This is a genomic window from Streptomyces asoensis (assembly GCF_016860545.1).
GTDB classification, from domain to species: Bacteria; Actinomycetota; Actinomycetes; order Streptomycetales; family Streptomycetaceae; genus Streptomyces; species Streptomyces asoensis.
In genome coordinates this window covers 57,672-167,432 of the sequence record NZ_BNEB01000003.1, presented here as the reverse complement: position 1 = coordinate 167,432, position 109,761 = coordinate 57,672, and the positions used below count along the sequence as shown (strand labels likewise).

The window sequence follows — 109,761 nt, the reverse complement described above, 5'->3', positions numbered from 1 at the left end:
GCGGACTGCTCGATCAGGCCGTACAGGTACGGATCCGCGCAGTACATCTCCAGCGCGGCATCCCCGATGGACCACAGGTGCTCGGCGTCGTACGGCAGGCTGCGCTTGCGGACCTTCGCCCACACCAGCACGCCCTGATCCGGGAAGGACAGGGCGGCCGGTTGCGCCTGCGGCTGCGTCGCCGCCCGCAGCGCCAGCGTCAACGCCCGCAGGTCGTCGGGGCTGGACCCGCGCAGCCCCAGCCCCAGCTGGATCGTGCGGGGGCCGGTGTAGTCGGGGCCGGTGTAGTCGCCGTGCTGGCCCGGCCGGGCCACATCCTCCGCGCGGATCTCCGGCAGGTCGTCGAGCCCTTCCAACGCGGTCACCGCGTACGGGGTGCCGGGCCCGAACGTCAGCCCACCCCACGTCACCGTGCCGAGTCGCTGCTGAGGCATGGTCACCTCCCCCCGACAAGGCCTTGCCAGGACAGGGCGCGAAGCATCCCGTCCGGCGTGGCCTCGGTCCCGTAGAGGTTGATCACGTTGTTCTGGTCGCCCCGGCCGCCGACGACGCCGTACGCGCCCGCCAGCTGCCTGGACGTCGGGACGGATGCGAGCGCGCCACCGACCCCGGACGCCGCGTCGAGGACGCCGCGCGCCGTGTCCCGCGCGGCCGAGATGACCCGGGCCGCGCGCGCGACGACACCGCCGCGCCAGCCCTCCATGTCCATCACGCCGATCGCGTGGAACGCCCGGCTCGGGCTCTTCGTCTTGTGGACGGACTTGACCGTCGCAAGCATGCCCTTAGCGATCTTCGTCATCTGCGTCTCGATGGCCTTCTCCTGCGACTTCAGCCCGGCGACCAGGCCCTGAGCCGCGCGGATGCCCGCGCCGTACAGGGCGTCGCCCACCGTCGCGCCCGTCGCCGAAGCGCTCTTGGCCAGCTGCGACTGAAGGTCGTTGATCTGCTTCAGCTGCGCCGGGGTGGCCTTGGCGAGCGCGGCCGCCGTCGCCGCGCCGCCCGCCACGCCCGCATCGGCCACCTGCTGGAGGAGGTCCGACCGGAGCCCGGCCTTCTTCAGCGCCGCGATGTTGGCCTGGAACTCCTTCGACTTCTTCAGCGCCTGCTGGAGTTCGACCGTGATCGCGGTCACCGAGTTCACGTCGGCGTGCCCGCTGGTGATGTTGGCCTCGGACAGGATCCCCGAGCTGATGTCCGTGGCCGCCTTGGACCGGGCCTTGACGAGGCCGTCCAACTTCTTCTGCGCGGCGGCCAGGTTCTTCAGCACCGTGTCCCGCTTGGTGACCTCGCGCTGGAGTTCCGCCGTGGCCTTCGCGATCGCTTTGCCGTAGCCGCTCGTCACGTTGGCCGGCAGCATCTTCGTGATCGCGGCCAGCCGGGACCGGAGCTTCGCCGTGGACTCGTCGATGCCCTTGATCAGGCCCTCGATGATCAGCCGACCGGCCGGGGTCAGCAGCTTGGCGTCCTTGGCCGGCGGACCCTTGACCTTCGGGATCATCGAGGTGATCGACGAGAGCTTGCTTCGCAGCGCGCCGATGCGGGACTCGATGCCGTCGATGAACCCGCCGATGACGGAGCTGCCCGCGCTGAAGAGGATGCCGCCGAGGTTGCCCATTGCGCTCTGCGCCCGACCCGGCAACTCGCGGATCTTGGAGACCGCCGCACCGATCTTGTCGGAGATCGCGGCCACCAGCCGGTTGCCCGCGCTCGACGCCGTGGACATCAGCCCGGACCCGAGGTTGGACAGCGCCGCGACCGCCCGGCCGCCCATGCCCTTCAGCCACCGGATCGCCGTGTCGATCCCGTTGCCGATGATCGTCCCGAGCGCGTTCATCTTGTCGAGGATGTACGCGTTCGCCCGCCCGACCGCGCCCGTCACCGTCGACCAGGCGCCCGAGAAGTCCCCGGACAGCAGCGCGGTCAGGGCCTGCACCGACGGGACCACGATGCCGCTGATGACCATGGCCAGACCCGTGGCGAGGATGCCCGCCAGCATGCCCACGCCCTGAATCAGCGGCGTCAGCGCGGGCGTCAGCCCGGAGATCAGTTTGGTGCTGAGGTCCGCCACCACCTGAATCAGCGGGGTCAGCGCCACCAGCAGTTCGGCGGCGCTCCCTCCGAGGGTGATCAGCGACGGCGACAGCTCCGTCACCAGCCGCCCGAAGAGGGTCAGGTTCGTGGTCAGGTTGTCCGCGAGGATGTCCACCAGCGGCTGGATCAGGCCCGGGAGCTGCGCGAGGATCGGCGCCAGGACGCGCATCGCGACCATGGCGACCTGCGTCACCACCGGGGCCAGCGCCGTGAACACCCGCTCGGCGCCCTCCAGCAGCGGCGTCAGCGCGGGCAGCAGGTCGGAGATGAGCTGGCCGATCACGGGGATCAGCGGGGCCGCGGCGACGACCAGCGAGCCGACGGCGCCCGCGGCCTGCACGAGCACCGGGGCCAGCGCCGTGATGATCGGCTCCAGCCCGTCACCGAGTGCCTTGATCAGGGTCTGTGCGGGCGGGCCGAGGGCGGTCAGTACGGGGGCGATGGCGGACAGGGCCTGGCCGAGCAGCGGGGCCGCGGTCGCGCCGAACGTGGCCATCGTCTGGAACAGGGACCGGAGTCCGTCCTGCACGCCCTTGGTGTTGACGATCTTCGCGATCTCGGCGGTGACGCTTTGCAGGACGGAGACCATCCCGCCGCCCCCGGGCGGCATCGCGTTGAAGATCCCGCCGATGATCCGCCCGACGTTCGCGCCGACGGTGAACAGCTGGCCGAGCAGGTCCAGCGCGTGTTCGATGGCCTTCTGCATCGCCCCCGACTCGAAGGCTTTGCTCAGCTTCGCGCCGATCCCGCCCGCCGCTTTCGCAGCGCCTGCCGTCAGCCGCTCGAACGACGGGCCGGCCGCCGCCGCGATCTGCCCCAGCGACGTGACCACGACCTTCGGCACGCCGGACAGGTTGCGCAAGCCGGTGCTCGCCGAGCCGAGCGCCTTGCCGAGAGTGCCCGAGTCCGCGAGTTCCTTGCCCGCGCTCAGGACGCCCTTGCCCATGGTGTTGAGCGCGTCGCCAGCCGACAGCAGGTTGGTGCGCAGGACGGGCAGGACGCTCTTCCCGGTGCTCTCCAGCGTGCCCGCCAGGCCCCGGAACACGTGGTCCTGCACGGACTGCTGGAGGTCGCGCAGGGCGGGCGCGGCGTCGTGCACGGCGCCCGCGAACTTGCGGGCCTCCGGGGAAAGCTTCTCCAGGGCCTTGGCGTAGTCCTCGGCCTTGCTCGGGTCCAGCGCCGCGCTGAGCGCGTCCTTCATCCCGACCGATGCGAGTTTCACGGCGCCCGATGCCAGCTGCACAGCCGCCAGCCCGGTGACCGCGACACCGGCCGCCGGCGCCACGTTCGCCAGCGTGGTGGCCAGCGCGCCCGCCGCCGGGAGCGCCGTCCCGAGGACGGCCGACACCTTCCCGATCGACCCGGCCACCCCGGCGATCGGCCCGGCCAGACGACCCAGCCTGCCCAGACTCCCCGCGAACCGGCTGACGCGGTCCTCGTCCACGTCCACGTTCGCGTGCACGGTGACGTCCGTGTCGTCGACCCGACGCGCGGCCTGCCTCAGCTCCTCCAGCTGCCGGGAGGCCGCGGCCGTCGCGGCGCGGATGTTGACGTCGTGGTGCTCGCTCCCGATCCGCTGAAGCTGCGTCTCGAAGTCCTGCAACCGGCGGAGCGCGTCGGGCAGGGAGATGTCCACGCCGATGCGCTGCGCGTCCAGCTGCGCCATCTCGCGGTGGATCCGGACCAGGTCCCGGTCCAGCGGCGTGCTGTCGCCGTCGATGGTGACCTGCGGGAGGTTCCGCAGCAGGTCGTCGAGCTGACGGTTGACGCCGCGGCCGAGCGCCGCACCCATCGCCGAGCCCTGCCGGGCAGCATCCCCGACCGCGCCGGCCACCCCGTCGAGGTTCACGGCCAGGTGGCTGACCAGGTTCGGCAGGTTGATGTCGTCGGCCACAGGGTCACCTCCTCCGGGCTACTGCATGGCTGCCATCGCGAGCAGGCCGGGACCGGACTGCATCGGCTGGGATCGGTCGCCGCCCGTCTGGTGGGCGGCCTGGTGCTCGTCGGCCAGCGTCATCAGCTGGCAGAGCGTCATGTCCCAGAAGTCGCCGGGAGGAATGTGGAGGGCACCGACGGCGAGGTAGTAGAGCTGAGACCAGGGGAAACCGTCTCGATCGGGCCCCCGGTCTCGGCCGGGGTCCCGCCGTTTCCCAGAGCCTCCAGCGCCTTCGAGAACGCGGTGTTCCACGCCTCGACGTACTCGGCGAGGTGGCCCGGGTGCAGCAGATCGGCGAGGTCCGCGCCGTCCCTACGTCGCCGGTACGTGATGTCCCCGGAGATCCTGCGCTCGCCCTTCGCGTCCTGGTGCTCGCGGAAGTGCGGCTCGAAGCCACCGGGGCCGAGGCACCCGGCGCCGACCAGCTGCACGATCGGCCCGTACGCGGCACCCTTGCCGGTGATGTCGATGGCGTCCTGGACCGCGACGACCGACCCGTAGCGGGCCTCCAGCAGAGCGATGGCGCGCATCGAGTAGCGCAGCGACACGGTGGTGCCGTCGGTCAGGGTGATGCTCGCGCCACTGGCGAGCAGGTCAAGTCCAGCGGTCATGGTGGTGAGTCCCTACGTGAGTGCCGGGGTTCGGCCTGCGAATGAGGGGGGGGCCGGGGCGGGCGCGCTGAGCGGGACGCGCCGGCCCCGGGGATCAGGCGATGGCTACCGCGGTCTCGTTGATGACGGTGGAGATCCACTTACCGTTGGACAGCAGCGGGTCGGCGTCCGCGGTGAAGCTGGCGATGCGGTAGTCCTCTTCGGCGAAACCGAGGTCCGGGAAGGCGCTGAGCGTCAGCTTGTGCAGCACGACGTGCACGTCACCGCCGATGATGTCGATCCCGTTCGGCGGGGTGACGCCTTCGAGCTTGAAGGGCGGCAGCGTGGCCGTGGTGTCGGTGAGGTCCCACGACGTCTTCTGCGCGGGCGTGGTGCCCGAGTCGGTGACGGTGCCGCCGATGATCGCGGCCAGCACGTCGAGGCTCATCTTCGCGTGCGAGACGGCCACCTGAATGTTCGAGATGGCGGCGTTCGTCGCCAGCTGCGTGTTGTCGCCCCGCAGCTTCTTGACCTCGACGTCACCGGAGATCTCGAACGTCTTGATGCCGGGCACGTCGATGAGCGCCCCGTACGTCGGGGTGCCGGACGCCGGGTCGGCGGTCAGCGGGGCGATCTTCGCGTCCTTGATTCCGTAGACGCGGGTGAAGCGCTGGAGCGGCATAGCGGGGTTCCTTCCTGGTGCCGGGGTTCGGCTCAGCCCTCGGGCGGGGTGTCCGGGGTGGGGGTGGGTGAGAGGACGGTGCCGAGCACCGAGCCCGGCAGCAGCGCGGCGAGCGCCTCGTCCGGGGTGCCGGCGCCCTGCCGGGGGATGGTGGAGTCGACGACCCACCAGGTGATGCCGGGGCGGCCTTCCTGCGGGTAGACGATCGCGGCGCCGTCGGTGAGGGAGGCATCCGGGGGGATGACGAGGAGCGGGTCTCCGGGGGTGGGCGGCCAGGCCGGGCCGAGGTAGGAGACGACGTCGTCGTGCTGGAGGGCGACGTATATCGGGTCGCTCATGTCGGGGTCACCTCGGCGGAGAGAAGGGCTCGACGCACCGTCACGGTGATCGAGTGCCGGACGCGGTTGTCGGCGATGGGGATGCGGTCGATGTCCTGCAACAGGACGGCTCGGACCCGTGCGGGATGCTCGGGGAGGGTGCAGCCGTGGAGGGCGCGGCCGATGGACTCGGCGAGCCCGTACCGCTCGGTGACCTTGGTGGTGCGCTCGCCGGTCTTCACCCGGGCCCGCTGCACCAGGTCGATGACGACGGTCTCCAGGACGTCGATGTCCGCGGCCGGGTCGCCGAAGTCACCCGCGGCGCGCAGGTCACGTGCGGCGGGCAGGGCTTCCTGAACGACGATGTACGGCTCGGCCTGCCCCTCGCGCGGCCCGTCCCGGAACACCGGCACATGGAAGCTGAGGGATTCCAGGTACGCCTTGATGGCGCCGGACGTCGAGGCGGCCATCAGCGCCGCCCGATCTGCGAGGCGTGCGCCCGCCAGAAGATCGGCGTCAGCTCGATCGCCGGACGCAGGAACGGCTGCGCCTTCGTGCCCGGGTGGTTGACCTGCGCCACCGGGTGAGCAGCCCCCGGCCAGAACAGGGCCTTCTTGTACTTCGGCTTGATGACGTGCGGGCTGGTGCCGTACTCCACGGCCGCCGCGTACGAGACGTTCGACCCGACGACGTAGCCGAGCTGACGGCCGCCGCCCTCCGCGCGCGACACGATCGACGACCGCAGCCGCCCGGTGTCCACCGGTGCCCGGCGGCGCGCCTCGTTCTGCACGTCCATGCGGGTGCGGTCCACGGCCCGCCGCACGTCGTCCGACATGCCGCCGAAGAACCTGCGGAGACCGCGCTCGTACTGCCGCGTGTTGATGTTCGCCGTCGTCGCCGCGCTCGCCCGCAGGCTGACGCTCGCCCGAGCCCGCACCATCACACACCACCGATCAGCGACGGGCCACGGTTGAGGTAGCCCGCGAGGAGGGCGTCTACCTGCGTCGATCCGGTCGACGACGACGGGTCGACGGGCGTCGTCTCCTCGTCGTCGGAGTCCTCGATGGCGACGTTGTTGCCCTCGTCGTCCACCTGAAGGCCGGCGTCCTGCGCGGCGTCCGCGTCGGACGGTGCGGCCTGCGCCTGGAGGTGAGCGGCCAGCAGAGCACAGCCCTGCCCGACCAGCAGCGGCGTCTCGTCGTAGCCGAAGCTGCCGACCGCCTTCACCTGCTCGGCGCCCCACCGCTCCCACAGGCCGAGCCAGCCGCCGTTGTACGACTCGGCCCCGACCACCAGGTCGTTGTAGCCGCCCCACGCCAGGTGCAGGGCGTCGACCTGTCCGAGCACCGACGACGACGTGACCCGCCAGGCCGACGACGGCAGCGACGGGCCGTCGTCGGCGGCCAGCACGGGCATGACCGAGGTGATCGTTCGGACGCGGCGCGGGAGAATGACCAGTCCCCCCGCGCCGACATCCGCCACCACCGCAAGGTCAGTTGGCTCGAAACACTGCTGCGTGTACCGGTCGATCCGCTCGCGGGCAGCAGCGACCCAGGCCATGACCTCGGCAGGGGTGCCGGTCACGCCCGCGTCTCGCGCTGCTGCCTCCGAGCAGTACGGCATCCGTCAGCCCTCGTCGCTCTCGTCGGTCTGCTCGGCGGCGTCCAGCTCCCGCTTCACGCCCTCGGTGACCAGTCCGCCCTTGGCGACGATCTGTCGGGCGTAGCCGCCCGGGTGCTCGTGGACGACCGGCCCGGTCGGCTCACCGGTCCCGGACGGGTCCAGCGCGCGGAACGCGTCGGCCGGCGCGGCCTGGCCGACGTCCCAGCCCTCACGCGCGGCGTACTCGCGGGTGCGGACCACAGCCGCGTTCGGCTGCTCCGGGGTCTCGGTCTCAGCGGGGGTGTCCGCCGGCTTGCGTGCTGCCATGGGTGATCAGCTCCTAGGAGATGACGCCGCGCGTGCGCAGGGCGGCGAGCAGGGCGTTGAACTGGGCTTGGGTGGGGGCTGCGCCCACGTCCGCGATGGTCGGCTTCGTGGTGCCGTCCATCAGGGCGGGGGCGCTGTCGACGACGCGCAGCACTTCGGTGTCCTGGTTCGACACGCGGGTCCCGCCCTTGACGACTGTGACCTGCTTCGTCACGCCGCCCATCAGGACGTCGCCGCCGCGAACGTGATCTTCGTGAAGGCGAGCGGGGTGTGCACTGCGACGTTCGCCCGGCGCTCGGCCAGCACCACGAGGGTGTTCGCGGTGAACAGCTCGGCGTGCGAGTCGGTCATCAGGATCGTGATCCCCTGCCGCTCCCACAGCGTCGCGCCCATGCGGAACCCGCCGAGCAGCGCAGTGCCCGCGGCCATCGCGACCGAGGTCACGACGGTCAGGCCCCAGATGCGCATCGGCGCGCCCGAGTCGGTGACCGAGGTGATGACGCGGAACTGACCGTTCGCGTCGGTGTCCAGCTCGATGTCCTGCCAGTCGAGCGGGTTGAGGACGATGGCGTCCGGCGGGTACATCGCCAGTTCGCCCTGCGTCTTCGCCTTGCGGACGGTGATGAGCTTGGCGTCGGTGTTGCCCACGCCGGGCTGGTAGGCACCGATGCCCGAGGTCGTGAGGATCCCCTGCATCTGCGTGGTGCCGTTGCCGGTCAGGATCTCCCTGTCCAGCTTGTACTCCAGCCCGTACGTCAGCCGGCCGTTGATGTAGCCCATCAGCTGGCTGTTGTCGTCGGCGGCCTGCCTGGTGATCGGCACCCAGTGGGCGACGGTCTTCAGGCTGGTGCTGATCAGGTCGAAGGTGAACGGGCCCGACTTCGGCTTGTCCGCGCCTTCGGCGACCACCGCGGCGTTGTTCCACGAGGACTGCGGGCCGGACGTGTCCCGCATGTACTCCAGCGTGGTGCCGTCGCTGGTCTGCCTGTCGAGCAGGTTGGCGATCATCAGCGGCAGGTCGGGGTTCTGCGGCAGGATGCCGGGGACCCGCGTGTTCTGCTGCGGCTGCGTGCCGGTGGTGACCGTGCCCGTCGGCGCCGCCCGGAACTCGACCGCCCCGGACTCACCGCGGAACCCGCGCTCGCGGAACGACTGGAGGGCAGCAGACCGCACGAACGCCTCGGCCACGCTGACCGGGTGCTCATTGCCGTGCTCGTCGGGGCCCATGCCGGGCTGGTTGCGCTGCTGCCCGCCGCCCTGCGGCTGCTGCTGCGGCTGGGGGTCCCCGGGCGGGACGGCGCCCTGGAGCGCCCGCAGGCGGGAGGCGCGAGCGTTGGCCTGCTCGATCTGCGCGGCGATCTGGTCGGCGCGCTGGTTCAGCTCGTCGATGTCGCCGTCGTAGTTCGGGTCCTGGAGGTGCGCGATGATCTCGTCGCGCTGCTCCAGCAGGGTCGGGGCCCCGCCCTTGATGGGGTAGATCGGTCGGCCGTCACGGCGACGACCGATGGGGCGGATCTTCGCGAAGTTGCTCACCGCGAGTCCTCTCGGTCCGTGGACGGCGTGCAGCCGCCCATGCGTCATGGGGTGCTGCGTCCGTCTGTCACGGCCGGTGGATCGCGCCCGGCGGTGCTCGCGGCTTTCACGTCCGGTGCGAGCGGCCCGGATGGGGGGAGAGTAGATCGACTCGGGGTGTACGCGTTGGTGGGGGCTGCAATTCGCGGCGACGGGCGTCTACCGGCGTCGTCGTCCCCCGCGGGCCCGGCGGGGCAGGGAGCGGTATGAGCGGGTGCGGTGCGCCCACGTGCGGGCCCACGGCATCCGCCGGGCGAACGCCCAACGCCACTGCGCGCGGGAGCGGAAGCGGCCGGCCATCACCGGCCGCCGACCGCCGTCAGCCTCAGCAGCGCGGCGCGCCTCTTCCGCCGGGTCATCTCCTGCTCGTGCGCGAGCGCCGAGTCCCGGCCGTGCTCGCGGTCGTAGGCGGCCAGCCGCTCGGCGAGGGTCGGCTCGCCCACCGTGTCGGTGTAGAGCGCGCCGAGCGCGGACCTGACCACCTTCAGCTTCGAGCCGGGGACGGCCGCCATGCGCGCGGTGATCTGCGAGACCTCGACGAGGCGCGCGGAGCGGATGTTGTCCAGGACGTCGGCGCGGTCCTCGTCGCCCATCTCGGCCAGCTTCTTCCACTCGGGCAGGTCCGTCCGTACGAACCCCACGGACAGTTCCCGGGCGCTGCCGGACCGGGCCATAGCCCGCTTGTCCCGGCCCGACTGGGTGTCGTCGTAGGCCCCGGCGATGTGCAGGTGGTTGGGCTGCTCGTCGGCGCGGAAGGTGCCGATCGGGTCGTACGGGCTGTGCATGAACAGGTAGGCGTACGCGCCCTTGTCGATGCCACGCTTGAAGACGCCCGGGTGGAACGTGGTGCCGTAGCTGTCCTTCTTCCCGTACTGGCAGGCGATGCCGTCGAAGGTGCCGTCCTGCCCCTCGTCGACACGGAACTCATGCGTCTCGAAGACGCGGAACTCGATCTCGGTCATCGTGGCTGTCCCTTCTTCGCTGCCTGCGCGGCGGCGTGCTCGGCGTACTGCTCGGCGACCGCGTCCATCAGCGGCCGGTGGGCGGGCGACAGGGCGGGCGCGTACCGGTAGACCGCGGTCGTGCCCTTCATCCCGTCGTACTCATAGGTGATCCGCGGGTCGTGCGCGGGGAAGGCGAGCAGCCGGGGGAGGTCGCCGTTCGCGTCGGGGCAGACGGCGCCGCGCTGCCCGTCGTACGGGCCCCGGCGCACCTCGTGCAGGGGGATGCCGGGCGGCCGGTAGGCGTCCTTGTACTGGAGGTACTCGGCGGCCTGGAGGACGCACGCGACCTCACCGCGCAGCAGGGTGGCAGCCATGGTCAGGACTCCTTCGTCAGGGCTGCGCGGATCGTCGCCTCGGCGCGCCGGAAGCCGTCGTTGTCTACGGTCTCGGGGAACGTGAACGGCTCGCCGCTCGGTGCGGTGAGCAGCTTCCAGCCGAGGGCCTCGTCACCTTCCTGGTAGAGGGCCAGCGCGAGGCCACGCGGGTGGAAGACGGTCCGGTTGATCAGCCACAGCAGCCCGGACTCGGAGAGTTCGAGCAGCCGCCAGTAGTCCGGCTCAGGCGCCGGGTGATGGTTCGCGTCACGAGCCATGGTCAGGACTCCTCGAACGAGTACGTGAGTGCGCACCGGCACTGGATGGACTGCGCGGCCGGGGCGGTCGCATCCGCCGGCCACCGGGACTTGGTGAGGGCGAACCGCTTGTTCATCGCGGCCGTGTTGCCGTTCTCCTGGCGGTGCGTCTCGCGGGTCCGCTGGTCGGCCGTCGCCAACCACGTCTTGCGGGTGGCGCCCGAGTCGAGCGCGGCGAGGAACGAGGCCTGGTTGTAGCCGCCGACGGTCTCCGTGCGGGCGATCATCGTTGCCCGGTAGTCGGACAGGTTCGTGAACACCTGCTGCAACCGGGCCCGCAGCTCCGGGATGGACTCGCCCTCGGCCACGCCGTGCGCCAGCAGCTGGCTGCGCAGCACGGCCTCGGTCGTCGCGGTGACTTGCCCGGCCAGCTCCTCGATCCGATCCCGCAGCGCGTCGGCCACGGTCGGCTCTTCGAGGTCGAAGTCCTCGGTGATCGAGGCGCCGCCGCGCTTCCACGCCCGCTCGACGAACGGGCGCAGCGCCTTCGCCGTCTGGCGCCGCCAGTACCCGCCGTCGAACAGGTCGCGCACCTTCACCCGCTCTTCCCAGCCCTCGGGCCCGGCGGCGACGTCCATGTCGGTGAGGCGGGCCGCGGGCACCTGCTCGGGGTCCGGCGGGGCGAGGGTGAGGGACTGCTCCCGGGCGAGGGCGCACGCCTCGGTCCGCACCTCGCCGAGCCAGGCTGAGGACCGCTCGGGCTTCTTCATCAGCCGGTCGAAATCCCTGAGGACGCGGTCCCGCTGCTCGCGGGCGAGGGCCTGCACCGCGCGCCGGCCCGCGCCCTCCAGCTCGTCATACGCGGCGTTGATGTCCGCGATCGACGGAGACGACGGGGCGTCGTCGGCGCGCGTCAGCTCGGGGCGACGGGGCGTCGGACGGGCGTCGACCTGCGTCGGAGCCTGGCCGAACATCCGGGCGAGCGTGGACTCTACGGCCCGCTCGACGAGGGCGCCGACGTCGGGCGTCGGCTGCGGCAGACGAGAGAAGTCCGCGTCCCACGACCGCGCGGCGTCCGCGCCGGCCGCGCCCTGCACGGGGGCAAACAGCGCCCGGTACGGGGTGAGGGTGTTCTGCCCGATCCCGCCCGGCAGCGGGTCGTAGCCCAGCTCGGCACGCGCCTCGTCGATCATCAGGGTGTCGCTGTAAACGCTGGCCCGGGTCCGGTTGGCCACGGAGTCTTGCGCCTCCTGGAGAGCCGGGACCGACGACAGATCGAACTCGGCTTCCTCCGTGTCGTCCGGCAGCATCCGCAGGTCGATCTCCGACCCGATGACCTCCAGCTTCGCCGTGATCGTGTCCGACCACAGCGTCGCGCGGGCGGCCGCCCGGTTCTCGTACGTCGTGCCCGCCGCGAGGTAGTCGTGCGGGACACCGAACGCGAGCATCACCTCGGCCCCGTTCGCCATCCGGGATTCGAGATAGTCCATCTCCTCGGGCGTGAACCCGAGCCGCTCGTATGCGATGCCGCCGCCGGCGCCCGGCCCGCCGCCCGGGGCCGACCGCACGAGGAGGTCCCGGCCCGCGTTCTGCGGGCCCTGCATGCTGGAGCGCCACGAGGCCTTGACCGCGTCGAACTCTTGCTGCTCCATGTGCCCGAGGTAGACCACGCCGTTCGGGCGGGCGCCGTTCTTGTACGACTGCTTCTGCCACTCGCGGGCGTAGGCGTCCATGTCCACGGCGTGCCGGGCGGCGCGCCACGGGGGCAGGCAGCCCAGCGGGTCGTACGGGTGCGGGTAGCGCAGCCACAGCATCTCGTCCGGCAGGACCGGGACCTGCGTCCCGTCGGCGCGGCGGATGATGAACCCGATCACGTTCGCTGTGGTCGGGCGCTGCGCGATCGGCCGGTCAACGATGACGTCGACCTGGTCAAAGACGAGGTGCATCTCCGACACCTCGCCTTGGCCGGTCTCGCCGCGGTCCAGCCACACGAACGCCTGGCCCGCCAGCTCCAGCTGCTGGAGCAGCAGCGACTTGAAGACCCTCGCGGACATGAGCGGGTTGGGCCGCTTGTTGAACAGGTGGCTGACCTGGTGGCCCTCGATGGCCTCGCCGTCCGGCCGGCGCACGACGAGGGGCACGCTGCTGCCGTTGTCGGCGATGGCGGCCACGCACCGGTACGCCACGGCGGAGTTGGCGTAGCCGCGGGCCTCGGCGTCCAGCGCCATGGTGAGGGACTGCTGCCCGCCGATCGAGGCGACCGTGATCGGCATGCGGTCCCGCAGCGTGTCGAGGCCGAGCCCGGCCCGGGTCTCGGCGGCCCGGCGCAGCGCCCGGTTCCTGTACTGGCTCAACTGGTCCTCCTAGGCGACCGCGGCAAGGTTGCCCGCGGGGGCGAGCATCAGATGAGTGAGGGCCCACACGTACGCGTCGAGGCGGTCCGGGCTGGAGTCGCCGGGGACCCACGACACGAGTTGCTCCTCCAGCTCGGGCAGGCTGCCGACGATGTGCGCGCTGCCCTGGTCGGTGAGCGCGGCCACCGGCTCCGCCCGGGTGACCTTGCCCCGGGACGCGGTGACGGTGCGGTAGTTCACCGTCGGGTCGATCTGCCGGACCACCGTGCCGATCCACTCGCCGCCGTTGTTGACCTCGGCGACGATCGCGTCGGCCCGGTGCTCGTGGTAGGCGCGGATCGCGCGGCGGGCGGCCTCGATGGGCGGCATCCGGCCGGACAGGTCATCGATCGCGTACCCGTGCTGGCGCTGGAAGCCGTTGCGGTCGGCGATGTACTGCGCGCCCTTCCCGGCCACGATGATGCCCATCTCGTCGGACTCGTCGTGTGAGGTGGCGGCGGGGTCCATGGCTACGACGACGCTGGCCAGCGGGGGTACGGCGCCGACGCGGGCGGTGTCGAGCCCGGCCCTTGACCAGAGGGCGCCCTCGATGTCCTCCAGCAGGATCCCGTCGAGTTCCTGTGCCTCGGTGCGGGTGCCCTTGTACTTGGCGATCAGGTGGGCGCGCTGCTCTGCGGGCAGGTGGATGGCGTCGCGGGTGCGGCCGCGGGTCATGATGACGTCGGCCCGTTTGGTCAGCTCGATCAGTTCGCTTCGGGGCTTGGGCGTCGTGCTGCCGATGTAGTGGGGGTTCGTGCCGATGCGGAGGCCCATCTCGCTGTGGGTGATCGCGTCCTTCAGCCGTCGCTGCGCGGCGACCTCTTCCATCCAGACGAGGCACCGGTTACCGCCGGCGCGCAGGCGCTCGACGTCGTCGGGGGTGTGGCTGCCGAAGAGCTTGGCCTCGGCGCCGGACGGCCAGCGCGCGAAGGTGCCGCCGACGGTGGTGCGCAGCCGGACGCGCGGGTCGTGGGCCTTCAGCCCGGAGGGGCCGTTGACGCAGGCCTCCACGGCGTCGCCCTGCGTCGGGGCGATGATGGCCATCCTGTGCCCGCCGGGCAGCCGCGGGTCACACGGGGGTCCGTTGACGTGGCTGACCATGTAGCGGGCGCAGCCGTCGGTTTTGCCGGTGCCGCGCCCGCCGAGCTGCAACCACCAGCCGAGGGTGGGCACGTGGTCGGGCGGGACCTGCCAGGGGTACGGCTTCCACCGGCCCCACCGCTTCTGCCACAGCCGGTCCGCCAGCTGCTGCTCCAGGATCTCCAGCTCGGCCGGGGAGAGTCCGGCGAGGCGCGCGTCAAGGTCGGTGGGGCCCATGGTCAGCCCCCGTCCACGGCGGCGATCTCGTCGGCCAGGGCCTTGATGCGGGCGGTCATCTCGTCGGTGACGGCAACGTTGTGCTTCACGGGGGCGTACAGGCCGAGCAGCTTGGCCTGGTGGTCGAAGAGTTTGACGAGGGCCTCGTTCGCGCGGACGTCGCCCTTGATGACCTTGGGCATCAGTGCGTCGATGGCGATGCTGAGGTTGGCCAGCTGCTCGCCGAGGTACTCCCCATGCGCGGCGGCGGCCTGCTCGGCGAGGGCGGCCACGCCCCGCTTCCATGCGGCGTAGGTGTTCTTGACGTCGCAGTCGAGCTGCTCGGCGATCTGCCGGAAGGTCAACTTTTCCTGGGTGCGCAGGCGTACGACCTCGTGCTGTCGCACGAGGCCGAGGTCATGCTCTGGCCGTCGCCACCGGTCGCCCACCGTCACCTCCCTGGTGGGGACGGTACGGATTTTGGGCGTCGCAGGATCTTGGGGGCTGCAATTCGCGGGCGTGCGAAGGCCCCTGCCGTTGGGAAGCCGGCAGGGGCCAGTGCCGGGCGTTACCCGGCGCGCAGCTTCGAGTATGGCTCAGCAGGCGTCGTACTTCCAGGCGCCGCCCTCCAGCGCCCACGGCTGCTTCGCCTGGTCGAACTTGGGCAGGCCCTTCACCTTGTACGTGGCCCGGCCGAGCCCGCCGGCCACCTCCGCTTGCACGTCCGTCGCCGGGTGGTCGGGGCCGTAGTCCGTCTTCGCCTGCTCCAGGATCCCGCGGTACATGGCCTCGTCGATCTGCTTGGTGCAGCGCGCGGACAGCATGCCGTATCCGGTGTCGACGTCGGCGGCGAAGTAGGCGGCGGTGTAGACGGCGACGGCGGCGGCGAGGTCGTCGCCCTTGTGGTCGGCGGGCACGCTGACGGTGGGTTCGGCGGCTGGGGTGCCGGTGTCGCTGGCGGGCGACGGGGTGTCGGTGGCGGTGCTGCTGCTGCCGGATGAGCAGGCGGTGAGCGCGGCGAGGAGCAGCGCGGCGGTGGTGATGGTGGCGCGGGTGCGCATGGTGGTCCCCCTGGGTGGTGTGGCTGGGGGCATGGTGCCATGGGGGCGCGGAAGGCCCCCGCCGTGGGGGATTTCGGCGGGGGCCTGTGACCAGTCTGCGACCGGGGTGTGACAGCGGGCGGGGGTCAGCGCCCGCGCTGCTCCTTCGGCGTGCCGGGGGTGGGGGTCTGGGGCGCGGGGAAGTGCCCGCCCCTGCTCGCCTGGTAGGTGGTCTCGTGCCCCTTCAGCCGGGGGTCGGTGGGCTCGATGGGGCGCTTGAATCCGAGTGCCATGATGGGTGCTCCGTCTCGTGGTTGGGATGGGACCGGGGCGGCCGGACGACTTGGCGGAAGGACGGCCGCCCCGGGGTCTATGCGCGCGCCTCGTCGGCGGCGCGCTCGATGTGCACGTGGGTGTAGTTGGACTCTTCGGGCGGTGCGCTGCTGTAGATCCACATCCCCTTCTGGCCTGCGAGAGGGGTCACGCTGACAAGCGTGTGACCTGCGCATTCGCGGCACGAGGGGCGGTCCTCCCCCGGTGGGGGAGGGGCGGACGAATCGGACACGCGGCGGGCCGAGCGCCACAGCGCGAACACCCCGACCGCGACCAGCAGCAGCACCCCGGCGGCCTCGTCAGCAGCCCACGCCACCGCGTCCACGACACCACCGAGGACGACCAGCACGCACCCGCCGGCCACCCGCGAGGGCTCCTCCTCGGCGTCCGGCTTCCGGCGGGCGGCCATCACATCCGCCCGTACGTCTGGTCCGCGAGCCAGTTCGCGGCGAGCGCGAGGGGCACCGCGGCGAACCCGGCGACCCCGGCCGAGGTGCCGAGGGTGATGCCGCACCAGGCGCCCCGCTTCAGCACGCCCGCGTCGTCGTCGTTGGCCTTCTTCACGGCCGCGATGAACACGGCGGTGAGGATCAGGACCACGCACGCTCCGGGCCCGCTGAGCGGGGTGAAGGTGGCGCGGGCGGCGAGCTGGCCGGGCTGCTCGCCCACGCCCCACAGCAGGGCCGCGTCGCCGAGCCAGTTGGACAGGCCGAGGACGGAACTGGAGGCGGTGCCGATGAGTCCGGCCACGCCGAGGGTGGTGAGGCAGCCGTACGACCAGGAGAGCAGGAAGGGCAGCAGGCGGGCCGCGTGCCGGGCGGGGTCCTTCTTGAGCTGCTTGAGGCCGGGCCACCAGGAGACGAGTTCGTAGCCGAGGATGCAGAGGCCGACGGTGACGCCGCCGTAGGTCACGTAGTTCACAGGGGGTCCTTCAGCGGAGGACGGCCACGCCGAGCGCGGCGATCGTGAGGATGAGGGCGCACGTGCCGCTGATGGGCGGGACGGTGCGGAGGTCGACCAGGGCGAGGCCGAGGAGGGCGAGCAGGGCCGCGAGCGGGAAGAGCAGCGCGAGCAGCACGGCTCAGCCCGCGCGGTGGAGCGCCGTCGGCCGGGAGGGCAGGTCGCGCAGGCGCGGTTCGCGCTGCTCGATCTCGTCGCGCAGGGTGCCGCGCAGCGTGGACGGGCTCGGCGCGCCGTGGCCAGCGGCGACCAGCGCGGCCTTCATCTCGCCCGTGGTGGGCCGGTATCCGTCGTCGTACAGGTTGCGGATGACGTCGCAGCGCGGGTCGGTGTACGCCGGTCGCTTCGGTCGCTGCTCGTCGGCGGGGGGCTCGATGGCCGGGGGTTCCTCGGCGGCCGGGACGGCGGGGGCCTGCTCGGGCATCGGCGGGACCACGTGCTCGATGACCGCCGGGGCCGGGACGGCGCGGGTGCCGAACCATAGGTGCAGCTGCCGCATCAGCGCGCCGAACGCCAGCAGCGCGGCGACGGGCGGAACCGCGGCCACCGTGTACTCCAGCGCCTTGGCGTGGGCGCCGACGCCGGCCACGTTCAGGGTGATCGAGCCGAGCGCTCCGACCGCGGTGAGTGCGATGGCCCACGGGTCGACGGTGCGCAGGTAGGAGGCGCGGAGGATGAGCAGCTCGCCGGCGAGGTAGAAGAGGTCCAGCACGGCGGGCCAGGCCCAGGCGCGGGCGGGGTCGACGCCGAGGCCGTTTCCGGCGGCGACGTCGTGGAGGTGGTGGTAGGAGAGCCAGAAGGCGATGCCGGTGATGGCGGTGATGATGATGGCGGCGCCGACGGCGAGGCCGAGCCCGCTCGTAGCGGCGGGGCGTGGGGGTGTGGTTGGCTTCTGCTCAGCCATGGAGGTCACTCTCCGGTGGTCAGAGCCTCGGCTGGTGTGCAACCACCGCCGGGGCTCGTTTAGTTGTGGGGCGTCGTCGGGCGTCGTCGGCCCGTCGTGACGCGGTGTCCAGTACTAGACACCGTGGACTGTACTAGACACCGTGGGCCGCGTGCAGACCTACGCTCCGGCCGGGAGGTGCGGATCATGGCTGACGAGGTGGACGAGCGGGCGCGCGCGGAGGCTGACCGTGTGCTGGAGGCGGTGCGCGACGCGCTGCGGCTGCTGGAGGGCATCGAGGACACGGCGGTGCGGGCGGTGGCTGCGGGTCTGGTGCTGCGCGAGTGGGCCGGGGAGAAGGGCCTGCCGAAGGCCATCCGTCAGCAGGCGGTGGCCGTGATGCACGAGCAGTACGGCATGGACTTCCCGGAGATCGCGGTGGTGATCGGCACGGATCGGTCGCGGGCGTGGAAGGTGTGGAAGGGGATGTGACGACGCCCCGTCACCGGCCGTCGACGGACGGGGTGACGGGGCGTCTGGCCTGCGTCGTCAGTGCGGCTTGCTCGGGTACTTCAGCCAGGCGTACGCCTCGGCAAGGTCCTTCAGCCCGGCCGCAGCGGCCGGGCTGTCCGGGACCTCAGCGAGCTTCGCTGCCTGCTTCATGATCGCCTCAGCGATCGCCTGGGCCATCTCCGTGCTCGTGACCGGCTGCTCGTCTGCCATGGTGCTCCTTGGTCTGGTGGTGCTGATCTGGACGTGTGGGGCGTACCGGTGGTTCCCGGTCAGCCTTCCCCGCACACGTGGTCGTCGGGGTCGAAGGCCGTCCCGGTCTCGTCGTGCAGGACCAGGCCGTCGTCTTCGTCGTACCAGCCGTCGCCGCTCGCGCCGCATCCGCCGCACTCCCACCGGCCTGCGAGGCTGATCCCGGTGTAGCCTCCGCTACTGGTCATGGTCAGGCCTCCGTGGTGGGCCGGTAGAAGAGCAGGCCCGAGCTGGTGACGTGTGCCGCCGTGATCTCGGCGGTACCTCGGGGGACGTAGACCTCGGCGAGGTAGTGGGCGCCGGGAGGGGTGGACGGCACGGGGCCCCCGGGCGTGCCGGTCAGGCAGGTGATCGAGTCGCCTTCCAGGAACACGATGTCCCGGCGGTCCTGGCCGTGGTCGCTGGGTGCGATGGCGAGGCACTGGCCGCCGCAGTGCACGGCCATGCGGGGCGGGGTGCACGGGGTGACGCGCAGCGGCTCGGGCTGCTCCGTGGTGGGCTGCTCGGTGATGGCGAGGACTACGGCGGTCGCCATCTCCTTGCGGCCGAGGTCGTACTGGGTGATCCCGGCGGAGGTGGGGTGGGCGATGCCGGCCACGAGGGCGCGCACCCGCTCGATGGCGGCCTCGGCCGCGGCGGCGCGGCCCCGCTGCTCCTCGGCCGCCGAGTCGGCGGTGTCCTCGCGGTTGATCGCGTCGTCGGCCCGCTTGTTCTCGGCGATGACCAGGTCCCGCAGCCGCTCGGCCTCGGCCTCTGCCGCGTCGGCGCGGCAGCGCAGGTGGTCGCGGGCGTTCTCGGATCGAGTCAGCTCGGCGGCCAGCCGGTCGCGGTCGCGCTCCATCTCCTCGCCCTTCGCCTTCCACGTGGCCCGGCCGTTGACCAGCTGCTCGACGCGGCGGCGGAAGGTGGCGGCTTCGCCCTCGGTGAGGACGCCTCGGGCGGCGCGGTCGACGAGGACGTGCAGCAGGTTGGGGGCGGGGTCTGCGTCGTCGGCCGGGGGCTCGGCTGCTGGTGCGGTGTCGAGCCAGGGTGTGGGGTCGTCGGATTCGAAGCGGGCGCAGGGCCGGTCGCCGCATGGGCCGTTGTAGGTCGGGGGGCAGGTGCGGGTGTCCATGACGCGGCAGGCGGCCTCAGGCTCGTCGGCGGCCGGGGTCTGCCCGGTCCACGTGGCGTAGGCCTCGGCCGGGACGAGGTGGGCCTGCTTCACCACGCCGTCGATGACTGGGTACACGGCGACGGTGTCGGACCAGTGGTAGCCGTGCTCGTCGATGTGGTCGCCGTGGTGGTGCGCGGCACGGATGCAGTGGCGGTGGTCGCCGGGGAAGCCGTGGTGCTGCGCGCTGCACGTCGTCGCGGGCGTCGTCTCGGCGTCGTCGGTGGTCACGACGTGCTGGACGACGGGCGTCGTCAGGGCGTCGGCGATGCGTCGGGCCTGCGTCGTCAGGGCGTCGAGGGCACGGACGACGGCCTTCGCGTCGGAGGTGGGCTGGGTCATCGCTGCGCCCCGTCCTTGCGCTTCCCGCACATGCCGCAGATCTGATAGCCGAGCGGCTCGTCCATCTCACCGCGGGCCACGACCGAGTTGCACACGTGGTCGGGGGCGGTGCGGCTGTCGAGGTCGGCGATCCACGCGGCGCACACGGCGGCGACCTGCACCAGCTCGGTGCGCAGCTTGGCCGGGTCCGACTCGGCGAAGGCCTCGGCGACCTCCTCGCGCAGGATGTGCAGCCAGTCGAGGTAGCCGCCCTCGGCCGCTCCCTGACACGCCATGCGCGCAGCGTCCGCGTCGAGGGTCTCCGGGTACTGGCCGGTGCCGTCGGGGTGGTGCTGCTCGCCCCACTTCTTCAGCTGGCGCTGCCGTTCGGCGTCGATCTCCTCGGCGATGGCGCGCATGCCGGGCGTGGTGAAGAGCGTCGGGTAGCTCACGTGGTCTGGTCCTTCCGGGTGCAGGTGGCAGGGTCGTGGTCGGCGCCGGCCGTCGCCCACCACAGTTCGCAGCAGCCGCGGCCGAGGACGGCTCCCCCGTCGTCGGGCATGGGCGCGGGGTCGGGGATGGGGACGAGCGCCTCCTCGGCCCGCTGGTCGGCGGCCAGGAGCAGGGCGTTCAACCACCGCACGGGCGGCAGCACGGCGAGGAGCGCGCAGGCGTGGAGGCCGAGCGCGTAGCCGGGGCTGTCGTGCTGCCAGCTGGTCTGCGCGCAGTAGGCGAGGAACGCGGCCGCCACCGTGTAGGCGGCGGCCAGCGCTCCGGTGAGGCGGGTCACCGGGGGACTCGGATGATGCCGAGGGGGGTGCCGGCCTTCAGCTCACGCTGGAGGTGGCGGGCGCGGAGGCGGGTGTGGTGGTCGGTGCGGGCGAGGCGGCCGCGGGTGGCGTGCGGGAGTGCGCGCCAGCAGGCGGTGCAGACGAGGAGCTTGGGGTCTCGTCGGCCGTGGCAGCCGGGGCAGTCGAGGTCGCGGTCTCGCATGGTCATCTCCCGTTGCGTCGGTGGTGGCGGATGGCGGTGGTGAGGGCGGTGAGGCCTGCGGCGAGGAGGCAGAGGGCGCCGACGGTCCAGCAGGCGGCGACGAGCCAGGCGTAGACGCTGAGGTTGGGCATCGGGGTCACCCGGCCAGGGCGAGGGCGTGTACGGCCGTCTCCGGGCACAGGAGCGCCTCAGCCGACCGACGGCCCCGAAGATCCGTCACAGGCCGCTCAGCGCCCGCACGCCGCCGCTCCCGGTGGGCCGCAGACTTACGCGCCTGCGCCCCCTTGCACCCCGGACACGCCTCCTCCCCCAACCGGCGATGCATCCAGTAGCCGCGCACCGTCCCCCCGACCGCGTGCGCCTCCGCCAACCGCCGGCGCCGGTCGGCCTCCACGAACTCGTCGTGCGCGGCCTGGCACATCGAGTCCACGGCCGTCCCCCGCCGGATGTGGACCCGGTAGCCACGCTCGGTGCCGCAGCCCGTCGCCCGCGCCTCGAAATCCACGCCGCCCCAGACGCCGTGCTGCTCGTCGGCGGCCAGGGCGTGACGCATGCAGGCCAGCAGCAGGGGACAGCCGTGGCACTGGCGGGCGGCGTACTGCCGGTCGGTGGGGCTGCTGCTGAAGAACGGGTCGGGGTCGAGGCGGCAGGGGAGGCCGGGGGTTCGGGTCATGAGGTCGTGGAGGCTGGTCATCGGGCGCTCCCGGAGGGTTGGTCGTGGGGCAGTTGGCTGGGCTGGTCAGGCGCTGGTGGTCTGGGGCTGTGTGGCGCGCCAGGCGTCGAGGACGCGCTTGGGCACTTGGCCGACGCGGGGGCAGTCGACGTCGTTCGCGGCGGCCCATGTGCGGACTTCGCGGGGGTCGTAGTCCCGCTGCGCCGGCTTCTTCTTCGCCTTCGCCGGGGTCAGCTCGGCCTCGCGCGCTCGGAGTTCGGCGAGGCGCTGCTCCAGCTGCTCGGCTTCGGTGGTGATGGCGGTCAGCTCTTGGTCGGCGGCGTGGCGTCGGCGGAGGCCGGTGAGGGCGAGGCGGGCGCGGGCGGCCTGGTCGCGGACGTCGGCGTCGGGGTGTTCGTCGCCCCACCGGAGGAGCTGGCCGACGGGGACGGTGGGCGGTTCGGCGGTGGTGGCCGCGGGGATGGACGTGAGCTGGGGTACGGGCTGTGCCATGGGTCGGGGTCCTTCGTGGTGGTCGGTGAGGTGGAGGCGGTCGCGGCGGGCGGCTTCGGGTCCGCCTTGGGTGTCGATCTCGTCGAGGAGGCGGCGTAGGGCGGTGATGGTCATGCGCTGTGCCTCTCCCGGGCGGTGGTGGTGGTTTCGCAGCGGGCGTGGACGGTGCGGTCGGGGCGTCGGGGGTCGGGGAGGATGCGGTGGCGGCAGACGAGGCAGCGGGGCCAGGTTTCGTAGTCGTCGGGGTCGGACGGCGGCGGCGGTGCCTGCTCGTCGTCGTGGTGGTGTTCGTGGGAATCGATCTGCTCTTCCGAGCCGCCTACTACCTGAGGTTGGAAACCGACCTCAGCCCGTTCTTGGGGAAACCCTGGGTACCCCCCTGGGTTGTTCGGGCCGCGGTGGCCCGAACCGGTCGGGCCGCGGTGGCCCGAACTCATACGGGCCGCGGTGGCCCGAACTTCTTCCGCCGTACCGTCGGTAACATCGGGCCGCGGTGGCCCGATCTGGTTCGGGCCGCGGTGGCCCGAACTTCCCTCGTCGTCCTGCCACGGCGCAGAGCCCTTACCGGGCGTCCTGCCGGTCGACTTCAGGTAGTCCTCGGCGGCCTGCCAGTCCGGGAACGGGTGCGGCACGAGCGCGTACCGGGTCGTCTTGCCGCGCTTGCGCTCCCCGAGGACACGGACGACGCCGGCGCGGGTCGCGGCCTCCAGGTAGCGGCGTGCGTCCTTCTCCCGGCAGCAGGCGGCGGCGGCGATGTCGGTGATGCGGATGGGCTTGCGGTCGCCGCTGAAGGCGATCTCTCCGGAGGCGTTGGCGAAGTTGCGCAGCTGGCACAGGAGCAGGGGCAGGCCGGACCGCCGCAGGTACGGGCTCATCTGGCGTGTCCACTTCCACGACAGGGCGTTCCCGATGGCCATGGGGACGCTGCCGGCGGCGGGGCCCTGCTCATCCGTGCTGCTCAACTGGGTTCTTCTCTCTGGGGGTTGGTCGCCCGGGGCGGGGGTTTGGTGGTCACCCCGCCCCGGGGCCGATCAGGGGGTGGGTCAGCGGACGTACTCGTTGCGGCGCTGCTCCTCGACGCGGGCCTTGTGCGCCTTCAGCTCGGCCTCGCTGGGCTTGCTCGCGGTGAGGTCGCCGAGCTGCGCGTCCGGGTGGATGGGGCCCTTGCCGACCTCGTCGAACGTGCCGTCGATCTGGCGGCCGCGGTACATGGCGCGGCGGGCCTCGATCAGGGCTTTGGCGTCCTCGTCGGAGCGGGCGACCTCGCAGCCGGTGACGCGCAGCTTGACGTTCGGGGCCTTGTCCTCGCCCTCGGCGTGGCCGGTGTAGCTCTTCGAGGACAGCTCGACGATGGCGTAGACGACGGTGCCGGGCTTCTCGAAGAGGCCGCGGCGCTGCTCGCGGGTCATCGAGGCTTCGACGGCTGCGGCGGCACTGTCGAGTTTGATCTCGGGGACGTCGGCGGGGCTGAGCTTGGGCATGTGCTGGCCTTTCTGGGTGGGTTGGTGTGGGGGTTGGGGGCCGGGCCCGCCGTGGGGGTGGCGGGCCCGGTGGCGGCCGGGAGTGGGGGCTCCGTGGGGCGGCCGCCGGGGAGGTGGTCAGCTGGCCGGGGCGAGGGGGAAGGCATGCATGGACCGGCCGCCGGGGAGCGTCACGGTCCAGGGCCCGGCGAACAGGCCGTAGGCGGCCCAGTCGCAGCCGCGGCCGGTGTACTTGCCCTGGCCCTTGCGGAGGGCGCCGAGGGTGCGGCCGATGCACTCCTGGCCGACGACGTCGGAGGGGACGACGTCCGCACCGGTGCGGTGCTGGCGCGGGTTGTCGGCGAGGGCGGCGCGGAAGTCCTCGCCCGTGGCGATGTCGTTGCAGGAGGGGCACTGGAAGGCCCACTTGATCGGGTCCTTGCCGAACCGCTCGGTGGCCTCGGCGATCAGCTCGGCCTGGGTGAGGGTGCGGGACTTGGTGGCGGTGGTCATCGTGGTCCGTTCTGGTGGTAGGCGGCCTGCGCGTCGCGGGCCTGCTGGGTGAGGGCGTCCTCCGCGCAGACCTTGTGCGCGTGGCTGCCGTGGGAGTCGCGGAGCTGGGTCGGCTGCTCGCAGTACCGGCACGGCCGGGGGCCGTCGTAGTCCCAGTGGGACGAGTCGCGCCAGTCGAGGAGCTGGCCCGGGACGTACGCGGGCTCGGCCGGCGGGGCACGGCGCCGCTTGCGGCCGGTCACGCCGCTTCCTCCGTCGACCCGGTCAGCCGGTACCGGCGGTCAGCCGCCGTGTTCGCGGCCCGGCAGACGTCGCAGCTCTCGCCCGCCGCGAGGTGCCGCCGGTACATCCGGCGCTCCCCGCAGACTGGCTCCTCCCGCTCCTTCACGGGTGGCGGCGTCGCAGAGTCGCGGCGCTTCCAGCCGTTGTCCTTCCAGCCGCGGACGGTGTGGGCCGTGGACCTGATGAGATACGCGATGGCCGAGGGGGTCATGCCGCGGCCGTCGAGGAAGCGGGCGGCGAAGATCTTTTCGGCGGTGGTGAGGCGCACGGGGTCGCCGTTGATGACGGCCTCAATGGCGATGAAGTCGAGGTCGGCTTCCGCGTCGAACGTGTCGGTGGTGGACACGTAGATCCGCTCCCGGGCGAACGACCCAGGGAAGTTGCCCATCATGAGGTCACCGCCCGGTAGCCGAGGGGGTCCTCGTCGGGGGCCAGGCCGCGGACGACGAGCACCAGCTGCCCGCGCTTCACGACCCGGCCGAGCCGCATGTCCGGTCCGAGGACGCGGGTGTGGTCGTCGTCGTCGAACAGGCCCGCGTCCACGAGGCCGTCCACGGCGGCCTTGAAGGAGGGGTAGTAGTTCGCGGGGTCGCGGCGCCCGCGGTCGGGCGGGCAGTACACGCCGAGGATGTGAGCCCGGGGGAAGAGGGCGTCCGGCTTGGCGGCGGCGAGCGCCTCCATCAGCGCGGGGCACTCGCTCACGGCCTTCATAGCTTCGGCGCGCAGTTCCTTGGTGATCTCGTGCCGGACTCGGTAGTGAGGCCGCTGGTTGGCGTTCAGGATCTTCAGCCCGGCGGGGAGGGTGATGACGTAGGGGGCCGGGGCCCCGGCCGCCGTGACGGCGGCCGGAACCTCGGGCTCGAACAGGGTGCTCACTGGCCACCGTCCTGCGGCGGGGTGCTGGTGAGCGGCCCGTGCATGGTCAGGTGGCGGCAGGTCAGGCACACCCGGCCGCCCATCCGCAGGAAGGCGTGCACCGTGTCCCGCTGCTCAGCCGGGCAGTACGCGGTGTCCTTCACGAGGGCCTCGACGGGGCGCAGGCCGCGGACGTACCGGGCGCCGACGCGGCTGCTGCGGCGGCGGCCCTTGCCGGGGAGCAGCGCAGCGCAGATCGAGGACAGGGCGCTCACTCGCCACCCCCGAAGATCTCACGCGCGGTGTCGACGCCCTGCCAGTTGTCGAGCCCGGCGGCCTCCAGCGCGGACAGCCACGCGTCCCGCTCCTCCAGCTCGGCGACCCGCTTCCGCAGCTTCTCGGCCTCGCCGTCGGCGCCGCCCGCCGTGATGGCCGGCGGCAGGCTGGCACCGAGGCGGTTCTCCCGCCACGCCTGCGCGATGGCGGTCTTGCCCGCGTCCGGCACGGTCAGCCGCGTATACGCGGCGCGGCCCTGCATCGCCACGCCCGGCACCTCGTGGATGACGCCGGTCTCGGGGTCGGCCCACTCGGCGACCCCGGCCGCCGTGATCTCGGTGAGGATCTTCTTCTGGAATCCGGGCGTGACCTCGGTGACGAACCGGCGGGTGATCTCCCCGCTGTAGTTCTGCATCACCCAGTCGGTGAAGGCCTTGGCGTCGGTGACGGCGGCGGCGGCCTTCGGCTGGACCAGGCTGACGGTGCCGACGTCCTCGCCCTCGTCGAGGCTGACGGCGATCTTCTGCGTGCCGGTCTCGTCCTTGGCCTTCCGCAGTCCGGCCTCCAGCTCCTTCTTCGCGCCCTTCAGCTGGTCGCCGATGGCGTCGTGGAGGGTGGAGAGGACCGCCACGGTGCGGGCGGTGTCCTTCAGGCTCATGTACTACTCCTTGGGGTGGGCCGCCCCGATTGCCGCGGGGCGGCCCGAGTTGTGCGCTGGTCAGGCGGCGGAGCCGGTGAGGATCGCGGTCATCTCGCGGAGCTGGTGCGCGGGGGCGAGGTCGATGGGCAGGCCGTAGCTGCGCTCGAACTCCTCGGCGAGGTTGTCGAGTCCGACGCGGGCGGCGGCAGCGCGCAGCTCGCGCTCGGCGGCGGCGGCCTCGGCGTCCTGGTCGGTGGTCGTGGCGCCGGTCTCGACGACCTCGGCGTCCACCACCCCGTCGTCGCCCGTCGTGGGCGTGGGCTCGGCGAGCTGCTGGCCTCGCGCGATCAGGTACGCCCCCAGCTCCAGCAGCTCCCGGTCCGGCGTCTTCACCGCCTCGGTGAGCAGACCCTCGTCCCGCGCCTGCCGGTACAGGTCCTTCACAGCGCCCCGGTTCGAGGTCTGCGCGGCCACGTCGGCGATGTCCTGGGCGGGCTGCGACCGGCCGTGCACCGCGGGGGTCCCCGCCTGCTCGGCGTCCGGGCCGGGCGTCGCCCACGGGTCGCCCTCACCCGGCTGCACCTTCCGCAGGTGCCGCTCACCGGCCGCCGGGTTGTCTGCCTGCGCCATCTCCTCGGCGGTGTACACCCCGGCGAGGTCGTGCGGGAACGCCATGCGGAGAGCCAGCGCCTCGGCGCACTTCGCCGTCATGGTCGCGGGCATCTTGCCCCACAACCCTGACGTCTCCCCGCCCTTCTTCGTCTGGACGTACTCCGAGTACCGAGCGACCGCCGAGAACCGCATCCCGTTTCGGATCACGGTCACCTTCGCGGCGGCCGGCGGCTCGTCGGACAGCCACACGTCCTGCCAACGACCGTCCTTCGCGCACCACAGGGTGTCCTCGTAGCCCAGCGCGTGACCGGCCTCAGCCGCCGCGCGGTGGGCGATGACCCGGTACCCGTCGATGCTGGTCTGCGGCGTGTACACCTTCCGCTGCTGCCGGTTGTCCCACCGGCCGATGAGGTAGATCTGCCGGGAGAACGGGTCCAGGCGGGTGCGCTGGCACAGGTGGAGGAACGCTGACAGCTCGGCGGGGGCCACCTGGTTGTCGATGCCGGACTGCTGGAGTACGGCCGCCTGGTCGGGGGTCCACGACGTCTGGTCGGGGCGGATGGCGAGGGCGCCACCGGTCTGGGCGAGTTCGGCGCTCACGGGCGCACGTCCTTCCTGGTGTCGAGCGTGTAGTAACGGGCGTTCGGCTGGTCGTGGAGGCGGAGCACGCCCTGGTGGGCGCGGCGCGACAGGAACGCGCGGGCGTCCTCGCGGTACAGGCGGCGGCCGTAGCGGACGGCGTACAGCTGCTGCACGCGGGCGGTGTTCCACTGACCGCCCCAGGTGCGAATGGCGGTGTCGAGTACGCGGTCCCAGTCCGGGGGCCACCCGGGGGCGGGGCCGGCGGCCGGGGCGGCGGGCGCCCCGGCCTGCACGACGGTGGTCACAGGTCGTCGTCTCCGTTCAGCGGCACACCCGCGACGGCGTCCCACGCGTTGAAGTCGACGCGCGCCATACCGCCGTTCTCGGTGCAGCCCATGGCGGTGGCGGCGGCGCTGGCCAGCGTGGCGTGCACCTGGGCGGCGGCGATGATCGCGGCCACGTCGGTGCCCTCCTGGTGTCCGTCGCGGACCTCGCGGAGCAGCTGCTCGGCGCGGGTGTAGTGCTCGGGGCCGGTCATCAGCGGCCGTCCTCTCCGGTGGTCGTGATGTCGGTCCACGGCGCGTCCCACTCAGCAGCCGAGTAGGCGTGGGTGGTCCAGCTGCCGTCGCTGATGCGGATCCAGCCGATGGCCTGCTGCTCGCCGGTGGCGGGGTGGGCGGTCACGGCGGCGCAGTGGAAGCGCCAGACCGCGTAGGCGTAGAGGTGGCCCGGCTGGAAGGCCTTGGGAGCGGCGGTCGGGCTGCCCGCCCCGGCCTCGGCGTACGCGTCCTGCTCGTCGCGCTGGTACTCGGCGAGCACGCGCCGTACGTCGGCCAGGTCGCCGTGTTCGGCAACGGCGTGCAGCGTGGCCACGAGGCCGTGCAGCATGTCGAGTTCGCCGGGGAAGGCTTCGCGGTCGCTCATGACGTCCGCCGGTTCTGCTGCGCGGGCAGCGGGTTGGCGGCGAGGTGGCGGCGGGTCGCGGCGTGCGAGGGGTGCCGGATCACACGCGCACCCCACGGACGGCCCGTGTCCTCGTACGCGACCTGGTCCGCAACGTCCATGTCCTCGGGCTCGACGTCCTCGGGCTGGTTGCTCATCGCGGCACCTCCACCGGGACGACCAGCAGCAGCAGCGCGAGCACGGTCAGCGCGGCCCGGCGGGCGACCGCGCCGAAGTCCACCGGGACGAACGCGAAGATCAGGCAGGCGCAGGACGCCCACATCGCGGTGCCGAGGCAGAACGCGGCGGCCAGCTCGGTCAGGGAGACGTGGTGCGGGTTCACTCGTCGGCCTCCTCGTCGTACGAGGCGGCGACCTCAACCGGCGTGATCACGTAGCCGGTCCTGGACGTATAGCCACGGCCATCGAAGTTGTTCGGCTTGACGTGCTCGTACAGCTCGGCCTCGCCGTCCTGGGGCTGGTCGACGGTGTCCTCGTCCTCGCGCCACCAGAGCGACACCTTGCAGTCGGCGTCGGTGTACTCGCGGCGGACGACCGTCTCGCAGTGCTTCCGGGCCTCGGCCGCCGTGGTGTACAGGCCCATGACGATCGAGTCGTGCGACGCCCGGAACACCGTCAGCGGAGAAGCGTCCCGCTCGCGGATCGCGACGGTGACGTCGGACAACGCCTCGTTCGTCTCGTGCCGCTCCGCAAGCAGCGCAGCCACGCGGGCCCGCAACTCACGTCGGCCACGCTGCGCCGAGGCGAGCGCCAGCCGCAGCCGCGCCGTGTCCTGCTCCTCCTCCCACAGGGACAGGCTCACGCCGGCCAACTCGTCCAGCGCCTGCTCCAGCGGCGAGCGCACCGACCCCACCGGCACCGGCAGCGCGTACGCCGACCCGGCAATGCCGTGCTCCGCCAGCTCGGCCAGCGTCGCCATCAGGTACTCCGGGCACGAGCACGCCCCGGCCACCGCGTACAGGCCCCGCCCGTCCGCCGTCACCGCGCGCCGCTGCCAGACCGCGCCGTCCTTCGTGTTCACGACCAGCGGGTCGTGCGTCGTCGGCGCGCTCATGCCGCCACCTCGCACCGGTCCGCCGCAGCCTCCAGCACCGCCACCGCCGACTCCGTGGTCCGCGACTCCTCGTCGCCCCACGCGTCCACGTGCGCCTCCAGGTCGAAGATCCCGCCGTACGCCGGGCCCTCCCCGTCGACCTCCAGGCGCAGCGCCAGCGTGGCGATCGCCTGGTCCGCGAGCAGCGACGTCAGGTGCGGGTCACCGGTCGTCGCGCACTTCAGCGCCGCCACGATCGACATAGGCCGCAGGAAGTGCGGGACGCACATCTCCCGGTCGAAGGCGTCCGGGACGTAGTCGCCGCCCTGGTACAGGCCGTTCGCCGAGAGGATCCGGGCCGCAACCCGGTACGTCTGCGGAAGGTTCGTCGGCCGCGCCAGCGGCGACAGATGCAGCGAGACCACCCTGCTGCGGGTCTGAGATGATGTGCCCATCGGGGCCTCTTCTTTCTCTGGTTGGTGGGGGCGCCGGTCGTGGGGTCGCCGAGCCGGACAAGCGGGCGGCCCTTCGGCGCGTTCAGGGGTGGATCAGGCGGAGCGCTGCGCCGGCACCAGCTCGGCGGCGGCCTTCTTCGCGCGGCGCGCCTTCGCCGAGGCGAGCGCCATTCGCTGCGCGTGAGCCCGCTTCAGGTGCTCGGCCGCTCGGGCGATCTGCTCGTCCGTCGCACCCGGGTGCAGCTCGCGGGCCTGCTTCTCAAACCGGCCGGCGGCCGCGGCTCGCGCTTTCGCCGTCCTGCTCGCCGGGTCGAGCGTGTTCGCCCAGCTGGTGTGCGCGGCGAGACGGGCCCGGAGCGAGCGCTCCTGCGGGTTCATATCCGTCGGCACTGGAGGCCTCCTTACGTGTGAGCGGGTCACTGTCCATGTTCATGGACATGGACACGGGGTGGAAAAGAGCGCGTGGGGGGAGGCTGTATGCCTGCGCTACTCGTCGCGCCTCGGCGCGGCTGACGGTTGGCCGAGTCTCGTGGACGAGGGCGTCCACCTTGCTCTTGCTCAGTCCGACAGCTTCGGCCAGTTCGCGGGTGCTTCCCGGTTCGTCTGCCGAGTGGTCGTCCATGAGACGTCTCAGCAGGTCACCGGAGTGCAGTCGGTAGCGGTAGTCCACGGTTCTCCGTTCGCGTCCACTTTTCTGGACACGAGAAGCATGGCACTTAGTACAGAGCTTGTCCAGCTTTCTGGACAACGGAGTGTCCACGTCTTCAGCAAGGAGTCGGCCAAAGAAGGGGGGACCGGTGGCGTCCGCTGTCCACCGCCGTGGACAATAGGTGTCCACACGCTGAGGGTTGCCTAACAGCATTCAGCCTGGGACGTTTCGTTGAGACCACAGCGACAACGTGGACAGTTGGTAAGGGAGAGGGCGAATGCCGGATCATGAGGACGCGCTCACGCGCCTGGTGCAGGAGCACGTAGGCCGGGGACGCCGCCTGACGTTCCGAGCGTTCGAGGAGCAGGCCGTCGACCCGCTCACCGGCCGGCGCATCAGCAAGTCCACCGCGGAGAACGTCGCCCGCGGCCACCAGATCAAGGTCACGCCCGAGGTTCTGCGCGCCATCGCGGCCGGCATCGGCGTCGACCTCGGCCGGGTCCGTGTGGCTGCTATCCGCCAGTACATCGGAATCGAGGTGACCGACCCGTTCGACACGGACCCGGGCGCCGACGACGCCGTGGTGCGTGTGGCGCACGAAGTCGGTGCATCATCCGAGGAGTTGGCCGCTGCAAGGGTGGTTCTGGACAACCCTGAGGGTGAGCCTGACGCGCAGTAACCGCGCCTGGCCTGCCGCTTTCCATGCAACAGATGGTTTAACTTCAGCCAATCAGGTGACTGTCTGATTGCAAGTGCGGCGCGTACAGTGATCGAACCTCGTGCAGGTCGAACGCGCGTGCGAATGCTGCTGCCCTCGCACGCCCGGGAATGGGGGTCGAGTGGAAGTACCGCAGGTGCACGTCTATGCCGCAGATCTCGGGGGCCGAGCCTCTGCCGCGCTCAGGGACAGCCGGACCGAATTTCGGCTGGCGATCGACTTCAGCCGACCGCCCGAGGAGATCACCGCGAGTCTCACCGAACTGTTCCAGGAGAGCGTGGACGAACGGCGCTGGACGCGGCGGCAGGGTCCCGACGACGACGGCGAGGCGGGGCACTAGCCCCGCCCCACGCATCACTTCAGGCGATCGCCAGGGCTGAGGTCCCGGTGTTGCTGCCGCGCCCGCTCCTCGCCTGCGGACGCGCCGTACCGCGACAGCATCTGCCGGGACCGCCACCCCATGATCCGCATCAGCGCATCCTCGTTGCCGCCGTTCACTTTCCACAGGTGCGCGAACGTGTGCCGGAACTGGTGCGGGTGGATGTGCGGGATGCCAGCCTCCTTGCACCGACGCTCGATCATCGTCCCCACGCCCCAGATCGTCAGCGGGGCCTTCGACTTCACGCCGAACCACAGCGCGTCGCCCGGCTCGACCGGCCGGCCGAGATGCTTGCCCAGCGCCCGCAGGTAGCGGTCCATCGCCACCGCCGTCGACCGGCCGAACGGCAACGGCCGCGCGCGGCCGCCCTTGCCCTGCACGTGCAGGACCATCAGGTCCAGGTCCAGCGCGACCTGCATGCGCTCCGTGACTTCGGCCAAACGGCCCCCCGTGTCGAGGAACATCATCAGCAGCGCGGTATCCCGCCGCTGCTGGAAGCTGGTGCCCTTGCAGGTGGCCAGCAGCCGCTTCAGCGCGTCCTCGGGGATGACGGGCACCTCCACCTCGGGCAGCGCGGGCGCCTTCATCGTGCGCATGGGGGACCGGTCCATCTCCTCCTCGTCGACCAGCCAGTTGAAGAACGTCTTCAGCGAGCGGAAGTGCTGGTGCGCATTCCCCGCGCTGGTGCGCTCCCGCAGCCGGGTGAGGTGTACCTCCAGATGCTCGCGGTGGACGCCGTGCTCGCCCTCCAGCTCAGTCGGAGCCGGCCGGCCGTCGTCCTCCGGTTCGTAGGCGAGGAGGAACGCGCGGAGGTCGTTCGCGGCGCGGGCGTAGATCCGTTGGGTGTTGGCCGAGAGGTTGCGGGCTCGCAGGGAGCGGGCCCAGGACGAGGCCAGCGGGCCGATGTCGTACGGGGTGCGGTCGCTCATGCCCCGACGGTAGTCAGGTGAAGGCGCTTGGTCCATATGCACTGTGCGATCAGGACATGAAAAAGCCCCCGACCTATTCTTGCTGGTCAGAGGTTGTTTGCGCCCCCGGCAGGACTCGAACCTGCGGCCAAGCGCTTAGAAGGCGCCTGCTCTATCCACTGAGCTACGGGGGCCGGGTGTGGTGGCCTCGTACGTGCTGCCCTGGTGTGGGCGGATCCGTCACGCTGCCGGGGACAAGGATAGGGCTCCCGGTTCCTTGTCCCGGTTGCTTCCCCTCCGTGGCTCAATGTGGAGGTTCGGTGAAGCGGTCCTGATAATCGCAGGCAGGTGCGAATCGTGCATCGCTTTTGGCGTCCGGCGCCACGGGTGTTGTGCACTCGTTATGCCTGCGCTGTGCCTCTGTCCCAGTCGTACCTTCCGTCCCTTGTGTCCTATCGGCGCGCAGACATGCCTATATGCTTCATAAATCCCCTAAAATTGGGCATTCTTCGCATGTGGTGACCTTGGACGTACGGCCTCAGCTGCTCGACGCACTTTCCGCCCTGCGCGACCGTGTCGCCGCCGCACGCTTCCCGCTTCCGCTGGCGGGGGCCCCACGCGCGCGTGCGAACCGGGACGAGTTGCTCGCCCAACTGGACGACTATCTGGTGCCCCGGCTCAGGCAGCCCGACGCGCCGCTGCTGGTCGTCGTGGGCGGCTCCACCGGCGCGGGCAAGTCGACGCTCGTCAACTCGCTGGTGGGCCGAAGAGTGAGCGAGGCGGGCGTGCTGCGGCCGACGACACGCACTCCGGTGCTCGTATGCCATCCGGAGGACCATCACTGGTTCAGCGGCATGCGGGTGCTGCCCCGTCTCACGCGCGTGTGGGCGCCCCGTCAGGAGTCCTCGGACGACCTGTTGCCGACCGGCGACGACGGCGGACACGTGCTGCGGATCGAGACCGCCGACAGCCTCCCACCGGGCCTCGCCCTCCTCGACGCACCCGACATCGACTCCCTGGTCGCGGAGAACCGCGTCCTCGCCGCCGAACTGATCTGCGCCGCCGACATCTGGGTGATGGTCACGACCGCCGCGCGGTACGCCGACGCCGTGCCCTGGCACCTCCTGCGCACCGCGAAGGAGTACGACGTCACCCTCGTGACCGTCCTCGACCGGGTGCCCCACCAGGTCGTCGGCGAGGTGTCCCGGCAGTACGGCGCGCTCCTCACCAAGGCCGGGCTGGGCGACGTGCCGCGCTTCACGGTGCCCGAACTGCCCGAGTCCGCCTGGGGCGGAGGCCTCCTCCCGGCCACCGCCGTGGCCCCGCTGCGGACTTGGCTCGTCCATCACGTCCAGGACCCGTACGCGCGCAGTCACGCCCTGGCGCGCACGGCCAAGGGCGTCCTGGACTCGCTCAAGGCCCGGATGCCCGAACTGGCCGGCGCCGCCGCCTCGCAGTACGCGGCGGCCCTGCGCCTGACCTCCGCCGTCGACGGGGCGTACGACACGGAGTACACGCGCGTGCGGGGTCGATTGCAGAGCGGTGCCGTGCTCGCCGGAGACGCGCTCAAGCGCTGGCGGGCCTTCCCGCTGGACTGCACCGCCGGTGAACTCCTCGACGCCCTCGTGGAGAGCCTCGGCGCGCTCCTGCTCTGCGCCGTCACCGCGGCCGACGAGCGCGTCGACGAGGCCTGGCGCCGCGAACCGGCCTCGGACGCACGGGAGCTGACGGACCGGGACGCCTCGCCGGACAGTGCCGAGCACCGAATCGGTCTGGCCGTACGGCGGTGGCGGCGCGAGGTCGAGGAGTACGCCGAGGAGGAGGTGCGCGGTCTCGATCGCGGGGTCGCGCCCGATCCCGAGTCGGTCGCCGCCCTCGTCGCCACCGCCCTGCTGGGCGGCCGCCGGGCGCGTTCGGCCGGCGAGGGGCTCGCCGAACGGATCGGCGCGCACGGGGCGCTGCGGCTGCGCGACCGCGGCGGACGGCTGCTCGCCGAGTACCTCGACCGTGTGATGCACGCCGAACGCGAGCGTCGACTGGCCCCCCTGGACGGACTCGAGGTCCGTCCCGAACCGCAGGCAGAACTCATCGCCGCGCTGTCCGTACTTCAGAAGGAGAGGTGACCGGTGACCGCCGTCACTGACCAGGACCACACGGACAACGACCACATGGACGACGACCACATGGGCGACGACCACACCGACAGTGACCGCAAGGACGACGACCGCGCGGACAGCGATCGCAAGGGCGACGCCCGCAAGGGTGGGGACCAGGCCGTCGAGGACACGTCGGCCGGGCAGTCCGCGGCCAAGGGCCCTGCCGCCGCGGAGCACGCGCGCGTGAGCGACGGAGGCTCCGCAAGGGCGGAGGCCCACGACGCCGGGAAACGGGCGCGAGGGCCTGTGGACGCCAAGGACGATCCCGCGACACAGGCGCCCACGCGGAAGACCGGGACGCAGGAGAACGGCGACCACGCGCGCGTGGCCGGCGCCGACGGAAGCGCCGCGCCGGGTGCCGACGGCGTCGGAGCCTGGGACGACGGCCTCATCGCCCGACGCGTGACCGAGGCGGCCGCCGCCGAACAGGCCGCCACCATGGAGGTCCGGGTCGGCGGGGGCGGCGGGGTGGGCGGGGGCGCCGGGGCGATGCCGTCGGCCCCGCTCTCGTACGACGTGCCCCTGCGGTCCCGGCTGGAGGCGCTGCGTGAGCTCGTGGGGCTCTCCCGCACCCGGCTCGACAGCCGGACGCTCTCGGAGGCCGGCCGGGTGCTCGACGAGGCGGCCGCGCGGCGCAGGCTCTCCGGTCAGCACACCGTCGTCGCCATCGCCGGTGCCACCGGGAGCGGCAAGTCGCAGCTGTTCAACGCCCTCGCCGGAGTGACCATCTCGGAGACGGGCGTGCGCCGCCCGACCACCTCCGCGCCCATCGCGTGCAGTTGGAGCGACGGCGCGGCCACCCTCATCGACCGGATCGGCATCCCCGGCCGGCTGCGCAGGCGCCCGGTGCAGAGCCCGGACGCGGAGGCGCAACTGCGCGGGCTCGTCCTGATCGACCTGCCCGACCACGACTCCGCGGCCGTGCGCCACCGCGAGCAGGTCGACCGCGTGCTGGGGCTCGTCGACGCCGTCATCTGGGTCGTCGACCCCGAGAAGTACGCGGACGCCGTCCTGCACGAGCGCTATCTGCGGCCCATGGCAGGCCACGCGGAGGTCATGTTCATCGTCCTCAACCAGGTGGACCGGCTGCCCGGCGAGGCCGCCGAGCTGGTCCTCGACGACCTGCGCCGCCTGCTCGACGAGGACGGCGTCGCCCTCGGCGAGTACGGCGAACCGGGCGCCACCGTGCTCGCGCTGTCCGCGCTCACCGGTGACGGCGTCGGGGAACTGCGGGAGCTGCTCGGCCAGTTCGTCGCGGAGCGCGGCGCACCGGCGCGGCGGATCTCCGCCGATGTGGACGCCGCGGCGTGGCGGCTGCGGCCCGTCTACGCCACCGGGCGGCGCGCCGGGCTCAGTGAGGAGGCCCGGGACGAGTTCGCCGACCGCCTGGCCGACGCCGTCGGGGCCACCGCGGCGGGCGAGGCCGCCGAACGCGCGTGGCTGCGCAACGCGGGCCGCGCGTGCGGAACGCCGTGGCTGAGGCTGTGGCGGTGGAGCCAGGACCGGCGCGACACACCCACCGGGCGGCTGCCGGTCCGGGCCCAGCCGGACGAGGAGGCCACGGCGCGCCAGCGCGTCGAACAGGCCGTGCGCACGGTGTCCGAGCGGGCCGCCGCGGGACTGCCCTCGCCCTGGGCGCAGGCGGTGCGGGAGGCGGCCGTGCGGGGCGCCCAGGGTCTGCCGGAGGCGCTGGACGACCTGGCCGCCCGGGCCGCGCTGCCGTCGGGCCGGCCGCCGCGGCCGGGCTGGTGGCCGGTGGCCGTGCTGGCCCAGGCCTGCATGACCCTCCTCCAGGTCGTCGGCGGGCTGTGGCTGGTCGGGCAGATCGTCGGTGTCATGGCGCCCAATCTCGGGGTTCCGGTGCTGCTGATGGTCACGGGCATCATCGGCGGGCCGCTCGTGGAGTGGAGTTGCCGGCTGGCGGCACGGGGGCCGGCCCGGCGGTACGGCCAGGACGCGGAACGCCGGCTGCGGGAGGCGGCGGCCGGGTGCGGCCGGGCCCGCGTACTGGATCCCGTGGCCTCGGAACTGCTGCGCTACCGGGAGGTCCGCGAGCAGTACGGGCGGGTCATGGGGGTGGAGGCCGCGCTGAGGTGAGGTGCGCGCGGCGAGTCGTCCGCGGGCCGGGGGCCGCGGATCACTCGTCCGGGTGGCGGGGTTTTCCACAGGCGGGTGGTGATGCACAGCGCCCGGTGGGCCTGCTCCGGCGGAGGCAGTCTGGCTTCACGGCGATCGCGACGGACGCGGTCGCCGCGAAGGCGGTGACGGTACGCGGTGCACGGGACCGCGGCCGTCACGGCGGACGCAGCCGTACGGGACGGGCCCGTACGTGTTTCCGGGCGGCGCGACCGTCCGGCGAGGAGGGGTTCGGGATGAACGAGACGATGGTGTGCGCGGTCGGCAACGTGGCGACGCAGCCGGTGTACCGGGACCTGGCGGCGGGTGCCTCGGCGAGGTTCCGGCTGGCGGTGACCTCGCGCTACTGGGACCGGGAGAAGGCCACCTGGACCGACGGGCACACCAACTTCTTCACGGTGTGGGCCAACCGGCAGCTCGCCACCAACGCGATGGCCTCGCTGAACGTCGGTGACCCGGTGATGGTGCAGGGCAGGCTGAAGGTGCGCACCGAGCAGCGCGAGGGACAGCAGAACTGGACGTCGGCCGACATCGACGCCGTGGCGATCGGTCACGACATCTCGCGGGGCACCTCCGCGTTCCGGCGGTCGGGCCGCCCCGACCCGGCGGGCGCGGGCGCCGGCGCACCGACCCGGCCCGAGCCCGACTGGGAGACACCTGCCGGCGGTGCCACCGGGTCCGGGGCCGGGACTGGTCCCGAGTTCGAGCCGGACCAGGTGCCCACGCCGGTACCTGTACCTGTATCCGTACCTGTACCTGCGCCCGCACCTGTCGCGGTGCCGGGACCGGCTGCGAAGCCGAAGCCGAAACCCGCACGACGGCGTGAGCCGGTGGCGGTGACCTGAGCCGGGGAGCTCGGGAGCGGGAGGGTTGCTGCGGCCCGGTGCGGCTCGGCGCCGAGCCGCAGAACCGCACACCGCAGAACCGCACACCGCAGAACCGCACACCGCGCTCAGTGCTCAGCGACGAAGGAGTGACACAGAGTCAACCACCGCGTCGAACCGGCAGGTGGAACGCACCGAGGCTTATCGGTGCAAACGTTTCCCCTACTCGAGGCGACTTGTCGATAATTCGCGGCTTCGAACGATCTTGGGGATAACGATTCCGAGTCGGATCGGTGATCCGATGAGATGACCGGTAAGTGCGGTGCGCGACATCCCTAGGATGCCGGACGTGGCTCACGGGGCTTCTGATTCTGCTGGTGGGACCCGTACCCCCCACATCAACGGGTCTCGCTCGAAGGGGAATTGTGTGATTTCTTCGTTCTCCGCGCCGTTCGCGCGCGGGCGAGGGCTGGTCCGTCTCGGCGCGGCGACGCTGGTGTCCGGCCTCGTCGCCGCCGGTGTGCTCGCCGGTGCGGGCACGGCGGCCGCCGCCGAAGTGACGCACAGTCAAGGGGGAGCCACCGCGACGATAGGCGGCCTCAAGACCTACGGCGCCGCCGTGATCCACGCCGACACCGGGGACCAGCAGATCTCGGCCGGCCTGTTCGAGATGTCCGTCGAGGGCGGCGGCACCCTCCAGACCTACTGCGTGGACCTCTACAACCCCACGCAGCGGGACGCCAAGTACCGCGAGACGCCCTGGAGCGGCACCTCCCTCGGCGCCAACAAGGACGCGGGCCGCATCCGTTGGATCCTTCAGAACTCCTACCCCCAGGTCAACAACCTCGCTTCGCTCGCGGACAAGGCCGGCATCGACGGCGGCCTCACCGAACAGGACGCCGCCACCGGCACCCAGGTGGCCATCTGGCGCTACTCGGACGGCGCGGCCGTCGACGCCGTCGACCCGCAGGCCGAGCAGCTCGCGGACTACCTCCAGAAGACGGCCCGCGTGGTGGCCGAGCCGGAGGCCTCGCTCACCCTCGACGCGTCCGCGGTCTCGGGACACCAGGGTGAGCCGCTCGGGCCGGTGACCGTGCACACCAACGCGAGCGACGCGACGGTCACGCCTCCCCTGGACGCCGCCACCAGCGGCGTGCGGATCGTCGGCAAGGACGGCAAGGTGGTCACCTCGGTCACGGACGGCACCCAGCTGTTCTTCGACGTGCCCGCCGACTCGGCCGACGGCTCGGCGGAACTCACCGTCCAGGCCTCGACCACCGTTCCCGTCGGCCGCGCCTTCACCTCCGAGAGTCGCAGCCAGACGCAGATCCTGGCCGGCTCCAGCGAGTCGACGGTGTCGGCGACCGCGACCGCGACCTGGGCGAAGCAGGGCGCCGTACCGGCGCTGTCCGCGGCGAAGAACTGCGCGAAGACGGGGGTGGACATCACCGCCGCCAACCAGGGCGACCAGGACTTCACCTTCGAGCTGATGGGCACCACGTACGCCATCCCGGCGGGCGGTAGCCGGACGGTGACGATCCCGCTCCAGGAGGACCAGGCCTACGACTTCACGATCAACGGGCCGCAAGGTGACGAGAACCGCTTCACCGGTGTCCTGGACTGCCTGACCCAGGCCGACGAGACCGCCGACCTGACGACCCAGACCCTCAGCGAACCGAGCCCGGCCACCGTGGGCGGCACCTCCACCGCCGACACCAACCTCGCGGCGACGGGCGGCAGCAGTGCCACCCCGCTCATCGCGGGCACCGCGATCGGCCTGGTGGTCATCGGCGGCGCCGCCCTGCTGCTCGTGGGCCGTAAGGAGAACGAGTCCCGGCACTGACGACTCCCGCGTCGGTACCGATCCCGTGGGATCTGACGGCTCGTCGACATGAGAGCGCCTCGGTGGGGCACCCGGAGGCACAAGTCGAACGTAAGGAGCGCGTGGCCCGTTCGGTCCGTGCCACCGACAACCGGGAGTCTCAGATGGCGAGTTATGGCAGCTCTTCTACCGCGTCCTCCGGATCCCGCACCAACGGGCTGGCGATCGCGAGCCTTTGCTGCGGCATCGTCGGACTGTTCATCCTGAACATCGTCCTGGGGCCGTTGGCCATCGTCTTCGGTGCCGTCTCCCGACGGCAGACAGGGGCCGGTAACGGCGCGGGGATGGCGAAGGCGGGCATCGTCCTCGGCGTCGTCGACGTCGTGCTCTGGCTCGTCCTGCTGGCGGTCGCGGCCAGCAACGGCGGATTCAGCTGGTACGTGGGCGGCTGACGGTCGCCGCCGCACCTCTGGGACGCCTCCCGGCCGAGGGCCGGTGTACGTCGCTCCGGGCCGGTCACCCGTGTACGGACACGGGCGACCGGCCCTGTGCGTGGGCGCCGCCGACGAGGTGTCCTCTGGCCATCGACGAAGCCCGGCCGTCGGTTGGGTCCCGGACATGACTCCGGGCCGCCCGCGACAGACCGGGGATGCAACCATTCCCTACGGAGCTGGATCCCCCGGAAAGCGACCACGCGCCTGCGACCCTAGCCGCAGCCACTGACAACGGGCGTCCGGGCGACCGGTACCGCCGCCGAGGCTGCTCCGACCGGGTCCGCCGTGTGGGGGGACGCCGATGCGGTCGTGGCGTACGGGTGAATCCCGCCGCCGGGCGTTCGGTGGCGGGCGGGACGACGGGAAGGTCATCCCCGACCGGAGAAGTCGCGGGCAGGGAGCGCCCTATGCCGAAGTTCCTCATCCAAGCCACCTACACGCCCGAGGGGACGAAGGGCCTCCTCAGGGAAGGCGCGAGCGGCCGGCGCGAGGCGGTCGAGCGCGTCGTCGCCGGTCTCGGCGGGACGGTCGAGGCCATGTACTTCGCCTTCGGGGAGGACGACCTCGTGTGCATCCTCGACCTCCCCGACTCTGTCTCCATGGCGGCCGCCAGCCTCACCGTCAAGGCGAGCGGAGCGCTCCGCACCCGGGCCACACCGCTCCTCACCCTCGACGAGGTCGACGAGGCCACCCGCCGCCAGGTCCCCTTCCGAGCCCCGGGCACGTGAGCCCCGAGCCGGTACAACTTGCCCCCGTCACGGGAGTGACCGCCCCGCGGACGTACTCGCGCGCAGGGCGTCCAGCCAGGTGGTGAGGGTGGAGAAGTCCGGGGGTGTGAGGCCTCGGGCGGGGTCCACTCGGTGGAGGAGGGACGGGCCGGGGTGCTGGGCGGTGACCCAGAGGCGGTCCATGGGGCCGATCTCGTCGTCGACCCAGATGAACGGGCGGCCGTCCGCCCGCGCGACGAGGCCGCGGGTCTTCCAGTGCAGGCCGCGCGGCTCCGGCTCGGCAGCGGCGTCGGTGTCCGGCCAGTCCGCCACGGGCAGGTGGGGGAGCCCGATCCGCGGGGCGACCACCTCGTTCGCCCGCTCCATCCAGGTCGTGGCCCACACGAGGTCACAGCCCAGGGCCAGCAGACGCGCCCCCACCCCGGGGTCGAGCCGCGCCAGCAGCGGGTTCCCCTGACCGGCGGGCGCGGGCGCGGCGGCCCGCGGTTGGCCGGGCGAGGTCCCGAACGGGATGAGCGGTCCGTCGACGTCGAGGAAGAGAAGGGGACGCTCCGCTGCGCTGGTCACAGCGGCACGATAGACCGGCGGGGGAGGAGACGGGCACCCCGGACCGGGCCGCCCGGGGCCGTCCGTAGGCCGTCGGCAGTCCTTCGGCGCAACGTCCGCGGGGCTTCTCCCGGCCGTCCGCGGGACTTCTCCCGGCCGGCCGCGGGGCGGGCTGCGGTGGCCGCGGTCACGGGACCGGTGGCGGGTGATGACCCGTGCGTCACGGCTGTCCGCGGTGAAACCCCAGGTCAGGCGTCCCCGGGCGAATGGGTTAACACCCAGGGGTGGACCTCAGGCAAGATGGGGTGTTACTTACCGCAGGAGGGCACGAAAAGGCCCCTCACCAGCGGTTATGTCGCCGATGAGGGGCCGTGTCAGGCCGCTTGGGCCGTCTCTGGGCCGTCAGCCGTCTCGGGGCCGTCGTGAGCGTGACCGGCAGCCCGGTACACCGCGGAAATGGCCTTTCGGGTCCGGGTCTCGCTGGACGGCATCAGGTGCGTGTACACGCGGAGCGTGAACCCCGGGTCGCTGTGACCGAGGTAGAGGCTCAGAGCCTTGATGTTCTCCCCGGCGTCCAGGAGCACCGAGGCGTAGAAGTGCCGTAGGGCGTGCATGCCGTGCTCGCGGGCGGCTGCGTACCGCTGCCCCTTCTCGGGGGCCGGGATGATGCCGGCGGAAGCCAATGCAGGCTTCCACGCCTGATCGTTGAAGCCCTGACTCCAGATGGCTGCGCCGATGCCGCTCGTGAAGACGAGGTTACGAGTCACCTTGGGCCCAGTCGGAGTCAGCCAGGGCAGGGTCACGTCGACGGGCGGGAAGCGTTCCATGTGGTCGTGGAGCGCGGCGGACACCTCGGGGTCGAGGGGGACGTCACGGAGCTTGCCGCGCTTGGGCGGCGCGAAGACGAGCGTGCCGCGGACCTTCTTCACCTGCTGACGTACGTACACCCAGCCCAGGTCTCCGATGTTGTCGACGGCCAGGCCAAGGATCTCGCCCTGCCGCAACCCGCATCCGGCGCCCAGGTCGACCATGGCGCGATAGCGCTCGGGCAGGCCGCCACGCACCCCGAAGACCTGCTCTGCGGACCACGGATGTACCCGTGACGGCGCGGGACGAGGTGCCTTGACCGATCGAGCCCGGCAAGGGTTCGAGGCCAGCAGGCGGTCATCCACGGCCGCGTTGAGGACCGAAGAGACAGCGTCGAAGATCAGGCGCCGGTACCGGGCCGACGTCACCGAGTCTTCGAGCTGGCGGTTCCAGTCGCGGATGTGCTCGGCCTGGAACGACCCGATGGGCCGGGCACCGAGGTACGGCAGGGCGTGGAGGCGCAACCGTCCTTCCACGGCGGCCCGGCTCGTGAGGTCGGTCGTCAGGGCCGCCAGCCAGCGTTCTGCGTACTCGCGGAAGGTGACGCGGGCCGCCTGCGGGTCGATGTACTGACCTCGCGCCATATCGGCCTCGATGCTGGTCAGCCAGACATCTGCCAGTCGCTTTTGCTTGTCCGGGAAGCTCTTCGACTTCTCTGTGCCGTCCGGTCCTACGTAGCGAGCCCGGTAGCGCATGCCGAGGCCGTGACGATCGGTCTTGACCTTACGGGTCTTGCCGTCCGGACCGACCTCCGCCCTGTACCAGCGGTCTTGGATGTGTCCGGCCATCAGGCAGCCGCCCCCTCGCGCAACGAGTCGACCCAGGCCCGCACATCGGCCGGGTGGAAGCGCAGGTGCCGGCCGACGCGGAAGCCACGGGGTCCGGTGCGCTTGCGCCGCCACTGGTAGACCGTCTCGACGCTGGGCAGATCGAACATCTCCACAAGGTCCTCAGGGGTCAGGTATCGCGAAGGCAGGGCGTGGGGTTCCGCGACAACGTCGGCCAGGGCCAGGCGTCGGCTAGCCATGGGTGGGTTCTCCTTCGGTTCCGGGCGCGGGTTCGAGGGACGCGGCGAGCCAGGCTTCGGCGTCGGAGAGGCCTGTTCCGGCGAAGACCCAGTGGGCGAGGACGTAGGTCGTCTCGGATCCGGTGTCGGTCGGGTTGGCTGCCTGTGCTCGGCGCCACTCGGCGCGGGCGTCGCGGAGTGCGCCGAGGGTGGTGGAGTAGCGGCGGGACTTGGTGGAGAAGTGGCCGCGGAAGCCGAGCATGTGGGCCCAGGCGCGTAGGCGAAGATGTTCGAGGTCCTTGCGTGCGCCGAGCGCCCAGGCGGTTCGGATGAGGCGGCGGGCGTGGTCGCTGATGTCGAGCTGGGCGAGTTCGGCGACGAACTTGAGCGGGCGGTCGAGAGCTCCCGTGGCGGTCTCTGCGCCCTTGGTGGCGTACTTGGCGATGTAGGCGGCGACGGCGCGTTCGGTGAGCTCCTGGCCGTCGTTGAAGTCGGCTGATCGGATCGTGCGGACATCGAGTTGGCGGCCGAAGGCGAACTCGTGGACGCGGCCGTCGATGGTCGGGCCGTCGATGCGGACCTTGGACGCGGCAGCGCTGATGGCGTCGGTCAGCAGCTCGGCGGTGGCCCAGACCGGGGGCGGAGTCTCGCCGCCGCCGGGACCGTCGAGGCGTATGACGGCGTGGAAGTGGACCGCGCCGCGCTTCTGGTACTCGGCGACCTTGGCGAAGGAGACGCGGGCGTGGTCGCGGAGCTCCCGCTGTGACAGGCCCGCCCGCTTGGCGACCTCTCGGCGCAGGTAGATCGAGAAGCGTCGCCAGAGGGGCCCGGCGTGGGCGTTCCAGAGGACGGCGGCTTCGTAGTCGTAGGTGTCCGGCCTGAGCGGGGTGCCGAGCGCTTCGTCCTCCTGGTCGTGCCGGACGCCGCAGCGGCAGGGGCGGCCGTCGGTGCGGCGGTTGTGGACCGGGCCGAAGCCGGGGGCGGTGAAGGTGGCGAAGACGCGGGGGTGGGTGGCGACGTGTTCCGGGGTGCCCTTGCCACCGCGCAGCCCGGCGGTGATCAGTTGGAAGGTGTCGCGCCGGTAGACCTCGGAGCAGGCCGGGCAGCGGGTCGTGCGGCGGTTGTTGCAGCGGACGAGGAGTTGGCCGGCCGGGAGGTCGCCCGAGGCGAGGTGGTGGAGGACGCGGCCGATCTCGCCGGTGGCGGTGTCGACGTCGTATTCGGTGCGGTGGCCGTCGAGGCGGATGGGGTGGGTGCAGCCGCCGAGGCCGGAGAGCTGGCGGAGGATACCGGGCAGGGTGCCGCCTGCGGCGAGGTTGCTGAGTTCCGGGAGAGGGGGCGGGGTGGCGCGGGCGAAGATGACGGTTCTCCTTCTGACGGGCACTTCGGGAGGGGTGGGCCGCCGGGGCGGCGGGTACGTGGCTGTGTCACGCCGCCCCGGAGGTCTGGCCGCAGGTCAGCGGCGGTGGTGGTCGCGGAGCAGGGAGCGCAGGACCACGGCGGCGACGGCGACCGAGATGGCCGTGACGGCGACGGCGGCCAGGAGCGCGGTGAGGACGACTCCGCCGACGAGGACGGCCGCGACGGTCTTCTGATCGATGGAGACCGACGGGAGCGAGCGCCGGACCGGGGCGGGGGCCGGGTCGGTCGGGGCGTGGGTGTGTGCGGGCGGCGGGGTGGGGTTGTCCGGGTACTTGGGCAAGAACACGGCAGCGATCTCCCGTCTACTCGTCTAGATGTGTTGGCCGTTTATGACGGTCACGCCGGAGCGCGTGCCGGACTCGATGGCGGGGGCGAGGAAGGTGCGCGAGAGCCAGAAGCCGAAGAGGGTGATCAGGACGACGATCCAGACGCGGACGCCGAGGTACTTGATGGCCGCCCAGGCGAAGAAGCCGAGGACGACGACGAGCGGCAGGCTGACGGTCACGGGGTACGGGGTCCTTTCAGCGGACGGGGCAGCGGTGGGTGCGGGCGGCCAGTTCGGCGGCGGCGCGGCTGTCGTAGTCGGCGGAGAAGTTGCAGCGAGGGGCGGTGCAGGCGGCGGTGTGCTTCTCGCGGCCGCGGTGGTCGTAGGCGGTGCCGACCTGCACGGGGCCGATGCGGGTGACGTTGCGGAAGCGGCGGTTGACGGTCATCAGAGCTCCCTCAGAGGTGGGCGGCGATGGCTTCGGCCATGCGCGCCGGGACGCCGAGGCGGGCGCGCAGAGTGGTGACGTCCATGGGGGTGCCGGTCCGGGTGTGGTGTTCGGCGGCGACCTTGCGGGCGTGGTCGATGAGGGCGGCCGGGACCGGGACGGCGGGACGTTCCGGCGGGGCCTCGATGGCGGGTGGTGCCGGGGTGGGCGGCTCGGGGGCCGTTTCGGGCTCGTCCTCCTGGTCCTCGATGACCTCGGCGTCATCGGCCACCTTGGGTGCGGTGTGGGCGAGGAGGGTTCCGCCGAGGAAGGCGACGGCGGGCCAGCCCGCGACGAGGATGCGCAGCCAGGCCGGGACGTCGCCGAGGTCGAGCAGGCCGGCCGTGGCGACGTTTGCGCCCAGGGATGCGGCGAGCGCGATGACGAACCAGCACCAGGCCGCACCCTTGGCCGAGCCGGAGCGCAGTCGACGCCAGGCGGCGACGAGCAGCAGGTCGGCGGAGACGGGATAGGCCCAGGCCTTCCAGCCGTCCTGTCCGGCCGCCACGGCGACGTCGTGAATGTGGGCGAAGGACAGCGCGGCGGCGATGAGCGCTTGTACGAGCACCGCGTCGACGCGGGCCAGTTGGGCGCGCATGGTGGCTCCTTCCGGAATCAGGCATGGGAGGGGTAGGGACGTGGCGCGAGGCGGTCACGCCGACCGGGTGGAGTGGGGTGTCAGTCGGTGACGGGGTGCGGCTGGATGACGGGGGCCGAGGTCTCTACGGGCCGTACGGGAACGTCAGGCCGGAAGGGCTTCAGCGCGGGCAGCTCGGGCACCAGGTGAGCCGTTTCCCGGCAGACGTCGGCGGCGTCGCCGAGGGAGAGGTAAGGGGTGCGGATGCGGGACCAGCCGCCGGAGGTGTCGCCCGCGACGGCGAGGCCGGGACGTTCAGCGGGGATGGCGCAGGCGGCAAGAACCGCTTCCGGTGCGATATCGCCGAGGGCCATCTTCGCGGAGGCCTCATCGTTCACGCGGTGGCAGACCCGTCCGGTGAGCTGGGCCCGGAGCATGGTCGCGCCCTTGCCGAGTTCGGCACCGAAGCGCTGCCCGCAGACCTCAAGGTAGATGCCGGCCGCGCGGCCGAGCTGGGCGAGGCGGATGAGCTGGGTGACCATCTCGTCGCGCCGTTCCTCGTCCTTGCGGGTGGCGGTCAGGAAGAGTTCGGCCACCTCGTCGACGAACAGGACGATGGGCGCGGGCCGTTCGCTCTCAGGCAGACCCCAGATGTCGGAGGTGATCTCTTCGTCGGGGAGATCGGGGGCGATGCCTTGCCTGGCCTTGATCAGGTCGTATCGGTCCTCCATTTCCTTGATCAGGACGGGCAGCAGTTCGGCGGCTTCGTCCGGATCGGTGGCGAGCGCGGAGAGGCGCGGGGCGAACGGAGCCAGCTCGACCCCGCGCTTGCAGTCGACGCCGACGAGAGCGACGTCCTGACGGGCGAGTCCGGCGACCAGGTGCCGGAGGTACATGGACTTGCCCGACAGCGTCGCGCCGAGGGTGAGTTGGTGGGGAACAGCCCGGTAGTCGCGTACGAAGGGCGTGGCGTCCTCCCGCAGCGCGACCGGCACTTTGAGGAAGCCGCACTCGACCTTGCGAGGCATGCGCACCTTGCGCAGGACGTCGAAGCCGACGAGTCGCAGTTCCACGACACCGGGCTTGACGGTGGTGACGTAGACGGCGTGGACGCCCCAGGCGTGCCGCAGCCGTTCGGCCGAGGCGGCGACGTCGGCGGGTTCCTGCCCCGGAGCGAGGCGGAGCCGGAGCCGTAAGCCGGTAGTGGTGGGCCGGATGATCCCCCGGCGGGGCGGTACGGGCCGCACCTCGCGGCGGGTGGTGGCTTTGACGGCGAGGATCCGCAGTCGGGAGGGGGCGACGGTCAGGCCGCAGGCTTCCATGACCGAGGCGTACGAGCTGAGGAGCCGGACGGTGGATATCGGCCCGCCGACCGCCGACCAGTAGAGACCCGGGTGGTTGGCCCGGGCGTAGGCGGCCCCACCGCCGAGCGCGGCGACAGGACCACCCACCTCCAGGAGCGTTGTCAGGTCGGACATCAGGCCGAGGCCCCCATGGAGGCCGGGAACGCGGCCGGAGTGACGGCGGCGGCGCGGTAGGCGATGCCGTGACGCTGCTGCCCGTTGAACACGGACTCCCACGGCCGGGCGATGAGCCCCGGCAGCGAGACCGGAGCCCCGAGGTTCAGCCCCTCGGAGACACCGCCTTCCGGGACGGTGACCTTGATCAGCGAGGACTCACCGTCCTCGATGTAGACGACGCCGATGGTCATCAGCGCCTCACCGCTGACGGCGTCCTTGGCGATCTCGCCGGTCTGACGGTCGCGGACCTTCGGCTCAGGCGCTTCCGTCAGGAGGACGGTCGCGGCGGAGGTCTCAACACGGATGGTGCGCACAGGAGCATTCCTATCTACTCGTCTATACAAGATGCGATCTGTGAACCCGATCTCCCGGGCTCACGACGATCACCTTGCCACACAACTTGACCACTCGTCTATACGAGTAAGCGTGTTGGGGTGTACGAGTTCGAGGAAGCACCCCCGCGCACCACCCGTCACTCACCCGCTCACGTGGCCGGGAGCTGGTACGACAGGACGTAAGCGTCAGCCGCCATGACCGTGTCACAGACCTCTACCGGGCGCCCCTCAGTGTCGAAGGCGGTCCGGATCAGATGGATCACGGGTACGCCGGCCGCCAGGTGGAGCGTCTTAACCTCGGCGGGAGAGGGCATCCGGGCGCGGATCTCTTCCTCGAAGTGGTCGAGGCGGTGGCCCAGCTCTTCGAGACGGGCGTAGATGCCTCCGGGGCCGGGGTTGGGCTCGGCGATCTGAGTACCGCGGGCGATGTCGAGCGGCAGGTACGAGGTGGCGAACTCGACCGGCCGTCCGTCGAGGAGGTACCGGCGCCGACGTGCAAGAACTCGCCGCACGGACCCGAGCCGAGTGGAGATGTCCTGACTGGCCTTCTCCTCCTTCACCTCGAGGCTGTCGACCTTGGGGTGACTGCCGACGGCGTCGGCCTCGACGATGAAGGCCGACTTCCCTTGCTCCCGGTGTCGCCGGGCGAACCGATCGGAGGCGAGACGGCGAACGGGCGGACGGGGCCGGACGAAGACTCCCTTGCCGTGCTCGGCGTGTACGAGGCCTTCCCCCTGAAGGATGGAGAACGAGTTCCTCACCGTCATGCGGGAGACACCGTAGTGGTCGACGAGCTCAGCTTCCGAGGGCAGCTTCTCGCCCTCCCTGAATCGCCCACGGTCGATGGCCTCACGCAGCTGGTCGGCGATCTGCCGAAAGACCGCACGATCACTCGTGGGGTCGAGATCACCGAGCAGGCCCGAAGAAAGAGGGCTCACGTGTGTACTCCTTTAGGTATCTAGACGAGTGGGCGAGTGCTTGTTGCTACGGTGGAGAGCCTAGCCATCCGAGAGGGCCGAGGAACGTGAGCACAGAACGCCCGCACTCCGTGAGCGTGGCCGGGGTCGTCGTCGACGACCGGGGCCGGGCCCTCCTGATCCAGCGCCGGGACAACGGTCACTGGGAACCGCCGGGCGGCATCCTCGAACGCGAGGAGACCGTTCCTGAAGCCCTTCAGCGCGAGGTCCTCGAAGAGACTGGCATCAAGATCGCGCTTCCTGCGATCCTCACCGGCGTCTACAAGAACATGACGGGCCTGATCGTCTCGCTGGTGTTCCGCTGCGAGGCAGCTGACGGCACGCCGACCACCGGCGACGAGACCCGCGCCCTGCGGTGGGTCACCCGTGAAGAAGTCTCCGCACTCGCCGACGAGGCGTACGCGATCCGCGTCATAGACGCACTCGACGCGGCGTCCCCGCCGGCCGTCCGCGCCCACGACGGCGTGCAACTCGTCTAGTCCGAACCCGCTGCACATGGCGGCCTACCAGCATAAAGGAACTTGTATGCACGAGTATACGAGTACTGCCCGCGTCTGGGGACTGTCTTGCCCAGGTTTCCCGGAAGAGGTCAGCCGGGCCCGGCGCTGGACGCGCGACGTCCTGCGCGGCTCCCCCTTTGCCGAGGACGCCGAGTTGATCGTGAGCGAGCTGAGCGCGAACGCGATCCTCCATACGGCGAGCGGCCTGGAGTCCGGCACCTTCCACCTGGCCGTTGCCGTCTCGGCGCAGGTGGTGGCGGTATCGGTGACGGACGACGGAGGCACCGGCACGGCCCCTAAGGCCGAGCACCAGGACCAAGACGCCGAACACGGCCGGGGTCTCGGCATGGTCAGCGCGATCGCTCACCGGGTCGTGATCCACGACAGCGACGGCGGCCACACGGTCACCGCGGAGCTCTTCACGGACGTACGCCGAGGAGGCCACCCATGCTGAGGACGACGACCAGCCCGGGCTTCTGGTGCGAGTGCTGGACGGAACGGCTGGCCGGACAGCAACCGCCGGCGCTCTTCGGATCCTTCGATGCCTACTCGGCGGTCGAGGCAAACAACTGGGTGGCGACGATCCTGCGCACCATCTCACCGGCCCTGGACACCGCCGCTTCCCAGGAGGCGTGGACGCGACTCCACGACGACCGCATCGACACGAGGCGAGCTCTCTTGCGCCGGGAGCCTTGGACGGTGTCCATCACGCACGTCAGCACGCGCATCACATGGACGGTCCGACCAGCACTCTTCCTGCCGGTGGCGCACCGTCAGAGCAGGGAACTTCCCTCGTGCGCGCACGACTTCAAGCCTCACAGGCCCCGCACGACCGACTGAGTTACAACTTTCTCTACTGGTTCAAGGGCCCGCGCAGGCGCGGGCCGCGCGCCGCCTCTGCGGCGCGGCCTGCCTCCTGTCTTCGCCCCGGCTGGCCGCGCCCGGCGGCGCGCTACGTGCAGCGGGCAGAACTAGGGGAGTCACCCGCAGGTTAAGGACATGCCTCCGGCGGGGGCGCTCAGGCTCCAGGATGGCGGGGGCGCCGTTCGCGAGCGCCGTCCGATTGGTGGCGAGCGCGGGGAGCTCCCATCCCGTCCCCCGTCGACCCAGGCAGAGCCGAGCAGACGCGGCCCAGGGCGTCCAGGTCGTTCGTACAGTGGTGCGCTCCACCTGGACGCCCTGAACCACGCCCGCTCCACGGTGTGTGGGCCGACGGCAGACGGGATGGGAGCTGGTGAGGATGGTGGGGTGAGGAGGGAAGTCGAGCTCTTCGTGAAATCTGGCTGCTCACAGGGCCGGAAGCTCCTATCCTCGGTGCATGCCGTGGCACGAGAGAAACTCCTTCGTTGACTGTCCCTGGTGCGGACTTACCAATACGCGCCTGATAACTGTCGCAGCGCAGCAGGAAGTCAAAGACAAGCTCGGGAATGCCAAGTACTGGGCAACCCTCGGGTGCCCGTCGTGCGGTAATGCCGTTCTGATGCGTCACCCGTCGCCTAAGAGCGCTGACACCGTTGCCTACGAGATGGTGCCTCGGTCTAAGATGACGGATAGTCAGGTCAAGCATCTGCCCGAGGACGTTTCGCGCTACTACGATGACGCCCTGCGTGTGCTCCGGGTCGGGGTCCCAGACGCAGCAGCTGTACAGCTGCGCAGGACACTGGAAGCAGCCGCAGCTCACTACGACATCAAGGAAAAGGTGCTCGTCAAGAGCATTGAGAAGTTGATCGCCGAGGGCCACGTGACGCAGTCTTTCGCCCCGGTCCTGCATCACATCCGCGCCGTTGGCAATGTGGGGGCCCACGCAAGCGACGAGCGGGTGGATCACGAAACTGCCGAGAGAGCACTCAGGTTCACTACTCAGCTGCTGCGGAACCTGTTCGAGGTGCCCGGTGAACTCCAGGAGCTGTCTGCAGACGAGCCAAACGAGCCGGAACAGAGCGCGTGACGATCTGAGGATCTCAAGAACGCACGCCGGCCAGGTTGTCAAGCAAGCGTCGAGGAGCTGACACCAACAGCCGCGAACGCGGTCGGATTCCGGCGTACTCAAGCGGCCGACGTCGAGCCGATTCCCCGGTGAGGCGCAGGGTGCGGAAGGTGCCGTAATTGACCTGATAAAGATGAGGCTGGCCCGTAGAACCTGCGTATGGTCCGGGCCAGCCTCAACCGAAGGACCCCCGATCACACAGGTGCCCCAAGCTGATGGCGCACCCGGCTGAGGAGACCGGGCCCTCTATGCGCAGTCGATCCCGATTCTGTAGCGGTCAGCTGTCCTCGGGGCTGTCGCTAACGCCGTCGGAGTTCGCTTCGGGCGTGGTGCCGGTGACGCGGTCGTGTGCCTTCCCTGCGGCGACCATCACGAGCGCCACCATTCCGCTTAGCTCCAGGAACTTGCCGAGGATGCCGTCCGCGGTCTCGCTGGAAAATGTCACCGTCATCAAGGACGTCATGATGACGGCGCCGACGTACAGAGCAAACTGCTGGCGGCTCACCTCGACCGGGAGGTACTCGATGGCTTCCGAGGCGGTGAAGTCACGGACGGTGCCCTCCAGCTCGGCCACCAGTTCCTCGGGGACGTCGTCCTCGGGCATGGCCCGGTAAGCGTCTTCCACTGCGGCTGCGGCGGTCGTGAGCTGAGCCTGACTGAGGGTACGGAGCCCCTCCACCGTGCTCATCAGCTGGGATAGGCCGGTGGCACCGCCGGTCAGGTTGAGGGTGGCCTGCATCTGTCGCTGGGCTTCAGCGAACGAGAGCAGGGTCCTGGACAGGCCGGTCGTGTCGAGGTTGGCCTGCATTCGACGCTGGGCTTCAGCGACTGAGAGCAGGGTCCTGGACAGGCCGGTCGTGTCGAGGTTGGCCTGCATTCGACGCTGGGCTTCAGCGACTGAGAGCAGGGTCCTGGACAGGCCGGTCGTGTCGAGGCCGGCCAGCATCTGTCGCTGGGCTTCAGCGAACGACAGCAGGGCCCTGGACAGGCCGGCCAGGGCCGGGGAGTCGACGCGAAGGAGTTGCAGCGACGTCTCGGGCATCTCGGGTGTGCTCGCCATGGCGGTCACCCTGCCACAGTGCGGTGGGCCGGGATGTGGGGTCTGCAATTCGCGAGCGGTAAGACGGCAGAGTGTGCTCGCTGCCTTTGGGCAGGGCCCCGGCAGGAGCACGCTCACTCGTCGGCTCCAGCCACGGCGGCCGGGACGCTCTATTCATCGTGCTCGCTCAGCATCCGCATGACGGTTGCGGGGGAGTCAGCCCACCTGGCCCGGCTCGAACGGGCTGGCCCCCTCCACAACGGGCCGGTGCTGCGGGTCTACAGCGCGCCGACCGACGCAGGCAGACTGATCGTAGGACAGCCGTCAGCACTCCCGCACCGGTGTTTCCCGCACCGCAAGGGCAGCGAGGGTGAGTGTGTACCTGCGTGACAACGCCGACGAACATCAACGGACGACCGCGAACGTCTGCGGACCGTCAGCGCAGGTGAGCGCTGCACCAGTCCCCGGCAAAGCCCTCACCAAAGTTGCTTCGGGACGAAGAGGTCATCACTCAAGGTCTTACCGCAACGCTTCCGCCGGCGGGGCTTGCGCTGGTCGCCGGGATTGCAGCGTGGCTGAGGCCAGTGGGGGTGCGGCGAGGCATACGCGCGCCTGGTCGGTCGGCAGGCCCGCCGTCGTGGCTGGCTGTCGTCGGCTGAGGTTCAGGAGACCCACGTCCAAGGCACCCGCCGTCGGTCGGCCAGCCGGACTCGATGATCAATCCTGGGCCGTCTCTGGGCCGTCCGAGGATCGCCGAAGCCACTCGTCGGCGACCGACAGTGACAGACCTGCCGCAGGTGTCTACGACGAAACCCCAGGTCAGACGCCCCTCGCTATTCGAGTTACCACCCAGGGGTGGCGGTCAGGCAAGATGGGGTGTATCTGCCCACTGCCAGATTTCAAGCTGCCGGACGGTTTCTCTTGGCTGAGTACATCTACACCATGCGCAAGACGCGCAAGGCACACGGCGACAAGGTCATCCTTGACGACGTAACGCTGAGCTTCCTGCCCGGCGCGAAGATCGGTGTGGTCGGGCCCAACGGTGCCGGTAAGTCCACCGTTCTGAAGATCATGGCGGGGCTCGAGCAGCCCTCGAACGGTGACGCCTTCCTCTCACCCGGGTACAGCGTCGGGATGCTGCTCCAGGAGCCGCCGCTCGACGAGTCCAAGACCGTTCTGGAGAACGTGCAGGACGGCGCAGCCGAGATCATGGGCAAGCTCAAGCGCTTCAACGAGGTCGCCGAGCTGATGGCGACCGACTACTCCGACGCGCTGCTCGACGAGATGGGCAAGCTCCAGGAGGACCTCGACCACGCCAACGCGTGGGACCTGGACACCCAGCTGGAGCAGGCCATGGACGCCCTGGGCTGCCCGCCCGGCGACTGGCCCGTCACCAACCTCTCCGGTGGTGAGCGCCGCCGCGTCGCACTGTGCAAGCTGCTGCTGGAGGCCCCCGACCTGCTGCTCCTCGACGAGCCCACCAACCACCTGGACGCCGAGTCCGTGCAGTGGCTGGAGCAGCACCTCGCGAAGTACCCCGGCACCGTCGTCGCCGTCACCCACGACCGGTACTTCCTCGACAACGTCGCCGAGTGGATCCTCGAGCTCGACCGCGGCCGCGCGCACCCCTACGAGGGCAACTACTCCACCTACCTCGACACCAAGGCCAGCCGCCTCAAGGTCGAGGGCCAGAAGGACGCCAAGCGTGCCAAGCGTCTGAAGGAGGAGCTGGAGTGGGTGCGGTCGAACGCCAAGGGGCGTCAGGCCAAGTCCAAGGCGCGTCTGGCCCGCTACGAGGAGATGGCGGCCGAGGCCGACAAGATGCGGAAGCTGGACTTCGAGGAGATCCAGATCCCGCCGGGCCCGCGTCTGGGTTCCATCGTCGTCGAGGTCAGCAACCTCTCCAAGGCCTTCGGCGAGAAGGTGCTGATCGACGACCTCAGCTTCACGCTGCCGCGCAACGGCATCGTCGGCATCATCGGCCCGAACGGCGCGGGCAAGACCACGCTGTTCAAGATGATCCAGGGGCTGGAGGAGCCGGACTCCGGGTCGATCAAGGTCGGCGAGACCGTCAAGATCTCGTACGTCGACCAGAGCCGCGAGAACATCGACCCGAAGAAGTCGCTGTGGGCCGTGGTCTCCGACGAGCTCGACTACATCAACGTCGGGCAGGTGGAGATGCCGTCCCGCGCGTACGTCTCCGCGTTCGGCTTCAAGGGCCCGGACCAGCAGAAGCCGGCCGGTGTGCTCTCCGGCGGTGAGCGCAACCGTCTGAACCTCGCGCTCACCCTCAAGCAGGGCGGCAACCTGCTCCTCCTCGACGAGCCGACGAACGACCTCGACGTCGAGACGCTGTCCTCCCTCGAGAACGCGCTGCTGGAGTTCCCGGGTGCGGCCGTGGTCGTCTCCCACGACCGGTGGTTCCTCGACCGGGTGGCCACGCACATCCTCGCCTACGAGGGCGACTCCAAGTGGTTCTGGTTCGAGGGCAACTTCGAGTCGTACGAGAAGAACAAGATCGAGCGGCTGGGTGCGGACGCCGCGCGTCCGCACCGCGCCACCTACAAGAAGCTGACCCGGGGCTGATCGATCTTGCGGCACATCTACCGCTGCCCGCTGCGCTGGGCGGACATGGACGCGTACGGCCACGTCAACAACGTGGTCTTCCTCCGCTACCTGGAGGAAGCCCGTATCGACTTCCTGTTCCGCCCGGACAAGGATTTCCAGCAGGGGTCCGTGGTGGCGCGCCACGAGATCGACTACAAGCGGCAGCTCGTCCACCGGCACTCGCCGGTCGACATCGAGCTGTGGGTCACGCAGATAAAGGCCGCGTCCTTCACGATCTGCTACGAGGTGAAGGACGGGGACGTCGTGTACGTCCGCGCCTCCACCGTCATCGTGCCGTTCGACTTCGAGGCGCAGCGGCCGCGCCGGATCACCGCCGAGGAACGTGAGTTCCTCGAGGAGTACGGGGACGACCGGGGCGACGCGAAGGACGCCGGCAAGGAGGCCGTCGCCGCATGACGGTGCTCCACCTCGCCGACGAGGGGGAGGCGGCGGACGTCGCGGCCTTCCTCTCCCGGCTGCTCCACTACGACCGGGGTGCGGCCGTGCGGCTCCAGGCGGCCGGCACGGCGCTCGCCGTGTTCGGCAGGCCGCCCTCCTTCGAGGTGCTCGCGATCCGCGCGGTCCGGCTGGCCAAGCCGTACGAGGACGGCCTCGACGTCACGCTGGACGTGACCGTGTCCGCGGGCGAGTTGCTGGAGTCCGTCGACGAGAACGCGGCGACGGCGGCCGTTCCCGCGGCCGTCACGGGGCCGCCGTGGGCCGGCGTGCTGCCGCCCCGCGGTGGATGGCAGCCCCGCCCCGGGCTGCCCGGCGCGCAGGAACTGCGGGCGATGGTCGGGGCGGCGGTCGGTGAATTCCGTTCCCGCACCGAGGAGTTGACGCCCGAGCTGCGGACGCGGGCCGAACTGGACCGGATCGGCCGGGAGATCTGGTCCCGGACGGTCGGCGACAGCGGCCTTCCCGTGCGCGCCGTGCACGCGGCGCAGTCCCTCGGGTTCCTGCGGCCTTCGACGCGTTCGGAGGACCTGGGCCTGCTCGCGCTCGGCGCCTGGCTGCGGCTGCGCACACCGTACGGGTCCGTCGCCGTACGGCAGTCGGGGCGGCTGGGGATGCTCGACGTCAGCGTCCGCTGACGGGCTCCGCCCGGGCCCCGAGCCTCGGCCTCCGAGCCCCGGTCCCCGGGCCCGCACACCGACGCCGACGCATCCGCCCTCGCCCCAGGCCGTGCGCGCTCACTCCGGGGTCGGGGTGTTCACCATCGACGCCGCCGCGTACGTCAGGTAGTTCCACAGAGTGTGTTCGTGTTCCTCGGACAGGCCGAGTTCGTCGACCGCGACCCGCATGTGCCTCAGCCAGGCGTCGTGCGCGGCGCGGTCCACGGCGAAGGGCGCGTGCCGCATGCGCAGCCGCGGGTGGCCGCGGTTCTCGCTGTACGTCGTCGGACCGCCCCAGTACTGCATGAGGAACAGCGCGAAACGCTCCTCGGCCGGACCGAGGTCCTCCTCGGGGTACATGGCCCGCAGCACGGGGTCCCCGGCGACTCCCTCGTAGAAACGGTGCACCAGCCGGCGGAAGGTCTCCTCCCCGCCGACCTGCTCGTAGAAGGTCTGCTCCTGAAGCGTGCCGCGCCGAATCTCTTTCACGTCTCCCATGGTCTCAGACCGGGGGACGGAGGACTCCAGGCCTAGGACCACCCCGTCGCCCGCCGCCGGATGCTCGCTTCCCCGGGCCGCGCGCCGCACAGTGGAGTCATGAGCGCGGACGCACGCGACAACGAGGCGGACGGTCCTGAGGCGTCGGCACGGGCCGGGCTGCTGCGCGAGATCGAGGCGAGCGGAGCCTTCGCCGCCGATCCGCGCTGGCGGGACGCCTTCGCCGCGGTCCCGCGCCACCTCTTCGTGCCCTACTACTACGTCGGCGGGGCGGGCGGCTACGAGCGGCGCTGGGGCGAGAGCCCCGATCCGCGCACCCGCGAACGGTGGATGCGGGGCGCGTACGAGGACACCCCGCTGGCCACCCGGCTGCGGGACGGCGTGCTGCTCTCGTCCAGCAGCCAGCCCTCGCTGATGGCGCTGATGCTGGCCGAACTGCGGGTCGAGGACGGCGCCCGGGTCCTGGAGATCGGCGCGGGCACCGGTTACAACGCGGCACTGCTGTCGTACCGGCTCGGCGAGGGGAACGTCACCACCGTCGACCTGGACCCGGAGATCACCGAGTCCGCGCGCCGGCACCTGGAGGAGGCCGGGTACCGGCCGGCCGTGGTCACCGGCGACGGGGCGCGGGGCGTTCCCGAACGCGCCCCCTTCGACCGGATCATCGTGACCTGCACCCTGACGACGGTCCCGCGCGCCTGGCTCGCCCAGTGCGCCCCCGGGGCCCTGATCCTGGCGCCGCTGGCCACCGGGCTGATCGCGCTGACCGTGCGGGACGCCTCCCACGCCGAGGGCCGGTTCCTCGAGACGGCGGCCTACTTCGTGCCGTTGCGCGGGTCGGGACGGTCCGAGCCGGAGGAGGTGGTGCTCGCCGGGGTGCCGCGCCGGGCCCGCGACAACGACCGGTTCCGTTTCCTGCTGGCCCTGACCCGGGGCACCCTCGACCCCCAGGAGGCGGCCTCCCTGTGGGAACGCGAGGGCATGCCGGGGAGGGAGCGGTACGGCATCACGCTCGACGCCGGGCACGCGTGGGCGTGGCTCGACGAACCGGAGGGGCCGTACGCGTGGCCCCTGCCGGAAGCGGCGGGCTGACCCGGCCGCGGACGGACCCGGCGTGCCGGACGGACCCGGTGCGGAGGACGGACCCGGCGCCGCGGCCCGGCCCGAGATGTCGGGCCGGCCGGATGCGCCGGGTCCTGGTGCCGCCGGGGTCTAGCCGCGGCGGATGGTGATCGTCGTCCAGGCGCCGACGTGCACCTGGTCGCCGTCCTGGAGCGGGACCGGGACGAACGGCTGGATCGGTTCTTCCGAGCCGTTGACCGTGGTGCCGTTGGTCGAGTTCTGGTCGACGACCGCCCAGGTGCCGTCGGGCTGCTGGACCAGTACCGCGTGCTGGTGCGAGACGCCCGGGTCCTCCGGCGGCACCGACAGGTCCAGGTCCGGCGTCTCGCCGGTGGAGTGGCGGCGGCGGCCGATGGTGAACTGGTTGCCGGTGAGCGTGCGCTGCTGCTCGGGCGAGTAGGCGGGCAGGTTGAGGCCCGCGGCCTCGGGGCCCGAACGGTGCATCATCGCCATGAAGTACGCGCGGTCGGGGCCGATGGTCACCGTCCAGGCGGCCGCCTGCTGCGGGAACCCGGAGCCGGGCGGGGCCTGGCCCGCGCCGGGCTGCGGGTAGCCGTAGCCTCCGCCGCCCTGGGCCGGACCGGATCCGCCGGGACCGCCGGGCGCGCCCGGGCCGGGGCCGGTGTTCGACGGCGGGGAGATCACCCAGTCGTCGTCGCCGAAGGGCTGCCCACCGGGCTGCGGGCGGCCCGTCTCCTGCGGGTAGCCGGGCGGGGCCGTGGTGCCGGACGCCTGGAAGGCCTGGGGACCGCCGGGGCCGCCCTGGGCCCGGGGGTCGCCCTGGCCGCCGAAGCCACCCTGGCCGGGTATGCCGGGGCCGGACGTCGGGTGGGGGCCGGTCGGAGGCGGCGCGGGGCGTGACGGGTCGCCGCCGAAGGCGGACGGGCCGCCGGGACCGGAGCCGGGCGGGCCCGGGGGACGGCCGGGTCCGCCGAAGGGGTCGCCGCTCCGGCCGGGGGGTTCACGCCGGAACGGGTCGCCGCCGGGACCGGAGGGCTCACGTCCGAAGGGGTCGGAGGCCTGTCCGCTCTGCTCGCGACGGTAGGGGTCCGTGGGCGGGCCCGACGGCTCGCGGCCGAAGGGATCGCCGGAGGGACCGGGCGGACGGCCACCGGGGCCGCCGGGTCCGCCGAAGGGGTCGCCGCCCTGGCCGGAGGGTTCACGCCGGAAGGGGTCGCCGCCGGGACCGGTGGGCTCACGCCGGAAGGCGTCGCCGCCCTGGCCCGACGGGTCACGCCCGAAGGCGCCCGCGGGCGGTCCTCCGGCCGTGTTCCCCGGACCTCCGGGACCTCCCGGGCCACCGGGCCTGCCCTGGCCACCGGGTCCACCGGGTCCGCCCTGGCCACCGGGCCTGCCCGGTCCGCCGGGACCGGCCGGGCCGGACGGCTCGCCGCCGAACGGCGGGATCGGTTCGGCGGGCCGGTTCACCTGGGACGGACGGGAGCTCTGGTAGTCGAAGGAGTCGCCGCCGTAGGTCGGGGGCGGCGGCTGGTAGCGCCCGCCCGGACCGCCCTGGCCGGGTCCACCGGGACCGCCGGGACCGCCGGGTCCACCGGGACCCGGGCCCGAGGGGCGCGGCGCGGCCGGGGTGTACGAGGTGGCCGTGTTGGTGAGGAAGTTCCACCGGCACTCCTCGCAGAACGGCGCGCCGCCCTCACGGGGCGTACGGCACTGCGGGCAGAGCTCGGGTTCGTGGTCCGGTACGGACGACAGGTGCCGTCCACCGGGCCGGCCGCCCTGGTCCTGGCCGGGCGGGGGCGGGAAGCCGTAGCCACCGCCGGGCGGGGGCGGCGGCGGAGGGGGCGGGGGTACGGCACCGGCCATGCGGTGACCGCAGACCTCGCACCAGTCGTCGGAACCCGACTGGTGTCCGTTCGGGCAGGTCGGCATGTCGGCGCGTCCCCCTCTCTCCTTCGGTGTGCCTGAAGCGGGTCCAGGTCACTTCTTTACACGAACAGTCTTTGTGGACCGGGTCTCGAGCGTCATCTCGTCGGCGTCCGTGACCTTCGCCTTCAGTCGCACAGTACCTGTCGTGGCATCGACCACGTCCACCACCTTCGCAAGCAGTTTCGCAGTATCACCGTTGCCCGAGGCGCTGGCGAGCTGGACGGCACGGCCCAGCTTGGCCGTCGCTCCGTCCATATCGCCCGCTTTGCGAAGGTCGAGGCCCTGTTGGATGACCTGTGCCAGTTCGGCCTGGCCCGTGTAGTGCGCGACCTGGGGGTTGATCGACGTGGAGGCGGCCATGTCGTCGGTCCAGACGGCCTTCACGAGACCCTGGGCGCCGAGCTGGTGCACGGTCCCGTCGGGCTGCGGGATGACCAGCGAGACCCGGGCGGCGAGCATTTCCTGGCCGACGTTCGCGGCCGGGACCTCGACGCACACGTGGTAGTCGCGGGACTCGTCGCCCCAGGAACCGGTGGGGTAGTCGCCCGCGCGCGGGCCCGCCTCGGTGCGGCGGCCGGTCAGCTCCTCGACCGTCGGCGCGACCTGCTTGACGAACCTGATGGCGGTGCCGACCGGGGTCCACAGCCGCAGCGCGACGTCCGCGACCTCCTTCCCCATCGCCGTCTCCATCATCTGCGTGAAGTCGGCGGCGAGACCGGCCGGGTCGGCGACGATGTCGGCGGTGCCGAGCAGGGCGGAGGCGATCCCTGTGACTTCTTTCACTTCCCAGTCGGTGCCCACGCCACGGGCGTCACAGGTGAAACGTCCGGCGCAGTCGTCGAGGGCGGCCCTGAGGTCCTGCGGCGTCTCGTGCTCGTTGCGGCCGTCGGTCAGCAGGATGCCGTGCCGGATCGCGACGTCCGCGGTCGACAGCAGCCGGTCGGCCAGCCGCAGCCAGGTGCCGATCGCCGTGCCGCCGCCCGCACTCAGCCGGCGCAGGGCCTGCTTGGCCTGCTCGCGGGTGGTCGCGTCGGCGACCGCGAGCCGGCCCCCGCCCGGGTAGACCTCCTTGGCGACGTGCGTGCCGCCGATCACCGAGAAGTGCACACCGTCGCGCAGGGTGTCGATGGCGGCGGCGGTGGCGTCGCGGGCGTTGCGCATCTTGGTCGGCGGATAGTCCATGGAGCCGGAACAGTCCACCATGATCGCGACGGCGGCGGACGGGCCCTGGCTCGGCGAGTAGAGGTGGGGCGCGGCTGCCGCGCTGCCCACCGTGCCGCCGCCGGTGGCGGTGACCGTGACGATCGCGTTGACCTCGCGGCCGCCTTCCGGCAGGTACTCGTTCTGGTAGACGTCCACCGAGAACTGCGGCACGTTCGACTTCGAGAAATTGGCCATGCCTGCTTCGATCCCCCTTGGAAACGCCGCCCGTTCGCAGGGCGGTGTCTGGCTACGGGCCGGTCCCCACCGGCCCGTACGCGTCTTTCGCGTGCTTCCCCGTACTGCTGGTGCTTCCCCGTGCTGCGTGGTGCTGCGGGTGGTGCCGTTGCGGCCGGTGGTGCCGGTGATTTCCGGTTTGCGGCCTCAGGCCGATCCTGCCCCTTCCGCGGGGGCGGGGAACGGCACGACGGCCACTGTTACGTTGTCGTGGCCCCCGCCGTCGAGGGCGTGGCCGACGAGGACGCGGGCGCTGTGCAGCGGCCGGGCGCAGGCGTCCTGCGGGAGGACCTCGGCCATCTCCTCGGCCGCCTCCGCGTAGTTCCACAGGCCGTCCGTGCACACCACCACCACGCCGGGCCGGTCCGGCTTGAAGGAAGCGGTGTGCGGCTCCAGTTCGTAGGCGTCGGCGCCGAGCCAGCCGGTGATCGCGTGGGCGCGCTCGTCGGCGTAGGCCTCCGCCTCGTTCATCAGGCCCGCGGCGACCATCTGCGCGGCCCACGAGTCGTCCTCGGTGAGCCTGGCCGGTGACGAACTGCGGTCCGCCGGGACCCAGTAGGCGCGGCTGTCGCCGACCCAGCCGACGACGAGCAGCCCGGCGGTGACGACCGATCCGACGAGGGTGCAGGCCGGGGCGTTCTGGTGCGGGGCGTGCTCACGGGCCGTGGCCGGCTCGTCCGCCAGCGCGTTGACCGCGTGGGAGGCGGCGACGATGGCTTCGTGCATGGCCTGCTGGGGGTGCGTGCCCTGCGGCAGGGCGGCGAGGAGGGTCTCGCGGGCCGCCGTGGACGCGGCGAGGGAGGCGTCGTCGGGGCGGGTCGCCGAGGACACGCCGTCGCAGACGATGGCGACGAGGGCGGGGGAGCCGTCGGGGAGGGCGGCGCGGCCGAGGCCGAAGGCGTCCTCGTTGCGGTGGTGGCGCAGACCGCGGTCGCTGACGGCGGCCATGGGGCCCGACTCCAGCTCCATGTGGTCGCGTTCCCGGGGCTGGGCGTGCCCGCAGTTCTCGCAGTACCCGTCGTCGTCGACCCGGCCGGCGCGGCACGCCACGCACACCTTGGTGGTGCCGGCCACCGCGGCGGCTTCGGCGGCCACCCGCGGGTCGGGCGCCTGGAGGGCGTACTCGTCGGGCTCCGCGGGCCGGTCGAACCGGACACCGGACGCACCGGACACGGCGGGTGTGCCGGACGCGCCCGGGGTCGCGGCGACCGCGTGCGCGGCAGGACCCTCGGACGGGCCGCTCGCCGCGACCGGGGCCGCCGGGGCACCCGGCGGAGTCGCCTGCGGTGGCGGCACCGCAGCGCCGCCCGCGCCGAAACCGCCGTTCGCACCGCCGCCACCCGTGCCGCTCACCGTCGGACCGGCCGCCGCTGCCGACGCCGGAGCCTGCGCCGCGGGCGCGGGAACCGGTGGCGCGGGGGCTTGCGGTGCGGGGGCCGGTGGGGGTGAGCCGTTCATCGTGAGGGTCGGGTGGTCGTCCGGGCGTGCCGGTACGGCGGACAGGTCGTGTCCGCACGCACCGCAGAAACGGTCACCCGCGTCGAGCGGCTCCGCACAGCTCGGACACGTCGGCAGGGCGGCCTGCCGGGGCATCTGCGACATCAACTACACCCACGTCCGGGGGCGGTAACGATTGGCACGTTCCACCAGGTCGATCCTTTCCTCGCCGCCCGTCGCCAGCCGGGCCAGCGTGCGGTACGAGCGCTCCAGGCCGAAGCGCAGCCCCCGCTCGTCCAGTTCGTTGCCGAGCAGCGCCCGGGCGGCCGGGCCCTCGCCCCGGCCTCCGGAGAGTATCCAGTCCAGGGCACAGCCGAGGACCTCCGCGGACAACTGCTCGCGCCGCGTCGGATCCAGACCGTACGCGTCCAGCGCCTCGACCTGGACCGCGGCGGCGGTGAGGTCCTCCAGGAAGGGTACGTCGGAGGCGAGCGCCGTCCGCTGCCGGAGGCGGGCGCGCACCGCGGCGACCCGGGCCGCCGTGTAGTGGATGGAGGACTCCGGCACCGACTCCAGCGTCGTCACGGCGCCCTTGCGGTCCCCGGCGGCGAGCTGGACGCGGGCCAGCCCGAACGCGGAGCTGACGTAGCTGGGGTCCGTCGACCACACCAGGCGGTAGTACTCGGCGGCGTTGTCCAGCTGGCCCAGCACCTCCGCGCACAGACCGAGCGCCAGCTTGGGCGCGGGTTCGCCCGGGAAGGCGTCGTAGATCGCGTCGAAGGCGAGCGCGGCGCCCTCGTGGTCGCCGGTGACCAGCGAGGCCACGCCCCGGTACCAGACGACCCGCCAGTCGTCGGGCCGTTCGTCCTCCAGGATCCCCAGGGCCATGAGGGCGGCCTGGTGGTCGCCGTTCTCCAGCCAGGCGCGGATCTGCCGCAGCCGGGTCTCGACCGACGGCGCCGGAGCGGCCGCGAGAGCGGTGATCAGCTCGCCCGGCGCGGACGTCAGCAGACCGGCCAGGAAGCCCGCGTTGGGGTCGGAGGCGTCGACGTGCGGCACGGGCAGCGCGAGCGCGGCGGCGGGCGCGGGGACGGTCCTGACCAGTCCGGGGGCGACGGCGCGCACGGCGACGGTGCTTCCGGTGCCGGCCGGTGCGCCGCCGGGGCCAGGCACCGGGGCGCCGCCGGTGAAGGCCGCGCCGCCGGGCGGGGCCGCGGCCGCTCCGGCGAACGCGGGAGCCACACCGGGCAGGGCGGGCGGGGCGGCGGACGCCGTCCCCCGGCCCGGGCCGCCGTTGCGGCGCGACGACTTGACGGCGACCCGCGCGCCGAGCCGGGACACCTCGCCGTCCAGCTTCGGGAACAGCTCCGTGTCCGTGACCTTGACCTCGGGCCCGAACAGGGTCGACAGCGCGGGTCTGGCCCGGCCGCTCTGGAGGGAAACGACCTCGCGCAGCACGCCCGTGAGCTGCTCCGCCATCTCCTGCGCGGAGGCGAACCTGCGGGCCGGGTCCGGGTCGGTGGCGCGGACCAGCAGCCGGTAGAACGACTCGTACCGGCGGAAGACGTCGATGTTGTCGGGGTCGGGCAGGGAGTCCGCGAAGACGGTCGTGTAGCCCTGGAAGTCGAAGGTCAGGACGGCGAGGGTACGGCCCACCGTGTACAGGTCGGACGCGACCGACGGGCCGACCTCCGCCACCTCCGGGCCCTGGTAGCCGACCGTGCCGTAGATGGCCGACTCGTCGTCGTCCATCCGCCGGACCGCGCCCATGTCGATCAGCTTGAGCTGGTCCTCGGTCTGGATGGCGTTGTCGACCTTGAAGTCGCAGTACAGCAGGTTGCGGCTGTGCAGATGGCCGAGCGCCTCGAGCGCCTCGATGCCGTAGGCGCAGGCCTGCTCGACGGGGAGCGGGTCGCGCTTGCCCTGCGGGGTGCGGCGGTCGTTGGCGATCTCCTTCAGCGACTTGCCGCCGACGTACTCCATGACGATGTAGCCGTCGAGCGAGCCGGTGCGCTGGTCGAGGTGTTCGACGAAGTTGTAGATCCGCACGATGTTGGCGTGCTCGATCTCGGCGAGGAAGCGCCGTTCGGAGATGGCCGCGGCCATCGCGTCCTGGTCGCCCGTGTCCAGCAGGCCCTTGAGGACGACCCACCGGTCCGACACCGCGCGGTCGACCGCGAGGTAGACCCAGCCGAGCCCGCCGTGCGCCAGACAGCCCACGACCTCGTACTGGCCGTGCACGACGTCGCCGGCCTTCAGCTTCGGCACGAAGGAGTACGGGTGGCCGCACTTGGTGCAGAAGCCCTCCGTGCGCCCCTCCCGTTCGCCGCGCGAACGGCCCACCGGGGCACCGCAGTCGGAGCGCGAGCAGAACCGCTTGCGCTCCGGCACCTCCGGGTTCTCCTGCACCATCGCGCGCGGGTCGGGCCTCGGCACCTGCGGCACCGTGACCAGTCCGGCGCCGAGCCGGGCCCGCCCCGAGGAGCCGGCGGTCGAGCCGGAGCTGCGCACCGACACCGAGCGGCCCGTGGTCCGGCCCGACAGCGACCGCGACAGCCGCCCGGACACCGAGCGCCGCGACTTCGACGACTGCGACGACGTACGGGTGCTGGGGGCGCTGCGCCCGCTGGAACGCGAACCGGCGCTGCCCGCCGAGCCCTTGCCGCCCCCGGTCACCCCGGTCGGCAGTGAGCCGACCAGGCCCTGCCCGGAGGGGGTGCCCCCGGACGAGACGACCGGGGCCAGACCGCACGTGTCGCAGTACAGCTCGCCGCCGCCCACGTCCTCGTACGACCCTTCGCAGCCCGGCCGCTGACACGACTGCCCTGCCTGACTCATGGCTACTGCTCCCCCCTACGGTCCTGAGGTCCGCCCTGCTCCGGCACGCGCGGTGCCGTGAGGAGTTCGGCGGCCGCCTGCTGGTAGCGCAGGACGGCCTGTTCGGCGACGCGCAGATCGCAGGGCGCGCTCCACAGCATGCGGCGCGCCGCGTCGTAGCGCTCGATGAGGAACGGGTCCTCGGCGAGCCCGTGCCGGGCGACCTTCGCCCGGTACGCGTCGATGCGCCCGCGCAGCTCCGCGCGGACCGCCAGCGGCTGGGTGACCGCGGTCAGCGACTCGCGGGCGCGCAGCAGTTCGTCCTCCGCCTTCTGCTCCAGGGACTCCAGGAGCGGGGACAGGCGGTGCCACTGCGCCTGTCTGCGGTACTCGGAGGCCGTCGCCAGCTGTTCCTGGAGCACGGTCGGCGGCCCGCTGACCACCGGCACCTCCGTGGCGGCGATCTTCGCCAGCACCTCGCCGCGCGCGGTGCGCGCCTCGGCGAGCGTCCGGTCGGCGCGGCTGAGCACGTCCCGCAGCCTGACCAGCCGCTGCTCCGCGTCCTGGCGGACGGTCAGGACGGCGTCGATCTCGCGGCGCACGTCCTCCAGGGCGCGCGCCTCGCGGTCGTAGACGGTGGTGTCCGGACGGCCGCCGCCCGGCGCCGAACTGCCCTGCGCGCGCACCCAGAAGGCCAGTGGGTCCGACACCACCTGCTCGCGCAGCGAGGTCAGCGTCCGGGTGATGCGTTCCAGGTCGTCGCCGGCCGGGTGCTCGCCCGGGCGCACGCCGACCGAGTGCGCGAGCGCGCGGGTGCGCTGGAGCTCCGCGGCCAGTAAATCTATCCGGGCGGGCAGCGCCGACCACACCGCGTCGGCGGTCACGACCATGTCGAGCGACGACGCGTAGAGCTCGTTCATCCGGTCGACGAGGCCGGTGAGGGAGAAGCTGTGGCTGAGCCGGCCGGTGCCGTGCAGTGCCGGGTCGGTGGCCGGCCCGGCGCCCGCCGCGCCGGCCACCGACCCGGCCACCGTGACCGATTCGCCGCGCAGCAGTTCCGTCAGTTCCACCAGGTCCTCGCGGCTGGACCAGCGGCGGCGCGAGCGGATGTCCCGGGCGCCGCGCAGCGCGTCGGTGTAGGCGTCGAAGTACGCCCAGAGCAGGGTGATCGACACCTCGGCGCAGGCCCAGCGTTCCTTGGTGACGCCCGTGAGTTCGGCGCCTTCGAGGAGTCTGCGGCCCGCGTGGTCCTGGAGGGCGAGGAGGGAGGTCTCGATCGCCTCGTGCTCCGCGCCGAGCCGCGCCAGCGCACGGTCGACCTCGTCCCGGTCCATCACCGGCCCGGGGGGTCCCGTGACGCCCATCGATCACCTCTCGCTGCTGTGTCGGTTGCTCGCTCTGCGGCGGTCCGCCCCGCCGCCTTGCCCGCCGGCCCGTCAGCCGGTGGTGAGGTACTGCGGCGCGGGCGGCCTCGACGTCGTCGCGTCGCTGCCCAGTGTCGCCGAAAGCCACTTGTCGTACGACGCCTGCCAGCCGTTCGCGCGGTACTGCACCAGGATCTGGTTGACCCGGCGCACCAGGTCCGTCGCGTCCTTCTTCATCGCCACGCCGTAGTACTCGGTGGTGAAGGCGGCGCCCTTCAGCTCGACCGTGGGGTCCTGGGCGGCCTGGCTGGCCGCGAGCGCGCCGTCGGTGACCACCGCGTCGACCTCGCCGAGCTGCAACCGGACCAGGCAGTCGAGCTGGTTGGGCACGGGCGCGGCGATGACGACGCTGGAGGCGATCCGGCCGGCGTCCTTGTCCTCGACCAGCTTGCCGTTGGCCGTCGAACCGGTGGCCGTGCAGACCTTCTTGCGGGCCAGCGTGTCGTTGTAGCCCGTGATCGGCGAGGACTTGGGGGCGAGAACCTGCTGGCCCGTCTTGAAGTAGGGCGCGGAGAACGCGACGTCGTCGAGCCGGGCGCAGGAGATCGTCATGGTGCGGACGACCATGTCGACCCGGCCCTCCTGGACGGCCGGGATGCGCTGGTTGGTCGGGATGGCCTTGAACTGGACCGCGTCCGGGTCGCCGAGGATGTCCTGGGCTATCCGGTGCACCAGGTCGATGTCGAAGCCCTCCAGCTCCGCGCCCGTGTTGTTGGGGTCGCGGTAGCCCCAGCGGTAGCTGTTCTGGTCGACACCGACGATCAGCTTGCGCTTCTCGCCCTGCCGGGCCTTGATGGCGGCGATCGTCGGGCCGTCCGCGGTCGACGGCGCCGGTGTCCGCTTCTCCGGGTCCTTGCACGCGGCGTCGGCCGCCGGGGTGCCGTCGGCGACGCCCTGCCCGGCCCGGCCCGTGGCGCCGTCGCCGGGCGAGCGGGTCGTCCACGGCAGCAGCAGGACGAAGGACAGCGCGAGGGCGCACAGCGCCGCCATCGCGCCCACTCCGCCCCAGCCCTTCAGGCCGGACCGCACCCGTCGCACACGCATCGTCGCGCCCCCTTCCACCGGTACGCCGCCTTCCGCCGCTCCGTCCCCGCCCGCCGATCCGTTCCTGCCCGGTGTCCCGCCCGGATGCACCGGTGCGCGCCCGTTCACCGGCCCGCGCCCGTTCACCGGTACTCCGACAGCCGGCGGCCGATGCCGAGGACCGCGCCCGCGGCGCCCAGGACGGCGAGCACGGCGGCGCCGATCGGCAGACCCGTCATCGCGTCCAGGCCGTCCCCGGCGGCCCGGCGGAACTCGCCCTGCTCGTGCGTCAGCGCGTTCGCGAGGTTCCTGTCGACGCCGTCGAAGCACGCGCCGGTCGCTTCCTTGCCGCCGATCACCAGGGCGAGCGCCTGTTCGTAGTTGCCGTTGTCGTCCTGGGCGCGGGCCGCGGTGTGGCGCTTCTTCCACTCCACCATGTTGCTCTCGGCCGTCGTGACCGGCTTCTCGCCCGCCTCGTCGTGGGCGAGTTCCGCCGCGAGGGTGAGGCCCTTGCCGAGGGTGGTGATCTCGGTGGTGAAGTCGTGGTCGAACTTGTCGAGGGTCACCGGCTCGCCGTCGGCCGTCACCTTGACGGTCTCGGCGCCGCGCGCCACGAGCGTCAGGTTCTCGTTGCCGCGGGCCTTGAGGGAAGCGATCCGGGCGTCGTGCAGGACGTTCAGCGAGCGGACGCCGTGGTCGTAGGAGTCGTCGAGGCCGGCCCGCGCCACGCTGTGGCCGATCACCAGCCAGAGCAGGACGACGGTGGTGGTCGCCGTCGCGGCCACCAGGCCGTGGTTCAGGACGCGGTTGGTGCGGCGGTAGTTGCGGTGCTGCGCCCAGGCGAGGCCGGCCAGCGCGAGGACGCCCAGCGCGATCGCCGCCCACGGGTAGGGGGTGGCGTCGCCGTAGTCGTCCTGGAGGCGCTGGTTCTCCTTCTTGTAGAGGTCCTCCGCCGCCGGGAGCATGTCCTTCTGCATCTTCTCGTTCGCGTACCGCAGATACGCGCCGCCGACGGGGAAGCCCTGCCGGTTGTACGTACGCGCGCGCTCCACCAGGCCCTTGTACTCGGGCAGCAGCTTGTTCAGCTTGGTGATGGAGGCGGTGGAGGGCGAGTCGGGATCGGCGTTGTTGGCCGCGGTGACCAGCTTGGCGGCCGCCGTGTCGATGTCCTCCTCGTAGCGCTGCCGGGACTGCGCGGTCTCCTGACCGCCCGCCAGGAAGCCGCTGGAGGCGGTCGTGTTGGCGTCGGCCAGCGAGCGGTAGATGTCGGCCGCGGCCGAGCTGAGCGGCTGGCTCTTGTGCAGCACGTCGTCGGCGGCGGCCGCGCGGTCGGTGGTCTGCCAGGCCGTCACGGACCCGAAGGCGAGGACGAGGAGGGCGAGGAGGGCCCCGATGATGCGGAGCCGGCCCGGTTCCGTGGTCGCCGCCGCGCGCACCGTGTCGACGCCCTCGGCGAACGCCGTACGGCGGGTCGGCGGCGGTACCGGCGTCGGCGTGGGCGCCGGTACGGTGGTGCTCGTTGCCGGGTCTGCCACGTTCTTTGACCTCCCCCATGGTCAGCTGCCGCCGCCAGTATCGCTGGCGGGACCGGTCCTGCGCACCGGCCTTCACTCGATCTTGATCAGATCGCAGTCACCCCTGTCCATGAATACGCGTCGGGTGGGTGTTCGGTTCCTTCGCGGGGGCGCGCGTCGTGTCGGGGGCGCGCGCGTCGCGGCGGGCACGCGCCGGTGCGCGGGACCGTACGGCGATACGGTCCCGCGCGCCCCGGAAGCGGTCACTCGCCCGCGTCGAAACGGTCCCTCACCCTGCGCTGCGCCCCGGCGTCCGCGCCCAGCCGGTCCAGGCCCAGCAGCGCCGCTCCGAGCACCGGCCGCTCCCGTACGACCCTCGCCACCGCCTTCGGGGCCCGCGCGGCCAGCAGTTCCCGCACCCGGTCGTCCAGTTGCCCGTGGCCCGCGGTCAGGACCCCGCCTCCCAGCAGGACCGGGGTCTCCTCCTCCAGCAGGTCGAGGCGGGTCAGCGCCACCGTCGCCATCGACACGACCTCCTGCGCCAGCCGGTCGACGATCGTGCGCGCCACGGCGTCCCCGTCCCGCGCCGTCCGGAAGAGGACCGGGGTCAGTTCGTGGCGGCGGGCCGGGGGGATGCGCTCCAGGTGCAGGGACTCGATCAGGGCGTACATGGACGTCAGTCCGAAGTGGGACGGGAGGGTCCGCGTGAGTGCCGTCGGCCCTCCCCGGCCGTCCTCGGCCCGCGCCGCGTGCCACATCGCCTCCTCGGCCAGGCCCCAGCCGCCGCCCCAGTCGCCGGAGAGCCGGCCGAGGGCCGGGAAGCGGGCGGTACGGCCGTCGGGGAGCATCCCGACGCAGTTGATGCCGGCGCCGCAGACCACGGCCACCCCGCGGGGGGCGGCGACGCCCGCCCGCAGGATGGCGAACGTGTCGTTGCGGACGTCGACCGAGGCGCCCCACGCGCGGGCGCGCAGGGCCGCGGCCAGCCGCTCCTCCTCCACCGGCAGGTCGGCGTTGGCCAGACAGGCCGAGACGTGCCGCACCGAGGAGACGCCCGCCGCCGTGTACGCGCGCGTGACGGTGTCGGCGAGGGCGTCCACCGCCGCGGTCACGCCCACCGCGGGCGGCCGGAAGCCGTCGCCGCGGGCGGTGGCGAGGACCTCCCCGTCGGCCGCCACGACCGCGACGTCGGTCTTGCTGTTGCCCGCGTCGATGGCGAGAACGCTTGCCGTCAGGCCCACGCGAGGTGCTCCCGGTTGTGTGAGATCAGTCGGTCGGTCAGCTGCTCGGCGTACTCGTACTGCGCGATCAGGGGGTGGGCGAGGAGGGCCCTGAGGACGTTGTCGCGGCCTCCGTGCAGCGCCGCCCGCAGCGCCAGGTCCTCGTACGCCGTCACGTTCGCCATCAGGCCCGCGTACAGCGGGTCGACGGGAGCCACCGGCAGGGGCGAGGGGCCCTTGGGGCCCACCGCCGCCTGGACCTCGATCACCGCGTCGTCCGGCAGGAAGGGCAGCGTGCCGTTGTTGAGCGTGTTCACCACCTGGTAGGGGCTGCCCGAGCCGGTCAGCAGCGCCGCCGCCAGGTCCACCGCCGCCTCCGAGTAGAAGGCGCCGCCGCGCTTGGCCAGCAGCTCCGGCTTCTCGTCCAGGGCCGGATCGGCGTACAGCGACAGCAGCTGCCGTTCCATCGCGGCCACCTCCGCCGCCCTCGACGGCTTCGTGCGCAGTTCCCGGACGACCTCGTCGTGCGCGTAGTAGTAGCGCAGGTAGTAGGAGGGAATCGTGCCCAGCCGCTCCAGGAGTACGCGCGGCAGCCGCAGGTCGGCGGCGATCGCGTCGGCGTGGGCGGACAGCAGGCCCGGCAGCACGTCGTCGCCCTCGGGGCCGTGCAGGCGCACCCCGGTCTCCCAGGTGAGGTGGTTGAGGCCCACGTGGTCCAGGTGGACCTCGGCCGGTGCGACGTCGAGCAGGGCGGCGAACTTGCGCTGGAGGCCGATCGCCACGTTGCACAGACCGACCGCCCGGTGGTCGGCGCGCAGCAGGGCGCGGGTCACGATGCCGACCGGGTTGGTGAAGTCGATGATCCAGGCGTGCGGGTTGGTCCGGCGGACCCGTTCGGCGATGTCCAGCACGACGGGCACCGTGCGCAGCGCCTTCGCGAGGCCGCCCGCGCCCGTCGTCTCCTGTCCGACGCAGCCGCAGTCCAGGGGCCAGGTCTCGTCCTGCTCGCGCGCGGCCTGTCCGCCGACCCGCAGTTGCAGCAGCACGGCTTCCGCGCCCTCGACGGCCGCGTCGAGGTCGGAGGTCGTCACGATCCGGCCCGGGTGGCCCTGCCGGGCGAAGATGCGCCGGGCGAGGCCGCCGACGAGTTCCAGACGGTCGGCCGCCGGGTCGACGAGGACCAGTTCCTCCACGGGGAGGGTGTCGCGCAGGCGGGCGAAGCCGTCGACGAGTTCCGGTGTGTAGGTCGAGCCGCCGCCGACCACGGTGAGTTTCATGGCTTGTTAACCCTTTACTCCGGTGAGGGTGACACCTTCGACGAACGCCTTCTGGGCGAAGAAGAACACGAGGATCACGGGGGCCATGACCAGCACGGTGGCCGCCATGGTGAGGTTCCAGTCGGTGTGGTGCGCGCCCTTGAAGGACTCCAGGGCGTAGGAGAGGGTCCACGCGTCGGGGTTCTCCGAGGCGTAGATCTGCGGTCCGAAGTAGTCGTTCCAGGCGGCGAAGAACTGGAACAGCGCGACGGCGGCGATACCGGGCCTGGCCATCGGCAGCACGACCCTGAGCAGGGTGCGCAGGTCGCCGCAGCCGTCCACCTTGGCCGCGTCCAGGTACTCGTTCGGGATGGTCACCAGGAACTGGCGGAGCAGGAAGATCGAGAACGCGTCGCCGAACGCCAGCGGGACGATCATCGGCCACAGGGTGCCCGACAGGTCCAGCTGCTTCGCCCAGAACAGGTACATCGGGATGACGACCACCTGCGGCGGCAGCATCATCATCGAGATCACCAGCATGAGGGCCAGGTTCCGGCCCCGGAAGCGGAACTTGGCCAGCGCGTACGCCACGGGCACGGAGGAGACGACGGTGAGGACCGTGCCGAGTCCCGCGTAGATCAGCGTGTTGCGCCACCAGGTGAGGAAGCCCGGGGTGTCGAAGACCTTCCGGTAGTTGGCCCACTCCCAGGTGTGCGGGACCAGGTCCCGGCTGAGCGCCTGTGAGTCGCTCATCAGCGAGGTCAGCAGGACGAACACGAACGGCAGGGTGAAGAAGAGGGCGGCGGCCACGCCGAGGGAGTGGACCGCGATCCATTCCAGCAGGGCCTTGCGGCGCGCGGTGCGCGCGGCCGGCGAGGACTCCCGCGCCAACTCCGCGGGACGCTCGAGTACTTGGGTCATGGGGATCAGTCACCTGCCTGGATGAGCCCGCCCCGGCGCCGCATGAGGAGCGCGGTGAACGCCATCGACAGGGCGAACAGGACCAGGGCGACGACACAGGCGGAGCCGTAGTCGAAGCGCTGGAAGCCGAGGTTGTAGACGAGCTGGGGGAGCGTGAGCGTGGAGTGCTCGGGGTAGCCGGGCTCGAACATGGTGCCCGCGCCCTGGATGACGCCGGAGGCGACCTTTCCGGCGACCAGGGGCTGGGTGTAGCACTGCATCGCCGCGATCACGCCGGTGACGACCGCGAACATGATGATCGGCGAGATGGTGGGGAGGGTGACGAACCGGAACCGCTGCCACGCCGAGGCGCCGTCCAGCTCGGCCGCCTCGTACTGCTCCTTCGGTACGTCGAGCAGCGCGGCCATGAAGATCACCATCAGGTCGCCCACGCCCCACAGGAACATCAGGGTGAGGGCGGGCTTGGACCAGTCCGGGTCGTTGAACCAGCCGGGCGCCGGGATGCCGGCCTTCTCCAGGATCGAGTTGACCGGGCCCGTACCGGGGTTGAGGAGGAAGGCGAAGGCCATGGTGGCGGCCACCGGCGGGGCGAGGTAGGGCAGGTAGAAGAGGGTGCGGAAGACGCCCGTCCCCGTCTTGATCTTGGTGATGAGCATGCCGATCCCGAGCCCGAACAGCACGCGCAGGGTCACCATGATCACGACCAGCCACAGGGTGTTGCGCAGCGCAGGCCAGAAGAACGGGTAGTGCTCGAAGACGTACGTCCAGTTCTTCGTGCCGCTCCACGTCGGCGGCCTGAAGCCGTCGTAGTGCATGAACGAGAAGTAGACCGTCGAGATCATCGGGTACGCGAAGAAGACCGCGAAGCCGATCAGCCAGGGGGAGAGGAAGGCGAGGGTACGCAGGGCCGAGCGCCGGTGCTTCGCCTTCAGGGTGTGGGTGGCGGCCATCGTCACTTCGCCTGTGCGATGTCCGTGTCGATCTGCTCGGCCGCCTTCTTCAGGCCGGCCCGCAGGTCGGTGACCTTGCCGCTCTCGTAGTCGTAGCCGAGCTGCTGGATCGTCGTCAGGTAGACGCCGCCGTTGATGGACGCGGGGGACGTGGTGGAGTTCGGGTTCGCCGCGATGTCCAGGAACGTCTTGAAGCGCGGGTCGTACTTCAGGTCGGGGGACTTCAGGGCGGCCAGCGTGGACGGCACGTTGTGGATGGCGTTGGAGAAGGCGACGACCGCGGCCGTGTCGGTGGTCATGTACTTCACCAGCTCCCAGGCCGCGTTCTGCTTCTTGCTGGTGGCGGCGATGCCGGCGATGGTGCCGGTGATGTAGCCCTTGCCGTACTGGTCGGCCTGGTCGTCGGCGACGGGCAGCGGGGCGACGCCGATCTCGAAGCCGGGCTTGGCCTCCAGGGCCATGCCCAGGCGCCATTCGCCGTCCAGCTGCATGGCGACCTGACCGGTCTGGAAGGGGTGCTTGGGGCCCCATTCGTCGCCGAGGCCGGAGCGGAACTTCTCCAGCTTCCGGAAGCCGCCGAGGTCGTCGACGAGCTTCTTCTGGAGCGTGAAGGCGTCGGTGACGCCCGGGTCCGTGGCGATGGTCGACCTGCCCGACCGGTCGAAGTAGGTCGGGGAGAACTGGCCCATGTAGTGCTCGGTCGTCGTCTCCCAGCCGTGGTAGTTCGGCATGAAGCCGAGCTGCTTGTACGTGTCGCCCTGGGGGATCGTCAGCTTCTTGGCGTCGGCCTCGAACTCGGACCAGGTCTTCGGCGGGGCGGTGATGCCGGCCTTCGCGAAGGCCGTCTTGTTGTAGTAGAGCCCGTAGGCGTCGCCGAGCAGCGGCACCGCGCAGCGGTTGAGGTCGTACTGGGTGTACTCGTTCATCGCCTTCGGGAAGGTGGTGTTCGGGTCGATGTCCGCCTTCTTGAAGAACGGGTTGAGGTCGACCAGGGCACCCGACGAGCAGAACTTGCCGACGTTGTTGGTGGTGAACGACGAGATCACGTCCGGCGCCTTGGTGCCGCCCGCGCGCAGCGCCTGGTTGATCTTGTCGTCGGTCATGTTGCCGACGACGTTCACATGGATGTTGGGGTGCGCCTTCTCGAAGCCGGCGACCAGCGCCTTCACGGCCTTCACCTCGTTCGGCGCGCTCCAGGCGTGCCAGAAGGTGAGGGTCGTCTCCTTCGACGCGTCGTCTTCGGGGCCGGCCGCGGACTGGCCGGTACAGGCGGTGGTGCCGATGAGGAGGGCCGTGGAGGCGGTGAGGGCGAAAGCCGCCTTTCGGACGACTTCGGGTATGCGTGTGGGCATGGCGGAGCCTTCCAGGAACAGGGCAGGGTGAAGGGGATGCGGTGAGGTGAGAGGTGGAGCGGGGTGCGGGAGGTGGCTAGCGGGAGGTGTCGAAGACCTCGTCGCGGGTGGCCGCCAGCGCGCTCTCCAGCGCGCCGCGCAGCACGGGCCGTTCGGTGACGTCGCTCATGACCAGCTTCGGCCGGGACGCGGCCAGCTCCTCCAGCTCGTCCTGGACGAGGGCGCGCAGTACGTCGCCGCCGGCGGTCAGGGAGGCGCCGCTGAGGACGACGAGTTCGGGGTCGAGCACGGAGACGAGCGAGGCGAGACCGGTCGCGAGCCGGGTCGCGTACGTCTGGAGCAGCAGGCGGTGGACGGCGGTGTCCTCGGCGGCCGCCCGTGCGACGAGGGCGGCGGCGACCTCGGCGTACGGTCCGGAGGGTATGCCGGGGACGCCGAGTTCCCGGGCCAGCCGCGGCAGGGCCTGGGAACCCGCCAGTTCCTGGTAGCCGCCGCTGTTGGCCTTGGTGACCTGACGGACCAGGGGGGCGCCGGGGACCGGCAGGAAGCCCACCTCTCCGGCGCCGCCGGTCCAGCCGCGGTGCAGCCGGCCGCCGAGGACGAGGGCGGCGCCGAGACCGCCCTCGTTCCACAGCAGCACGAAGTCCTCGTGGCCGCGGGCCGCGCCGAGACGCTGTTCGGCGACGGCGGCGAGATTGACGTCGTTCTCGTACTCCACCGGCATCGGCAGGGCCGCGGCGAGGTCGTCGAGCAGCGCCGGGGCATGCCAGCCCGGCAGGTGGGAGGCGTAGCGCAGCCGGCCGGTGGTGGGGTCGAAGGCGCCCGGGGTGGCGACGACGAGCCGCCGCACGTCGCCGCGGGTGAGGCCCGCGGCCTTCACCGCGCCGTCCAGGGCGTCGGTGACCTGCCGCACGACGGCGCCGGTGGTCTTCCGGCCGGGCGTGGGCACCTCGAAGGTGCCCACGGTGCGTCCGGTGGCGTCGGCGACGGCGGCCAGGACCCGTTCGGGGGTGACGTCGAGGCCCGCGGCGTACGCGGCGGCCGGGTTGACCTCGTACAGCTGCGCGTTGGGGCCTGGGCGGCCCTCGGTGGTGCCGGTCGCGAGGACCAGCCCCGCGGCCTCCAGGCGGGCGAGCAGCTGGGAGGCGGTGGGCTTCGACAGGCCGGTGAGCTTGCCGATGCGGGTGCGGGACAGGGGGCCGTGCGCCAGCAGGAGGTCGAGCGCGGCGCGGTCGTTCATGGCGCGCAGGACGCGCGGGGTGCCCGGCGTACCGGCGGTTGCTGCCATGGGGTCGACACCTGCCTTTCTGAACTGCCCAGTTTCTCAGTGCCGCCGGACGCAAGTCCACAACCGGTCACTGTTAGGAAAGTTTCCTATCGGCTGGCAGGAACGTAAGCCCGGCACGAAGGGGACGTCAAGGAGTGAAAGGGGAATCGGCCCCGGGGCAACAGAGTCGTTATGTCGCGGGCACGGCACCCGGGGAACGCCGAAAGGCCGCACCCGGAGCCTTCCCGGGTGCGGCCTTTCGGCGCGTCGGCTACTTCGCGGGGGTTCCCGTGCGCGGCTGCGCGATCGGGGACGCCGCCGCGACCTGCGGGGAGTCCGCGTTGGAGAACACCGAGGGCGCCGCGACGGCTGCCGTCGGATCGGCGGGGTCCTCCGGGACGGGGGCGGTCGCGCCGCCCACGATGCGGATGTCGGCCGCGTCGAAGGCCCGCTTGACGCGCCAGCGCAGCTCCCGCTCGACGGCGTGCGCCTTGCCGGGCATCGTCTTGGCGGAGACGCGCACCACCATCGAGTCGAGCAGCACGCTGTCCAGGCCCAGCACCTCGATCGGGCTCCACAGGAGCTCGTTCCAGGGCTCTTCCTTGCTCATCTTCTCGGCGACCTCGTCCAGGGTCGCCTTGACCAGGTCCAGGTTCTCGGACGCCTTCACCGTCACGTCGACCCCGGCCGTCGCCCAGCCCTGCGAGAGGTTGCCGATGCGCTTGACCTCGCCGTTGCGGACGTACCAGATCTCGCCGCTGTCACCGCGCAGCTTCGTCACCCGCAGACCCACCTCGATGACCTCGCCGGTGGCCACGCCCGCGTCGATCTGGTCACCGACGCCGTACTGGTCCTCCAGGATCATGAACACGCCGGAGAGGAAGTCCGTGACCAGGTTGCGCGCGCCGAAACCGATCGCCACGCCCGCGACACCGGCGGAGGCCAGCAGCGGGGCCAGATTGATCTCGAAGGTGCCGAGCACCATCAGGGCGGCCGTGCCGAGGATCAGGAAGCTCGCCACCGAACGCAGCACCGAGCCGATCGCCTGCGAGCGCTGACGCCGCCGCTCGTTGTTGACCAGCAGTCCGCCCAGCGCCGTGCCGTCCACCGACGAGACCGTGCGGTTCATCCGGTCGATCAGCTTGGTGATCGCCCGCTGCACCACCACTCTCAGCACCACCGCGATCACCAGGATCAGCAGCACGCGCAGACCGATCGCCAGCCAGGTCGACCAGTTCTGCTCGACCCAGCTGGCCGCGTTCGTCGCGCTCTCCTGGGCGTCCTGGAGGGACGGGACGGTCACCGCGGTCGGCGACTCCGAGGGAGTCGGTGACGGCGACGCACCGGCGGCCAGAAGGACGGCGGGCAAGGACACGGCAGGTACCTCCAGGTGCTGCTCTGCTCCCTTCGGTGCGGCGGTCAAGGGCGACACGCACGATGAGGTCACGGTCAGGTCACCGGAAGGGCAGAACCACCACACTAACGGGGCATTGTGTGTGGTCCGGTGAGTTCCGTGAAGGAGGGACCGTCCTCACCTGCGCTTGAACAGGCCATGATCCGGGGGAGAAGGAGGGTGTGGTCGAAAACACTCCCAGCCCGTTACCGGGACATGGTGGCGCGTCCACCAGGCAAGAGGGGAGACTGACCACAGATCGTCCCGGCGCGAGCCACGCGCCGCCGACGCCCAAGGAGGCATCCGTGCCGCATGTCCTGGTCCTCAACGCGTCGTACGAGCCCCTCGGCGTCGTACCGCTCCGCCGCGCGCTCGTCCTCGTCCTGGAGAACAAGGCCGTCTCCCTCGAGGAATCCGGCGCCTTCCTGCACAGCGCGACCGTCACGGTCTCCGCACCCAGCGTGGTCCGGCTCAAGCGATTCGTCCGGGTCCCCTACCGGGGGCCCGTCCCCCTGACCCGCCGGGCGCTGTTCGCCCGCGACGGGGGCCGGTGCATGTACTGCGGTGGCGTCGCAACCAGCGTCGACCACGTCGTCCCGCGCAGTCGCGGCGGCAAACACGTGTGGGACAACGTCGTGGCGTCCTGCCGTCGCTGCAACCACGTCAAGGCCGACCGGCACCTCGTCGAGATCGGCTGGCGGCTGCGTCACAAACCCGCTCCCCCCTCCGGTCTCGCCTGGCGGATCATCGGCACCGGACACCGGGACCCGCGCTGGCTGCCGTACCTCCAGCCGTTCGGCGCGGACGACGCCCTGGCCCGGATCGACGGCATCTCCGCCTGACGGTCCGGGCCTTCGCACCGGGTCACCCGGCCGGTGGACCCGGCCGCCCCGCGGGCGCCGCGCCGCGGGCCTGCGGCGCGCCCGGCGCGGGGCAGGCCCACGCGGTCGGGCCGGCGCGACCGGTGCACCCGCTGGGGCCGGTACACCCGGCGGGGCCGGTACGTCCGGCGGGATCGCGGCCCGCGGGCTCGCGCACGCCCGCCGCCGCCCCGGACCCGGGCCGCCGGACACGATCCGCGGCGGGTTCCGGCGCGCCGTGCCGAGGCGCGGCAGGTGGGCGGGTGGCAGCCTGGGACGGCGTGCGGACGTCTGTCCCCGCGTCGGCTGGGTAGGGCAGGGGTAACCGATGACATCCCCGACGAAGGAGGCCACCGTGATCGCGCCGGCCCGCTCCAAACGCCCGGCGGAACCCTCCGCCGCAGTCCCCGTCGAGTCCAGGAACACCCACCTCAGCGCCTCCGGCGCCGAAGGCACCTACGCCGAACCCCCGCTGACCAGCGAACCCCCGCTGCCCGACGCCGAGCCCCTGACCAGCGAGCCGCCGCTCGCCGTCGCGGACTCCGACTCCACGAGGCCCTAGATGAGCGCACCCCCCGGAGAGGAGCTCGCCCGGCTGGCCGCCCTGCACGGCGTCGCCACCTCCTACCAGCCCTCCCCGGACCGTACCGTCACCGCCTCGGCCGCCGCCGTCACCCGCGCGCTGGCCGCCCTCGGCGTCGACGCGGACACCCCGCAGGCCGTGCGGGCGGCCCTCACCGCCCGGGAACGGGAACTGGGCGAGCGGCTCCTGCCGCCGACGGTGGTGTGCTGGCGCGGGAGCCCCTGCGAGCCGCTCGCCGCGCTCCCCGAGGGCACCGTCCTGAGTGTGCGGACCGAGCAGGGCCCGAGCCTGGACTCCGTCGAGCGGCTCCCGCTCGGGGTGCACCGGCTGACGGCCACCGCCCCCGACGGACGCACCGGCAGCGCCCACCTCGTCGTCGCCCCGCCCCGGCTGCCCTCGCCCGCCGGACGGGCGTACGGCCTCCTCGTCCAGCTGTACTCCCTGCTCTCCCGGCGCTCCTGGGGCATGGGCGACCTCGGGGACCTGGGCGAGCTGACCGCCTGGGCGGGACGGGCCCTCGGGGCGGGGTTCGTGCAGGTCAACCCGTTGCACGCGGCCGTGCCCGGAGCCCCGACCGACCCGTCCCCCTACCGCCCGTCCTCGCGCCGCTTCCCGGACCCGGTGCACCTGCGGGTCGAGGACGTCCCCGAGTTCGCCCATGTCGACGACGACGGCCTGCGCCGGACCCTGCTCGACCGCGCCGGACGCCTGCGCGAGGCCGTCCTGGAGAAGGGCGAGCTGATCGACCGGGACGCCGTGTGGGAGCTCAAGCGGGAGGCCCTGGAACTGGTCGCCCGGGTGCCGCTCGGGCCCGGCCGGCGCGCCGCCTACTGCGACTTCCTCGCCGAGCAGGGCCAGGCCCTGGAGGACCACGCCACCTGGTGCGCGCTCGCCGAGGTGCACGGACCGCAGTGGCGGCGGTGGCCGGCGGCGCTGCGCGACCCGCGCTCCGCGGAGACCGCCCGGGCCCGCCGTGAACTGCTGGACCGCGTCGACCTGCACTCCCGTCTCGCCTGGCTCACCGACACCCAGCTCACCGCCGCCCAGCGTGCCGCGCGGGAGGCGGGCATGCCCGTCGGGATCGTGCACGACCTCGCGGTCGGTGTGCATCCGGAGGGCGCCGACGCGTGGGCGCAGCAGGAGTACTTCGCCGCCGGGATGTCGGTGGGCGCCCCGCCGGACGCCTTCAACGCCCGCGGCCAGGACTGGGGTCTGCCGCCCTGGCGCCCGGACCGGCTGGCCGCCTCCGGGTACGCCCCCTACCGGCACCTCCTGCGGGCCCTGTTCCGTTACGCGGGCGCGCTGCGCATCGACCACGTCATGGGCCTGTTCCGCCTGTGGTGGGTGCCGCAGGGCGAGCCGCCGACCGAGGGTGCCTACGTCCGCTACGACGCCGAGGCCATGCTCGCCGTCCTGGTGCTGGAGGCCTCGCGGGCCGGTTCCGTGGTCATCGGCGAGGACCTCGGCACCGTCGAGCCGGGCGTGCGTGAGGCGCTGCGCGAACGGGGCGTGCTCGGGACGTCCGTGCTGTGGTTCGAACGGGACTGGGAGGGCGACGGCCGCCCGCTGGCGCCCGACCGGTGGCGCGCCGACTGCCTGGCCACCGCGACCACGCACGACCTGCCGTCCACGGCCGCCCGGCTCACCGGCGAGCACGTCGAACTCCGGGACCGGCTCGGGCTGCTGACCCGGCCGGTGGAGGAGGAGCGCGCCGAGGCGGCCCACGACACGGCGGAGTGGCTGGGCCTGCTCGCCCGCCTCGGGCTGCTGGCCGGCACCGGCGGAGGCGGCGACCACACCTCGGAGGAGGCCGAGATCCAGGCCGTCCACCGCTTCCTGCTGCGCACCCCGGCCCGCATGATCGGCGTGTGGCTGCCCGACGGAGTCGGCGACCGGCGTCCGCAGAACCTCCCCGGCACCTGGGACCAGTACCCGAACTGGCGGCTGCCGATCGCCGACGCCACGGGACGCCCGGTGACCCTCGAGGAGCTCGCGGCCTCGCCCAGACTGCGGGCGCTGATGGACGTCCTGCGGGAGCCGGACGGCCCGCCCGCCCCGGGGACGGGCGCGCCCGACGGGGAAGCGGCCGAAGCCGGAGAGGGCTGAGGGCGGCGTTACGCGGGCGGGGCGCCGGGCGGACACGGGCGCGCCGCCGCGGCCGCTCCCGGGACGGCCGCGGCGGCACCCCGCCCCCTCGTACAGCTCCCCGTACGGCACCCCGGGCGCGCGCTGCCCGACGGCGTTCGCTAACTTGGCACCGTGGACAAGAAGAACGCCCTGCGCGCCGGCGCCCTGGCCGCCGGTACGACGCTGATGATGCTGCTCATGTCGTCCCCCGCGCTCGCGCTGACCCGCGACGACGGTGACGACCCCGGCCCGGGTCTGAGCGTCGGCGAGACGCTGGGCCTCTACGTGGTGGCCCCCCTCGCCCTGTTCGCCCTGATCGCCGGGCTGGTGTGGGTCCTGGACAAGTCGAAGGACCGGGGCGACACCACCAGCTCCAACATCGCCGTGAGGGGCGGGGCGAAGGCCACCAAGGCCTGAACCCCGGTTCCCCGCCCGAGGGCGTCGGCTCCTCTCCCGTACGACGTGCGCGTACGGGGGAGGAGCCGGCGCCCTTGACGCGTTCGCCGGGCGGACCCGCCGCCGCTCTCAGTCCTGCGCCGTCTCCGTCGTCAGCAGCAGCTCCCGCAGCAGACCCGCGAGCCGGCCGGCCCGTTCGGGGTCCAGGGCGGCGGTCAGGGCCTCGGTCTGGGCGGCGAGGCCCGCGGCGACCGCCCGGTCGACCAGCTCCAGCCCCTTGTCCGTCAGCGTCACCTGGAGACCGCGCCGGTCGTGCGGGTCGGGGGAGCGGCGCAGCAGTTCGGCCCGTTCCAGCTTGTCCAGACGGCCGGTCATACCACCGGTGGTGAGCATGAGCGTCGCCGAGAGACGCCGGGGCGAGAGGGTGTAGGGCGCGCCCGAACGGCGCAGGGTGGCGAGGACGTCGAACTCGCCCCGCCCGATCCCGAGAGCCCCGTAGGCCTTCTCCATCCGGTCGCCCATCGCGCGCGCGAGCCGGGTGATGCGGCCGAACACCTCCATGGCGCCGGTGTCGAGGTCGGGCCGTACCGTCGCCCACTGCTCGATGATCGCGTCGACGGGGTCCTTGCGCGGGGGCTGCGGGCTGCTCATGGGAGGAGTATCCCCTGGTCCGCGGGCAAGCGGGCAGGGGGCAAGCAGGCCGGGAGCAAGCGAGAGGGGTGCAAGCGGGCGGGGTGCAAGACGATCAGGTCTAAGACACTTGATGCTAAGTAGCTTAGCGCTAAGCTAAATGCATGAAGAGGCCCACGACCGTCCTGCTCACCGCGCTCGCCCCGGTCTCCTGGGGCACCACCTACGCCGTCACCACCGAGTTCCTCCCCGCCGACCGCCCGCTGTTCACCGGCATGATGCGCGCCCTGCCCGCCGGACTGCTCCTGCTCGCGCTCGGCCGGGTCCTGCCCCGCGGGATCTGGTGGGGGAAGGCGGCGGTGCTCGGCGCGCTGAACATCGGCGCCTTCTTCCCGCTCCTCTTCCTCTCCGCCTACCGGCTGCCCGGCGGCATGGCGGCGGTGGTGGGCTCCGTCGGACCGCTGTTCGTCGTCGGCCTCTCGGCGCTGCTGCTGGGGCAGCGGCCGACCGCCCGGACCGTGCTGGCCGGGGTCGTGGCGGCGTTCGGTGTCAGCCTGGTCGTGCTGAAGGCGGCCGGGGCGCTCGACACGCTCGGTGTGCTCGCGGCGCTGGCCTCCACCGCCTCGATGTCGGCGGGCACCGTCCTCACCAAGAGGTGGGGCCGCCCGGACGGAGTCGGCCCGCTCGTCCTCGCCGGCTGGCAGCTCACCGCGGGCGGCCTGCTCATCGCCCCGATCGCCTTCCTGGCCGAGGGCGCGCCGCCCGCCCTGGACGGCCGCGCGGTCGGTGGCTACCTCTACCTCGCCCTGGCGAACACGGCCGTCTCGTACTGGCTCTGGTTCCGCGGCATCGGCCGGCTCACCGCCACCCAGGTCACCTTCCTCGGCCCGCTCTCCCCGCTGACCGCGGCCGTCGTCGGCTGGGCCGCCCTCGGCCAGGCGCTGACCCCGGTCCAGCTGACGGGCATGGCGCTGGCCTTCGGCGCGACGGTCGCCGGCCAGCGCGCGGGAACGGGCAGGGGCGCGGGAACGGGCCAGCGCGCGGGAAAGGGCAAGGGCGCCCGGCCTGGTGCCGGACGCCCTCGGCGCCGTACGGACCCGGTGCACGCGCCCGCGCAACCGGTCGGCCGGTGACCCGCTCGCGCGGACCGGCCGGCCGGTGAACTCCCCGGCTACCGCGCGTCGGCCGCCTGGGCCTTCAGCGCGCGGTCCACGCCCGAGCGGGCCTCCGAGACCAGACGGCGCAGGGCCGCGTTCGGCTCGGCCGAGGCCAGCCAGGCGTCCGTCTTGTCGAGCGTCTCCCGGGAGATCTGGACCGCCGGGTACAGCCCGATCGCGATCTGCTGGGCGATCTCGTGCGAACGGGAGTCCCAGATGCTCTTGACGACCTCGAAGTAGCGGTCCGTGTAGGGCGCGAGCAGCTCCCGCTGGTCGGTCTGCACGAAGCCCGCGATGACCGCCTCCTGCACGGCGTTCGGCAGGTCGTCGGAGTCCACGACGGACGCCCAGGCCTCCGCCTTGGCCTCCGGGGTGGGCCGGGCGGCCCGCGCGGTCGCCGCGTGGCGCTCGCCCGCGGCCGTCCGGTCCCGCTCGTACTCGGCGGCGATGTCCGCCTCGTCGAACGTCCCCACGGCCACCAGCCGCTGGACGAACGCCCAGCGCAGCTCGGTGTCGACGGCCAGACCCTCGATGGTCTGCGCGCCGTCGAGCAGCGACTCCAGGAGGTCGATCTGCTCCGGCGTGCGGGCGGTGGCCGCGAAGGCGCGCGCCCAGGCCAGCTGGTGGTCGCTGCCCGCCGTGGCGGACCGCAGATGCGCCAGCGTCGCGTCCGTCCAGCGGGTCAGCAGGGCCTCGCGGGTGTTCGGGTCGGCGTACAGGTCGATGGCGAGCTTGACCTGGCGGTGCAGCGACTGCACCACACCGATGTCCGACTCCTTGCCGATGCCGGACAGCACCAGGGACAGGTAGTCACGGGTGGGCAGTTCGCCGTCCCGGGTCATGTCCCAGGCCGACGCCCAGCACAGGGCGCGCGGCAGGGACGACTCGAAGTCGCCGAGGTGCTCGGTGACGAAGGCGAGCGACTGCTCGTCGAGACGGACCTTGGCGTACGACAGGTCGTCGTCGTTGAGCAGGACGACGTCCGGACGGCGCTTGCCGACCAGCTGCGGCACGGCGGTCAGTTCGCCGTCGATGTCCAGCTCCACGCGCTCGTCGCGCAGCAGCTTGCCGCTGCCGTCGTCGAGCCCGTACAGGCCGACGGCGATGCGGTGCGGCCGCAGCGTCGGCTCGCCCTTGGCGCCGGCCGGGAGCGCGGGGGCCTCCTGGCGGATCGCGAAGGACGTGATGACACCGTGGGCGTCCGTCTCGATCTCGGGGCGGAGCACGTTGATGCCGGCGGTCTGGAGCCACTTCTGCGACCAGGTGCCGAGGTCACGGCCCGAGGTCTCCTCCAGCGCGCCGAGCAGGTCCGACAGGCGGGTGTTGCCGAACGCGTGCCGCTTGAAGTACGCCTGCACCCCCGCGAAGAACTCGTCCATGCCGACGTACGCCACCAGCTGCTTCAGGACGGAGGCGCCCTTGGCGTAGGTGATGCCGTCGAAGTTGACGAGGACGTCGTCCAGGTCGCCGATCTCGGCCATGATCGGGTGGGTCGAGGGCAGCTGGTCCTGCCGGTACGCCCAGGTCTTCATGGAGTTGGCGAACGTCGTCCACGAGTGCGGCCAGCGCGACTGCGGGTGGTACGCCTGGCAGGCGATGGAGGTGTACGTGGCGAACGACTCGTTCAGCCACAGGTCGTTCCACCACTCCATGGTGACCAGGTCGCCGAACCACATGTGGGCCAGCTCGTGCAGGATCGTCTCCGCGCGCAGCTCGTACGCGGCGTCCGTGACCTTCGACCGGAACACGTACTGGTCGCGGATGGTCACCGCGCCCGCGTTCTCCATCGCGCCCGCGTTGAACTCCGGCACGAACAGCTGGTCGTACTTCTCGAACGGGTACGCGTAGTCGAACTTCTCCTGGAACCACTCGAAGCCCTGCCGCGTGACCTCGAAGATCGCGTCGGAGTCCAGGTGCTCGGCGAGGGAGGGCCGGCAGTAGATGCCGAGGGGCACCGACTGTCCGTCCTTCTCGTACACGCTGTGCACGCTGTGGTACGGCCCGACGACGAGCGCGGTGATGTAGCTGGAGATCCGCGGGGTCGGCTCGAACGCCCAGACGTCGTCCTTGGGCTCCGGCGTCGGGGAGTTGGAGACGACGGTCCAGCCGGTCGGCGCCTTCACGGTGAACCGGAAGGTCGCCTTGAGGTCCGGCTGCTCGAACGAGGCGAAGACGCGGCGGGCGTCCGGCACCTCGAACTGCGTGTACAGGTAGGCCTGTTCGTCGACCGGGTCGACGAACCGGTGCAGTCCCTCACCCGTGTTGGTGTAGGCGCAGTCGGCCACGACCCGAAGGACGTTGCGGCCCTCCAGCAGGCCCGGCAGCGCGATCCGGGAGTCCTTGAAGAGCGCGTCCGCGTCGAGCGTGTCCCCGTTCAGCGTGACCTCGTGGACGGTGGGCGCCACCAGGTCGATGAAGGACTGCGAGCCTCCCTCCGCGACGTCGAAACGCACCGTCGTGACGGACCGGTAGGTCCCTCCCTCCTGCGCGCCGGAGAGGTCGAGATCGATCTCGTACGAGTCAACGGTGAGCAGCTTCGCCCGCTGCTGCGCCTCTTCGCGAGTCAGGTTTGTGCCAGGCACGCGGTCATCTCCTCGGATATGTGTCGGTTGCGCCATCCTTCCACGACGGCCCCACCCCGGGCGACGACCTTATGGGCAGGGCGGCGGTCCCCCGGTCGCGTGCCGGCGCCCGCCGGGGCGCCCCGGCGCGACGTCCGGAATCCGCCGGTGGGCCCGGGCGCCGCACGCGAGGCTCGACCCATGACGACCCAGGCAGACACCCCGACCCCGATCCCCACCGCCGCCGGCACCGCCGTCACCCGCACCGCGCGGCCCGTCCCGGCGGACGTCCTCGACGAGCTGCGCCGCGCCGACGACGCCGGGCGCCCGCCCGTGCCCGTGACCGACGAGGAGGGCGGCGCCCCCTTGCGTTGCTGTCTTCGGCGCAGCGAGCCCGGTGAGTCGATCGTGCTCGTGTCCTACGCCCCGCTGCGCCGCTGGGCGGCCGCGACCGGCGCCGACCCCGGCCCCTACGACGAGCAGGGGCCCGTCTTCGTCCACGCGCGGGAGTGCGCGGGCCCGGCCGGGGAAGAGCTGCCGTTCACCGGCGCCCGGCGCGTCGTGCGCCGCTACTCCGCCGCCGGGCACATCCTGGGCGGCCGGCTGGTCGAGGACCCCGGCGGCTTCGGCGCGGCCTTCGCCGAGGCGTTCGCCGACCCCGAGGTGTCCCTCGTCCACGTCCGGGCCGTCGAGTACGGCTGCTTCCTCTACGAGGTCCGCCGCGGCTGACCGCGCGGCCCGGTACGGAAACGGGCGGGGGCGGGTGCTTCTCGCACCCGCCCCCGCCCGCGTCCGGGAGAACCCCGGCGTCAGCTCTTCAGCTCGGCCGCCACCAGCTCCGCGATCTGCACCGCGTTCAGGGCCGCGCCCTTGCGGAGGTTGTCGTTGGAGACGAAGAGCGCGAGGCCGTGCTCCACGGTCTCGTCCTCGCGGATGCGGCCCACGAACGAGGGGTCCTTGCCGGCCGCCTGGAGCGGGGTCGGGATGTCGCTGAGCGCCACGCCCGGGGCGCCGCCCAGCAGCTCCGTCGCGCGCTCGGCGCTGATCGGGCGGGCGAAACGCGCGTTGACCTGGAGGGAGTGGCCGGAGAACACCGGGACCCGTACACAGGTGCCGGAGACCTTCAGCCCGGGGATCTCCAGGATCTTGCGGGACTCGTGGCGGAGCTTCTGCTCCTCGTCCGTCTCGTTCAGGCCGTCCTCGACGACGGAACCCGCGAGCGGGATCACGTTGAAGGCGATGGGGCGCTTGTAGACCTGCGGCTCGGGGAAGGTGACCGCCTCGCCGTCGTGCGTGAGCCGGTCCGCGTCGGCCACGACCTTCTGCGCCTGCCCGTGCAGCTCCGCCACGCCGGACAGGCCCGAGCCGGACACCGCCTGGTACGTCGCGACGACCAGCGCCTCCAGACCGGCCTCCGCGTGCAGCGGCTTGAGGACCGGCATCGCGGCCATCGTCGTGCAGTTCGGGTTGGCGATGATGCCCTTGGGGCGGTCCACGATCGCGTGCGGGTTCACCTCGGAGACGACCAGCGGGACCTCGGGGTCCTTGCGCCACGCCGACGAGTTGTCGATCACGACCGCGCCCTGCCCGGCGACCTTCTCGGCCAGCGCCCGGGAGGTCGCGCCGCCGGCCGAGAACAGGACGATGTCCAGTCCCGTGTAGTCGGCCGTCGCCGCGTCCTCCACCGTCACGCCGTCCAGGACCGTCCCCGCCGAACGCGCCGATGCGAACAGACGCAGCTCCGTGACGGGGAAGTCACGCTCCTTGAGAATCCTGCGCATGACCGTGCCGACCTGACCGGTGGCTCCGACGATTCCGACCCTCACGGCGACTCCTTGCACTGCTCACGGCTCTTTGCGGACTTTTCCATCATGCGGCCGACCCCGGCCCGCCTGTCCAATTCTTTGCCCACCATGCCCGAGGACTGGGACGCCCGCGGGTGTGACGTACGCCTCGCAGGGTTTTCCCGGGCCCTGACCGAACGTTTCCGCGCCCTGCCGCGTCGTAGAGGAAACGCGGTAGGGAGGGGTGCTGTGCTGCGCAGAAGGGCCCGGCGCGCCCAGGGGGACGGCGCCGGGGACGGCGACGACCCGCTGGACGCGGCGCAGGAACGCCGGGTGCGGGCGGTGCTCGCGCTGGGCGGGGTACCGCAGGCCGACCTGCCGGACGGGGTGCAGCAGGTGCGTCTGCGGCTGCTGGAGCGCGCGGCGAAGGGGTACGAGACGCCGCGTGACGTCTCGGCGTGGGCCGCCGTCGTCGCCTCCAACCTCGCCATGGACTGGCACCGCGCCAAGCGCCGCCAGGAACGGCTGGGGGAGCGGCTGGCCTCGCTGCGCCAGCACGAGCACCCCTCGGGCGAGGACACCAGCGTGCTGTCCCTCGCCGTCGCCCAGGGGCTGGACGACCTGCCCGACGCCCAGCGCCAGGTGCTCGTCCTGCGTTTCTACGCCGACCTGCCGGTGCGCTCGATCGCCCGGGAACTGGGCGTTCCGGAGGGCACGGTCAAGAGCCGCCTGCACACGGCGGTCCGGGCCCTGCGCGCCCGCCTGCACGAAGACGAGGTGGTGTGACATGACCGCCCGGCCCGGAGACGGACACGGACACGGTCCCGGACGCGGGAACGGCCCGCGCCAGGACGACCCGGAGGCGTACGGGACCCCGGACGCCCGCCACGGGGAGCACGGGCAGGAGGCCGACGGCGGACGGGAAGGGGACGACGACGGCATGGACGCGTTGATGGCGGCCGTCCTCGGTGTGCCCGCCGCCGGTCTCCCCGAGGAGGCGCGGGCCGACTCCGCCTATCTGGCCGCCCACCGGTCGGCGACCGCCGACGTGGCGCTCCTGCGCGAGCAGCTGGGCGTCCTCGCGGACGTCCTGACCGGGCCGGTGCCCGAGGGGGCGCCCGCCGGGGACACCGCCGTCGCGCCCACCGCGCTGCGGCGCACGCGCCCACCGCGCCGGATCCGTCCCCTCGCCCTGCGTCTGGCCGGCGCGGCCGCCGCGGGCGCGCTGCTGCTCGGGGGCGGCTGGGCGGTCGTCCGGGCCGGCGGGTTCGCGGGTGTGCAGGCCGACAAGAGCGCGGACAGCGCGGCGGCCGACGAGAAGGCCCAGTCCTCGGCGGGCGCCGGCGCGAGCATGCTCGGCGATCCCGGCTACCTGGCCTGCGCCCGGCTGGTCGTCGAGGGGGACGTCACCGCTGTCGACCGGGTGCCCGGCACCGGCCGGGAGCGGATCACCCTGCGCGTCACGCACGCCTGGCGGCCGGCGAGCGGCGGGCCCGAGGTCGGCTTCGTGATGGAGGAGGACATGGACCCGCTGCTCGCCGAGGGCGACCACGTCCTGGTCGCGATCGGGAAGGGGTCCGTCACCCCCGACGTCTGGGTGGTCGGCGAGGCCGACATCGCCCCGGAACGGGAGGCGCTCACCCGGGCGCTGCCCGAGGCGGCGGCCGCCCGCTGCGCGTAGGCGCGCGGACGGGCAGCGCGGGCCGCGCGGCCGGGACGAAGGAGCGGGGCGGGCGCCCGGTGGACGCCCGCCCCTGCCGGCCTGCCGGCCGGTTCATCCTGTGCCGGTTACGGCGTGACCTTCTCGATCGCCACGTTGCCGGTGCCCGCGACGGTGCCCCGCGCGTTCACCAGCTGGACCTGGCCGAAGAAGGCCCGGCCCGCAGGTGCGGCGGCCGCGGCGGTGACGGTCGCGGAGACCGGTGCCGAGGCGCCCGTGGCCAGCTTGACCGGGGTCGAGGCGTCGACGGCGACGGTGCCGAGCGAGGACGAGAAGAACACGTCCAGGTAGTCGTACGCCGTCGTGCCGGCCGGGACCGAGTAGCCCGCGACCTCGATGGTGTACGTGCCGGCGGCGGGCGACGGGATGGAGACCCCCTCCTCCGAGTCGCCGTCGGCCTGCTGGGCGACCTGGTTGCCGGCCGCGTCGAAGACCGTCAGGTCCAGGTCGGCGGAGGCGTCGGAGACGTTGCCGATGGAGACGTCGAGCGACTTGGCGCCGGCCGGGACCTCGACCGTGGTGGTCCGGGTCGTGCCGTTCGCGATGGTCGGACGCTCCGACTTGGACGAGCCGAGCGGACCGCCGACCAGCTTGCCGTCGATGGCGGCGAAGTTGTTCGTGACCTTCCACGAGACGGGGGCCGGGGTGCCGACCTTCGCCTCGGGCACGGTCACGGTCGCCGGGTCGAAGGCCGCGCCGTAGACGGTGGCGTCCAGCGTGTACGGGTTGTCGAGCAGCGGCGAGGTGCGGCGCGACTCGACCTCGATCTCCCAGACCCCGGGCTGCGGGTTCGGGTACGAACGGGCGTCGGGCTTGCAGCCGTTGCCGTCGAGGTAGTTGTTGTAGCAGTAGATCGTGGAGCTGTCCTCGACCGCGACGCCGTACGGGTGGATCGAGATGAAGCGGGTCTGGCTCTTGTCCTTCAGCCCGCCGATCGCGACCTCGAACGCCTTGGCGCCCTCGGGCACGGTCAGGAAGTAGGACCGCGAGCTGTTGCGCTGCACGGTGTCCGAGGCGTGGAAGGCGTACTTCACCGGCGTCGAGACGACGACCGTGTTCAGGATCTGCTTGTCGACGCCCTCGGTCTTCGGGTCGTCGACCTCGAGGATCGCGGAGGCGATGCCCGCGGCCTTCGGCTTGGCCTGGATCTTGACGGTCACCGGCTTGTTCAGCGGCAGGTAGACGTCGTCCGAGCTGACGATCTTGAAGGCGTGGGCCGCGTTGTTCTCGAGGCGCAGCTTGTGCCGGACCGGCTTGTCGGCGCCGGACGTACGGGTGACGGTGACGTCGTACGTCTTCTTCTGGCCGGCCTTCAGGCCGCCCTCACGGTCGTAGATGCCGGTGCCGAAGCCCGGCGTCTTCAGGGCGAAGTCGAGCGCGGTGTCGACCGGCGCCTTGACCGTGTAGTCGTGGGCGGTGGCGCCCTTCCTGATGGACTTCCAGGCGTCCACGACGTCGATGGCGCCCGCGCCCTCCTCGTACGCCTGCACACCCTTGATGTGGTGGGCGGTCGAGGTCAGTGCCGTGCGCAGGACGGCCGGGGTGAGCGCGACCTTGGCCTGCTTGGCGGCCGAGATCAGCAGCGCCGAGGCGCCCGCGGCCTGCGGGGAGGCCATCGAGGTGCCCTGGAGCATCGAGTAGCCGGCCGGCAGGGTGTAGCCGGACTCGGCGACCGGGGCGCCCGGCAGCCAGGTCTGGGTGGTGTTGATCGCGGCGCCGGGGGCGACCAGCGTCGGCGTGAAGCCGCCGTCCTCACGCGGGCCGCGCGAGGAGAAGGGCAGCAGCGCGTACTTCTTCTCCACCTGGGAGCCGTAGTTGGCGGCCCAGGTCTCCCTGGAGATGGCCGCGCCGACCGAGATCACCTTGTCGGCCAGACCGGGGTCGCCGATGGTGTTGGCGCCGGGGCCCTCGTTGCCGGCCGAGATGACCAGCTGGACGCCGTAGGTGTCGATGAGGCGCGTGTACAGCTCGGCGCGCGCGTTGTTGCCGTCGTTCAGGCCCGGCAGACCGCCGATCGACATGTTGACGATGTCGACGCCGCGGTTGGCGACCAGGTCGATCATGCCCTCGGTGAGGGCGACGTTGGTGCAGCCCGGGCCGAAGACGCAGGCACGGGAGGAGACGATCTTCGCGCCGGGCGCGGCGCCGTTCATCTTGCCGCCGAACAGGCCGTTGGCGGCGGTGATGCCGGCGACGTGCGTGCCGTGCTCGCTGGCGATGAGGCCGATGTTGGCGAAGTCGGCCTTCTTGCCGACCCAGTCGCCGCCGTACGGGTCCATCGGCACGTCCTTGCGGATCTGCACGACGAAGGGCTGCCGCTCGGCGACGTCGGTCGCCGGGTTGTCGGTGCCGAAGTACCCGATCTGGTAGCCGTCCTTGTACGGCTTCATCGCGGTGTCGTCGGTGAAGTCGCCGTTGTTGTTCACGTCGACGGTGACCGTGCCGGCGGCCGCGTCGTACAGGACGCCCCACACGTCGGTGGTGTCGCCGTCGCGGTTGACGTCACCCTTGGCGTCACCGCCCGCGGTGGCGGACTCGCGGAAGACGTTGACCTGGTACGAGCCGGGCTTCGACGTCCAGGTCCGGCCGCCGAAGGTGAAGCTGGGCCCGGACACGGAGGTGGTCATCGGGCGCCAGGAAGCGTCGCTGTCCAGGATCGGGTCGGTGGCCGTCACCCAGTCGACGATCTTGCGCTCGCCGGTGGTGGTCTTCTGGAGCGCGGGGTGCGACAGGTCCACGCCGGAGTCGAGGACGCCGATGGTGACACCGCGGCCGTCCGCCTTCGGGTTCTTCTTCACGAAGTCGACGGCGCCCGTCTCGAAGGACGGGTTGTACGGGTTCTGGGCGGGGGTGTTCTTGCCCGGCGCGGCGTAGGTCTTGGTCTTCCCGGCGGACCGGGCGCCCTTCGCGGTGTCCGCGCTCGGCGTCGGGTCGTCGAGGACGATGTCCTGGCGCAGGTCGATGGCGTGCACCGAGGAGAGCTTCGCCGCGGCGGCGATCGCCGCGTCGGCCTTGCCGGTCGGGACGGTGGCGCGGACGTAGCCGACCTTGTCGTAGGACTGGCCCACGGAGCCGCCCTTGACCGCGTCCAGCTCCTCGGCGACCTGCTCGGTCTGTCCGGGGGCGGTCGCGACCATCAGCGTGACGTTCTTGTCGCCGGCGGCCTTGGCCTCGGCGAGGAGGTCGGCGTCGTCGGAGCCGAGCTTGTCGTGGGCGGACTTCGCGCCCGGGTCGGCCGCGGCCGGTCCCGCCTCGGCGGAGAAGGCCATGGGTATCGGGCCGGCCGCGGACAGGGCGGCCACCAGGCCGGCGGCCACGGCTATGCGGGCCACGCGTCTTGCGCCCGATATCGGTTCACGCTGGGGGGTGAGGGTCATCGGCATCCCTTGTAGGTAAAGGAACGAGCGGGCCGCGATCAGGCCGTTCCTTCCTGATCGCGGTCGTCCGGGATGCGATCCCGGATGACCGCAAAGCTTTACCTAAGGGACAGCTGTTTGGGGAGAGTTGACCGAATCGAGATGCATGTATGGGGAAAACCCTCTACGAGCCCCCTGTGCGTCGGCTGTCCGCCTGTTGTGCGGATTTACGTCAGGCGTCCTTGGCGCGGGCGTAGTGCCGGGAGGCCTTCGCGCGGTTGCCGCAGACCGCCATGGAGCACCAGCGGCGGGTGCCGTTGCGCGAGGTGTCGAAGAAGTGCAGCACGCAGGTCTCCTGTGCGCAGCCGCGGATCCGGTCGGGGGCGGTGGAGAGCAGCTCCAGGTAGTTCCGGGCGGCCAGCCAGCCCGGACCCCAGGCGTCGTCGCGGAACTCGGCCCGCTCGCCCGGCCCTTCGGCGGTGAGGGTGGGCCTGATCCGGCCCTGTTCCAGCACGGCGTCGACGCCCGTGGTGTCCATGGGGCCGTCCACCGCCGCCCGGAGCGCGTCACGGGCCCGCAGGGTGTGCCGCAGGGTCGTGGCGTCGGCCGTGAACCGCTCGTCCAGTGCGTGGGCGGCGAGCCACACGGCGAGTCCGTCGGTGTCGAGCAGCAGGTCCCGCACGGAGCCCTCCTGCGTCCACCGGGTGTTGAGCAGGTCGAGCGCGAGGGGCTCCCCGGTGAGGGGGCGGGGGTCCGGGGCGGTGGGGGACATCGGGACTCCTTCCGTTCTAACCGTCAAAGAGTACGTGACCGGTTGACGTCACCACCTCTAACCCTTAAATTAGATGAGAGGGGTTATATCCGCAGCGTGTCCGGAGGCACGGAAAGGACGGGCATGGGCGTCTATCACGCAGGCTCACGGGCGGTGCAGGACCGGGTCGGGGTCCGCGACCTCGCCGATCACGTCGGCCGGGCGATCGGGGACGGCGTCGGACCGGTCGTGGCGGCCTTCCTCGGACTCCAGCCGCTGCTGGTGGTCGGCGCCGCCGACCCGGTGGACGGCAGGGTGTGGGCGACGGCGTTCACGGGCACCCCCGGATTCGTCCGCGCCACCGGCCCCCACCGGATCTCGGTCGCCGTGGACGGACCGCGGCCGGCCGACCCGTTCGCGGCGGCGCAGGCCACCCCGGGCACCCCGGTGGGCACGATCGCCCTCGACCCGCGCACCCGCCGCCGCGTCCGCCTGAACGGCCTTCTGCGGCCCACCCCGCACGGATTCGCCGTCGAGACCGACCGGGTGTTCGCCAACTGCCCCAAGTACCTGCACCGCAGGACCGCCTACGAGACGGTCGACCGCGTGCCGGGACCGCCGCGCCGGGGCGCCGGACTCACCCCGGACCAGGCGGACTTCGTCACCGCGTCCGACACCTTCTTCCTGGCCACCGTCCACCCCGGCGGCGCCGGTCACCCCGCGCGGGCCGAGGCGAGCCACCGCGGCGGCGCCCCCGGTTTCGTGCGGGTCGCCTCACCGGACACGCTCTCCTGGCGCGACCACCCGGGCAACTCCATGTTCCTCAGCCTGGGCAACCTCGAGGCCGATCCCCGCGCCGGCCTGCTGTTCCTGGACTGGACGACGGGCCGCACCCTCCAGCTCACCGGCGAGGCCCGCGCCCGGTTCGCCCCCGACGGGGAACGCGCGGTGGTGTTCACCGTCACCGAGGCGGTCGACACCCCGCACGCGCTCCCGCTGCGCTGGTCCGCGCCCGGATACTCGCCTGCGGACCCGGAACCGAGCCGCTAACGTCGCGTCATGCGCCAGAAGTCGAGAGTGGCGGCCTACGCCGTGTGCGTCCGTGACGGACAGCTCCTGCTCGCCCGGTCACCGGCTCCCGACGGCACCCCGGAGTGGGTGCTGCCCGGCGGCGGCATGGAGCACGGCGAGGATCCCCTCGACACCGTGGTGCGCGAACTGGACGAGGAGACCGGCTACCGCGTCGAGGTGACCGGTCTGCTCGGCATCGACTCCTCCCGCCACGTCTTTCCCCGTGCGGGACTGCGCGGCCCCGTGGACCATCACGGGATCCGCATCGTCTACGAGGGCCGGATCACCGGGGGCGAGCTGCGCTTCGAGGTCGGCGGTTCCACCGACCTGGCCGCCTGGCACGACCTCGACGCGGTGCCCGCGCTCACCCGGGTCCGGCTGGTGGACACCGCGCTGGCGATGTGGCGTGAACGGCCCGCCGACGGACGGGTGTCCGTGCCCGCGCCGGTCGCCCCCGCGCCACCGCCGTCACCCCCCTCACCCGCGTCGGGGACGGCCGGGCCGGCGTGAGGAGGGGCCGCCGGACGCTGTCCGGCGGCCCCTCCTCTCCCCTCCTGGCGCCGCCCCGGTCCGTCACTACCGGGGCAGGACCACGACGTACGCGGCGGGGTCCCGGTCGCCCGAGGCCATCAGCGCCGTGCGGACCACCGCCGCCTGCTGCTCCATCGTGTCCCTGAGCTTCTTCGGCGTGATGTGCACGACCGTGATGCCCAGCCGCTCCAGATGCTCCCGCTTGCGGACGTACTCCGACCAGAGCGCGTCCTCGTCCTGCCGCGGCGCCCGGGTGTCCAGTTCGACCGCCACCGCCTGCTCCGGCCAGTACGCGTCCAGGCCGCCCAGGTGGGGGCCGCCGGGCAGACGCAGGTCCACGTTCCACACCGGGTCGGGAAGGCCGTACTCGCGGACCATCGTGTAGAGGCGCTGCTCGGCGATCGCGCGGCCCTCCGCGAGCAGCGAGTCCACCGCGTCCACCACGTGCGGGCGGCCCAGCAGCTTGGCGTTGCTCAGCTCCCGCACCACCGCGGCCGGTTCGCAGTGGCCCCCGCGCACCGCCTCCGTCAGCAGCCGCCGTACCACCGTCGCGTCCGTGAGCCCCGCGACGGCGTCGGCGAGCGCGCGGGGCACCGGGGCCACCGGAACGCCCGTCGCGTGCTCCGCGTCCGGCAGCACGGTCGCGCGGACCACGTGGGCGCAGCCCGTGGAGCGCAGCCTGCGCAGCCGCGGGACCAGGACGTCGATGTGCTCCAGGGACGGGAGCGGGGGAGCGGACGCGATGCCGTGCAGGTTCAGGGCCGCCAGGCCGGTGATCATCACGTCCCGGTACACCGGCCGGTGCGGGTCCCCCGAGCCCGGCTGCACCGGCACCGCGGGCGGCGGTGTCGCCGTGTCGCGGCCCGCGTACGTCAGCACGGCGTGCAGCCGCTCCTCGCTGGTCGGCGGGCCCGGGTGGAGCAGGTAGACGCCGGGGAGCAGCTGCTGCCAGGGGCCCCCGGGGCGGCACTGCTCGTCCGCGTCGGCCGGTGCGACGCCCTGTGCGCGCAGCCGGCCCGTGGTCGTGACGCGGCGCTGCACCTCGGAGAGGTGGCGGACGGGGCGGGGGGACGCCGGGGGGACCTGGGGGAGGGGGGTGTTGTGGTGGTTCATGCACCGTGGATTCCGCGCCCGCGCGGCCTCCTAACCCCTGTTACACGCCCGTCGACGAACCGGGACAAGCCCGCCCTAAAGGACGGGTGTTCGGATGCCGATGAGGGGCCGAAAACCCCTGGTCCCGAACGGGGGAGCCAGGGGTTACGGGTCGGATTGCCTGAATTCCGTAACGGTGACCGTCGGCGGAATCCTTGGCCAAAGATGTCAGCCGATCGGGGCCGTCGCGTCGGCCTCCTGGGCGCGCAGCGACCGGGCCAGGTCGTCGCGTGCCTCCAGCACCAGCCGTCGCAGCGCCGGGGCCGCCGACCCGTGCGCCGCCAGCCACGCGTCCGTCGCCTCCAGCGTCGCGGGGGAGTCCTGGAGCGCCGGGAACAGACCCCTGACGATCGTCATCGCGATCTGGATCGACCGCTCGGCCCAGATCCGCTCGATCGACGCGAAGTACCGCTCGGTGTACGGCGCGAGCAGCTCCCGCTGGGAGGACTGGTCGAACCCGGCGATCGTCGCCTCCACCAGCGCGTTGGACAGCGAGTCCGACTCCAGCAGCTGGGCCCACGCCTGCGCCTTGACGGCGGCCGACGGGCGGGCCGCGAGGCAGCGGACCTGGTGCCGCTTGCCGGACGCCGTGTCGTCCCGGGCCAGTTCGGCCGCCAGGGCCTTCTCGTCGGCGAGCCCGTGCGCGACCAGCGGCTCCAGGAACACCCAGCGCAGCTCCTGGTCCACCACCAGGCCGTCGATCTGCGCGGTGCCCTCCAGCAGGCCCCGCAGCAGCTCGAAATCGGCCTCCGAGGACGCCACCGTCGCGAAGAAGCGCGCCCAGGCGAGCTGGTGCTCGCTGCCCGGCTCGGCCGCCCGCAGGTCCCGCAGCGCGACCTCGGCCGCCAGCGCCTCGCCCGCCGTGCGCCACGACCGCGGCGCGTAGTGGACCAGCGCCGAACCCGTCCAGGCGTGCAGCATCTGAAGGACGCCGATGTCGGACTCGCGGTGTGCGAACCGTGCCACCAGCTCCACGAAGCCGGACGCGGGCAGCAGCGCGTCACGGGTCAGGTTCCACAGCGCGGACCAGCACAGCGCGCGCGCCAGCGGGTCCGTCATCGAACCCAGGTGCTCACGCAGGGTGGCCAGCGAGGTCTCGTCGAAACGGATCTTGCAGTAGGTCAGGTCGTCGTCGTTGACCAGCACCAGCTCCGGCGCCTGCGCGCCCGCCAGCTCCGTGACGACCGTGCGCGGTCCGTCCACGTCCGTCTCGGCGCGCGCGTAGCGCACGAGACGGCCCTCCTCGCGGCGGTACAGGCCGATCGCGACCCGGTGCGGCCGCAGTTCCGGATACGCCTCGGGGGCCTCCTGGAGCACCGCCAGCTCGTCGATCCGGCCTTCGGGGTCCAGCAGCACCTGCGGGGTCAGCGAGTTCACGCCCGCCGTCTGGAGCCAGGAACGCGCCCAGCCGCCCATGTCCCTGCCGCTGGTCTCCCCGAGCACCGACAGCAGGTCGCCCAGGCGCGTGTTGCCGTACGCGTGCCGCTTGAAATAGCGCCGGGCGCCCTCGAGGAACGCGTCCTGGCCGACGTACGCCACCAGCTGCTTCAGCACGGAGGCGCCCTTGGCGTACGTGATGCCGTCGAAGTTCAGCTTCGCGTCCTGGAGGTCGCGGATGTCGGCGGTGATCGGGTGCGTGGAGGGCAGCTGGTCCGCGCGGTACGCCCATGCCTTGCGGCGGTTGGCGAAGGTGATCCAGGCGTTGGTGAAGCGGGTCGCGCCGACGTTGGCGAACGTACCCATGAAGTCGGCGAAGGACTCCTTCAGCCACAGGTCGTCCCACCACTCCATGGTGACCAGGTCGCCGAACCACATGTGCGCCATCTCGTGCAGGATGACGTTCGCCCGCGCCTCGTACGACGCCTGCGTCACCTTCCCGCGGAAGATGTACTCCTCGCGGAAGGTCACCAGGCCCGGGTTCTCCATGGCGCCCAGGTTGTACTCCGGCACGAACGCCTGGTCGTACTTGCCGAACGGGTACGGGTAGTCGAAGTGGTCGTGGAAGAAGTCCAGCCCCTGCTTGGTGACCAGGAAGACGTCCGCCGGGTCGAAGTGGGGCGCCAGACCCTTGCGGCACATCGCGCCGAGCGGGATCCGCAGGGTCGTGCCGTCACCCAGCTCGCGCGTGTACGTGTCCGTCACGTAGTGGTACGGACCGGCCACCACGCAGGTGATGTACGTCGAGATCGGCTTGGTCTCGGCGAAGCGCCACACCCCGTCCGTGCGCTCGCCGGCGCCGTTGCTCCACACCACCCACTCCTCGGGCGCGCGCACCTCGAAGCGGTACGGGGCCTTGAGGTCGGGCTGCTCGAAGTTCGCGAAGACCCGGCGGGAGTCGGCCGGTTCGTACTGGGTGTAGAGGTACACCTCGCCGTCCTCCGGGTCGACGAAGCGGTGCAGACCCTCACCGGTGCGCGAGTACGCGCACCGGGCGTCGACGACCAGCTCGTTCTCGGCGGCCAGGTCCTCCAGCAGGATCCGGGCGCCGTCGAAGACCTCCCCGGGGTCGAGATCGCGGCCGTTGAGCGAGACGGACGTCACACTCGGCGCGATCAGGTCCACGAAGGTCGACGCGCCGGGCTCGTTGCAGCGGAAGCGGACGGTGGTGACCGACCTGAAGGTGCGGGGCTCGTCCCCCGCCGGGTCGCCCACCGCCGACCGGATGTCGAGCGACACGTCGTACCCGTCGACGGACAGCAGGGCGGCCCGCTCCCGGGCCTCGTCGCGGGACAGGTTCTCACCGGGCACGGCGGTACTCCCTCAAAGTGTTGAGCACGGGTTTTCGGACAGCAGCGATCCTGTCACGTGCTCCTGACGCCGGGCAGCAGGGAATGAGCGGGAGGGACGCTGGTGTTCTCCGGGGAAAGCCTTATCTCTGAGGATCCCTTGAGGAGACACATGTCCGAGAAGACCCCGGTGGACTTCTGGTTCGACCCGTCGTGCCCCTGGGCCTGGATGACGTCGCGCTGGGTGCTGGAAGTGGAGAAGGTCCGCGGCATAGAGGTCCGCTGGCATCTGATGAGCCTCGCCGTCCTCAACGAGGACAGGCTGGAGGAGCTGCCCGAGGAGTACCGCGACTTCCTCGAGACGAAGGCCTGGAGGCCGGTCCGGGTGGTGGCCGCCGCCGCGCAGAAGCACGGCGCGGACGTCCTCGGCCCGCTCTACACCGCGCTCGGCACCCGCATCCACAACAACGGCGAGGGCCCCACCCCGGAGGCCATCGCCGGCGCGCTCGCCGACGCCGGTCTGCCCGCCGACCTGATCGACTACGCCGACCAGGAGGACTTCGAGTTCGACGCCGAGCTGCGCGCCTCCCACAAGGAGGGCATCGAGAAGGTCGGCCAGGACGTCGGCACGCCGGTCATCGCCGTCCCCGGCCCCGACGGCGAGCAGATCGCCTTCTTCGGCCCCGTCGTCACCCCCGCCCCCAAGGGCGAGGAGGCCGCCCGCCTGTGGGACGGCACCGTCGCGGTGGCCTCGGTCCCCGGCTTCTACGAGATCAAGCGCTCCCGCACCAAGGGTCCCGACTTCAGCAACCTGTGAGCCACCGGTGCCCCGCGAGACCGCTCGCGGGGCACCCCGCCGGGCGGTGTCAGAGGGCCGGCTGCGGGGGTGTCCGGAACTCCTCCGGCAGGTCGAAGCCGGACCTCCAGTTGAAGTAGGACTGCACCCGCACGCAGCCCTCGCGGGTGCAGCGCCGGTACTTGTGGAGGTCCGCGCGGTGGATCGGCACCCGCGTCTGCCGCAGCGCGAAGACCTTCTCGTCGCCGAGCAGCTGCCGGAAGTGCTGGTCGGTGTCCCCGCAGTTGGGGCAACGTCTCTTCGGAAGACCCATGCGGGCCACTGTCGCCCGGGCCGGGCGCCCTTGGGAAGCCCCCGCGCCCACGCCGTACCCGCACGCACGGGAGCGGCCCCGCGAGTCCTGTCCTCGCGGGGCCGCTCCTTCATTCCGCCCGCCGCCGTGAAGGGTGAGAAGACGATCACGAGGCGGGACGTACCGGGGGTGCCTCAGGGGGCGAGCAGCAGCACATCGGCGCGGGCCTTCGCGGCCCGGTGGCGCCTGGCGACGTCCTGCCAGTCCACGACGGCCCACATCGCCTCGATGAAGTCGACCTTCTGGTTCTTGTACTGGAGGTAGAAGGCGTGCTCCCAGGCGTCGAAGACGAGGATCGGCACGGAGCCCTGGCCGATGTTGCCCTGGTGGTCGTAGACCTGTTCGACGATCAGCCTGCCGCTGACCGGTTCGTGGGCGAGGACCCCCCAGCCGGACCCCTGGGTCGTCGCGGCGGCCTTGGTCAGCTGGGCCTTGAACCCGGCGAAGGAGCCGAAGGACTCGGTGATGGCCTCGGCCAGCTCGCCCACGCCGTCGGCCGCGAGGGGCTCGCCGCCGCCGTCGCCGCTCATGTTGGTCCAGTAGATGCTGTGCAGGATGTGGCCGGAGAGGTGGAAGGCCAGGTTCTTCTCCAGGCCGTTGAGGGCGGACCACTGCTCCTTGTCGCGTGCCTCGGCGAGCTGCTCCAGCGTGTCGTTGGCGCCCTTCACATAGGCCGCGTGGTGCTTGTCGTGGTGCAGCTCGATGATCTCCGGGCTGATCACGGGAGCGAGCGCGGAGTGGTCGTAGGGCAGTTCGGGCAGCGTGTAGACGGGCATGACGGGGTCCCCTCGAACCTTATTGCAAGTCACTTGCAGGTGCAGGCTAGCAACAAGAAGGGGGTCGCGGGCAACAGGACGGCCCCCACGTGTCTCCACGCGGGGGCCGTCGGTGCACGGGCGGCGAGCGGACCGGCGGGGCCCCGGAGGGCCCGGCCTCAGGCGGCCACGGAGGTGTAGTGCGCCGCGTCGCCCTCGATCGCGTAGCTCTCCTTGCCCTCGATGCCGACCGGGATGTCGCCCGCGACGGTCACCCGGTGCAGCCGGCGCGGCCGGCCGTCGTAGTTGTCGACCGCGTAGTGCTGGGTGATGCGGTTGTCGAACAGCACCAGCTGGTTCTCCGACCAGCGGTGACGCAGGATGTTCTCCGGCCGGGTGACGTACGACTGGAGCAGGTCGAGGATCTTGCGGGACTCGGCCGGCGACAGGCCCACGATGCGCTGCGCGAACCCGCCGATGAACAGGCCCCGCTCGCCGGTCAGCGGATGGACGCGGACCACCGGGTGGACCGTGCGGTACTTGATCGACGTGAACTGGGCGCGGGCCGCGGCCTGCGCCTCGTCGACCGACTCCTGCGGCACCGCGTAGTCGTAGTCGTTGGTGTGCTCGGCCCACAGGGTGTCGGCGAGCCGCCGCAGCGGCTCGGGGAGCTGCCGGTAGGCCGCCGCCGAACTGGTGATCAGGGTCTCGCCGCCGTAGGGCGGCAGGACCAGGCTGCGCAGGGTGCTGGCCTGCGGCGGATTGAGCACGAAGGTGACGTCCGTGTGCCAGTGGTTTGCGGCGCGGCCGCGCTCGCTGTCGACCGGCAGCACGTTCGGCGCGCCGTCGACGGCCGGCACGGTCGGGTGGGCGGTGGTGAGGTCGCCGAAGTGGCGGACGAAGGCCTGCTGGCCCGCGTCGTCCAGGTTCACCTCGTCGAAGACCAGGGCCTTGTGGACGTTGAGCGCCTCACGCAGGGCGGTGTAGGTCTCCTCGTCGAGGGGGCTGGCGATGTCGGCGCCCACGACCCGGGCGCCGATGTTCGCGGTGATCTTCTGGAACTCGATGCTCATGGGAAGGCCTTCCGGGTCGGGTCAGACGAGGACGGGTGCGGGAGCGGTCACGTACTGGTTGGCGGGGCGCGGGAGGCCGTACCTCTCGCGCAGCGTGGTGCGCGGGCCGTACTCGGTACGCAGCAGACCGCGGGCGCGCAGGAGCGGCACGACGTGGTCGACGAAGGCGTCGAGGCCCGAGGGCAGGACCGCGGGCATGATGTTGAAGCCGTCCGCGGCCCCCTGGGTGAACCAGCTCTCGATCGCGTCGGCGACCTGCTCGGGCGTCCCCGCGAAGGTCAGGTGCCCCCGCCCGCCGCCGAGCCGCCCGATCAGCTGCCGCACGGTGAGGCGCTCGCGCCGGGCCAGTTCCACCACCAGGGTGTAGCGGCTCCTGGCGCCCTCGATCGCGCTCTCCGGCGGGAGGTCGGCGGGCAGCCGGGCGTCCAGTTCCAGCGTGCCCGGCTCCAGCTGGAGCAGCTGCTCCAGCCGCTGCACCCCGTGCGTGTGCACGATGTGCTCCTCCAGGACCTGCTCGTGAGCGCGCGCCTCGGCCTGTGTCGAGCCGATCACCGGCACGATCCCGGGCAGCACCTTGATGTGCTCGGGATCCCGGCCGGCCTGCCGGGTGCGCGACTTGAGGTCGGCGTAGAAGGCCTGCGCGTCGGCGAGCGTCTGCTGCGCCGTGAACACCGCCTCCGCGTAACGGGCCGCGAACGTCTTGCCGTCCTCGCTGGAGCCCGCCTGCACCAGCAGCGGGTAACCCTGCGGTGAGCGCGGGACGTTGAGGGCGCCCTCGACGCTGAAGTACGTCCCCCGGTGCCGCGGCGGGTGGACCTTGGCGTCGTCGCCCCAGACACCGGACGCCTTGTCGCCGACGATCGCGTCGTCCTCCCAGCTGTCCCAGAGCTTCAGGGCCACGTCGAGGAACTCGCCGGCGCGGGCGTAGCGCTCGGCGTGCGCGGGTTCGGCGTCCAGACCGAAGTTGCGGGCGGCCTCGGCGCCGGCGGTGGTGACGATGTTCCAGCCCGCCCGGCCGCCGCTGATGATGTCGAGGGAGGCGAACTTGCGGGCCAGGTTGTAGGGCGAGTTGTACGAGGTGGAGGCGGTGGCGATGAGACCGATGTCCCGGGTGGCCGTCGCCAGCGCGGTGAGCAGGGTGAGCGGCTCCAGGGCGCCGGCCGGACGCTGGGCGATGTTCCCCCAGAGCTGCGGTCCGTCGGCGAGGAACAGGGAGTCGAAGGTGCCGCGTTCGGCGATCCTGGCCAGGTGGACGTAGTGGTCCAGCTCCACGTGGGCGTACGGGTCGCTCTCCGGGAGCCGCCAGGACGCCTCGTGGTGGCCGGTGTTCATCAGGAACGCGTTGAGGTGGAGCTGTCGTCCGTGGTCGGCCGTGGTCATTGGTGGTCCTCCGTGACGCCCAGGGCGGCGAGCAGCCGTTCGCGGTAGTCGCCGAGCAGCGGGTCCCGGTACGAGCGCGGGTGCGGGCGGTCGATGGTCAGGTCGAGGCCGATACGGCCGTGGTCGAGGACGAGGACCCGGTCGGCGAGCACGATCGCCTCGTCCACGTCGTGGGTGACGAGCAGCACGGAGGGCCGGTGGCGCTCCCACAGCTCGCGCAGCAGGGTGTGCATCTTGATCCGGGTGAGGGCGTCCAGCGCCCCGAACGGCTCGTCGGCCAGCAGGAGTTCGGGCTCACGGACCAGTGAGCGGGCCAGGGCGGCGCGCTGCGCCTCACCACCGGACAGCTCGTTGGGCCAGGCCCGCTCACGGCCCTTCAGCCCCACCTCGGCGAGTGCCTCGCGTCCCTGGTGCCCGGCCTCCTTGCCGTCCAGGCCCAGCAGGACGTTGTCCAGTACCCGGCGCCAGGGCAGCAGCCGGGAGTCCTGGAAGACCACCGACACCCGCTCGGGGGCGGTGAGCTCTCCGCTGCCGACGACCTCGTGGTCGAGGTGGGCGACCGCCCGCAGCAGGGTGGACTTGCCGGAGCCGCTGTGTCCGAGGAGCGCGACGAACTGGCCGGCGGGGATGTCCAGGTCGATGCCGTCGAGGACCGTGCGGTTCTCGAAGGACCGGGTCAGTCCGCGCAGCCGGACGGCCGTGCCACGGGTCAGCTGCTCAGTGTGCGGCGCCACGACAGCACCCTCCGTTCGACGAGACGGACCGCGGTGTCGGAGAGGAGACCGAACACGCCGTAGATGAGGAGGCCGACCAGGATGACGTCCGACTGGCCGTAGTTCGTGGCCTGGAACATCATGTAGCCGAGGCCGCTGGTGGCGTTGATCTGCTCCAGCACCACCAGGCCGAGCCAGGACCCGGTCACCCCGAGCCGGAGTCCCACGAAGAATCCGGGCAGGGCTCCGGGGATCACGATCTGCCGGATGAACCGGACCTTCGACAGGCCCTGTACCTCGGCCAGTTCGACGAACCGGGAGTCGATGCCGGCCAGCGCGGCATGCGTGTTGAGGTAGATCGGGATGTAGACGACGATCGCGATGATCGCGATCTTGAAGGTCTCGCCGATGCCCAGCCAGAGGATGAACAGCGGGATCAGGCCCAGGGTCGGGATCGCCCGGTTGAGCTGCACGGTCCCGTCGATGAGCGCCTCACCGGTGCGGGTCAGCCCCGACGCGAGCGCCAGGACCACGCCGGCGGTCAGGCCGATCGCGAACCCGTAGGCCGCGCGTTCCAGCGAGGTCAGGATGTCGGTGGTCAGCGTGCCGTCGGTCCACAGGTGGACACCGGTCCGTACGACCGTCCACGGCGCCGGGATCGCCCCGGTGTCCAGCCGCCCGGCGGCCGACGCGGCGGCCCACGCGGCGATGAGGAGCAGGGGGCCGACGAGCCGGGAGGCCGGCCACGGTGTGCCGGGCGCGAGTCCGCGCCGTCGCCGGCGCCGCACGCGGTCCCCGCCCTCACCGGCCGCGGCGGCGGGTGCCGCGGCGACGGCGGAGGTCGGGGCGACGGCGGAGGTCGGGGCGGCAGCCGTGCTCGTGGGCGTGCTTGCGCTGGTGGTCATGGTGATCAACTCCGGTACTCGGCTGCCACGGACTTGGCGGCGATGCCCTCGAAGCGGTGGTCGAAGAGCGAGGCGACGTCGAACTTCTTCACGAAGCCGCCCTCCGCGAGGAGGTCCGCGGTCTCCTGCTCCCACTTGATGGCCTCGTCCCAACTCGGCGGGAACAGCGGCTTGTTGGCGAGTGCGGTGATCGACTTGGCCTGGTCGAGGCTCAGGTTCTGCGTCTTGACGAAGAACTCCTCGTTCCAGACGTCCGGGTTCTCGTAGCTCCACACCAGGCCCTGCGCCCACTGCGGGACGAACGCGGCGACGGCGGCCGCCTTCGCCCCGTCGTTCAGCACGGACGTCGGCGCCCACAGCAGACTGAGCAGGTCGACGACGTCGGTGGTGATGACACGGGCGCCCTTGGAGCCGTACTGCTTGAGATAGGCGGGCGACTGGGTGTTGCCGAGCGGGGCGATGTCCACCTGGCCCGACTGGAGGGCGGTGAGGAACTGGTTGCTGGTCAGCGGCACCAGCCGCACGTCGTCGTACTTCAGGCCGGCCTTCTTCAGCGCCCGCAGCAGGACGACGCCCTGGGCCTGTCCCTGGGAGAAGGCCAGCTTCTTCCCGCGGAAGTCGTCGACGGTACGGATGTCGCTGCCCGGCTTGGTGGCGAAGACGTAGTTCGGCCGGCGCGTGATGTTGATCGCGACGATCTTCGCGTCGAAGCCCTGGTAATGCGCCTGGATCGGCGGGATGCCCGCGTTGTTGGCGAGGTCGAGGGACTTCGCGCGGAACGCGTTGATGACATCGGGACCGGCCCCGATGTTCAGCCAGTTCGACACCTTGAAGGGCAGCTCGGGCAGGTTCGCCAGCTTGAGCTGCAACTCCTGCTGGCCCTGGAAGGAGGCGATCTTCAGACTGGTGCCGGCGGGCACCTTGGCGGCGAGCGGGGCCGTGGACGCGCCCTCCCCGCCGGTGGCGGCGCTGCTCTCGGCGCAACCGCTGAGCCCGGCGACACCGGCGGCGGCGCCCAGCAGAGAGGTGAGGAAGAGACGCCGGTCGACACCGGACGTACGGGAAACAGGCACGGGAGAACCCCCAGCGGGAAACGGAGAAAAGGCAGACGGGAAGGACGGACCGAGGCAGGGAAGACACGCAGGGACGGCGCCGACGGGACGCCGGGCTCCGGCGGTATTTCGTCACACGAATGTCACACGGAGAATGTGTGCGGGGTACCGCGGAAGCCGTGGATATCCGCAGGGAATCCGTGACGAATTCCTACGGAGAAAGGCGGGAGAAGGGCGCGCTCCCGGCGCGCCGGGGCGTCAGCAACAGAAGGTGCGACAGCTCATGAGATAGATGTTCCTGTCCACGTGCGGGGCCTGTCAACATTCGGAGTTTCTGAATTAACTCCCCTCAGGTCGACTCAGGTCGCTTCAGGCGGCGCGCCCGCCGGGTGAGGCCAGCGGGTCCCGGTAGAGGACGTCCAGCGCCACCGCACCGCCCGCCATGGCCAGCACGCAGTCGCGGAAACTGCTCGGGGAGACGGCCGCGGAACGCTCCGCGCCCACCTCTTCCCGCAGCGCCGCCAGGCAGTCCGCCCGGTACAGCACCCCCACCTCGGTGACGACGACCCGCTCCGGATTGAGCACGTCGAGCAGCAGCCCGACGGCCCGGCCCGTCATGCGCGCCCGCTCCCGCAGGAGTCCCGCGGCCACCGGGTCACCGGCGTCCGCGGCGGCGACCACGTGCATCGGGTTCACCCCGTCGATCACCCCGGCCCGCCGGGCCCTGCGGCACAGCGTCCGCTCGCTCAGCTCCACCTGGAGGCAGCCGATCCGGCCGCAGTCGCACGGCTCGGTGCCGCCGGCCAGCGGCAGATGCGCGATGGCGCCCGCTTGTGAACGGGGCCCGTGATGCACCTCGTCATGGGTGGCGAAGGCCGCGTCGACCACGTTGCCGACGAACAGGTGCAGCACGCTGAGGCTGCCGCGCGCCCCGCCGAACAGCCGTTCCGCGTTGACCAGCGCCCGCGCGTGCCCGTCCACCTGGACCGGCAGCCCGGTGCGCGCGCCGACCGTGTCCCGCACCGGCACGTCCCGCCAGCCGAGCAGCGGATGCTCGACGACGGTCCCGGAGTCCCGGTCGACCCAGCCGCCCGCCGCCACCCCGACCCCGAGGGCCCGGCAGCCGGCCGCCTCGTCCAGCAGCGCGCCGAGCCCGTCGCAGGCCCGCGCGAGCACCTCGGCCGGTTCCAGGCCGCGGTGCTTCAGCTCCCGCCGCGCCACCACCCGGCCGCGCAGGTCGAGCAGCGAGACGGTGGTGTACGGCACCGCCACGTGGACCCCGCCCACCAGGAACCGTGAGTCGTCCAGGTCCACGGGGACGTGCGGCCTGCCGACCCCGTTGCTTCGCCGGGGTACGGCGGCCTCCCGGATCAGCCCGAGCCCGGTGAGCCGGGCGCAGTGGTCGGTGACCGAGGCCGGGGACAGCCCGGTCAGCCGGGCGATGGTGGAACGCGCGACAGGGCCGTGCTCCAGCACGGAACGCAGGATCACACTGGCGCTGGTGCGCCGCCGGTCGCTGTCCGCGACGCGGGTGACGGGAGAGAGCGGGGCGGGGGGAGCCGCGGTACGGGGCATGGGGAACTTCCTCGGAAGTCGGGAGCCGGTCCGACACTGCGCCGTCTGTGGAGCGTGACGCGCCGGATGATCGGCTCCGCCCGCCTCACACCGGAGGGCGACAGGCGGCCGCGCTCACGCGTCGCAGGTCGACATGGCGACGCGACGAGAAGTTCAGGGCCTGGGCAACCATGGCTCGAAGCTAGCAAAGGGGAACAGCCCTGCCCAGATGGCGACCGAACGGCGAGACGGCGGCCGGCCCGTTGGCGGATCCCTACAGAGGCGCCCCGGCCCGTCCGCGTATCCCGGACCACGTCATCTCCGTGACCGGGGTCACCCCGCATCGTGTGTAAGCGGCATCCTTTGTCAGGAGCCCACCAACCGCACGTCCGGCCGTTTGTCGCTCGCTGACGGTGATCACCCCGACCCGCCTGGGATAGCGTCGCCGTGTCCCGTCCGTCCCCGTCCCGCGGAGTCCCCATGAGCACCGCCGCAGTCGCCCCCGCACGTACCGGAAAGGTCCTCGCCGACCTCCTCCCCTCCTCCCGCGTCCGGGACGTCGCGCTCGTGCTCGGCGGCGCCGCGCTCACCGGCCTCGCGGCCCAGATCGCGGTCCCGGTCCCCGGCAGCCCCGTCCCGGTCACCGGCCAGACCTTCGCCGCGCTGCTCGTCGGCACCACCCTCGGCGCCCGGCGCGGGGTCTCCTCCCTCGCCCTCTACGCGCTGGCCGGTCTCGCCGGTGTGCCGTGGTTCGCGGGCGGCGCCTCCGGCCTGTCCGTCTCCTTCGGCTACGTGCTCGGCATGATCCTGGCGACGGCCGCCGTCGGCGCCCTGGCCCGTCGCGGCGCCGACCGCTCCGTGCCGCGCATGGCGGCCACGATGCTGCTGGGCGAGGCGGTCATCTACCTCGTCGGCGTCCCGTACCTGGCCTACGCCGCCGACATGTCGGCCTCCGCCGCCGTCGCGGCGGGCCTGACCCCGTTCCTGATCGGCGACGCCGTCAAGGCGGCCCTCGCCATGGGCCTGCTCCCCACGGCCTGGAAGCTCGTCAAGGAGTAGGGACCAAGGGGCACGGGAGCCGCGAACACCCGCCGCCCCGGTCCGCACCCCGCCCCGACGCCCGACGCGCCGCTTCCCCCCACGACCCTCCTCAGGGCGCAGGGGGAGGCGGCGCGCGGTCGTCTGCGCCTCGGCCCGTCCGCCGGCGGTCAGCCCGGACGGTGTTGCGGGCGGCGGCGGGACCACCACAGGCCCGCCGCGCCCACCGCGAGCAGGGAGGCTCCGGCGGCTCCGAGCGGGAGCACGTCCCGTCCGACGCCGGTCTTCGGCAGTTCGTCGCCACCGGGCGCCGCGGGCGCGTTGTCGGTGCCGAGGAGCAGCGGGGTGGCGGGCGCGTTCGGTGACGGGTTCGTCGTACCGAACGGCACCGGGCCCTGCTGCCAGTACGTCTTCTTGCCGTCGGCCGTCTGGACGGGCAGACAGATCTTCCCCGTCCGGCTCAGGTCGAACGTCGCGTCGACGGCCCAGGACTTCGACGCCCCGGCCGCGAGATGGTCGACGGGGCAGGAGAAAGCGCTGTTGGAACCTTTCGGGAGATCCTTCTTCGCGAGGGCGTCACAGCCCTGCACTCCGTTGACCGTGAGGCCGTCGAAGCCCACGACCAGGAGCCTGATCCGGCCGCTCTGCGCGGTCCCTTCGTTCTTCACCGTGGCGGTGATCGCGGTCCTGCCGGAACCGTTGTCGACCGATATCCGCTCCGGCAGTGTCGTCGTCGTCCTCACACCCGCCGGCGCCTGGTCGACGGGCTTTCCTCCTTTGCCGCTCCCGGGTCCCTGGTCGTCCGCCCCGGCGGGGACGGAAAGGATCAACACCGCCGAGAAAGATGCCGCGACCAGCGATCCGGCCACGGCCGTCGCATGACGAGAACTCATGTTCGCCCCCCTTGGCTGCGCCTGAATTCGCAGTACTTGAAGAGGTACCACAAGATTTCTCCGCACTATGCTGGTACAGCACTAAGTGTGACTATTGTGTTTCTGGGGCCGGGTATCGGAGGGGGTGCAGCGGATTGCCGGGAAATGCGGGAGATCAGGGAAGTCGGGGAAATCAGGGGGATCGGGGAGGGCAGATAGATCGGGGGAATGCGGGAAATTCGGGAAGTCCGGGTGGCGCGGGGAACGCGGGAGCCGCCGGGAACCGGGGGAGCGGCGGTTTCCCCGGGTTGCTGGTGACGGGGCGCTACCGGTTGGTCGAGAGCATCGGCCAGGGCGGCATGGGACGGGTGTGGCGGGCCACCGACGAGGTGCTGGACCGGCAGGTCGCGGTGAAGGAGATGCGCATCGACGGCCTCGACCCGGAGGACACCCGCACCCGCCGGGAACGCACCCTGCGCGAGGCCAGGGCCACCGCCCGGATCGACCATCCCCACGTGGTGCGGGTCTACGACGTCGTGGACGAGGGCGAACTCCTCTGGATCGTCATGGAGTTGGTGGTGGGGCGCTCGCTGGAGCGGCTGCTGGCGGAGGAAGGGCCGCTC

At 72.0% G+C, this 109,761-nt stretch carries 126 protein-coding genes and 1 tRNA gene (2 of these 127 running past the window's edge); 31 read left to right on the top strand and 96 right to left on the bottom strand.

What is annotated here, in order from left to right; translation table 11 throughout:
• From Saso_RS13490 to Saso_RS13375, 24 genes are all read right to left on the bottom strand, one after another.
• A protein-coding gene (locus tag Saso_RS13490; protein WP_189917965.1) for a phage distal tail protein crosses the window boundary here: on the bottom strand, window positions 1-434 show its 5' portion. Its footprint begins 421 nt before the window's first position; the window shows 434 of its 855 coding nt (coding positions 1-434); it begins with the start codon at window positions 432-434; its stop codon lies off the left edge, out of view.
• Window positions 435-436: 2 nt separating this feature from the next.
• The gene (locus Saso_RS13485) at window positions 437-3,985 is read right to left on the bottom strand and encodes a hypothetical protein (protein ID WP_189917963.1); all 3,549 of its coding nucleotides are present in this window, start codon (window positions 3,983-3,985) and stop codon (window positions 437-439) included.
• 18 nt (window positions 3,986-4,003) lie between these two features.
• Window positions 4,004-4,150 carry a hypothetical protein gene (locus Saso_RS38760; RefSeq protein WP_368858621.1) on the bottom strand — a complete coding sequence of 49 codons (147 nt, stop codon included), beginning with the start codon at window positions 4,148-4,150 and terminating at the stop codon, window positions 4,004-4,006.
• Entirely contained in the window at window positions 4,123-4,638 is a 516-nt protein-coding gene (locus Saso_RS38245; RefSeq protein ID WP_229901022.1) for a hypothetical protein, read from the bottom strand. The genes Saso_RS38760 and Saso_RS38245 overlap by 28 nt, the downstream gene beginning before the upstream one ends.
• A 94-nt stretch (window positions 4,639-4,732) precedes the next feature.
• On the bottom strand, window positions 4,733-5,299 hold the full coding sequence (locus Saso_RS13470; RefSeq protein WP_189917956.1) for a phage tail protein: 567 nt from the start codon (window positions 5,297-5,299) through the stop codon (window positions 4,733-4,735).
• Between the two features lie 32 nt (window positions 5,300-5,331).
• Entirely contained in the window at window positions 5,332-5,637 is a 306-nt protein-coding gene (locus Saso_RS13465) for a hypothetical protein (RefSeq protein WP_189917954.1), read from the bottom strand.
• On the bottom strand, window positions 5,634-6,086 hold the full coding sequence (locus Saso_RS13460) for a hypothetical protein (protein WP_189917952.1): 453 nt from the start codon (window positions 6,084-6,086) through the stop codon (window positions 5,634-5,636). The genes Saso_RS13465 and Saso_RS13460 overlap by 4 nt, the downstream gene beginning before the upstream one ends.
• The gene (locus Saso_RS13455) at window positions 6,086-6,556 is read right to left on the bottom strand and encodes an HK97-gp10 family putative phage morphogenesis protein (RefSeq protein ID WP_229901020.1); all 471 of its coding nucleotides are present in this window, start codon (window positions 6,554-6,556) and stop codon (window positions 6,086-6,088) included. Before Saso_RS13455 ends, Saso_RS13460 begins: the two co-directional genes overlap by 1 nt.
• Window positions 6,556-7,200: a hypothetical protein gene (locus tag Saso_RS13450; protein ID WP_189917951.1), complete on the bottom strand. Its 645-nt coding sequence runs from the start codon at window positions 7,198-7,200 to the stop codon at window positions 6,556-6,558. Before Saso_RS13450 ends, Saso_RS13455 begins: the two co-directional genes overlap by 1 nt.
• 42 nt (window positions 7,201-7,242) lie before the next feature.
• Window positions 7,243-7,545 (bottom strand): hypothetical protein, encoded by a 303-nt coding sequence (locus Saso_RS13445; protein WP_189917950.1) that lies wholly within the window; start codon window positions 7,543-7,545, stop codon window positions 7,243-7,245.
• A gap of 13 nt (window positions 7,546-7,558) precedes the next feature.
• Window positions 7,559-7,759 carry a hypothetical protein gene (locus Saso_RS13440; RefSeq protein WP_189917948.1) on the bottom strand — a complete coding sequence of 67 codons (201 nt, stop codon included), beginning with the start codon at window positions 7,757-7,759 and terminating at the stop codon, window positions 7,559-7,561.
• Between the two features lie 8 nt (window positions 7,760-7,767).
• Complete coding sequence (locus tag Saso_RS13435; RefSeq protein ID WP_203833530.1) at window positions 7,768-9,078, bottom strand: phage major capsid protein; 1,311 nt, start codon at window positions 9,076-9,078, stop codon at window positions 7,768-7,770.
• Window positions 9,079-9,416: 338 nt separating this feature from the next.
• Window positions 9,417-10,079: an HK97 family phage prohead protease gene (locus tag Saso_RS13430; protein ID WP_189917944.1), complete on the bottom strand. Its 663-nt coding sequence runs from the start codon at window positions 10,077-10,079 to the stop codon at window positions 9,417-9,419.
• Window positions 10,076-10,435 carry a hypothetical protein gene (locus Saso_RS13425; RefSeq protein ID WP_189917942.1) on the bottom strand — a complete coding sequence of 120 codons (360 nt, stop codon included), beginning with the start codon at window positions 10,433-10,435 and terminating at the stop codon, window positions 10,076-10,078. Before Saso_RS13425 ends, Saso_RS13430 begins: the two co-directional genes overlap by 4 nt.
• A gap of 2 nt (window positions 10,436-10,437) precedes the next feature.
• Window positions 10,438-10,713: a hypothetical protein gene (locus tag Saso_RS13420; protein ID WP_189917940.1), complete on the bottom strand. Its 276-nt coding sequence runs from the start codon at window positions 10,711-10,713 to the stop codon at window positions 10,438-10,440.
• A gap of 2 nt (window positions 10,714-10,715) precedes the next feature.
• Window positions 10,716-13,046 (bottom strand): phage portal protein, encoded by a 2,331-nt coding sequence (locus Saso_RS13415; protein ID WP_189917938.1) that lies wholly within the window; start codon window positions 13,044-13,046, stop codon window positions 10,716-10,718.
• A gap of 9 nt (window positions 13,047-13,055) precedes the next feature.
• On the bottom strand, window positions 13,056-14,402 hold the full coding sequence (locus tag Saso_RS13410; protein ID WP_189917936.1) for a phage terminase large subunit family protein: 1,347 nt from the start codon (window positions 14,400-14,402) through the stop codon (window positions 13,056-13,058).
• A gap of 2 nt (window positions 14,403-14,404) precedes the next feature.
• Entirely contained in the window at window positions 14,405-14,788 is a 384-nt protein-coding gene (locus Saso_RS13405) for a hypothetical protein (RefSeq protein WP_189917934.1), read from the bottom strand.
• A 189-nt stretch (window positions 14,789-14,977) separates the two neighbouring features.
• The gene (locus Saso_RS13400; RefSeq protein ID WP_189917932.1) at window positions 14,978-15,442 is read right to left on the bottom strand and encodes a hypothetical protein; all 465 of its coding nucleotides are present in this window, start codon (window positions 15,440-15,442) and stop codon (window positions 14,978-14,980) included.
• 125 nt (window positions 15,443-15,567) lie between these two features.
• A complete protein-coding gene (locus Saso_RS13395; protein WP_189917930.1) occupies window positions 15,568-15,714 on the bottom strand; it encodes a hypothetical protein in 147 nt (48 codons plus the stop codon).
• 77 nt (window positions 15,715-15,791) lie between these two features.
• The gene (locus Saso_RS13390) at window positions 15,792-16,163 is read right to left on the bottom strand and encodes a hypothetical protein (protein ID WP_189917928.1); all 372 of its coding nucleotides are present in this window, start codon (window positions 16,161-16,163) and stop codon (window positions 15,792-15,794) included.
• Window positions 16,163-16,675 carry a hypothetical protein gene (locus Saso_RS13385; RefSeq protein ID WP_189917926.1) on the bottom strand — a complete coding sequence of 171 codons (513 nt, stop codon included), beginning with the start codon at window positions 16,673-16,675 and terminating at the stop codon, window positions 16,163-16,165. Before Saso_RS13385 ends, Saso_RS13390 begins: the two co-directional genes overlap by 1 nt.
• A 10-nt stretch (window positions 16,676-16,685) precedes the next feature.
• On the bottom strand, window positions 16,686-16,832 hold the full coding sequence (locus Saso_RS13380) for a hypothetical protein (RefSeq protein ID WP_189917924.1): 147 nt from the start codon (window positions 16,830-16,832) through the stop codon (window positions 16,686-16,688).
• 3 nt (window positions 16,833-16,835) lie between these two features.
• A complete protein-coding gene (locus Saso_RS13375) occupies window positions 16,836-17,618 on the bottom strand; it encodes a DUF2637 domain-containing protein (RefSeq protein WP_189917922.1) in 783 nt (260 codons plus the stop codon).
• Window positions 17,619-17,804: 186 nt separating this feature from the next.
• Here Saso_RS13375 and Saso_RS13370 point away from each other — a divergent pair, with 186 nt between their 5' ends.
• Window positions 17,805-18,089, top strand: a complete 285-nt coding sequence (locus Saso_RS13370; protein ID WP_189917920.1) for a hypothetical protein — start codon at window positions 17,805-17,807, stop codon at window positions 18,087-18,089.
• Between the two features lie 57 nt (window positions 18,090-18,146).
• On the opposite strand, the gene Saso_RS13365 is transcribed toward Saso_RS13370, so the two are convergent.
• From Saso_RS13365 to Saso_RS13245, 26 genes are all read right to left on the bottom strand, one after another.
• On the bottom strand, window positions 18,147-18,320 hold the full coding sequence (locus Saso_RS13365) for a hypothetical protein (protein ID WP_189917918.1): 174 nt from the start codon (window positions 18,318-18,320) through the stop codon (window positions 18,147-18,149).
• Between the two features lie 59 nt (window positions 18,321-18,379).
• A complete protein-coding gene (locus Saso_RS13360) occupies window positions 18,380-18,547 on the bottom strand; it encodes a hypothetical protein (RefSeq protein WP_189917916.1) in 168 nt (55 codons plus the stop codon).
• Window positions 18,548-18,549: 2 nt separating this feature from the next.
• Window positions 18,550-19,854 (bottom strand): hypothetical protein, encoded by a 1,305-nt coding sequence (locus Saso_RS13355; RefSeq protein WP_189917914.1) that lies wholly within the window; start codon window positions 19,852-19,854, stop codon window positions 18,550-18,552.
• On the bottom strand, window positions 19,851-20,285 hold the full coding sequence (locus Saso_RS13350) for a hypothetical protein (RefSeq protein WP_203833529.1): 435 nt from the start codon (window positions 20,283-20,285) through the stop codon (window positions 19,851-19,853). Before Saso_RS13350 ends, Saso_RS13355 begins: the two co-directional genes overlap by 4 nt.
• Window positions 20,282-20,623 (bottom strand): hypothetical protein, encoded by a 342-nt coding sequence (locus Saso_RS13345; protein ID WP_189917912.1) that lies wholly within the window; start codon window positions 20,621-20,623, stop codon window positions 20,282-20,284. Before Saso_RS13345 ends, Saso_RS13350 begins: the two co-directional genes overlap by 4 nt.
• Window positions 20,620-20,826 carry a hypothetical protein gene (locus Saso_RS13340; protein WP_189917911.1) on the bottom strand — a complete coding sequence of 69 codons (207 nt, stop codon included), beginning with the start codon at window positions 20,824-20,826 and terminating at the stop codon, window positions 20,620-20,622. The genes Saso_RS13345 and Saso_RS13340 overlap by 4 nt, the downstream gene beginning before the upstream one ends.
• A 2-nt stretch (window positions 20,827-20,828) precedes the next feature.
• Window positions 20,829-20,957: a hypothetical protein gene (locus tag Saso_RS38755; RefSeq protein WP_268253190.1), complete on the bottom strand. Its 129-nt coding sequence runs from the start codon at window positions 20,955-20,957 to the stop codon at window positions 20,829-20,831.
• Window positions 20,958-20,962: 5 nt separating this feature from the next.
• Window positions 20,963-21,520, bottom strand: coding sequence for a WhiB family transcriptional regulator (locus Saso_RS13335; protein WP_189917909.1), 558 nt, complete (start codon window positions 21,518-21,520; stop codon window positions 20,963-20,965).
• Between the two features lie 45 nt (window positions 21,521-21,565).
• A complete protein-coding gene (locus Saso_RS13330; RefSeq protein WP_189917907.1) occupies window positions 21,566-22,105 on the bottom strand; it encodes an Lsr2 family protein in 540 nt (179 codons plus the stop codon).
• On the bottom strand, window positions 22,102-22,953 hold the full coding sequence (locus Saso_RS13325; RefSeq protein ID WP_189917905.1) for a hypothetical protein: 852 nt from the start codon (window positions 22,951-22,953) through the stop codon (window positions 22,102-22,104). Before Saso_RS13325 ends, Saso_RS13330 begins: the two co-directional genes overlap by 4 nt.
• Window positions 22,954-23,034: 81 nt before the next feature.
• A complete protein-coding gene (locus Saso_RS13320) occupies window positions 23,035-23,472 on the bottom strand; it encodes a hypothetical protein (RefSeq protein ID WP_189917903.1) in 438 nt (145 codons plus the stop codon).
• A gap of 117 nt (window positions 23,473-23,589) precedes the next feature.
• Window positions 23,590-23,964, bottom strand: a complete 375-nt coding sequence (locus Saso_RS13315) for a VVA0879 family protein (RefSeq protein ID WP_189917901.1) — start codon at window positions 23,962-23,964, stop codon at window positions 23,590-23,592.
• Entirely contained in the window at window positions 23,961-24,206 is a 246-nt protein-coding gene (locus Saso_RS13310; protein ID WP_189917899.1) for a hypothetical protein, read from the bottom strand. The genes Saso_RS13315 and Saso_RS13310 overlap by 4 nt, the downstream gene beginning before the upstream one ends.
• Window positions 24,203-24,637 carry a hypothetical protein gene (locus Saso_RS13305; protein WP_189917897.1) on the bottom strand — a complete coding sequence of 145 codons (435 nt, stop codon included), beginning with the start codon at window positions 24,635-24,637 and terminating at the stop codon, window positions 24,203-24,205. The genes Saso_RS13310 and Saso_RS13305 overlap by 4 nt, the downstream gene beginning before the upstream one ends.
• On the bottom strand, window positions 24,634-25,122 hold the full coding sequence (locus tag Saso_RS13300; protein WP_189917895.1) for a RusA family crossover junction endodeoxyribonuclease: 489 nt from the start codon (window positions 25,120-25,122) through the stop codon (window positions 24,634-24,636). Before Saso_RS13300 ends, Saso_RS13305 begins: the two co-directional genes overlap by 4 nt.
• Window positions 25,119-25,376: a hypothetical protein gene (locus Saso_RS13295; RefSeq protein ID WP_189917893.1), complete on the bottom strand. Its 258-nt coding sequence runs from the start codon at window positions 25,374-25,376 to the stop codon at window positions 25,119-25,121. The genes Saso_RS13300 and Saso_RS13295 overlap by 4 nt, the downstream gene beginning before the upstream one ends.
• A complete protein-coding gene (locus tag Saso_RS13290) occupies window positions 25,373-26,035 on the bottom strand; it encodes a hypothetical protein (protein ID WP_189917891.1) in 663 nt (220 codons plus the stop codon). Before Saso_RS13290 ends, Saso_RS13295 begins: the two co-directional genes overlap by 4 nt.
• Before the next feature lie 60 nt (window positions 26,036-26,095).
• Entirely contained in the window at window positions 26,096-27,229 is a 1,134-nt protein-coding gene (gene bet / locus Saso_RS13285; RefSeq protein WP_189917889.1) for a phage recombination protein Bet, read from the bottom strand.
• A complete protein-coding gene (locus Saso_RS13280) occupies window positions 27,226-27,516 on the bottom strand; it encodes a hypothetical protein (RefSeq protein WP_189917888.1) in 291 nt (96 codons plus the stop codon). The genes bet and Saso_RS13280 overlap by 4 nt, the downstream gene beginning before the upstream one ends.
• Window positions 27,513-27,749 (bottom strand): hypothetical protein, encoded by a 237-nt coding sequence (locus Saso_RS13275; RefSeq protein ID WP_189917886.1) that lies wholly within the window; start codon window positions 27,747-27,749, stop codon window positions 27,513-27,515. Before Saso_RS13275 ends, Saso_RS13280 begins: the two co-directional genes overlap by 4 nt.
• On the bottom strand, window positions 27,749-28,135 hold the full coding sequence (locus Saso_RS13270) for a hypothetical protein (RefSeq protein ID WP_189917884.1): 387 nt from the start codon (window positions 28,133-28,135) through the stop codon (window positions 27,749-27,751). Before Saso_RS13270 ends, Saso_RS13275 begins: the two co-directional genes overlap by 1 nt.
• Window positions 28,132-28,311, bottom strand: coding sequence for a hypothetical protein (locus Saso_RS13265; protein ID WP_189917882.1), 180 nt, complete (start codon window positions 28,309-28,311; stop codon window positions 28,132-28,134). The genes Saso_RS13270 and Saso_RS13265 overlap by 4 nt, the downstream gene beginning before the upstream one ends.
• Window positions 28,308-28,496, bottom strand: a complete 189-nt coding sequence (locus Saso_RS13260; protein WP_189917880.1) for a hypothetical protein — start codon at window positions 28,494-28,496, stop codon at window positions 28,308-28,310. The genes Saso_RS13265 and Saso_RS13260 overlap by 4 nt, the downstream gene beginning before the upstream one ends.
• Window positions 28,493-29,227 (bottom strand): hypothetical protein, encoded by a 735-nt coding sequence (locus Saso_RS13255; RefSeq protein WP_189917878.1) that lies wholly within the window; start codon window positions 29,225-29,227, stop codon window positions 28,493-28,495. The genes Saso_RS13260 and Saso_RS13255 overlap by 4 nt, the downstream gene beginning before the upstream one ends.
• Window positions 29,224-29,661: a DUF6197 family protein gene (locus Saso_RS13250; RefSeq protein WP_189917876.1), complete on the bottom strand. Its 438-nt coding sequence runs from the start codon at window positions 29,659-29,661 to the stop codon at window positions 29,224-29,226. Before Saso_RS13250 ends, Saso_RS13255 begins: the two co-directional genes overlap by 4 nt.
• 93 nt (window positions 29,662-29,754) lie before the next feature.
• Complete coding sequence (locus Saso_RS13245) at window positions 29,755-30,051, bottom strand: hypothetical protein (protein ID WP_229901017.1); 297 nt, start codon at window positions 30,049-30,051, stop codon at window positions 29,755-29,757.
• 536 nt (window positions 30,052-30,587) lie between these two features.
• On the opposite strand from Saso_RS13245, the gene Saso_RS13240 reads away from it, so the two are divergent.
• Window positions 30,588-30,989 (top strand): hypothetical protein, encoded by a 402-nt coding sequence (locus tag Saso_RS13240; protein WP_189917874.1) that lies wholly within the window; start codon window positions 30,588-30,590, stop codon window positions 30,987-30,989.
• 160 nt (window positions 30,990-31,149) lie between these two features.
• Window positions 31,150-31,368, top strand: coding sequence for a hypothetical protein (locus tag Saso_RS13235; RefSeq protein WP_189917872.1), 219 nt, complete (start codon window positions 31,150-31,152; stop codon window positions 31,366-31,368).
• A 14-nt stretch (window positions 31,369-31,382) separates the two neighbouring features.
• Here the strand turns inward: Saso_RS13235 and Saso_RS13230 are convergent, their stop codons facing one another.
• Both Saso_RS13230 and Saso_RS13225 read right to left on the bottom strand, forming a co-directional pair.
• A complete protein-coding gene (locus tag Saso_RS13230; RefSeq protein ID WP_229901015.1) occupies window positions 31,383-32,336 on the bottom strand; it encodes a tyrosine-type recombinase/integrase in 954 nt (317 codons plus the stop codon).
• 100 nt (window positions 32,337-32,436) lie between these two features.
• Window positions 32,437-32,509: transfer RNA gene (locus Saso_RS13225), tRNA-Arg, on the bottom strand.
• A 321-nt stretch (window positions 32,510-32,830) separates the two neighbouring features.
• On the opposite strand from Saso_RS13225, the gene Saso_RS13220 reads away from it, so the two are divergent.
• The 6 genes from Saso_RS13220 (at window position 32,831) to Saso_RS13195 (ending at window position 40,475) form a co-directional block, all read left to right on the top strand.
• Entirely contained in the window at window positions 32,831-34,438 is a 1,608-nt protein-coding gene (locus Saso_RS13220; protein ID WP_189917870.1) for a dynamin family protein, read from the top strand.
• Between the two features lie 45 nt (window positions 34,439-34,483).
• The gene (locus Saso_RS13215; protein ID WP_189918533.1) at window positions 34,484-36,568 is read left to right on the top strand and encodes a YfjP family GTPase; all 2,085 of its coding nucleotides are present in this window, start codon (window positions 34,484-34,486) and stop codon (window positions 36,566-36,568) included.
• Between the two features lie 275 nt (window positions 36,569-36,843).
• Window positions 36,844-37,452 (top strand): single-stranded DNA-binding protein, encoded by a 609-nt coding sequence (locus Saso_RS13210; RefSeq protein ID WP_229901013.1) that lies wholly within the window; start codon window positions 36,844-36,846, stop codon window positions 37,450-37,452.
• Window positions 37,453-37,858: 406 nt separating this feature from the next.
• Window positions 37,859-39,274, top strand: coding sequence for a TQXA domain-containing protein (locus Saso_RS13205; RefSeq protein ID WP_229901011.1), 1,416 nt, complete (start codon window positions 37,859-37,861; stop codon window positions 39,272-39,274).
• Window positions 39,275-39,417: 143 nt separating this feature from the next.
• The gene (locus Saso_RS13200; protein ID WP_189917866.1) at window positions 39,418-39,705 is read left to right on the top strand and encodes a DUF4190 domain-containing protein; all 288 of its coding nucleotides are present in this window, start codon (window positions 39,418-39,420) and stop codon (window positions 39,703-39,705) included.
• Between the two features lie 449 nt (window positions 39,706-40,154).
• Complete coding sequence (locus tag Saso_RS13195) at window positions 40,155-40,475, top strand: GYD domain-containing protein (protein ID WP_189917864.1); 321 nt, start codon at window positions 40,155-40,157, stop codon at window positions 40,473-40,475.
• A 27-nt stretch (window positions 40,476-40,502) separates the two neighbouring features.
• Here Saso_RS13195 and Saso_RS13190 read toward each other — a convergent pair whose 3' ends face one another.
• From Saso_RS13190 to Saso_RS13140, 11 genes are all read right to left on the bottom strand, one after another.
• Complete coding sequence (locus Saso_RS13190) at window positions 40,503-41,042, bottom strand: HAD domain-containing protein (protein WP_189917861.1); 540 nt, start codon at window positions 41,040-41,042, stop codon at window positions 40,503-40,505.
• Window positions 41,043-41,395: 353 nt separating this feature from the next.
• A complete protein-coding gene (locus Saso_RS13185; protein WP_189917860.1) occupies window positions 41,396-42,676 on the bottom strand; it encodes a tyrosine-type recombinase/integrase in 1,281 nt (426 codons plus the stop codon).
• Window positions 42,676-42,915, bottom strand: coding sequence for a helix-turn-helix transcriptional regulator (locus Saso_RS13180; protein WP_189917858.1), 240 nt, complete (start codon window positions 42,913-42,915; stop codon window positions 42,676-42,678). The genes Saso_RS13185 and Saso_RS13180 overlap by 1 nt, the downstream gene beginning before the upstream one ends.
• Window positions 42,908-44,191 (bottom strand): replication initiator, encoded by a 1,284-nt coding sequence (locus Saso_RS13175; protein WP_189918532.1) that lies wholly within the window; start codon window positions 44,189-44,191, stop codon window positions 42,908-42,910. Before Saso_RS13175 ends, Saso_RS13180 begins: the two co-directional genes overlap by 8 nt.
• 159 nt (window positions 44,192-44,350) lie before the next feature.
• Window positions 44,351-44,602 carry a SpdD protein gene (locus tag Saso_RS13170; RefSeq protein WP_189917856.1) on the bottom strand — a complete coding sequence of 84 codons (252 nt, stop codon included), beginning with the start codon at window positions 44,600-44,602 and terminating at the stop codon, window positions 44,351-44,353.
• Between the two features lie 24 nt (window positions 44,603-44,626).
• On the bottom strand, window positions 44,627-44,821 hold the full coding sequence (locus Saso_RS13165) for a hypothetical protein (RefSeq protein WP_133026736.1): 195 nt from the start codon (window positions 44,819-44,821) through the stop codon (window positions 44,627-44,629).
• A gap of 16 nt (window positions 44,822-44,837) precedes the next feature.
• Complete coding sequence (locus tag Saso_RS13160) at window positions 44,838-45,029, bottom strand: mobile element transfer protein (protein ID WP_189917854.1); 192 nt, start codon at window positions 45,027-45,029, stop codon at window positions 44,838-44,840.
• A 10-nt stretch (window positions 45,030-45,039) separates the two neighbouring features.
• Window positions 45,040-45,666: a DUF2637 domain-containing protein gene (locus tag Saso_RS13155; RefSeq protein ID WP_189917852.1), complete on the bottom strand. Its 627-nt coding sequence runs from the start codon at window positions 45,664-45,666 to the stop codon at window positions 45,040-45,042.
• Window positions 45,667-45,746: 80 nt separating this feature from the next.
• Window positions 45,747-47,123, bottom strand: a complete 1,377-nt coding sequence (locus Saso_RS13150) for an FtsK/SpoIIIE domain-containing protein (RefSeq protein ID WP_189917849.1) — start codon at window positions 47,121-47,123, stop codon at window positions 45,747-45,749.
• Complete coding sequence (locus Saso_RS13145; RefSeq protein WP_189917847.1) at window positions 47,123-47,479, bottom strand: SCO3933 family regulatory protein; 357 nt, start codon at window positions 47,477-47,479, stop codon at window positions 47,123-47,125. Before Saso_RS13145 ends, Saso_RS13150 begins: the two co-directional genes overlap by 1 nt.
• A 170-nt stretch (window positions 47,480-47,649) precedes the next feature.
• Entirely contained in the window at window positions 47,650-48,438 is a 789-nt protein-coding gene (locus Saso_RS13140; RefSeq protein ID WP_189917844.1) for a GntR family transcriptional regulator, read from the bottom strand.
• 110 nt (window positions 48,439-48,548) lie between these two features.
• Between Saso_RS13140 and Saso_RS13135 the strand changes: the two genes are divergently transcribed.
• The 4 genes from Saso_RS13135 to Saso_RS13120 all read left to right on the top strand — a co-directional run bounded on the left by Saso_RS13135 (window position 48,549) and on the right by Saso_RS13120 (window position 50,925).
• Window positions 48,549-48,956 (top strand): NUDIX hydrolase, encoded by a 408-nt coding sequence (locus Saso_RS13135; RefSeq protein ID WP_189918531.1) that lies wholly within the window; start codon window positions 48,549-48,551, stop codon window positions 48,954-48,956.
• Window positions 48,957-49,002: 46 nt separating this feature from the next.
• The gene (locus tag Saso_RS13130) at window positions 49,003-49,431 is read left to right on the top strand and encodes an ATP-binding protein (RefSeq protein ID WP_189917843.1); all 429 of its coding nucleotides are present in this window, start codon (window positions 49,003-49,005) and stop codon (window positions 49,429-49,431) included.
• Window positions 49,425-49,817 carry a hypothetical protein gene (locus tag Saso_RS13125; protein ID WP_189917841.1) on the top strand — a complete coding sequence of 131 codons (393 nt, stop codon included), beginning with the start codon at window positions 49,425-49,427 and terminating at the stop codon, window positions 49,815-49,817. Before Saso_RS13130 ends, Saso_RS13125 begins: the two co-directional genes overlap by 7 nt.
• Before the next feature lie 478 nt (window positions 49,818-50,295).
• Window positions 50,296-50,925, top strand: a complete 630-nt coding sequence (locus Saso_RS13120) for a DUF4145 domain-containing protein (protein WP_189917839.1) — start codon at window positions 50,296-50,298, stop codon at window positions 50,923-50,925.
• 316 nt (window positions 50,926-51,241) lie between these two features.
• On the opposite strand, the gene Saso_RS13115 is transcribed toward Saso_RS13120, so the two are convergent.
• The gene (locus tag Saso_RS13115) at window positions 51,242-52,024 is read right to left on the bottom strand and encodes a hypothetical protein (RefSeq protein WP_189917838.1); all 783 of its coding nucleotides are present in this window, start codon (window positions 52,022-52,024) and stop codon (window positions 51,242-51,244) included.
• A gap of 900 nt (window positions 52,025-52,924) precedes the next feature.
• Here Saso_RS13115 and ettA point away from each other — a divergent pair.
• The 3 genes from ettA to Saso_RS13100 are packed head-to-tail and all read left to right on the top strand — an operon-like array spanning window position 52,925 to window position 55,704.
• Window positions 52,925-54,589 (top strand): energy-dependent translational throttle protein EttA, encoded by a 1,665-nt coding sequence (gene ettA / locus Saso_RS13110; RefSeq protein WP_189917837.1) that lies wholly within the window; start codon window positions 52,925-52,927, stop codon window positions 54,587-54,589.
• A 6-nt stretch (window positions 54,590-54,595) separates the two neighbouring features.
• Entirely contained in the window at window positions 54,596-55,027 is a 432-nt protein-coding gene (locus Saso_RS13105; RefSeq protein WP_189917836.1) for an acyl-CoA thioesterase, read from the top strand.
• Window positions 55,024-55,704, top strand: a complete 681-nt coding sequence (locus Saso_RS13100) for a hypothetical protein (protein ID WP_189917835.1) — start codon at window positions 55,024-55,026, stop codon at window positions 55,702-55,704. Before Saso_RS13105 ends, Saso_RS13100 begins: the two co-directional genes overlap by 4 nt.
• A 99-nt stretch (window positions 55,705-55,803) precedes the next feature.
• On the opposite strand, the gene Saso_RS13095 is transcribed toward Saso_RS13100, so the two are convergent.
• Window positions 55,804-56,223 carry a globin gene (locus tag Saso_RS13095; protein WP_189917834.1) on the bottom strand — a complete coding sequence of 140 codons (420 nt, stop codon included), beginning with the start codon at window positions 56,221-56,223 and terminating at the stop codon, window positions 55,804-55,806.
• Between the two features lie 99 nt (window positions 56,224-56,322).
• On the opposite strand from Saso_RS13095, the gene Saso_RS13090 reads away from it, so the two are divergent.
• Window positions 56,323-57,315 carry a methyltransferase domain-containing protein gene (locus Saso_RS13090; RefSeq protein WP_189917833.1) on the top strand — a complete coding sequence of 331 codons (993 nt, stop codon included), beginning with the start codon at window positions 56,323-56,325 and terminating at the stop codon, window positions 57,313-57,315.
• A 120-nt stretch (window positions 57,316-57,435) separates the two neighbouring features.
• On the opposite strand, the gene Saso_RS13085 is transcribed toward Saso_RS13090, so the two are convergent.
• From Saso_RS13085 to Saso_RS13070, 4 genes are all read right to left on the bottom strand, one after another.
• Window positions 57,436-59,235 carry an FHA domain-containing protein gene (locus tag Saso_RS13085; protein WP_189917832.1) on the bottom strand — a complete coding sequence of 600 codons (1,800 nt, stop codon included), beginning with the start codon at window positions 59,233-59,235 and terminating at the stop codon, window positions 57,436-57,438.
• Window positions 59,236-59,283: 48 nt separating this feature from the next.
• Complete coding sequence (locus tag Saso_RS13080) at window positions 59,284-60,630, bottom strand: vWA domain-containing protein (RefSeq protein ID WP_189917830.1); 1,347 nt, start codon at window positions 60,628-60,630, stop codon at window positions 59,284-59,286.
• Window positions 60,631-60,816: 186 nt separating this feature from the next.
• Window positions 60,817-62,271 carry a PP2C family serine/threonine-protein phosphatase gene (locus Saso_RS13075; RefSeq protein WP_189917828.1) on the bottom strand — a complete coding sequence of 485 codons (1,455 nt, stop codon included), beginning with the start codon at window positions 62,269-62,271 and terminating at the stop codon, window positions 60,817-60,819.
• A gap of 3 nt (window positions 62,272-62,274) precedes the next feature.
• Window positions 62,275-64,542, bottom strand: coding sequence for a serine/threonine-protein kinase (locus tag Saso_RS13070; protein WP_434090809.1), 2,268 nt, complete (start codon window positions 64,540-64,542; stop codon window positions 62,275-62,277).
• A gap of 10 nt (window positions 64,543-64,552) precedes the next feature.
• Between Saso_RS13070 and Saso_RS39240 the strand changes: the two genes are divergently transcribed.
• Window positions 64,553-64,921, top strand: coding sequence for a hypothetical protein (locus Saso_RS39240; RefSeq protein ID WP_434090810.1), 369 nt, complete (start codon window positions 64,553-64,555; stop codon window positions 64,919-64,921).
• A gap of 25 nt (window positions 64,922-64,946) precedes the next feature.
• On the opposite strand, the gene Saso_RS13065 is transcribed toward Saso_RS39240, so the two are convergent.
• The 10 genes from Saso_RS13065 to Saso_RS13020 form a co-directional block, all read right to left on the bottom strand.
• Window positions 64,947-66,287 carry a coiled-coil domain-containing protein gene (locus tag Saso_RS13065; RefSeq protein WP_189917824.1) on the bottom strand — a complete coding sequence of 447 codons (1,341 nt, stop codon included), beginning with the start codon at window positions 66,285-66,287 and terminating at the stop codon, window positions 64,947-64,949.
• Between the two features lie 72 nt (window positions 66,288-66,359).
• Window positions 66,360-67,391, bottom strand: coding sequence for a glutamate ABC transporter substrate-binding protein (locus tag Saso_RS13060; protein ID WP_189917822.1), 1,032 nt, complete (start codon window positions 67,389-67,391; stop codon window positions 66,360-66,362).
• A gap of 122 nt (window positions 67,392-67,513) precedes the next feature.
• The gene (locus Saso_RS13055) at window positions 67,514-68,905 is read right to left on the bottom strand and encodes a hypothetical protein (protein WP_189917820.1); all 1,392 of its coding nucleotides are present in this window, start codon (window positions 68,903-68,905) and stop codon (window positions 67,514-67,516) included.
• A gap of 242 nt (window positions 68,906-69,147) precedes the next feature.
• The gene (locus Saso_RS13050) at window positions 69,148-70,125 is read right to left on the bottom strand and encodes an N-acetylglucosamine kinase (protein ID WP_189917818.1); all 978 of its coding nucleotides are present in this window, start codon (window positions 70,123-70,125) and stop codon (window positions 69,148-69,150) included.
• Window positions 70,116-71,381: a 6-phospho-beta-glucosidase gene (locus Saso_RS13045; RefSeq protein ID WP_189917816.1), complete on the bottom strand. Its 1,266-nt coding sequence runs from the start codon at window positions 71,379-71,381 to the stop codon at window positions 70,116-70,118. Before Saso_RS13045 ends, Saso_RS13050 begins: the two co-directional genes overlap by 10 nt.
• Before the next feature lie 6 nt (window positions 71,382-71,387).
• The gene (locus tag Saso_RS13040; RefSeq protein WP_189917814.1) at window positions 71,388-72,281 is read right to left on the bottom strand and encodes a carbohydrate ABC transporter permease; all 894 of its coding nucleotides are present in this window, start codon (window positions 72,279-72,281) and stop codon (window positions 71,388-71,390) included.
• Between the two features lie 5 nt (window positions 72,282-72,286).
• Window positions 72,287-73,231, bottom strand: a complete 945-nt coding sequence (locus tag Saso_RS13035) for a carbohydrate ABC transporter permease (RefSeq protein WP_189917812.1) — start codon at window positions 73,229-73,231, stop codon at window positions 72,287-72,289.
• Between the two features lie 2 nt (window positions 73,232-73,233).
• Window positions 73,234-74,583 (bottom strand): ABC transporter substrate-binding protein, encoded by a 1,350-nt coding sequence (locus tag Saso_RS13030; protein WP_189917810.1) that lies wholly within the window; start codon window positions 74,581-74,583, stop codon window positions 73,234-73,236.
• Window positions 74,584-74,659: 76 nt separating this feature from the next.
• Window positions 74,660-75,871, bottom strand: a complete 1,212-nt coding sequence (locus tag Saso_RS13025) for an ROK family transcriptional regulator (RefSeq protein WP_189917808.1) — start codon at window positions 75,869-75,871, stop codon at window positions 74,660-74,662.
• A gap of 250 nt (window positions 75,872-76,121) precedes the next feature.
• The gene (locus Saso_RS13020; protein ID WP_189917806.1) at window positions 76,122-77,225 is read right to left on the bottom strand and encodes a mechanosensitive ion channel family protein; all 1,104 of its coding nucleotides are present in this window, start codon (window positions 77,223-77,225) and stop codon (window positions 76,122-76,124) included.
• A gap of 323 nt (window positions 77,226-77,548) precedes the next feature.
• On the opposite strand from Saso_RS13020, the gene Saso_RS13015 reads away from it, so the two are divergent.
• From Saso_RS13015 to Saso_RS13000, 4 genes are all read left to right on the top strand, one after another.
• Complete coding sequence (locus tag Saso_RS13015; RefSeq protein WP_189917804.1) at window positions 77,549-78,085, top strand: HNH endonuclease; 537 nt, start codon at window positions 77,549-77,551, stop codon at window positions 78,083-78,085.
• Between the two features lie 346 nt (window positions 78,086-78,431).
• The gene (locus Saso_RS13010; RefSeq protein ID WP_189917802.1) at window positions 78,432-78,665 is read left to right on the top strand and encodes a hypothetical protein; all 234 of its coding nucleotides are present in this window, start codon (window positions 78,432-78,434) and stop codon (window positions 78,663-78,665) included.
• Entirely contained in the window at window positions 78,666-80,792 is a 2,127-nt protein-coding gene (gene malQ, locus Saso_RS13005) for a 4-alpha-glucanotransferase (protein ID WP_189917800.1), read from the top strand.
• 153 nt (window positions 80,793-80,945) lie between these two features.
• Window positions 80,946-81,230, top strand: coding sequence for a hypothetical protein (locus Saso_RS13000; RefSeq protein ID WP_189917799.1), 285 nt, complete (start codon window positions 80,946-80,948; stop codon window positions 81,228-81,230).
• 108 nt (window positions 81,231-81,338) lie between these two features.
• Here Saso_RS13000 and Saso_RS12995 read toward each other — a convergent pair whose 3' ends face one another.
• The gene (locus Saso_RS12995) at window positions 81,339-81,860 is read right to left on the bottom strand and encodes a MarR family winged helix-turn-helix transcriptional regulator (RefSeq protein WP_189917797.1); all 522 of its coding nucleotides are present in this window, start codon (window positions 81,858-81,860) and stop codon (window positions 81,339-81,341) included.
• A 143-nt stretch (window positions 81,861-82,003) separates the two neighbouring features.
• Between Saso_RS12995 and Saso_RS12990 the strand changes: the two genes are divergently transcribed.
• The gene (locus Saso_RS12990) at window positions 82,004-82,972 is read left to right on the top strand and encodes an EamA family transporter (protein WP_189917795.1); all 969 of its coding nucleotides are present in this window, start codon (window positions 82,004-82,006) and stop codon (window positions 82,970-82,972) included.
• Window positions 82,973-83,010: 38 nt separating this feature from the next.
• On the opposite strand, the gene pepN (Saso_RS12985) is transcribed toward Saso_RS12990, so the two are convergent.
• Entirely contained in the window at window positions 83,011-85,578 is a 2,568-nt protein-coding gene (gene pepN, locus Saso_RS12985) for an aminopeptidase N (RefSeq protein ID WP_189917793.1), read from the bottom strand.
• Window positions 85,579-85,758: 180 nt separating this feature from the next.
• Between pepN (Saso_RS12985) and Saso_RS12980 the strand changes: the two genes are divergently transcribed.
• Window positions 85,759-86,286 (top strand): DUF1203 domain-containing protein, encoded by a 528-nt coding sequence (locus Saso_RS12980; protein ID WP_189917791.1) that lies wholly within the window; start codon window positions 85,759-85,761, stop codon window positions 86,284-86,286.
• A gap of 80 nt (window positions 86,287-86,366) precedes the next feature.
• On the opposite strand, the gene Saso_RS12975 is transcribed toward Saso_RS12980, so the two are convergent.
• On the bottom strand, window positions 86,367-87,383 hold the full coding sequence (locus Saso_RS12975) for an aspartate-semialdehyde dehydrogenase (protein ID WP_189917789.1): 1,017 nt from the start codon (window positions 87,381-87,383) through the stop codon (window positions 86,367-86,369).
• 207 nt (window positions 87,384-87,590) lie between these two features.
• Between Saso_RS12975 and Saso_RS12970 the strand changes: the two genes are divergently transcribed.
• Complete coding sequence (locus Saso_RS12970) at window positions 87,591-88,127, top strand: sigma-70 family RNA polymerase sigma factor (protein ID WP_189917786.1); 537 nt, start codon at window positions 87,591-87,593, stop codon at window positions 88,125-88,127.
• A gap of 1 nt (window position 88,128) precedes the next feature.
• Window positions 88,129-89,022 carry a hypothetical protein gene (locus Saso_RS12965; RefSeq protein WP_203833528.1) on the top strand — a complete coding sequence of 298 codons (894 nt, stop codon included), beginning with the start codon at window positions 88,129-88,131 and terminating at the stop codon, window positions 89,020-89,022.
• 107 nt (window positions 89,023-89,129) lie between these two features.
• Here Saso_RS12965 and Saso_RS12960 read toward each other — a convergent pair whose 3' ends face one another.
• Entirely contained in the window at window positions 89,130-92,438 is a 3,309-nt protein-coding gene (locus Saso_RS12960; RefSeq protein ID WP_189917784.1) for a S8 family serine peptidase, read from the bottom strand.
• Window positions 92,439-92,649: 211 nt separating this feature from the next.
• Window positions 92,650-93,189, bottom strand: a complete 540-nt coding sequence (locus Saso_RS12955) for a CGNR zinc finger domain-containing protein (protein WP_189917781.1) — start codon at window positions 93,187-93,189, stop codon at window positions 92,650-92,652.
• 123 nt (window positions 93,190-93,312) lie between these two features.
• On the opposite strand from Saso_RS12955, the gene Saso_RS12950 reads away from it, so the two are divergent.
• Complete coding sequence (locus Saso_RS12950; RefSeq protein WP_189917780.1) at window positions 93,313-94,218, top strand: pyridoxamine 5'-phosphate oxidase family protein; 906 nt, start codon at window positions 93,313-93,315, stop codon at window positions 94,216-94,218.
• Between the two features lie 9 nt (window positions 94,219-94,227).
• Complete coding sequence (locus Saso_RS12945) at window positions 94,228-94,749, top strand: NUDIX hydrolase (RefSeq protein ID WP_189917778.1); 522 nt, start codon at window positions 94,228-94,230, stop codon at window positions 94,747-94,749.
• Between the two features lie 66 nt (window positions 94,750-94,815).
• Here the strand turns inward: Saso_RS12945 and Saso_RS12940 are convergent, their stop codons facing one another.
• Both Saso_RS12940 and pepN (Saso_RS12935) read right to left on the bottom strand, forming a co-directional pair.
• On the bottom strand, window positions 94,816-95,883 hold the full coding sequence (locus Saso_RS12940; protein ID WP_189917776.1) for a hypothetical protein: 1,068 nt from the start codon (window positions 95,881-95,883) through the stop codon (window positions 94,816-94,818).
• A gap of 207 nt (window positions 95,884-96,090) precedes the next feature.
• Window positions 96,091-98,670, bottom strand: coding sequence for an aminopeptidase N (pepN, locus tag Saso_RS12935; protein ID WP_189917774.1), 2,580 nt, complete (start codon window positions 98,668-98,670; stop codon window positions 96,091-96,093).
• Between the two features lie 150 nt (window positions 98,671-98,820).
• Between pepN (Saso_RS12935) and Saso_RS12930 the strand changes: the two genes are divergently transcribed.
• A complete protein-coding gene (locus Saso_RS12930) occupies window positions 98,821-99,465 on the top strand; it encodes a mycothiol-dependent nitroreductase Rv2466c family protein (RefSeq protein ID WP_189917772.1) in 645 nt (214 codons plus the stop codon).
• A 49-nt stretch (window positions 99,466-99,514) separates the two neighbouring features.
• On the opposite strand, the gene Saso_RS12925 is transcribed toward Saso_RS12930, so the two are convergent.
• The 9 genes from Saso_RS12925 to Saso_RS39055 all read right to left on the bottom strand — a co-directional run bounded on the left by Saso_RS12925 (window position 99,515) and on the right by Saso_RS39055 (window position 107,421).
• A complete protein-coding gene (locus tag Saso_RS12925; protein WP_189917770.1) occupies window positions 99,515-99,757 on the bottom strand; it encodes a hypothetical protein in 243 nt (80 codons plus the stop codon).
• 173 nt (window positions 99,758-99,930) lie between these two features.
• Window positions 99,931-100,572 (bottom strand): superoxide dismutase, encoded by a 642-nt coding sequence (locus tag Saso_RS12920; RefSeq protein WP_189917768.1) that lies wholly within the window; start codon window positions 100,570-100,572, stop codon window positions 99,931-99,933.
• Between the two features lie 158 nt (window positions 100,573-100,730).
• Complete coding sequence (locus Saso_RS12915) at window positions 100,731-101,624, bottom strand: TauD/TfdA dioxygenase family protein (RefSeq protein WP_189917766.1); 894 nt, start codon at window positions 101,622-101,624, stop codon at window positions 100,731-100,733.
• Window positions 101,625-101,645: 21 nt separating this feature from the next.
• Entirely contained in the window at window positions 101,646-103,004 is a 1,359-nt protein-coding gene (locus Saso_RS12910) for an LLM class flavin-dependent oxidoreductase (protein ID WP_189917764.1), read from the bottom strand.
• Window positions 103,001-103,738, bottom strand: coding sequence for an ABC transporter ATP-binding protein (locus Saso_RS12905; protein ID WP_189917763.1), 738 nt, complete (start codon window positions 103,736-103,738; stop codon window positions 103,001-103,003). Before Saso_RS12905 ends, Saso_RS12910 begins: the two co-directional genes overlap by 4 nt.
• Window positions 103,714-104,622: an ABC transporter permease gene (locus tag Saso_RS12900; RefSeq protein ID WP_189917761.1), complete on the bottom strand. Its 909-nt coding sequence runs from the start codon at window positions 104,620-104,622 to the stop codon at window positions 103,714-103,716. The genes Saso_RS12905 and Saso_RS12900 overlap by 25 nt, the downstream gene beginning before the upstream one ends.
• A gap of 5 nt (window positions 104,623-104,627) precedes the next feature.
• Window positions 104,628-105,695 carry an ABC transporter substrate-binding protein gene (locus Saso_RS12895; RefSeq protein WP_189917759.1) on the bottom strand — a complete coding sequence of 356 codons (1,068 nt, stop codon included), beginning with the start codon at window positions 105,693-105,695 and terminating at the stop codon, window positions 104,628-104,630.
• 348 nt (window positions 105,696-106,043) lie between these two features.
• Complete coding sequence (locus tag Saso_RS12890) at window positions 106,044-107,249, bottom strand: ROK family transcriptional regulator (RefSeq protein ID WP_189917757.1); 1,206 nt, start codon at window positions 107,247-107,249, stop codon at window positions 106,044-106,046.
• Between the two features lie 85 nt (window positions 107,250-107,334).
• On the bottom strand, window positions 107,335-107,421 hold the full coding sequence (locus Saso_RS39055) for a putative leader peptide (protein WP_351008479.1): 87 nt from the start codon (window positions 107,419-107,421) through the stop codon (window positions 107,335-107,337).
• A 287-nt stretch (window positions 107,422-107,708) separates the two neighbouring features.
• Here Saso_RS39055 and Saso_RS12885 point away from each other — a divergent pair, with 287 nt between their 5' ends.
• Window positions 107,709-108,287: a biotin transporter BioY gene (locus tag Saso_RS12885; RefSeq protein ID WP_189917756.1), complete on the top strand. Its 579-nt coding sequence runs from the start codon at window positions 107,709-107,711 to the stop codon at window positions 108,285-108,287.
• A 149-nt stretch (window positions 108,288-108,436) separates the two neighbouring features.
• On the opposite strand, the gene Saso_RS12880 is transcribed toward Saso_RS12885, so the two are convergent.
• Complete coding sequence (locus Saso_RS12880; RefSeq protein ID WP_189917755.1) at window positions 108,437-109,159, bottom strand: LPXTG cell wall anchor domain-containing protein; 723 nt, start codon at window positions 109,157-109,159, stop codon at window positions 108,437-108,439.
• 311 nt (window positions 109,160-109,470) lie between these two features.
• On the opposite strand from Saso_RS12880, the gene Saso_RS12875 reads away from it, so the two are divergent.
• A protein-coding gene (locus Saso_RS12875; RefSeq protein WP_413790179.1) for a protein kinase domain-containing protein crosses the window boundary here: on the top strand, window positions 109,471-109,761 show its 5' end (the start). 1,920 nt of this gene lie beyond the right edge of the window; only the first 291 of its 2,211 coding nucleotides appear in the window; it begins with the start codon at window positions 109,471-109,473; its stop codon lies beyond the right edge, outside the window.

Coding starts and splice junctions, on each gene's coding strand:
- Saso_RS13065 (WP_189917824.1), bottom strand. CDS start 66,287: ATGGGCGTCACGGGACCCCCCGGGCCGGTGATGGACCGGGACGAGGTC.
- Saso_RS13010 (WP_189917802.1), top strand. CDS start 78,432: ATGACATCCCCGACGAAGGAGGCCACCGTGATCGCGCCGGCCCGCTCC.
- Saso_RS12925 (WP_189917770.1), bottom strand. CDS start 99,757: ATGGGTCTTCCGAAGAGACGTTGCCCCAACTGCGGGGACACCGACCAG.
- Saso_RS12995 (WP_189917797.1), bottom strand. CDS start 81,860: ATGAGCAGCCCGCAGCCCCCGCGCAAGGACCCCGTCGACGCGATCATC.
- Saso_RS13180 (WP_189917858.1), bottom strand. CDS start 42,915: ATGGCTAGCCGACGCCTGGCCCTGGCCGACGTTGTCGCGGAACCCCAC.
- Saso_RS13315 (WP_189917901.1), bottom strand. CDS start 23,964: ATGACCACCGCCACCAAGTCCCGCACCCTCACCCAGGCCGAGCTGATC.
- Saso_RS13230 (WP_229901015.1), bottom strand. CDS start 32,336: ATGAGCGACCGCACCCCGTACGACATCGGCCCGCTGGCCTCGTCCTGG.
- Saso_RS13290 (WP_189917891.1), bottom strand. CDS start 26,035: ATGAGCCTGAAGGACACCGCCCGCACCGTGGCGGTCCTCTCCACCCTC.
- malQ (WP_189917800.1), top strand. CDS start 78,666: ATGAGCGCACCCCCCGGAGAGGAGCTCGCCCGGCTGGCCGCCCTGCAC.
- Saso_RS13460 (WP_189917952.1), bottom strand. CDS start 6,086: ATGGCCGCCTCGACGTCCGGCGCCATCAAGGCGTACCTGGAATCCCTC.
- Saso_RS13100 (WP_189917835.1), top strand. CDS start 55,024: ATGACGGTGCTCCACCTCGCCGACGAGGGGGAGGCGGCGGACGTCGCG.
- Saso_RS13155 (WP_189917852.1), bottom strand. CDS start 45,666: ATGCGCGCCCAACTGGCCCGCGTCGACGCGGTGCTCGTACAAGCGCTC.
- Saso_RS13270 (WP_189917884.1), bottom strand. CDS start 28,135: ATGAGCGACCGCGAAGCCTTCCCCGGCGAACTCGACATGCTGCACGGC.
- Saso_RS13115 (WP_189917838.1), bottom strand. CDS start 52,024: ATGGCGAGCACACCCGAGATGCCCGAGACGTCGCTGCAACTCCTTCGC.
- Saso_RS13355 (WP_189917914.1), bottom strand. CDS start 19,854: ATGACCCAGCCCACCTCCGACGCGAAGGCCGTCGTCCGTGCCCTCGAC.
- Saso_RS13150 (WP_189917849.1), bottom strand. CDS start 47,123: ATGTCCGACCTGACAACGCTCCTGGAGGTGGGTGGTCCTGTCGCCGCG.
- Saso_RS13035 (WP_189917812.1), bottom strand. CDS start 73,231: ATGGCCGCCACCCACACCCTGAAGGCGAAGCACCGGCGCTCGGCCCTG.
- Saso_RS13265 (WP_189917882.1), bottom strand. CDS start 28,311: ATGAGCAACCAGCCCGAGGACGTCGAGCCCGAGGACATGGACGTTGCG.
- Saso_RS13195 (WP_189917864.1), top strand. CDS start 40,155: ATGCCGAAGTTCCTCATCCAAGCCACCTACACGCCCGAGGGGACGAAG.
- Saso_RS12915 (WP_189917766.1), bottom strand. CDS start 101,624: ATGAGCATCGAGTTCCAGAAGATCACCGCGAACATCGGCGCCCGGGTC.
- Saso_RS13080 (WP_189917830.1), bottom strand. CDS start 60,630: ATGGCCAATTTCTCGAAGTCGAACGTGCCGCAGTTCTCGGTGGACGTC.
- Saso_RS13455 (WP_229901020.1), bottom strand. CDS start 6,556: ATGGTGCGGGCTCGGGCGAGCGTCAGCCTGCGGGCGAGCGCGGCGACG.
- Saso_RS12900 (WP_189917761.1), bottom strand. CDS start 104,622: ATGACCACCAGCGCAAGCACGCCCACGAGCACGGCTGCCGCCCCGACC.
- Saso_RS13360 (WP_189917916.1), bottom strand. CDS start 18,547: ATGACCAGTAGCGGAGGCTACACCGGGATCAGCCTCGCAGGCCGGTGG.
- Saso_RS13420 (WP_189917940.1), bottom strand. CDS start 10,713: ATGGCTCGTGACGCGAACCATCACCCGGCGCCTGAGCCGGACTACTGG.
- Saso_RS12880 (WP_189917755.1), bottom strand. CDS start 109,159: ATGAGTTCTCGTCATGCGACGGCCGTGGCCGGATCGCTGGTCGCGGCA.
- Saso_RS13075 (WP_189917828.1), bottom strand. CDS start 62,271: ATGTCGCAGATGCCCCGGCAGGCCGCCCTGCCGACGTGTCCGAGCTGT.
- Saso_RS13375 (WP_189917922.1), bottom strand. CDS start 17,618: ATGGCTGAGCAGAAGCCAACCACACCCCCACGCCCCGCCGCTACGAGC.
- Saso_RS13335 (WP_189917909.1), bottom strand. CDS start 21,520: ATGACCAGCCTCCACGACCTCATGACCCGAACCCCCGGCCTCCCCTGC.
- Saso_RS12990 (WP_189917795.1), top strand. CDS start 82,004: ATGAAGAGGCCCACGACCGTCCTGCTCACCGCGCTCGCCCCGGTCTCC.
- Saso_RS13085 (WP_189917832.1), bottom strand. CDS start 59,235: ATGCCGACCTGCCCGAACGGACACCAGTCGGGTTCCGACGACTGGTGC.
- Saso_RS13120 (WP_189917839.1), top strand. CDS start 50,296: ATGCCGTGGCACGAGAGAAACTCCTTCGTTGACTGTCCCTGGTGCGGA.
- Saso_RS12940 (WP_189917776.1), bottom strand. CDS start 95,883: ATGAACCACCACAACACCCCCCTCCCCCAGGTCCCCCCGGCGTCCCCC.
- Saso_RS39055 (WP_351008479.1), bottom strand. CDS start 107,421: ATGGTTGCCCAGGCCCTGAACTTCTCGTCGCGTCGCCATGTCGACCTG.
- Saso_RS13340 (WP_189917911.1), bottom strand. CDS start 20,826: ATGCGAGACCGCGACCTCGACTGCCCCGGCTGCCACGGCCGACGAGAC.
- Saso_RS38755 (WP_268253190.1), bottom strand. CDS start 20,957: ATGCCCAACCTCAGCGTCTACGCCTGGCTCGTCGCCGCCTGCTGGACC.
- Saso_RS13365 (WP_189917918.1), bottom strand. CDS start 18,320: ATGGCAGACGAGCAGCCGGTCACGAGCACGGAGATGGCCCAGGCGATC.
- Saso_RS12890 (WP_189917757.1), bottom strand. CDS start 107,249: ATGCCCCGTACCGCGGCTCCCCCCGCCCCGCTCTCTCCCGTCACCCGC.
- Saso_RS12930 (WP_189917772.1), top strand. CDS start 98,821: ATGTCCGAGAAGACCCCGGTGGACTTCTGGTTCGACCCGTCGTGCCCC.
- Saso_RS13160 (WP_189917854.1), bottom strand. CDS start 45,029: ATGACCGTCAACCGCCGCTTCCGCAACGTCACCCGCATCGGCCCCGTG.
- Saso_RS12885 (WP_189917756.1), top strand. CDS start 107,709: ATGAGCACCGCCGCAGTCGCCCCCGCACGTACCGGAAAGGTCCTCGCC.
- Saso_RS13090 (WP_189917833.1), top strand. CDS start 56,323: ATGAGCGCGGACGCACGCGACAACGAGGCGGACGGTCCTGAGGCGTCG.
- Saso_RS13445 (WP_189917950.1), bottom strand. CDS start 7,545: ATGGCAGCACGCAAGCCGGCGGACACCCCCGCTGAGACCGAGACCCCG.
- Saso_RS13400 (WP_189917932.1), bottom strand. CDS start 15,442: ATGCGCACCCGCGCCACCATCACCACCGCCGCGCTGCTCCTCGCCGCG.
- Saso_RS13130 (WP_189917843.1), top strand. CDS start 49,003: ATGCACGAGTATACGAGTACTGCCCGCGTCTGGGGACTGTCTTGCCCA.
- Saso_RS13040 (WP_189917814.1), bottom strand. CDS start 72,281: ATGACCCAAGTACTCGAGCGTCCCGCGGAGTTGGCGCGGGAGTCCTCG.
- Saso_RS13275 (WP_189917886.1), bottom strand. CDS start 27,749: ATGACCGGCCCCGAGCACTACACCCGCGCCGAGCAGCTGCTCCGCGAG.
- Saso_RS13025 (WP_189917808.1), bottom strand. CDS start 75,871: ATGGCAGCAACCGCCGGTACGCCGGGCACCCCGCGCGTCCTGCGCGCC.
- Saso_RS13370 (WP_189917920.1), top strand. CDS start 17,805: ATGGCTGACGAGGTGGACGAGCGGGCGCGCGCGGAGGCTGACCGTGTG.
- Saso_RS13330 (WP_189917907.1), bottom strand. CDS start 22,105: ATGACCATCACCGCCCTACGCCGCCTCCTCGACGAGATCGACACCCAA.
- Saso_RS13210 (WP_229901013.1), top strand. CDS start 36,844: ATGAACGAGACGATGGTGTGCGCGGTCGGCAACGTGGCGACGCAGCCG.
- Saso_RS13185 (WP_189917860.1), bottom strand. CDS start 42,676: ATGGCCGGACACATCCAAGACCGCTGGTACAGGGCGGAGGTCGGTCCG.
- Saso_RS13095 (WP_189917834.1), bottom strand. CDS start 56,223: ATGGGAGACGTGAAAGAGATTCGGCGCGGCACGCTTCAGGAGCAGACC.
- Saso_RS13200 (WP_189917866.1), top strand. CDS start 39,418: ATGGCGAGTTATGGCAGCTCTTCTACCGCGTCCTCCGGATCCCGCACC.
- Saso_RS12980 (WP_189917791.1), top strand. CDS start 85,759: ATGACGACCCAGGCAGACACCCCGACCCCGATCCCCACCGCCGCCGGC.
- Saso_RS13250 (WP_189917876.1), bottom strand. CDS start 29,661: ATGGGCACATCATCTCAGACCCGCAGCAGGGTGGTCTCGCTGCATCTG.
- Saso_RS13240 (WP_189917874.1), top strand. CDS start 30,588: ATGCCGGATCATGAGGACGCGCTCACGCGCCTGGTGCAGGAGCACGTA.
- Saso_RS13430 (WP_189917944.1), bottom strand. CDS start 10,079: ATGACCGAGATCGAGTTCCGCGTCTTCGAGACGCATGAGTTCCGTGTC.
- Saso_RS12965 (WP_203833528.1), top strand. CDS start 88,129: ATGACCGCCCGGCCCGGAGACGGACACGGACACGGTCCCGGACGCGGG.
- Saso_RS12960 (WP_189917784.1), bottom strand. CDS start 92,438: ATGACCCTCACCCCCCAGCGTGAACCGATATCGGGCGCAAGACGCGTG.
- Saso_RS13465 (WP_189917954.1), bottom strand. CDS start 5,637: ATGAGCGACCCGATATACGTCGCCCTCCAGCACGACGACGTCGTCTCC.
- Saso_RS13215 (WP_189918533.1), top strand. CDS start 34,484: ATGGACGACGACCACATGGGCGACGACCACACCGACAGTGACCGCAAG.
- Saso_RS13320 (WP_189917903.1), bottom strand. CDS start 23,472: ATGCCCAAGCTCAGCCCCGCCGACGTCCCCGAGATCAAACTCGACAGT.
- Saso_RS13390 (WP_189917928.1), bottom strand. CDS start 16,163: ATGGCCGCCCGCCGGAAGCCGGACGCCGAGGAGGAGCCCTCGCGGGTG.
- Saso_RS12920 (WP_189917768.1), bottom strand. CDS start 100,572: ATGCCCGTCTACACGCTGCCCGAACTGCCCTACGACCACTCCGCGCTC.
- Saso_RS12955 (WP_189917781.1), bottom strand. CDS start 93,189: ATGTCCCCCACCGCCCCGGACCCCCGCCCCCTCACCGGGGAGCCCCTC.
- Saso_RS38245 (WP_229901022.1), bottom strand. CDS start 4,638: ATGACCGCTGGACTTGACCTGCTCGCCAGTGGCGCGAGCATCACCCTG.
- Saso_RS12910 (WP_189917764.1), bottom strand. CDS start 103,004: ATGACCACGGCCGACCACGGACGACAGCTCCACCTCAACGCGTTCCTG.
- Saso_RS13410 (WP_189917936.1), bottom strand. CDS start 14,402: ATGGGCCCCACCGACCTTGACGCGCGCCTCGCCGGACTCTCCCCGGCC.
- Saso_RS13045 (WP_189917816.1), bottom strand. CDS start 71,381: ATGAAACTCACCGTGGTCGGCGGCGGCTCGACCTACACACCGGAACTC.
- Saso_RS13030 (WP_189917810.1), bottom strand. CDS start 74,583: ATGCCCACACGCATACCCGAAGTCGTCCGAAAGGCGGCTTTCGCCCTC.
- Saso_RS13425 (WP_189917942.1), bottom strand. CDS start 10,435: ATGGCTGCCACCCTGCTGCGCGGTGAGGTCGCGTGCGTCCTCCAGGCC.
- Saso_RS13125 (WP_189917841.1), top strand. CDS start 49,425: ATGCTGAGGACGACGACCAGCCCGGGCTTCTGGTGCGAGTGCTGGACG.
- Saso_RS13305 (WP_189917897.1), bottom strand. CDS start 24,637: ATGATGGGCAACTTCCCTGGGTCGTTCGCCCGGGAGCGGATCTACGTG.
- Saso_RS12950 (WP_189917780.1), top strand. CDS start 93,313: ATGGGCGTCTATCACGCAGGCTCACGGGCGGTGCAGGACCGGGTCGGG.
- Saso_RS13470 (WP_189917956.1), bottom strand. CDS start 5,299: ATGCCGCTCCAGCGCTTCACCCGCGTCTACGGAATCAAGGACGCGAAG.
- Saso_RS12945 (WP_189917778.1), top strand. CDS start 94,228: ATGCGCCAGAAGTCGAGAGTGGCGGCCTACGCCGTGTGCGTCCGTGAC.
- Saso_RS13255 (WP_189917878.1), bottom strand. CDS start 29,227: ATGAGCGCGCCGACGACGCACGACCCGCTGGTCGTGAACACGAAGGAC.
- Saso_RS13060 (WP_189917822.1), bottom strand. CDS start 67,391: ATGCGTGTGCGACGGGTGCGGTCCGGCCTGAAGGGCTGGGGCGGAGTG.
- Saso_RS13395 (WP_189917930.1), bottom strand. CDS start 15,714: ATGGCACTCGGATTCAAGCGCCCCATCGAGCCCACCGACCCCCGGCTG.